Source organism: Bradyrhizobium sp. LjRoot220, from assembly GCF_964252915.1.
Lineage (GTDB): Bacteria > Pseudomonadota > Alphaproteobacteria > Rhizobiales > Xanthobacteraceae > Bradyrhizobium.
In genome coordinates, this window is record NZ_CAXUPS020000013.1 from 1 (window position 1) to 115343 (window position 115343).

The window sequence follows — 115343 nt, forward strand, 5'->3', positions numbered from 1 at the left end:
GACGGGATGGGTGAGGATATAAACTGATTTGCGATTCTGTAAAAGCGAAATATTTTTCATTCTCTATAATTTTTGACTTGACACGGATTCTGTAAATCGGAACTGATTTGCCCGACGGGCTGGATGCGTCACGTCGTACGCCGCTCGTCATCGCCGTGCCGTCGCCCGCATACGATCACCCCTCGTCAAACTTCTTTCTGCTTGCAAAACCAAGTCTATTCAACCAAAATTAGTTTATGGCACGTCCGGCTTTTCGCAACCTGCGCGGGTATAGCCTCGATCCCGGGTTTTCGACCCGGCTCGATACCGCGAGCTTTAACGAAGTCACGTACCGAATACCCTTCGAAGACCTCGAGCCCGGCCCGATCGGCGAATACGTCGAGATTGTCGATTTCGATCCGGCGAGCAAGTGCTGGTACGAGCCGGTCGATCTCAACCGGGTCGAGGTGGCTTCGCAAGCCGGCCTTGCGCCCAGCGAGGGCAACCCGCAGTTTCACCAGCAGTTCGTCTATGCCGTCGCGATGAAGACAATTTGGCACTTCGAACGTGCGCTGGGCCGCAAGATCGTCTGGTATCCCCGCTACGCCAGATCCAGAGCAAAAAATGCTGGCAGCCGGCTCCGGGAGGAATATGTCGGTCGGTTGAGGCTGCATCCGCACGCCCTGCGCGACGCCAACGCCTATTACGATCCGGACAAGAAGGCGGTGCTGTTCGGGTATTTTGCGGCGGCGGATCAGATCGAGGGCGCCAACTATCCCGGCGGGCTGGTGTGCACCTGCCTCAGCCCGGACATTGTCGCGCATGAAATGACCCATGCGATCCTCGATTCCATTCACCATCGATACATGGAAGATACCAATGCCGACGTGGCAGCCTTCCACGAAGGATTTTCCGATATTGTCGCGTTGCTGCAGCGATTCACATTCCTCGAGCTGGTCGAACACCAGCTTTACCTGAGCGGCGGGCGGCTGGATCGCTACACCGTCTTTGGTGAGCTGGCGACGCAGTTCGGACAAGCCCTCAAGGGAAATCGCGGCGCGCTGCGCAGCATGATCGGTGAGTGGGATGCCAAGGGCAAGTGGCACAAGCGGGAGCCCGATCCGGCAGATTATGCCAACAATATCGAGGCCCATGATCGCGGCGCCGTACTGGTCGCAACGGTCTTCGACGCGTTTCAGCGCCTGTACACCCATCGCACCGCCGATCTGTTCCGGATCGCGTCAAACGGGACCGGACAACTGCCCGAGGGCAGCATCAGCCGCGACCTCGTGCATCGGCTGGCGCTGGAAGCGCGCGACATCGCCGGACACCTGCTGCACATCTGCATCCGCGCGCTGGACTATTGCCCGCCCCATGACATTTCATTTGGCGATTACTTGCGCGCCCTCATCACCGCCGACCTCGACATCGCGCCCGAAGACGAAACCGGCTACCGGATCGCACTGATCGAAGCCTTCCGGGCGCGGGGAATCTTTCCCAACCGCGTCAGCACGCTTTCGGTCGAGAGCCTTGCCTGGTCGCCGCCGGATCTTCCCAAGGTGGAGCAGAAGATCATTCATCAGCTGGCCGAGACGATGAAGCCGCTCATTATGAAGCTGATCGAAACCGTCGACCGCAAACAGATCTACGAGCTGTCGCGCGAGGCCCGGCGCCAGATTCACAAATTGTTCAATGCGCAGGCTTTCGCAGGGCCGGAATGGGAGCGGTTTCTCAACAAGCTCGGGCTCACCTCCTTGCCGGTCTCGAAGATGTTCGGCCGGCTCGCCAAGCCGATCGCGTTCTACAAGGACGGCAAGCGAAACAACGATTATGTGCCGAAGGTCGAGGTACACACGGTGCGTGCGGCGCTGCGAAGCGGACGCGAGAACCGGCAGATCGAGCAGGTGCTGGTAACGCTGACGCAAAGCGTGACGGCCGACATCGGCCTGGATGGCGAAACCAGATTGATGACGTTCCGCGGCGGATCGTCGCTGATCTTCAAGCTGGGCGATCTCAATACCATCGATCTGGTGATTCAAAAAAACATACGAAGTCACGCCAGGTTCGAGAGTCAGCGTGATTATCTGCTGGGCGAGAGCGAGGCTGCTCCGGCCTCGATATCGCCATATGTCGACGACGACAGGCCGTGGCATCTGAACTTCAACCTGCTGCATCGGCATTGAGGGCGGCCGCTCATGGGCACACTCACCGCGAATGTAAGGATGTACCGCCTCGATGAACTGGGCGACTGCTTTCTGCTGACATTCACCGACGGAGCCAAGGTCAGCCGCATCCTGATCGACTGCGGATCGTTCAGGAATTCAGCCAAGTCGATTGCGCGCCTGAAGAAAATCACCGCCGACATCAAGCAGGAACTCGGCGGCGCTCCGCTTTCGGTGGTCGTCGGCACGCATCAGCATAACGACCACGTCAGCGGGTTCGTTCACTGCGAAGACATCTTTCGCCAGATCGGGGTTGAGCAGGTCTGGTTGTCCTGGCTGGATGATCCCAACGACAGGAAGGCCCGCAAGATCGGCAACGACTTCAACAACCTTCGAAAGACGCTGTTCAAGGTTCGCAACAAACTTCAGTCGATGACCGGCATGTCTGCCGGCCATCCGAGCCTGTCGGCGCTCAACGACGCGCTCGGCTTTTTTGGATCGAAAGACGCCGCCGAGCCCCCGGAACTTCCTGCCGATGCGGTCAAAATCCTCAAGGATTTGGGCAAAAAGACGCTCTACCTCAATCCCGGACAAGCGCTCGACATGCCCGGTTTAAGTGCCGGCAGCGTGAAGATTCACGTCCTGGGTCCGCCGCGAAACACCGACCTGCTGTACAGAAAGGATCCTCGCAAGGGCGAAAGCTACGATCACGCGCTCGCGTCGGCGCTGCTGGCCGCCTCGAAGTTTTTCGACGCCAGTGAGCATCAATCCCGCGGCACCTCCGCAGAGGAGCGGCAGTATCCGTTCAATCAGGCCTACAAGCGCACCGGCAACGAGCTGAAATCCGACCCCTTGGGCAAGCTGATCGCCGGCTACAACAGCCCCGCCGAAAAATGGCGCAGGATCGACGACGACTGGATGGACCAGGCCGAGACCCTGGCCCTCTTCCTGGACACCTACACAAACAACTCGAGTCTGGCGCTGGCGATCGAGCTGGTCGAAAGCGGCAAGGTGCTGCTGTTTGCCGCCGATGCCCAGACCGGAAACTGGATCAGTTGGGCGGACGTAAAGTGGGACAATACCAGGACCTCCACCGACGACCTGCTGGCGCGGACCGTGCTCTACAAGGTCGGCCATCACGGCAGTCATAACTCCACGCTGGTGGCGGCGTTCGAAAAGATGACTCATCCCGATCTGGCGGCACTGATTCCCGTCCACAAAAAGGACCCCAACATCACCAAGGCCAACGGCTGGAAGATGCCGGCAAAGAAACTGTTCAGGAAATTGCGTGAAAGAACCTCGGGCAGGGTTTTGCAAATGGACGGTATCAATCCGGCAGGCTGCAATCCAGGCAAACAACCTGCGCTCGGTGCCTGGAAGAAAATCCGTATCAAGCCGAAACAGACCGACATGTTCGTCGAGCTTGAGATTCCGGGCTGACTGACGGCGGCAGAGCAAGTCTACCGCGGTTCCTGACATCGATCCGCGCTTTCCCGGCCCGCGCGATCGACCTCGCACCCGAGCGCCTTGGCACCCGAGCGCCTTGGCATCTGTGTGAGCCCAACAACAGCCGACAGCAAACGCTCCATCGGAGGCCAGTCGCGCCAAGCCGCAGTCCTGCTCGCGAAATGAATCTGTGGGATCGATCCTGACAATGATGCCGCGTCATTCACGTCCATCGATGACCTGCAACGGACGTCAACTTGCCCGAAAGGGCAATGCCCCGTCGGTAGATAATTTGATATCGCGAAACCTCTGCGGAGCCGAAGCAATCCAACCCACCCATCGAACTGGAGAATTGTAATGAGCATCACTCGTCGCGACGTAACTCTGGGCGGTCTCAGCCTGCTGGCCGCAACATCCGGCACCACCGTAAGCCGAGCCGAACTCGGCTCTTTTCTTGGGATCGGTGAAGGGCTCGAGGACTTCTGGCTCGCCACCGACGCCTACATTTTCGGCTACCCGCTCGTGACGATGGAGATGACGCGCCGCGTTTTCACCAACGTCGCGAAGCCGGAAGCGACCCGCGGCCCCATGGGCCAGATCGTCAAGGTGAGGTCGTACCCGAACGCTTCGTATCGCGACGTCACCGCACCCAACGCGGACACGCTCTACACCACTGGTTTTTTCGATGTCGGGAAAGAACCGTGGGTGCTGAGCATCCCCGACATGAAGGGCCGCTACGCCCTGCTGCCGATGTTGGACGGCTGGACCACAGTATTCCAGGTACCCGGCAAGCGCACGACTGGCACTGCTGCGCAGACTTATGCGATCACTGGACCCGGGTGGAAGGGCTCCTTGCCCGCCGGCGTCAAGGAATACAAGTCGCCGACCAGCCTCGTCTGGCTGCTCGGCCGCATCTACTGCACTGGTACGCCGGAGGACTACGCCGAAGTTCACAAATTGCAGGACGAGTTCAAGCTCGTCCCGCTGAGTTCCTATGGCAAGCCGTACACTCCGCCCGAACACACGGTCGATCCGTCAATCGATATGAAGACGGCGGTGCGTGAGCAAGTCAACCGGATGGACGCAGTGGCGTATTTTAGGTTGCTCTGCAGGCTGATGGTGGACAATCCACCGGCCACTGCGGATGCGCCGCAGCTCGCCAAATTCGCCAGGATCGGCATCGTCCCGGGCCAGGAGTTCGATGAAAGCAAGCTCAAGGCCGATTTTCTCAAGCGTGTGCCTGAAGCCGCCGTCGACCGGATCATGCTCCAGTTCAAGGTCAACAAGGATATGAAGGACGAGAGCGGTTGGGGTTTTACGACCAAGACCGGCATTTACGGCACGGATTATCTGATGCGGGCGCTTGTCACCGCGATTGGCCTCGGCGCTAACCGGCCCCAGGATGCGGTCTATCCGACCTCTCTGAAGGATGCAGATGGACGGAAATACAATGGCGCGAACAAATACGTAATCCGGTTCGCCAAGGGGGAGTTGCCGCCGGCGCTCGGCTTCTGGTCCCTGACCATGTATGACGCAGACTATTTTTTTGTGAACAATCCGCTCAACCGCTATTCGATCAGCGCGCGGCAAAATCTGAAATCCAATCCGGACGGTTCGACGGATCTCTACATTCAGAAGGACTCACCCGGCAAAGACAGGGAATCCAACTGGCTCCCAGCGCCGGCGGGCGACTTCATTCTGATGATGCGACTGTACTGGCCGAGCGAGAAGAACCCATCGATCATCAATGGGTCCTGGAAGATTCCGCCGGTGAAGAAGGTGTGATTTTCCGAGATTTGCACTGGGTCGGTAGTGCCGACTTGTCGAAGTTTCCGCATGGCGCCCGTAGCGGCCGTTCACGCGAAATCGCTTTTCGATCCCGAAGGCGATGTCGAACCCTTGTTACGCGCTGCGGCGCAACATGCAAAATGAGACTGGCGGTCAAGCAATATGGGAGCGAAGACATCCGCTCTGTGGGCATCATCGGCTAGCTTTCCCGCCACGTCCAAACAGCTCGATCGCACCGATAGCGACCGGGCGCAAAACGAATTTGGCGAAAAGGAGGAGGCAATGTTGAAGGGCAGTTTGGGACTGATTGCGTTGAGCAGCCTGTTGCTTTCGGGGACTGCGATGGCGCAGGAGAAGATCAAGGTTGGTGTCACCGCAACCCTGGAAGGCACCTACACGGTGCTCGGTGAAGACGGCATCCGCGGCCACCAGACCGCGCTCAACATCCTGGGCAAGAAGGTCGGCGACAAGGAACTCGAATTCATCATCGCGTCGACGGACGCGACCCCCGACTCCGCCATACGCGCCGTGCGCAAGCTGATCGAGCAGGACAAGGTGCAGATCCTGCTTTCGCCGCTGTCCGGCGACGAAGGCATCGCGGTCAAGAATTTTGCCAAGACCCGCCCGGAACTCACCTTCATCAACGCCGCTTCCGGCGCTCAGGAAACGACGTATGTCGATCCGGCGCCGAACTTCTTCCGCTACAACATGGACGGCGCGCAATGGCAGGTCGGGCTCGGCAAGTACGCCTATGAAACCAAGGGCTATCGCAAGATCGCGACCGTCGGCGATGATTATTCCTTCATCTACACGCAGGTGTTCGGGCTGGTGCTCGAGTTCTGCGGCGCCGGTGGACAGGTGACGAACCGGCAATGGGTTCCGCTCGGCACCAAGGATTTTGCTTCCGTCATCGCCGCGCTGCCGGACGACGTCGATGCGATCTATCTCGGCCTTGGCGGCGCCGATGCCGTCAATTTCCTGAATCAGTATCAGCAGGCCGGCGGCAAGGCCAAACTGATGGGCGGTTCGATCATGGTCGACCAGACCATCCTGTCGGCCAAAGGCAATGCCAAGAACGCGCTGATCGGCACCATCGCCGCCAGCGGCCAGGCCGATACCTGGGAGGATCCGGGCTGGCAGAAATTCGTCAAGGCCTATCAGGACGCGTTTCCACCCAACAAGCGCTTCCCGAGTCCCTCCCTGCTCGCCACCAATTATTATGACTCAACCATGGCGCTGATCCTGGCGCTGCGTCAGGTCAATGGCGACCTGAGCAACAACCAGGCCAAGTACAGGGAAGCGCTGGCCAAGATCGAGCTCGACGCCCCCAACGGCAAGATCAAGCTCGACTCCAACCGGCAGGCGATCGGAACCAACTTCGTGACCGAGGTCGTGGACGATGGCAAAGGCGCCTTGTTCAGCAAGGTCGTGAAGGTGATTCCAAATGTGAACCAGACGCTCGGCTATAATCCGGCCGTGTTCGCCAAGATCGGGCTGCCAAGCCGAACCGTTCCAGAATGCAAGAAGTATTGACCTATTTTTTGCAGATGCGAGCGCGCCGGCCACTGGCTGGCGCGGTTGCAACAGGAACGCGCCTCACCCTTGCATTCCCTCCTCGGATGTTGAACGCTGATAAAAAAAGCAAGGACACCCTGAAAGCGAAGACACCTTGGGGAGGGAGGACATGAGCAGGGCGCTTGCCGTCTTCCACGGCCAATTCGGTCGCGCGACGGTCTATCAGTTGAACCGTGCCTTCAACGTGCATGCACACCGCGAGGGACACCTGATCTTCCATGTCGGCGGAACGCCGGCGCAGATCGACGTATCCGATCAGCGCTGGCTGCTCACCGCGGACTCCGTCGTCGCAGTCAATCCCTGGGAACCGCACAACTTCCTGCCGATGGACACCGCAAACGGTGCGATCTTCTTCGTGCTTTATGTCAATGCGGAGTGGTTTGCGCCTTCTGCGGCGAACTCGCAAAATCTGCGCTTCGGCCGCACGCATTTCAAGCGCACGGATACGCTCGACAAACAGGTTCACCGCACGGCGGCGCTGGTCTGCGGCGCCCCCTCGCTCAGGACCCTCGATTGCGAACTCAGGCAACTGATCGATATCTGCTACGAGGAAAGCTGGCGGCAGTCGGAGGCGCTGGGAGCGCGCGCCACCGCTGCCATCACGGATTTTCGCGTTCGCAAATCCATCAAGCTGATGTCCGAAAACCCCGGCGCCGAGATCGAACTGGACACGATCGCCCGCGAATCCGGCCTTTCGCGGCCGCATTTCTACCGGCTCTTCCGCACCCAGACCGGCGTCACGCCGCATCTGTACCTGAACACGCTGATGATGGAGCAGGCGCTCGACGCGCTGGTCGCCACCGAGACACCGATCGCCGACATCAGCGTTGATCTCGGCTTTACCTCGCAGAGCGGTTTCACCCGCTTCTTCGCCGCCAATGTCGGGATGGCGCCGACCGATTACCGCCGTGCCGCCAAGGTCCTGCATCCCTGAGCAGGGCGCCGGCGCAGCGATAAAAGATACTCTCGATCAAATCCCTCCCTCCCGCCGCCGTTAGGATGCGGAAACGCGACACCTAAAAGACGGTCGCGACGCGGGAGGATGCACGTCAATGGCAGCGCACGCCGTGGACATGGAGGCATTGGCGGGTGCCCGGCAAAACGCCGCAGCGGCCGGAAAAGCCGCCGCAGCCGGAGAACTTGCGTGAGCAGGTTCATCGAGCGCCATCCGGCATGGGCGTTGATCACGATCCTCGCGGTCGCCGTGCTGTTGTGGCTGATCTTCGCGATCTGGCCGCCGGGTCTCGAGGCGGCGATCGGCCGCAAGCGCGTGTTCCTCAACGCCATCTTCAACGGCATCACGCTCGGTGGACTTTATTTCCTGGTTGCCAGCGGCTTCACCCTGATCTTCGGACTGATGCGCAATGTCAATCTGGCGCACGGCTCGCTGTATTTGTTCGGCGGCTATGTCGGATACGCCATCAGCACCTGGACCGGTTCCTGGGTCCTCAGTTTCGTCGTCGCATTCCTTGCCGTGGCGCTGGTCGGCGTGCTCCTGCAAATCCTGGTGTTCCGCCGCATGGAAGGCCAGGATCTGCGGCAGACCATGGTCACGATCGGGCTCTCGATCGTGTTCGCCGACCTGATGCTGTGGGCATTCGGCGGCGACTTCTACCAGATCCAGACGCCTAACTGGCTGGTCGGGCCAACGCAATTGCCGTTCGTCACCGCAGTGAGGTCCTCCGGCGAGGCGGTCTACCTGCAATATCCGCTGGTGCGGCTGGTGATCTTCGCCGCTTCGGTCGTGATCGGCGTTGCCATGTGGCTCGCGCTCAATCGCACCCGGATCGGGATGATCGTGCGCGCCGGCGTCGATGACCGCGACATCCTGGCTGCCACCGGCGTGCAGATCCAGCTCGTCTTCGTCCTCGTGTTCGCTCTCGGTGCGGGCCTTGCCGGCATCGCTGGCGTTGTCGGCGGCACGTTCCAATCGATTTCGCCGGGCGAGGACACGCGTTTCCTGCTCGCCTCGCTGGTGGTCGTGATCGTCGGGGGCATGGGCTCGATACCGGGTGCGGCGCTGGGCGCCGTCATCATCGGTCTCGCCGAGCAGCTCGGCTCCGTCTACATCCCGACCTACGCGATCGTCGTAACCTTCCTGATCATGGTGCTGGTGCTGGCGCTGCGGCCGCAGGGCCTGTTGGCGAGGCGATGACATGTCGTTGACCCAGGGTGCCGAGCTTCAAGCAGGCCAACCCGCTTCCGCGGTGCGGCGGGCGATCGCCCGCGCCTGGCCGGAACTCAACAACCCCTTCGCCTGGCTGGTCGCGCTGATCCTCGTGATCATGCCGCTGATCGCCAGCGGCTTTTTCCTGATCGAGATTTTCGCCACGACCCTGATCCTCGGCATCGTCGCCCTCAGCCTGATGTTCCTCGCAGGCTATGGCGGCATGGTCAGCCTGATGCAGCTCACCATCGCCGGCTTCGCGGGCTACATGGTCGCGGTCATCGGCGTCAGCGGCAATCCCAACATCAGCATGGGATGGCCGTGGTGGCTTGCGACCCCGATGGCGCTCGCGCTTGCAACCCTGTTCGGCACGCTTGGCGGCACGCTCGCGGTGCGCACCGAGGGCATCTACACCATCATGATCACGCTGGCGATCGGCGCGGCCTTCTATTACTTCACCAACCAGAACTGGCCGATCTTCGGCGGCCATACCGGCATCAACACCGTCGCCACCCCGCATTTCCTGGGCGTCGACTGGCGCTCCGACATTCCGTTTTATTACCTGGCCCTCGGCACAGCCGCGCTGTGCTATTTCGCGGTCCAGTATCTCTCGCGCGCGCCGTTCGGCCTCGCTTTGCAGGGCGTGCGCGACAATCCCCGGCGCATGGCGGCGCTCGGCTTCAATGTCAACGCGCATCGGGTCGCGGCCTACGCGGTCGCGTCGTTCGTCGCGGGACTCGGCGGCGTCCTGCAGGTCTGGAACTACCGGCAGATCTCGCCGGGGTCGGTCAGCGTCGGCGCCTGCATCGACATCCTGATCATCGCCGTGGTCGGCGGCATCACGCGGCCGATCGGCCCGTTCATCGGCGCTTTCATCTTCGTGATGCTGCGCACCTTTGCGCTCGACTTTCTCGTCAAATTCGGGCTCGACGGCAATCGCTTCCGGCTTTTGATCGGCCTTGGCTTCCTCGCCATCGTGTTCTGGTCATCGGACGGCGTGATCGGGCTCTGGGAGCAATGGCGCCGCCGCACCGGCCGCGGCCAGGCCCGCGCGGATGGTCGCGAGGAAAAGCGGCATGGATAGCGTCGCGCAACGCCTGTACACGGTCGGCGCCGGCGCCGCGCTGGAGCTACGCGGCGTGACGCGCATGTTCGGCGCGCTCGCGGCGCTGACCGATGTCACCATCACGGTGCGGCCGGGTGAACGGCGCGCGGTGCTTGGCTCGAACGGCGCCGGCAAGACCACGCTGTTCAACTGCATCACCGGCGACTTTCCACCCTCCTCCGGCACGATCCGCTTCTTCGGCGAAGACATCACCCATTTTCCGCCTTATGAGCGGATTCGCCGCGGTCTGCGCCGGACCTATCAGATCTCCGCGCTGTTTCCCGGCCTCACGGTGCAGGACAATGTCTATCTTGCCTGCTGCGGCGTTTCGCGCGGACGGTTTTCTCCGCTGCGCCCGGGCGCGGACGACGCGCTGATGCACGCCGCCGACGCGCTGGTGCAGGCGGTGCATTTGACCGCCGTCCGGGAACAGCGCGTTTCAGAACTTGCCCACGGCCAGCAGCGCCAGCTCGAGATCGCGCTCGCGCTCGCCGGCGCGCCGCGCTTCGTCCTGTTCGACGAGCCTGCAGCGGGGCTCTCGCCGGCCGAGCGGCTCGAGTTGATCCAGATCCTGACCTCGCTGCCCGCGCATATCGGCTACATCATCATCGAGCACGACATGGACGTGGCGCTGCGGGTGGTCGAGAGCGTGACGATGATGCACAACGGGCGCATCTTCAAGGAAGGTCTGCCCCGCGAGATCGAATCCGATCCCGAGGTGCAGGAGCTTTATCTCGGAGGCGGCCATGAGTGAAGCCCGCCGCGCCGCACCCGCGCTCGAGGTAAAGGGACTCGATGTCTATTACGGGCATTCGCATGCGCTGCAGGGCGTCGACGTCACGCTGCAAAGCGGCGTGTTCTCGGTGGTCGGACGCAACGGCATGGGCAAGACCACGTTGTGCAAGGCCATCATGGGCCTGGTTCGGGCCAGCAGTGGCTCGGTTCGGATCCGCGGCGAGGAAGCCATCGGGCTGAGCCCGGCGCGGATCGCGCGCCTCGGCGTCGGCTATGTGCCACAGGGCCGGCGGCTGTGGCGCTCGCTCAGCGTCAACGAGCATCTCGAACTCGCGGCCGGGATGCGTCGCGGGCCATGGACGATCGAACGCATTTACGAAACATTCCCCCGCCTTGGCGAACGCAAGGACCATGGCGGCAGTCAACTGTCCGGCGGCGAACAGCAGATGCTCGCGATCTCGCGCGCGCTTCTGACCAATCCGCAGCTGCTGATCATGGATGAGCCGACCGAAGGGTTGGCGCCGGTCATCGTCGCCCAGGTCGAGGAGATGCTGGTACGCCTCGGCGAAGACGGCGACATGTCCGTGCTGGTGATCGAGCAGAATATCGGCGTCGCGACGGCGATTTCCCAGAACGTCGCCATCATGGTCAATGGCCGCGTCAACCGTATCATCGACTCGGCGCGGCTAGCCGCCGACCGCGACCTGCAACAGCGCCTGCTTGGCGTCGGTCTGCACGACGACGTTGGTTTCGAGGTCGAAACACGCCCCGCAACGGCCGAAGCAGGCCATGCGCCGCAGCCGGTCCGCAGCAAGGGCCCGGTGCGGATATTCATCTCCAATCCCGCAGCCCCGACGCGATGGTCACAGCCGGTACCGATCGCGCGCATCGAAGCTGCCGCGCGCACCGTCACGACGGGCGTCACGCGGCTTGAGGAGGCCGCCCGGCAAAGGCGCGCGCCGGCCACGACCCAGACCTCCGGACCACCTGTCGTACTGGTGGTCGGCACGCTCGACACCAAGGGCGCCGAGTTGCGCTTCATCCGCGACATCATCGCGAAGAGCGGCCTGCGCACCCGCCTCGTCGACGTCTCCACCAGCGGAAAGGCTTCCACTTGCGACGTCTCCGCGCAGGAGATCGCGCTGAACCATGGCCGCGGCGGCTCGAGCGTTTTCGGTGCCGATCGCGGCGCGTCGGTGACGGCGATGGCGGAGGCCTTTGTCAATTGGTTGCGCGGACAGGGCAATATCGCCGGCATCATCGCCGCCGGCGGCTCGGGCGGCGCTTCGCTGGTTGCGCCGGGCATGCGCGCCCTGCCGATCGGCGTGCCGAAGATCATCATCTCCTCGGTGGCTTCGGGCGATGTCGGCCCCTATGTCGGGCCTGCCGACATCACCATGATGTATTCGGTGACCGACGTGCAGGGTCTCAATTCGATCTCGCGGGCGGTGCTCGCCAACGGCGCCAACGCGCTCGCCGGCATGGTCAAGGCGCGTCTCGACGCGCGTGAATCAGGGCCACGCGAGGCGGGCGTCGGCCTTCCGGCGATCGGCATCACCATGTTCGGGGTGACCACGCCTGCGGTGCAAAAGATCGCCGCCGAACTGAACGATGAGTTCGAATGCGTCGTGTTCCACGCCACCGGCGTCGGCGGCCGCTCGATGGAGAAGCTGGTCGATTCCGCACAGTTGGCTGCCGTCATCGACCTCACCACCACGGAGGTCTGCGACCTTCTGATGGGCGGCGTGTTTCCGGCCGGCGACGACCGCTTTGGCGCCGTCATCCGCAGCCGGGTGCCCTATGTCGGCTCGGTCGGCGCGCTGGACATGGTCAATTTCGGCGCGCCCGACACGATTCCGGAGCGCTACCGGCAGCGCAGGCTCCACGTACACAATCCGCAGGTCACCTTGATGCGGACCACGCCGGACGAGAGCGAGCGGATCGGAAAATGGATCGGCGAACGGCTCAATCAAATGGACGGGCCGGTGCGTTTCTTCCTTCCCGAAGGCGGCGTTTCGGCACTCGACGCGCCGGGCCAGCCGTTCTGGGACGTCGAAGCCGACGCCGCCCTGTTCCGTGCGCTGGAGCACACCGTACGCCAGACCGGCAATCGCCAGCTCATTCGCGTCAAGCAGCATATCAATGATCCTGAGTTCGCCGCCACGATTGTCAGCGCGTTCCGTGCCCTGCTCGGACGCGCCGGCGGGCGGCGAAGAGTGGTGAGGTGACCCATGCCCCGGTTTGAACGTGCGGAACTGTTGAAGAAGTTTCACGAGATGGCGGCCAGGGGCGAACCCATCGTCGGTGGCGGCGCCGGTACCGGGCTGTCCGCCAAATGCGAGGAGGCCGGCGGCGTCGACCTGATCGTGATCTACAATTCCGGCCGCTACCGCATGGCCGGCCGCGGCTCGCTCGCCGGGCTGATGCCCTATGGCGACGCCAACGCCATCGTGCTGGAGATGGCCAGCGAGGTGCTCCCGGTCGTGACCCGGACGCCGGTTCTGGCCGGCGTCAACGGCACCGATCCGTTCCGCAACATGGATCTCTTCCTCAATCAGCTGAAGACGCTGGGCTTCTCCGGCGTGCAGAACTTCCCGACCGTCGGGCTGATCGACGGCACCTTCCGCATCAACCTCGAAGAGACCGGCATGTCCTACGCGATGGAGATCGAAATGATCGCGAAAGCCCGCGAGATGGACCTGTTGACGACGCCTTACGTCTTCAGCGAAGCGGAAGCCGCGGCGATGGCGATCGCCGGCGCCGATATCATCGTCTGCCATCTCGGCCTCACCACCGGCGGTTCGATCGGTGCCCAGACAGCGCTGAAACTGCAAGACTGCCCGGCGCGGATCGGCACCTGGGCCGAGGCGGCGCTGAGCATCAATCCGCAAATTCTCGTGCTCGCGCATGGCGGTCCGATCGCGACCCCCGAAGACGCGGATTTCATTATCAGGAACACCCGCAACTGCCACGGTTTCTACGGCGCCTCCTCGATGGAGCGCCTGCCGGTGGAACTGGCGCTGACGGACCAGGTTCGGAAATTCAAGGCGATCGGCGCGCGCTGAGCGCCGGGACCAAGGGAGGAAAAAGATGTCGGGGAATCTGGTCGGTGAATTGATCCTCTGGCTCATCGTGGCGATCGTCGCGGTCGTCATTGCCGTCTACATCGTGAACTGGCTCTACCATCGCTCATCGAAGGAAACCTCCTTCGTCCGTACCGGCTTTCTCGGCGAGCGCGTCGTGATCAACGGCGGCGCCTTCGTGCTGCCCTTCATTCACGATTTCACGCCGGTCAACATGAACGTGTTGCCGATGGGCGTTGTTCGCGCCCGGCAGGATGCCGTCATCACCCGCGACCGGATGCGTGTCGACATCGAGGCCGACTTCTACGTCCGCGTCCAGGCTACCGCAGAGGCCGTTTCGATCGCCGCGTCAACGCTCGGACGCCGCACCCTGGAGCCCGAGCGGCTCCATGCGCTGCTTTCCGGCAAGTTCGTCTCGGCGATCCGCTCCGTCGCCTCGGAAATGACGATGGAACAGATGCACGAGCAGCGCGGAGAATACGTCGCGCGCGTCAAGGCCGCCGCCGCCGAGGCGCTGGCGCAGAACGGGCTCGAGCTCGAATCCGTCGCCATCACGGACCTCGACCAGACCGACCTCGAACACTTCAATCCCTCGAACCGCTTCGACGCCGAAGGCCTGACCCGCCTGATGGAGGACATCGAGGCCAGGCGCAAGCTGCGCAACGACATCGAGCAGGACTCGATGATCAGGATCCGCACCCGAAACCTCGAAGCCGAACGGCAGGCGCTCGATATCGAACGCGAGAGCGAGACCGCGCGCCTCGAGCAGGAGCGTGACATCGAGATGCGCCGGGCCCTGCAGCGCACCGAAGTGGCGCGCGAGCGCGCCTTGCGCGAGACCGAGGCCGAGCAGGCCCAGATCACCGCGCGCGAGACCATCGAGAAGGCGCGGATTGCCAACGAGCAGTCCATCGCCGAGGCACGCATCTCGTCCGAGCGCGAGACCAGGCACAGAGAGATAGAGCGCACGCGCGCGGTCGAAGAAAAGGAGCTCGAGGCCCGCGAGGAGATCGAAAAGGCGCGGATCGCCAACCAGCGCGCGGTCGATACCGCACGCATCGCATCGGAACGCGAGGTGCGCCAGCACGAGATCGAGCGCATGCGGACGGTGGAGGAAGCCGAGATCGCGGCACGCGAAGCCATCGAGAAAGCGCGCATATTGCAGGACCGCGCCGTGACCGATGCACGCATCGCCAACGAGGAGGATACCCGCCGGCGCGAGATCGAACGCACCCGGGCAATCGATGAAGCCGAGATCGCGGCGCGCGAGGCAACCGAGAAGGCGCGCATCGCGCAAACCATGACCGTCAACGTCGAACGCATCAGCTCCGATGAGCGCACGCGCGCGCTCGAAATCCAGCAGGTGCGCACGATCCAGGAAGCCGAAATCGAGGCGCAGAAGGCGGTCGAGGCCGCGCGGATCGCCCGCGAGCGGATGCTGGCGGCCGAACGCATCGGCGCCGAACACGCCACGCGCAAGCTCGAGATCGAACGCAATCAGGCCGTCGAGATCGCCGGCATCGCCGCGCGCGAGGCCACCGAAGCCTCCCGGATCGCCCAGGAAGAGCGCGTTCGGGCGCTCGAGATCACGCGCAACCAGGTCCTCGAGGAAGCCGACATTGCGGCCCGCGAAGCCATCGAAGCGGCCCGGATTGCGCAGGAGAAGACCGTTGCCGCCCAGCGCATCCGCGCCGAGAAGGAGACCCGCGGGCTGGAGATCGACCGCACCGAGGCGATCGAGGCGGCAGAGTTGAAGCGCCGCGATGCGATCGAGCGACAACGCATCGACGTCGAACTTGCACTCGAGAGCGAGCGCATCGCCTCCTCCAGGACCCGCGAAGTGCTCAGTATCGACCAGAAGAAGGCGATCGAGATCGCCGACGAGGAGCGCGTGATCGCCCTTGCCGCCAAGCGATCGGAGCGGATCGACGCCGACCGGCAGGTCAAGCAGGCCGAGATCGTCGCGCGCAAGGAAGTCGACACCACGGACGTCTCGCGTGAGCAGGCGCTGGAGGCGGCGCGGATCGAGCGCCGTCGCGCGATCGAGCAACTCGAGGTCGCCCGTGTCCAGTCGCTGCAGGAGGCCGAGATCGCCTCGCGCGAAGAAGTGGAGCGTGCCCGTATCGCCTCGGACCGCGGCCTCGATGAGGCCCGGATCGGCCGCGAACGCGAGCTGCGCAAGCTTGAAATCAACCGCGAAAAGGACGTCGAGACGACGCTGATGGAGAAGGCGATCAGCCTTCACCAGAAATCGCTGGAAGAATCGGCGGCCAAGGCGGCGGCAGAAAATGCGCGGGTGCACGCGACCGAAGCTGCCGAGCGCGTCGTGACCGCGCGGGAAAGCGAGGTCGCCAAGCGGCGCAAGACCGTCGAGATATTGCTCGCCGAGAAGAACGCCGAAGAGACTCGGATCGGCGCCGAAGCGGAGCGCGTCCGCGCCGCGGTCGAGGCCGAGGCGCAACGCCTGCTCAACGAGGCGGAGAACGTGCTCACCGACCAGGCGCGCTACTCGCTGTTCCGCCGCAAGCTGCTCGACCGGATCGAGGGCATCGTGCGCGAAAGCGTCAAGCCGATGGAAAAGATCGAGGGCATCCGCATCCTTCAGGTGGATGGCCTCAATGGCGGCGGCAATGGCGGGGGCAGCGGCCGCAGCGCCACCGACGAGGTGATCGATTCGGCGTTGCGCTACCGCGTGCAGGCCCCGCTGATCGACTCGCTCCTCGCCGACATCGGCGTTGAGGGCGGCAGCCTTGCCAGGATGCCCGGCCTGATGCGCGAGGCGCGCGACATGCAAGGCATCCGGGAAGCAACGACGCGGAGCGGCGGGGACGGCAAGCCGGCCACGCCAGCGGCAAGTCCACCGGCCGGTGAGCCGCGGGCCGAGCGCACACCGCGCAAGAAGGAGTGAGCGCGTTCCATGGCAAGGGTTTATATCTCAACCGTCGTCAATGCTCGCAATGACCGTGTCTGGGCGCGCGTGCGCGACTTCAACGGGCTGCCGAACTGGCATCCCGCGATCGCGGAAAGCCGCATCGAGGGCGGCGAGCCCGCCGACAAGATCGGTTGCGTGCGCGACTTTCGCCTGCGCAACGGGGATCGCATCCGCGAAAAGCTGCTGGGATTGTCCGACTACGACATGTTCTGCACCTACTCCATCCTGGAATCGCCGATGGGGGTGGAGAACTACGTTGCCACGCTGCGCCTGACGCCGGTCACCGATGGCGACCAGACCTTCGCCGAATGGACCGCTGAGTTCGACTGCGCACCGGAGCGCGAGACCGAACTCATCAACAATATCGGCGGCGGCGTGTTCCAGGGCGGCTTCGACGCGCTGAAACGCGCTTTTGGAGGCTAGCGTGCCGCATATTGTCAAAAGCACCATCGTCGACGCACCGACCGGCGCGGTGTGGAATGTGCTGCGCGATTTCAACGGGCACGACCGCTGGCATCCGGCGGTTGCGACCAGCGCCATCGAGCGTGCCCAGGCCGCCGACAAGATCGGCTGCGTCCGCCGTTTCAAGCTCAAGGACGGCTCGGAATTGCGCGAGCAGTTGCTGGCGCTGTCGGACCTCGAGCAGACCTTCAGCTATTGCCTGCTCGATACGCCGATCCCGATGTTCAACTACGTGGCGCATGTCCGCCTGCTTCCCGTCACCGACGGCGACCGCACCTTCTGGCAATGGGAATCGCGCTTCACCACGCGGCCCGAAGACCGCGAGGGCATCACGCAAATGGTCGCAGAGCAGATCTACCAGGCGGGATTCGAGGCCGTCCGCCACCACCTGAAGGAGGCCGCATGAGCGCGGAGGAGAACCGATGCCTGTCACGGTAAGGACATTCGCGAATTCCAGCGAGGCGGCGTCGGCATTGTCGGCCGATCGCAGCGCGCGCTACCTTGGCGGCGGCACGCTGGTGATGCGCGCGCTGAACGAGGGTGACATCTCGATCACCACCGTCGTGCGCGCGAACGACCTGGCGCTAACGCGGATCGACGCGGCGGGACCGCGGGTCACGATCGGCGCTGGCATCACCTTTACGCGCATCCTGGCCGAGCGCGATCTTGCCTTCCTGCACGGCGCCGCCCGCTCGATCGGCGGACCGGCGGTGCGCAACATGGGCACCGTGGGCGGCAATTTGTTTGCGCCCAGTCCCTATGGCGACTTCACAGTGGCCCTGCTCGCGCTCGACGCCATGGTTTCCGTGCAAGGCGGCCTCGGCAGCCGCGACCTGCCGATCGAGGAATTCCTGCAGTCACGCGAGCGGCAGGCCGGCGGCCTCGTGCTCGCGATCTCGTGCCAGAAACCCGGCAGCGCCGAGGCGTTCCGCTACCGCAAGATCGCCCGTATCAAGCCGAAAGGCGGCTCGGTGATCACGCTGGCCGCGCACCTGCCTGTCAGCAGCGGCCGCATCGTCGGCGCCCGCATTGCGCTCGGCTCGATGGCGCCGACGCAAATTCGTGCCCGCGCGGCCGAACGCGCGCTGGAAGGACGCGCGCTCGATGCATCAACGATCGACGCCGCGGCGGCGGCGGTCGTCGAAGGCACGTCCCCCGGCGATAACGCGCTCGCCAGCGCCTGGTACCGGCGCGAGATCGTCGGCGTTCACCTGCGACGTTTGTTGTCGGGCAAGGAATAGGCAAGGGAATAGAATCGACATGGCCAAGACCGCCCTGCAATTCCGCCATAACGGCCGCGATGTCGCGATCTTCGTCGACGGCGGCACCAATCTCCTGGTCGCGCTGCGCGAACTGATCGGCGACATGACGCCGAAGTTCGGCTGTGGCCAGGGCGGCTGCGGCGCTTGCAGCGTGCTGATCGACGGCGAACTGCATCTCTCCTGCCTCACGCTGGCCGAGACCGTCGCCGGACACTCGGTCGAAACGCTTGACGGGATCAAGGACGGGCCCAACCTGCATCCGCTGCAGCGCGCCTTTGCCGATAATTTCGCCGCGCAGTGCGGCTATTGCACGCCGGGCATGCTGATGGCGGCCAAGGCATTGCTCGACCGCAACCCCTCGCCGAGCCATGCCGACGTTGTCGAGGCGATCTCCGGGAATATCTGCCGCTGCACCGGCTATGAGCCCATCATCAACGCCGTGCTCGCGGCCGCCTCGGGCGGCCGGGTTCGCGCCTGAAGGATTTTGCCATGCTGGAACTGCGCAAGGACATCTTCGCCGACGAGCGCGACGACAATCTGAAGGAAATCGGCAAGGGAACGCAGCGGCAGGACATGCTCGGGCATGTCACGGGCACCTCGCCCTATTTCGACGACCACAAGCTGCAGGGCATGCTGCACCTGAAGGTGGTCCGCAGCACGCATTCCCACGCGCGCCTGCGTCGCATCGACACGTCAGAGGCGGAACATTCGCCGGGCGTGCGCCGGGTGATCCGCGGCGCCGATGTGCCGCGCAACCTCAATACCCTGCTCAGCCTGATCAATTTCGGCAAGGACGACGAGCCGTCGCTGGCGGTCGACAAGGTGCGCTACAAGGGCGAACCGATCGTCGCAATCGTCGCGGACAGTCCCCGCGAGGCCTATGAGGCGATGGCGAAGGTGCGGATCGACTACGAGGCGCTGCCGGCGGTGTTCGACGTCGAGGACGCGCTGAAACCGAACGCGCCCGTGGTCAACGAAACCTATCCAAAGAACGCGTTCATCTATCACGACGTCTACGATCACCAGAAACTGCGCTTCGGCGACGCCGACCGCGGCCTGGCCGAAGCCGATCATGTGCTGGAGCAGCGCTACCAGATGTCGCCGATCGAGCATGCGCCCACCGAAACCAACGGCTCGATCGCAGCTCCCGACACCAATGGACGCTACATCGTCTATACCTCGACGCAGGCGCTGTTCTTTTCGCTCGACACCTGCGCCAAGATCCTCGATGTGCCATCCAACACCTTCCATTTCATCGGCGGCACGGTCGGCGGCGGCTTCGGCGGCAAGGTGGATACGCTCACCGAGCCGCTGTGCATCCTCGGCGCCATGCTGACCGGACGCCCGGTACGCTATTCGTTCGGGCGCGAGGAGGAGATGCAGTATGGTCCGCCGCGAGGCGCCGAACGCATCTACATCAGGGATGGCGTGATGCGCGACGGACGCATCGTCGCGCGCAAGATCCGCGCCTATTTCGACAGCGGTGCCTATACGAGGCTGTCGAGCTATGCCGCCGTCAAATGCGCGGCGCATCTGCCCGGTCCCTACACGATCCCCAACGTCTACGGCGACGTCTATTGCGTGTTCACCAACCGCACGCCGGCAACCGCCATGCGTGGCTTCGGTGTCACCGCCATGGACTTTGCGATCGAGTGCCAGATGGACAAGCTCGCGCATCTCGTTGGCATGGATCCGATGGAGTTCCGCATCCTCAACGCCTACCGCGACGGCGATATGAAGGCGCACCGGCGCGAGGCCAAGAACACCGCTTTGATCGAATGCGTCCAGGTCGCCGCGGAAAAGGCCAAGTGGCCGATCGGCGAGGAGTTCAAGCGCATGTCATCGCGCAAGGATGGCGGTGGCAGCCGCGCTACGGTTCCGCCGACGCCGCGTGAACCGCACGCAACCCCGGTCGCGGCGTCGCAGCAGCGCACGACATACGATCGCGCGCCGGCCGTCTCTCGTGAGCCGCCGCTCCCAAGTCCGCCGTCAACGCAGCCGCCCTCTCCTCCCCGGCCGCAGGCGCCCTCGCACGGTGCCACCCGCTTCTCTTCCGTCTTCGGCACCAGGAGGCGCTGACCATGACAACGCATCGTGGACGCGGCATCGCGTCGATCAACTACCCCATCGGCATGAATCTCGGCGGCGACCCCAGCCAGGCACTGGTCCATTCCAACCCCAGCGGCAAGTTCACGGTGGCGCTGTCATCGATCGATCTCGGCCAGGGGATGAAATCGGTGACCCGGCAAATCTGCGCGGAGACGCTCGGCGTACCGGTCGAGGACGTCTACGTCGACACCGCCGATTCCGACACCGGGCCGCACTGCATGGGATCGTTTGCCTCGCGCGGCACGCACCGGGTCGGCAACGCCGTCATGGCCGCAGCCAGGGAAGCGCGCGGCGTGATGATGGAGGCGGCCGCGGAGGAACTGGAAGTCAACGCGGCCGATCTCGAAACCGACGGCCGCGGCAATATCCACGTCAAGGGCGCTCCGAACCGCTCGATCTCGACCAAGGACGTCGCGATCGCCGCCCAGTTCAAGCAAGGCAAGACGATCGCCGGACGTGGCATCTTCCTGGTGCCGCTCTCCAATGTCGATCCCGAGACCGGCGAGATGTCGCCGGCGACCTGCTATGCCCATGCCTGCCTGGTGGCCGAGGTCGAAGTCGACGACGAGACCGGCGAGGTCGCCATGGTCCGGATGGACAGCGCCTACGAACTCGGCCGCGCGCTCAATCCACGCTTGGTCGAGCAGCAACTGGTCGGCGGCGCGTGGATGGGGATCAGTCACGCGCTCTATGAAACGCCGGAGCCTTATTATCCGGACCCCAGCCACGGACCGCGCGACTTCGTCGAGTATCTGATGCCGGGCCCCGGCGACATCTGCCCGCACGACATCGCGGTGCTGGAACGGCCAGCCGCCGATGGCCCGTTCGGCGCCAAGGGGCCGGGCGAAATGTGCGCCAACCCGGTGCTGCCGGCGGTGGCGAATGCGATCTTCAACGCCGTCGGCGTGCGGATCGACGAGTTGCCGATCACGCCCGAAAAGGTCCTCCGGGCCATCAAGGCCCAGGGCGGCGCGCGGCCGCAGGCCCGGCGCTGAGGCAGGACGCATGCCGGTTCGCAGCAGCATCGTCGGTATCGACAGCCCGGAGGCGCTCGAGAAAGCGCTGCGGGCGGCCTATTATCTTGCGGACGACGCGATCGCGACCGCGGCCTATCTAGCGCTCGCGCTCGGCAAGCCGCTATTGCTGGAGGGCGCGCCCGGCGTCGGCAAAACCGAAGCCGCCAAGGCGATTGCCGCCGTGCTCGGCCGCAAGCTGATCCGGCTGCAATGCTATGAGGGCATCGACGCGTCAGCCGCGCTCTACGAGTGGAACTATCCGCGCCAGATGCTGGCGATCCGCCAGGCGGGCGAAGAGAGCATCGATATCTACGGCGAGGCCTTCCTGATCGAACGGCCGATGCTCGCGGCGCTGCGCGCACCGGATTCGACGGTGCTGCTGATCGACGAGATCGACCGCGCCGACCAGGAGTTCGAGGCCTTCCTGCTCGAATTCCTCTCCGACTTCCAGATTTCGATTCCCGAGCGCGGCACGCTGCGCGCCACCGAACATCCGGTCGTCGTTCTGACATCGAACCGGACGCGCGACCTGCACGAGGCGCTGCGGCGCCGCTGCGTCTATCACTGGATCGACTATCCGACCGAGGAGCGCGAAGCGCGTATCGTCATGATGCGGGCCTCCAGCGTCGCCGAGTCGACCGCGCGCGCGGTCGTCGCCGCCGTCGGCAAGCTGCGGCGGGAGCCGCTCAGCAAGGCCCCCGGGGTCGCCGAGGCGGTCGACTGGGCGGAAGCGGCGACACTGCTGCACCAGGGCGGCGCGCGCTGGCCGGACGCGTTCAAGCGATCGATTGGCGTCGCCCTCAAGGACGAGGAGGATCTTCACTTCATCGCGCCCCGGTTGGATGCGCTGATTGCGGAGGCGGCGGCGTGAGCGGCGAACTTACCCCTCCCCGCGCCATCCGTGGCTTCATCTCCTTTGTCGCCCTGCTGCGCGCCAATGGATTTGCCGTCGCGCCGGAGCAGACCACGGCCTTCCTGGCCGCCATCGAACTGCTCGGGCCGCGCAGCCTGCAACACATCCGCAAGGCCGGGCTGGCGACGCTTGCGCCTCCTCCGGAGCGGCACGCGACCTATCACCGGCTGTTCGACCTCCACTTCCGCGGCAGCGAAGCGATCGAGCCGGCGGAAGGCGAAGACGAAGAGATCGTCCGCCTGCAGGAGGAAGGACGCGGCGAGGACGAGCCGCCGCTCGCCGAAGAGGCCAACGAATCCGGCCTGGCCGCGGCGCGCGCGGAAGCCCTGGTCGAGCGCCGCTTTGGGCGAGATACGAACATCGACGCGCTGCGCCGGCTGTCGCGCGAGGCGGCGGCGCGCCTGCCGCGGCGGCGCGGTCATCGGCGCCGGCGGGCGCGGCGTGGACCGTTCGCCGATTTGCGCCGCACCCTGCGCGACAGCGTGCGCAATGACGGCGAAGTGCTGCGGCTGGGACGTTTGCGGCGCCGCCCGCGGCCGCGCCGGATCCTGCTGCTGATCGACGTGTCCGGCTCGATGAAGGCGCGCACCGAAGAGAACATGAAGCTCGCCCATGCGCTCTCGCAGGCAGCGCGCAATGTCGAGGTATTTACCTTCGGCACCCGCCTCACGCGCGTAACGCGCTCGCTGCGATTGAAGCGCCGCGAACAGGCGCTGAGCGCGGCCGCCCATCTGGTCAGCGACTGGGATGGCGGCACGCGGATCGGCGACGCGCTGCAGGCATTCCTGGCCGTGCCGCGGTTCGGCAGCTACGCACGCGGCGCCGCGGTCGTGGTCATCTCCGATGGCCTGGAGCGCGGCGATCCCGCCGCCTTGCGCGACGCGGTTGCAAAATTGTCGCGCCGTGCCTGGCGCGTCAGCTGGCTGACGCCGCTGGCAATGGCGGGCGGATTCCAGCCGCAAACCGAGGCGCTGATCGCGATCCGGCGTTTCGTCGACGATCTCGTCGGCGGCGGCTCGAGTGCGGCGGTGGTCTCGCATCTGCTGTCGCTGGGAAGCAGGAGGGCCGCATGATCGGCATTGTCGACGCCCATCATCATATCTGGCGTCAGGCGGATCTGGCCTGGTTATCCGGCCCGATGCAGCCCCGCATCTTCGGCCCGTATGAACCGATCCGCCGCGACTATCCGATTCGCGAATATCTCGACGACCTCGCAGGCACAGGCGTCCTTCGTTCGGTCTACGTGCAGACCAACTGGCCCAATGATCAATTCGAGCGTGAGGCGGCCTGGGTGCAGCAGACGGCAAATGAACACGGCTGGCCGCACGCGTTGGTCGCCTATGCCGATTTCAGCGTGGACGATGTTCGCCCGCAGCTTGACCGCCTTGCGCGCTATCCGCTGGTGCGCGGCGCACGCATGCAGTTGCACTGGCACGAGAACCCGCTCTATCGTTTCGCGGCGCGTCCTGACCTCTGCGCCGACCCCGCGATCCGGCGCAATGTCGGACGGCTTGCCGACTACAACTGGAGTTTTGACCTCCAGGTGTTCGCCCCGCAAATGGCGGAGGCAGCGGCGCTGGCCGAATCCTGCCCCAAGGTGACTTTCGTGCTGCAGCACGCGGGGATGCTGGAAGACCCTTCGCCGGAAGGCCGCGCCGCCTGGCGCGCCGGCATGGCGCGGCTGGCGCGTTGCCCGAACGTGGTCGCCAAGCTTTCCGGGCTGGGCACCTTCATCCACCGCAACGATGCCGCGCACATCGCCGCAGTCCTGGAAGACACGGTCGCGATCTTCGGGGCCGAGCGGTGCCTGTTCGGCTCCAATTTTCCGATCGAAAAGCTCTGGACCAGCTATCGCGACCTCGTCGATGCCTACCGCAGCGCGACGGCGCGTCTTCGCCCCGAACAGCGTGACGCCATTTTCGCAGGCACCGCCAAGCGCGTTTACCGGCTTGGACCGTGAGCAGGACCAGCCGCCGGCGCGATGATCAGAACAGGGATGAACCGGGAATCGGAGGAATAGATGCCGTTGGAAATCAAGATACTCGACTATGGCGATATCGAGCTGGAATCGAGTTTTCTCGTGCTCGGGCGCGACTGCGGCCGCACCCGCCGCGTCCTCACGCTCGGCTTCCTGATTGTCGGCGGCCCCTATCCCGTCGTGGTCGACACCGGCTATCGCTCCAACCAGATCATGGAAACGCTGGGCATGCGTGGCCTGCAATTCCACGAGAACATGATCGAGAACCAGCTGGCGCGGCATGGCGTTCGCATGGGCGACGTGCGCTTTGTCTGCCACACGCACCTTCATATCGACCACGCCGGCAAGGATGACCTATTCCCGATGAATACGACAGTCGTCCTCAACCGTAAGGAGCTGGAGTATTCCGTCTCCGGCTTGATGCATCCGCAGTATCCGGCGCCTGACATCAAGCATCTGATCGACCGCCTGCACACCAAGAGCGCGCTGCGCTTTCTGGATCTCGAACTCACCGGGCCGGTCGAACTGATGCCGGGCGTCTATTGCGATGCCGCCAACGCCCATACCGAAGGCTCGATGAACATCCACGTTCACACCGCTGACGGCATCGCGACGATCTGCGGCGACGTGATCTACGATTTCAACGACCAGATCGTGACGCCGTTCCACGAAATCCAGGACGCCGAGCCGCGCACCACCGGCAACCACGGCACCAGCAAGCGGGCGGAAAAGGCCGCGATCAAGAAGCTCCTGAGCAGCTCACGCTATCTGCTGCCGGTTCACGACAGGCCGGCCAAGATCGAAGGCGGCACCGTGGTCGGGCGGCTGCATGACCAGGTACCCGGCCCGGTCGTGCAAAGCCTGCCGCAGCGCAACTGGTTCCCGGCGTAACCCAAGGACATACAACCGATGACGCATGTCACGTTGCGATCGGAATTCGAGGACCTGATCGATCCCTACGCGCCGGTCGGCCAGACCGGAACCGGCTTCGAATTCACCGAAGGACCGATCTGGCACCCTGTGGATCACTATCTGCTGTTTTCCGACATGCCCGCCGACGTGCGCCGGCGCTGGGATAGCAGGCGCGGCGTAACCGAGGTCAAGCGTCCTTCGAACAAATGCAACGGCATGACCTACGACGCGGAGCTTAACCTGATCGTCTGCGAGCATGCCACGTCCTCGCTCATTCGCGAACGGCCCGACGGTCGCCGCGAGGTGCTCGCCTCTCATTTCGACAACCAGGAGCTCAACAGCCCGAACGACGTCTGCGTCCACTCCAGCGGCGCGATCTACTTCAGCGATCCCTGGTATGGGCGCATGCCGGTGTTCGGCGTCGAGCGTCCGCGCCAGCTCGGCTTCCAGGGCGTCTATCGCGTTCCGCCCGGCGGCGGCGCGGCGAAACTCCTGGTCGATCGTCATCTGTTCGAGCAGCCGAACGGATTGTGCTTTTCCCCGGATGAGCGGGTGTTCTACGTCAACGACACGGTGCAGGCCCTGATCCGCGCCTTCGACGTCGAGGCCGACGGCTCACTTTCCAATCCGCGCACATTTGCCGGCGGGATCCGTTCGGAACTCGAACCCGGATTGCCCGACGGGATGAAATGCGACCAGCGCGGCAACGTCTGGGTGACGGCGCCCGGCGGCGTCTGGGTCTATTCACCGGCCGGCGAACTGCTCGGCAAGGTCCGCCTTCCCGAGCTGGTCGCCAATCTCACCTGGGGCGGCCCCGAGTTCCGGACGCTCTATCTGACGGCGACCCATTCGGTGTATGCGATCCCGACCAAGGTCGGGCCGCGCCACGAACCCTACATGAGCGGCAAGCGCGGCGACGCCGGCAGCACGGCGGCCGCGCCCCATCTGGCTGACGGCGACATGCAGCTTGATCCGCGGCGCTGTGCGATGATCCTTCAGGACCTGCAGAACGACGTCATTATGGACGGCGGCGCGTTCGCGGATTCCGGCGCGCCCGCCCACGCCCGCGAGCAGCGTGTGGTCGACAATGTCCGCCGCCTGGCGGAGATCGCCCGCTCGCGCGGCGTCGTCATCATCCATGTCTGGTTCATCGTTGAAGCAGGCGCGCCCGGCGTCACGCTCAACGCGCCGCTGTTCGAGGGGCTTGTCGACAGCAAGGCCATGGTGCGCGGCAGCTGGGGGGCCGCCCCGGTTTCGGGGCTGGAGCCGCGCGCCGGCGACTTCGTCGTCGAAAAGATGCGCATGAGCGCCTGGGAAGGCACCCGGCTGGAAACCATCCTCAAGGCGACCGGGCGCGACATGATCATCAATGCCGGCGCGTGGACCAACATGTCGATCGAGCACACCGCGCGCACCGGCGCCGACAAGGGTTACTTCATGATCGTGCCGGAGGATTGCTGTTCGACGATGAACGCCGAATGGCACCACGCCTCGGTCAATTTCGCGATGCGGAACGTTGCGGTCGTGACCAACGCCGACGCCGTGATCAAGGCGCTGGGCTGAAAGCAGGACGTTGCCGAAACTGTTTCATCTCTCCTGTTCGCCGCGCGCCGATTCCGAATCGAGTGCCGGCGCGCGTGTCTTTCTTGATCGTTTCCGCCAGGCGCGGCCGGACTGGGACATCGACGTGATGAACCTCTGGAAGGACTATTTGCCTGAATTCGAAGGCTATGTCCTGGAAGCCAAATATGCCCGCCTCGGCGGACGCGCCTTCACCGACTCGCAGCGCGATGCCTTTGCGGTTACCGAACGCATTGCCGTTCGCCTGGCGCTTGCCGATCGCGTGCTGATCTCAACCCCGATGTGGAATTTCGGCGTTCCGTACAAGCTGAAACACTGGATCGACGTGATCACGCAGCCCGGACTGACATTTCGCTTTGATCCGGCGCAAGGCTACCAGCCCCTGCTCAAGGACCGGCCGACCATCGTGATCCTGGCCAGCGGCAGCGACTTCGTGACCGGCATGAACCGCGGGCGCATCGACATGGCGACGCCTTATTTGCGCGAGGCGCTCCGCTTCATCGGTATCAGCAACGTGCGCTTCGTGCCGATCGGCCCCACCGCCGGCCCGGCCGAACCGGCCCGTGCCGCGCAGCAGAATGCACATCGCCGCCTCGCCGAGATTGCGGCGGGTTTCTGACCGTCTCAGGGAACGCCGGCCAACCCGCGTGGCGCCGCGCGCCTGTAGCCATCAAATGGTTCCTATCGCTCCGCGATATGTGATCCGCAAAAGCCGCTGCATGTTGTGCTACAATTCCCTTGGCCAGTCCGTGTTCTTGTCATTGGCCTTGCATTTCCCATTATCTCTCACTCGGAAGGGATCCAGGATTGAGCGTTGCCTTTACCAAGGAAGACAGTGCCGAAACGGCGTCGGAAACTCTGCTGCCCGACCGCCCGATTTCGCCTCATCCGAACCTGGTTACGGAAGCCGGCTTGAAGGCGCTGGAACTTCAGCTCCACCAGGCTCGCGAGGCCTACGAGACGGCGCAGAAGATCGAAGACATCAATGAGCGGCGGCGGCAAGCCGCGACCCCGTTGCGGGATGTGCGCTACTTTGCGGCGAGAGTTCGGACCGCTCAGGTCATCGCCAACCCTGCGTCAACGGACACTGTTGTTTTTGGCAGCACCGTGACCTTCCGGCGCGACGACGGACGCGTGCAGAAATATCAAATCGTGGGAGAGGACGAAGCGGACCCCAAGGCCGGTTCCATTTCCTTCGTGTCCCCGGTGGCAAGGTCGCTGATGGGCAAGGCCGTTGGGGATGTCGTCGGCACAGCCGGGCAAGAGCTTGAGATCATGGCGATCTCATAGAGCCCCCGCGCAAGGCACGGTCGATGTTTGGAATGTCCTGCCTTGCGCCTGCGGCAGTGCCGGGTTCGAAGTTCGCGCCTTGCCTGCGTCGAGCGTTCGCAGCTCGCAAGTCGGCGGAATTCGACGGCTTCACGGCAAGTTGACGGCGCTTCCCGATAAGCGCCGTTTCGCGCGCGTAAGAGCATCACTCGGCTTCAATCTGACGATGGCTCGGTATGGTGACACGTTCTTCGCACTGGTGGCGGCATCGTCGAGCGATCGGCCTGATGATTTTTCCAGCCCTGCTGCTCGCACTGGCGCGCGGGTCGGCTGCGGATATCGGTATGGATGCCAAGGTTCAGCACATCGTAACGGCCGAGCTGGCTCCGGAAACCGTCGGCAAACCGGGCGGTCTCGCTGTGGCGGTCTACGCGGCGGGCCACACCCAATTTTTCAACTACGGCGTCGCCGACGGATCGACAGATCGGCCAATCACGTCAGACACGTTGTTCAACCTGGCGTCGGTGCGAAAACCGTTTGACGCCATCCTGGTCGCGCTGGGTACGCTGCATGGCGAACTGCGTCTGGACGATCCAGTGAGCAATTATCTCCCCGAGTTGCGCGGCGACTACATCAAGCGCGTAACGATCGGTGAACTGGCAACGCACACGTCAGGCCTCCTGCTGCCGACCGACCACCCGCCATGGCCGAACGATTCGTTTACGCGGCAGCAATTCCTGGACATGCTCAACGCATGGACGCCGCGAGCAGGCGAGCAACCGGGCAAGCAGCGCATCTATACACATGCAGGCTATGTGCTGCTGCAACTGGTGCTCGAACGTCGCTACGGTCGGCCGATCGGAGAGCTGATCGAAGCGCGCATCCTGAAGCCGCTCGGCATGAACCAGACATTCCTCCCCGAGCGCGGACCGGACAACCGCGCCATCCTGGCTCCGGAGCTGTTGAAACGTGTCGTGCAGGGTTACTCGGATACGGGCATGGCGATTGGCGCACCGGGAAACCAGCAGAGCTATTTCGATTTCCCCGGCACGGGTCAGATGTTCTCCTCGGCGCGCGATCTCGCCACCTTGCTTGCTGCCTTTATCGATGGCGCAGCGATCGATCCGCAATTGCGACAGGCATTGCAGATGACGCAGCGTGAGGCATTTCGTGTGGACGAAAAGTTCGGCCAGGCGATGTCCTGGGAAACTATTCATTTGAACGACGTGGTCGTTGTCGACAAGCCGGGCGGACTCAACAACACGACAGCCTATGTCGGCCTCGTGCCGGCACGCAAAGCCGGCATTGTTCTGCTCGCCAACCGCGGCGATTTCCCGCATGAGATCGCCCGCTACCGCGTGCTTCCGGAATTGGCGCGAGAACAAGAATAGCCGCAAATGTCGATTGGCGCGGCAGTGAGCCCACCTGGCGGAATCAGCGGTCATCGCGATCAAACCCCCAATCCAGCCAACGTCGGCCGCTGCCCGTCATGACGCCCAGACGTCGGCCAACTTCATTCCAAGCCACTTCGCCAATGCCGCATTCACTGCGACGGGGCATTCCTGCGCCATCCAGTGTCCCGATTGGACCACGACCTCAGTCAGGTCCGCACAGTATTCACGCATCGGCTCGGCGAGGCGGGAGCCCGTCGTGTCGCAGGTCACGTCGTTGGCCGCATGAAGGAAAAGCACGGGCATGTCGAGCCGACCGCCGTTGATCGCCTTTGCCGAGTAAGCAATGTTCCTATCGTGATTCATGTACCAAGAGGCCGGACCGAAGAAACCGTTCCGCTCCAATGCTGCCGTGTATGCGGCAAGGTCCGCTTCAGTTAGCACATCGCAATCGATAGGCACGTCTGGGGCTCTACCCGCGCCACCAAACCACCCACCATGCTTACGTATCAGCGCGGTGCGGGCCGGCTTGCCTCGAGCCGCGGGATCACCCTTGCGGAACAGCGCTTTCACGGTGTCTCGTGGGTTGGCTTCGAGCGCGGCACAGGCTGCCGAGAAGTTCTCTTGATAGAATAGTTTGTATTCCCACTGACCTGCCGGAAACTCGTTCTCCGGATAGAGCGTCCGATCAACAAGCGGAAGCAAGTTTTCCGGCGCGAAGCCCTTGGGCAAATAGGGTACGCATAGGTTGGCAACGCCGTGGCACCGGTCTGGATGGTGACTGGCAATGTCCCAAACCACCGGGCTTCCCCAGTCATGCCCCACCCACACAGCCTTCTCGCGTCCAAGCGAATCCAGGAGTTCGACCATGTCGCGCACACTATTTTCGACCGCGTAATCCGCATGCCGCCGATAGACGCTTGACCTGCCGTATCCACGCATATCTGGCGCCACGCAACGGAACCCCAGCTCGGCGAATATTGGCAACTGGTGACGCCAACTAATCGACAGTTCGGGCCATCCATGCAGGAAATTGATCATCGGCGCGTCGGCAGCGCCGCACGCAAGATAAGCCGTCGTATGACGACTCGTCTTCACGACATGTTCGGTGATCGGAAATGGCATTTGAAGCTCCGTTTGCGGCGACCGCGAAACCCGTGCCAAACCGCGACGAGATGTGTCTCGCCGCTCTTACTTCAATCAGACCGCTTACGCCGCGACGGAAGCGGACTTGCGCCTGTTGTCCAGGCTGAACGCGCCGGCGCCGAACGCGATCACCTGCAGAAGACCTCCGGTGATCGCGAGGTTTTTCATGAAGTGGATCATCTGGTTCTGGTCGGCCATGTTGTTGTGGAACAGCACGGCCGCGGCCAACGTGAAGATTGCCAGGGCTGCAGCGACGAGGCGGGTCTGAAAGCCAACCAGCAGAGCGAGCCCGCCGGTCACCTCGACGATAACCGCGACGGCGAAAGCGGCCGGAGCAAATGGCGCCCCGGCAGATTGGATATAAGCGATCGCGTTGGCGGGAGCAGCGATTTTCGACAGACCCGACAAGACGAAGATGAGCGCGATCAGCAGGCGACCCAGCGCAGGCAGGTAAGCAGGCGTGGACATCGAAGGACTCCTTGTTTGAGTTGGGTGGATTGACGACTTGTTGCGACGGTAAAGATGAGTGCGATGGGGCATGTCAGATTTGTCCCATCCGGCCCGCGTGATAGTCGCGAACCGCGCGTTCGAGTTCGGCAATGGTGTTCATGACGAAGGGGCCGTGACGGACGATGGGCGCATCGAGCGAATCGCCGCCGACCAGCAGCAGCTCACTGTTCTCCCGCACTGCTACTTGCAGCGTGTCCCCGGACGTAAGGCGGGCGAGCTGCCCCGGCTCGACAGTCTCATCGGCAATGGCGATCTTGCCCGTCATGACATAGAGTGCAAGTTCACGAGCACGCGACGCGTCAATGCGCAGGGTGCCGCCGGACATCAGGCTGGCGTGAACCACGAAGGGACTGCCGGAAGTCCAGACGGGGCCGGCGACGTTGCCGACCTGCCCTGCAATGAGGCGCACCGTTCCGTCGTCATGCGGCAACAGCGGAATCTCGTCGGCCTTCACGTGCCGATAGGCGGGATCAGCGTGCTTTCCGCCTTTCGGCATGTTGATCCACAGCTGCACCCCGTGCACGCGGCCGCCCGTGCGCACCAGGATCTCGTCCGGCGATTCATCGTGGATCACACCGCGGCCGGCGCGCATCCATTGCACCTCGCCTGGCCCCATCGCGCTGACATTGCCGAGGCTGTCCTTGTGCACCGACAGCCCTTCGAGGAGCAGGGTCAGGGTCTCGATACCGGCGTGAGGGTGAGCCGAGGCGCCCTTGGCTTCGCCCGGCCGCACCTCGATCGGCCCGAAATGATCAAGGAAGATGAAGGGGCCAATGGCCTCAAAGGCGGACGATGGAATGGCGCGACGAACCTCGAATCCATCTCCTTCAACGGTATGGAAGGCGGCATGGCGCGTCGCGACGTTGCGCTCGCGCGGGAGTGTGAGGGTATTCATGGGCAACCTCGTTTCAACTAAAGCGAGCGATAGCCCCCTTCCACATTTCAGAAAATGCGGATAATCTAGAGAAGACTATTCAGGATTTTAGAAATGAAGGTCGGTATTCCCACAATCGATCAGCTCCAGATTCTCTCCGTAGTCGCGGAGTGCGGCAGCTTCGCCGCGGCCGGGCGGCGCCTGAACCGTGCCACCTCGGCGATCGCCTACGGGATCGACAATCTCGAGGAGCAGCTCGGAATCGCCGTATTCGACCGCGCGGGGACAAAGAAGCCAGAACTCACCGAAGCCGGACGCGCGCTGCTCGCCCACGCACGGTCGGTTCTTCAGGGCGTGGAGAAGATGCGCGCCAAGGCCGCGAGCCTCCGCGAAGGCGAGGAAGCGGAGGTCTCGCTGGTCGCTGACGTGATGCTCCCAACGGCCCGCCTGGTCGACGCTCTGCAAGCCTTCCAAATTGCGTATCCGACAGTTCAATTGCGGGTGCATGCGGAAGCGCTTGGTGCGGTGACCCAGCTCCTGGCAGACGGCACCGCACGGCTTGGAATCAACTGCGCCATGCATCCGCTTCCCGATGACATGGACAGACAGCAGATCGGAAACGTCAGGCTAATCCCGGTCGCATCGCCGTCTCATCCGCTGGCGCGCTCGCGACGACATTCGCCTGGTGAGTTGCGCGAGCACATCCAGCTTGTTCTGACCGACCGTTCGCCACTGACACAAGGCCAGGATTTCGGTGTCGTCAGTAGCAAGACATGGCGGCTGGCAGATCTCGGCGTGAAGCATGCCTTGCTATTGGCCGCGATCGGTTGGGGCTTGATGCCGGAATTCATGGTCCGCGGCGACCTGGAGGCAGGACGACTCATCGAGCTGGATATCCAGGGCGTGAAGGATGCGCTGTATCCGCTGCAGGCGATTTGGCGAATCCAAACGCCGCCAGGTCCTGCAACGCAATGGCTGATCGACCGATTTGCCGCGCAGGTGTGAGTTACGATGACTGCGCTTTGAACGCCCGTCACATGCGCGGCGCAGGCATTGAACGAAGCGGAATGTCAGCCATCACTTTACCACCGTCAAATCAACGCATTCGACCGCAGGCGCTATGTTCGAGGAACTGTCGTTGGATCCCTCGGCGGCACCCCGCGTAACGCGTCTCGCATCGGCATGCCATGCTGCGCGCCGGCCTTCAGGCAACTCAAGGCCGCGGCCTCGCATCCCACTTCCAACGCCTTCTTTAGCGACGATTTTTCGCCAATCATGGAAGCAAAGGCACCGACAAACGTATCGCCGGCGCCTGTCGTGTCGACCGGTCTGATGCTCGGGGACGGCGTGCGGAACCGCGTATCGTCGGCAGTCACGGCCAGAGCTCCCTGTGCTCCGGCCGTCACCACGCAAGTCAACCCGCCCGATCTGGCCAGCCAGTTGCAGGCGGCCTCGAAATCCGTCACGCCTGCGTCGAGCGCGGCGGCAACGTCGAGCGCCTCGTGCTCGTTTACGATGAGATAGTCTGTCGCTTCGAGCAGATCGCGGATCATCGTGCCTGTCATCTGATCCGGGACCGGAGCCAGATTCCAGACAACTTTGCCATGGGCAGATTTGGCCTTGCGCGCAACGCGAAGCGACCCGGAGTACGGCACCTCCATCTGCAGCACCAGAACGGTGTCGGCGTTAAAGAGTGCGTCCGAGATATCTGCGGCGCAGGCCGTATTGTTGGCGCCACTCGCTACCGTGATCGCGTTTTCTCCGCTCGCATCGACGGCGATGAACGCGCAGCCCGTCGGCTCATCGACCCTGGCGATCTGGCTGGTGTCGATGCCGTTGCTGGAGAGGTTCTTGAGCGCCTCCTCGCCAAATACGTCCTGTCCCAGTCGGCCCGCCATGCGGACCTGTCCAGCGCCGGCGATCCGTGCGGCGGCGACCGCCTGGTTGGCTCCCTTTCCGCCGAAGTGGATTTGATAGGATGGGGCCAGCACGGTCCGGCCGGGACCGGGAATGACCGGCACCCTGGCGACCAGGTCGACATTGAGTGAACCGAACACAAGGATCATTGCCCACTCCAAGGCAAAGCCTCAGCCTTCCGCATCCATTTCGTGAAGCTTCTGGACGCGTCGCCGGAACTCTTCGTCCGTCGAAAACTCTGCGGCAAGAAACGAGGAGATCAGATCGATGGCGAGCCACGGTCCGACGATCTGCGCACCAATGCACATGACATTCACATCATCATGCTCGACGCTCTGATGGGCCGAATGGACGTCGTGACAGACCGCGGCGCGGATGCCCTTCATTTTGTTGGCCGCAATCGAGGCGCCAACACCGGTACCGCACACCATGATGCCGCGCGCGACTTCACCCGACGTCACCTTCTGTGCCACCGCCCGTGCGATATCCGGAAAATCCACCGGATTTTCGTCGTAGGATCCGACGTCGACGACCTCGTGTCCGAGGCTGCGGACGTGATCGATGACCGCCTTCTTGAGTGACCAGCCGGCGTGGTCGGATCCTATGACGAGACGCATATCATTTTCCTTATGTTGACTGGTGGCGGCTGCCACGGGTTTGTGGTTTTTAGCCGCGCATCTCGGGTGGCAGTTCGACACCATGGAATTTCCTGTAGATGGCGTTGAGCTTGCCGTTTTTGACGTTTTCGGTGATCCATGCGTTGAGCTTCTCCAGCAGGCGCGGCTCGCCCTTCTTCAGCCCGATGGCGAGCTCGAAGCTGGCGAGCGGGATCTTGGACTCGAAGACGCGCGCCGGATTCTTGACGCCGATCTGGTTGATGATCGTGGCCGACGAGCCCATGCAATCGACCTGCCCGGAGACGGCTGCCGTCACGCCGGTGGCATCGTCGTCATAACGCGCGATCTTCAGTTCCTTGTCCTTCATGTTCGACAGCATGGTATCCTGCGTGGTGCCGCGCGAGACGCCCACGGTCTTGTCCTTCAGGTCCGGCCAGTCCTTTACGTTCAGTGATTTCAGGCAGCCGATATCCGATTGCAGCGTCGCGTATTTCTTCGAGAAATCGATCACCTTGGCCCGCTCGGGCGTGACCGACAGGGTCGAAATGATGATATCCGCCTTGCCGGTCTGCACATTGGGGATCCGCGTCGCGCCGGTGGTCTGGATGAATTCCAGCTCAACGCCCCAATCCTTGGCCAGCAACTGGGCCACCTCGACATCGGAGCCGGTCGGCTTCATGGTGCCGTCCATCATGCCGGACGGGGGAATGGCAAGGTCCGTCGAGATACGGATCTTCCTGGCCTTCGTGATGTCATCGAGCAGGTCGGCGTGCGCCGGCCGGCCCTGCAGCACAACGAGACAGCATGCAGCGACGGCGCAGCCCAGAATTTTCCGGTTTCCGATCATTTGGTTTTCCTCTCCTGTTATGATTTTAGATTGCCCGTCCCCACGAACTGGACGAGTTCCGGCGTCGTCGGTGCCGTCAGGATCGAGGCAGGCCCGGTTTCGTGAACCTTGCCGCGATGCATGAAGACGATCCGATCGGCGATGCTCCTTGCAAATCCCATTTCATGGGTGACCATCACCATGGTCATGCCATCGGCTGCGAGCTGTTCGATCACCTTCAGCACTTCGCCTGTCAGTTCGGGATCGAGCGCCGAGGTTACCTCGTCGAACAGCATGACCTTGGGCTGCATGGCGAGCGAACGCGCGATGGCGGCGCGTTGCTGCTGGCCACCGGATAGCTGCTCGGGATAGGCGTGAACCTTCTCTTCGAGACCGACCTGCGCAAGCACCTTGTGCGCCAGCGCTTTCGCCTCGGACAGGCCCATTCGCTTCACCGAGCACGGCGCCAGCGTGATGTTCTGCTCGATCGTGAGATGGGGAAACAGGTTGTAGCTCTGGAATACGATACCGACATCCTGTCGCAGCGCCCGTAGATCGACCTCGGGAAGATCAACCCTGCGTCCGCAGACGGTGATCTCGCCCCCGTCGACCTTCTCGAAACGGTCGATGCAGCGTAGCGCGGTGCTCTTGCCGGAACCCGACCTGCCAATGATGGCAAGGACCTCGCCGCGCTCGACGGCAAAGCTCACGCCATCGAGCACCTTCAGCGAACCGAAGCTCTTCTGCACGTTGCGGAGCGACACGATAGGAGTGGAAGATGCGGATTGCTGCATTGTCAGGCCAGGCTGAAGTTGGCACTGCCACGCCCCATCCGCCGCTCCAGCTTCTGGCTGAACAGGGACAAGGGGTAGCACATGGCGAAATAAACGGCGGCGATGATGGCGTAGACGATGAATGGCTCGAACAGCGAGTTGTTGACGATCTGTCCCGAGCGCATCAGTTCGACGAAACCGACCACCGAGGCGAGCGAGGTGTTCTTGATGATCTGCACCATGAAGCCGACGGTGGGCGGCGTCGCAATGCGGATCGCCTGCGGCAGGATCACCTTCATCATGCGCTGGGTGCGGTTCAGCGCCAGGCCTTCCGCCGCTTCCCATTGCGGCTTTGGCACCGACTGGATCGAGCCGCGCCAGATCTCGCCGAGATAGGCCGCGACATAGAGGGTGAGCGAAGCGCTGGCGGCGGCAAGCGGCGACATCTTGAGGCCGATTGCTGCCAGTCCAAAATAACCGAGGAACAGGATGACGAGCAGCGGCGTGCCCTGAACCAGTTGCACATAGGCGGCGCTGAGCAGCCGCACGGACCTGAGGGGAGAAATCCGCGCGAGCGCGATCACGAAGCCGACGATACCGCCACCGATCAGCGCGATCAGGGAAAGCCCGATCGTCCATAGCGCGCCGTGGCCGAGGAACAGCAGGTGGTTGGCGTTGAGATGTCCGCCCATGCGCTACCTCACAACGTCGTGCCTAGCCGTCGCCGGCGCGGAAACAGGACGAGCCCGAGGCCCCAGAATCCCGCGCGCATGACCAGCGACAGCAGAATGTAGAGCACGGCGACGATGATGTAGGTCTCGAACGCCCGGTAGGTGTCCGACTGGATGTAGTTGGCCACCGCCGTCAATTCCTCGGCGGAGATCTGCGAGCAGACCGACGAGGCGAGCATCAGCAGGACGAACTGGCTGGTGAGCGCCGGATAGACCCGCTCGACGGCGGGCAGCAGGATGATGTGCCAATAGATCTGGAAGCGCGTGAGCGCGAGCCCTTCGGCCGCCTCGATCTGCCCGCGCGGGATCGCTTCGAAACCCGCGCGCATGATCTCGGCGGTGTAGGCCCCGACATTGATCGTCAGCGCGACCACCGCAACGGTGAAGGCCGACAGTTTCAGTCCGACGCTGGCAAGTCCGAAATAGACCAGGAATATCTGGACCAGCAGCGGCGTATTGCGGATGGCTTCCACATAGACTTTGCAGATGCGGGCAATCAGCCGGCTATGGGTGCCGCGGCCGACGGCCGCGAGTGTGCCAAGAACGGCGCCGGAAACCGTTGCGAGGAACGCAAGTTCGAGCGTCAGAATGGCGCCTTCGAGGAATTTCGGCCACCGTTCCAGCACTGCGGGAAAGTCGAGTTCGATGTTCATTGCGATGGGATCATCCAGCGCTTTGATTGGTCATGCGGTCGTAGACGCGGAACAGGGCCTGATTGCCGTTGGCGCCTTCGCCGTGCGCCCGCGCGTCGACATACTGGCTGGTGACGAGTGCGGTTCCGGGCAGCGGCACGCTCAGCGCCTGTGCATGCTCCTGCACCAGCCTGAGATCCTTGAGCATCAAGTCGATCCGAAAGCCGGCGCCGACGTCGCCTGCGATCATCGCCGGACCGAGCTTGTCGAGCATCCAGGATGCGGCCGAGCCGCCCAGCAGGACGCGACGAAGCAAGTCGAGATCGACGCCGGAGGCGCGGCCCAAGGCGAGCGCCTCGCAGATCGCCTGGATGTTGATACCGCAAATCAGCTGATTGCAGAGTTTGACGGTTTGTCCGGCGCCGGAGGCGCCGACATGGGTGATGGTGGTGCCCATGGCCCTGAAGAACGGTTCGGCCTTGCCGAAAGCTTCCGCGTCGCCGCCGGCCATGATCGAGAGCGCGGCGTTCTTCGCGCCGAGCGGGCCGCCGGAGACGGGCGCGTCGATGAAACTGACGCCGGCGCGTTGCAGATCCGCATGGATGCGGCGGACCGCGACCGGCGAGATCGTGCTCATGTCGACGATCAGCCTGCCCGCAGGCGGCGATTTCAAAAGTCCGTCCTCGCCGTAGATCACCGCTTCGACATACGGCGTGTCGGGCAGCATGGTGACAACGATCTCGCAACCACGGGCCGCGTCCGCAGGATTCGTGGCGCCTGTGGCTCCCGCCGAAACCACGTCGGCAATCGCGGCCTCGACAACGTCGAAAGCCCTGACGACATGCCCTGCCTTGAGCAGGTTGCGGACCATTTCCCGCCCCATCGTGCCAATGCCGATGAAGCCAACGCTTCCCTTGTCGTCCCGTCCCATCGCTTCTCTCGTCGTGTCGTTGTTTCCGCGTCGCTCGCAATCAGCCGGATATCTGCCGGCTATCTTCCTGACCGACGACGGCGCGCCGCCGGTATTCATCGCCGATCGCAAAATGTCGGCGCAGCGTCGTATCCGCCCGCTCGGGATCGCGGGCGAGGATCGCATCGAAGATGCGCTTGTGATCGTCGATCAGGTAGGTCTTCATCGACGGGAAGGCCTGCACCAGTTCGCGGCGGCTGCGGTGCGAATGCGTGAGCAGGCCGGCCATCGCATTGTGCAGGACGGCGAGCGTCTCCGAATGGGACGCCAGCACGATCGACTGGTGAAACTCGAAGTCGGCCATGCCGCCCGCATCGGCCTCGTCGATCGTTTCCGAAATTTTCGCCAGCGTACGCTGCAGTCGTTCGAAATCGGCGATGCTGGCGCGCTCGCAGGCCAGCCGCACGGCCTGACATTCGATGGCGATGCGCGCCTGCATCACGTCGTCGACCATGTCGGCCTGCTGGGCCAGCGCGAAGGTGAAGAAGTCGTTGAGCACGGAGATGTCCGGACGCGTCACCACGGTGCCGATGCGATCGCGAATTTCGACGATGCCAAGCATGGTCAGGGCGCGCAGGGCTTCCCGCACCAGCGGCCGGCCCACGCCGAGCTGTATCGCCAGCTCGCGTTCGGAGACCAGCCGGTCGCCCGGCTTGAGCGAACCGGCGATCAGCCGGTCGCGCAGGAAGGCGAAGACCTTCTGAAAGCCCTTTTCACCCTCGGCCGCTCGCTTGAGTTCCATTCCCGTCGGTCTTTTTTGATATATTGCCTTGGTAAGACCAGTAGGATGACCAGGATGCGGGCGTCAAGCCCCTTTGGATGTCGCGCCGGCCTGCACGGCGTGCCTGCTCGTTGCAGGACAGGTTCGGACAACTTGAATGAGTGAGGGCGGCCGGAAGTGGGCAAGCCGATCAACGTGAGGCGCTTGATGATGGGAGGGTCGACAAGGCCTTCCGGTGCGCTGTGCATGATGGCTATCCAGATGACGCCATGCTGGCTCCGCTCTTGCCGATGAGCCGACCGCCACAACTGGAGTGGGAAGAGATTGGGTTGGGCCGCGGCCACAGACCATTTTCTTAGCCTGGCCCCGGACGCAACAGCACGCTGCGAGGCGCATTCTACTTTGCATGGGGTTGTTTTCGCGATTTTGCGTCCGGCCCAGCGGTGCACCGTTGAACGGGCGCTGCGCTGCTGTGTCCGAGACGCGAGATCGATGGTTAGGGCTTCGCGCTGACGGCGAAGCAATTCAATTCCAACCCATCATGCTCGAGCGGCACGCGGATCTGAAATCAATGCATGAAAGACCGTCGCACAAGACGACGTCGGGCGCCCGCGACCGCGATGACGGCGTGCTTGCAGAATGGACTACTTTTGAAGGATACATGCTTCGACACTTGCACACTCTTGCAGGCCGGAAGCGTTGTCTTGCGAGGTTTTCGCGGTGTCCGAAAAGTGTCGGATGGTCAAATAAAACTGGCGGAGAGGGAGGGATTCGAACCCCCGATAGGCTTGCACCTATGCCGCATTTCGAGTGCGGTGCATTCGACCACTCTGCCACCTCTCCAGGCGCCAATTTGGGGTGATTCCTCAGGCCCGCGGTCGGGGCGAGTTCTAGGCGAGGATGGCGGGCCAGACAAGGCGCGGGGGCAAGATTTCCGCCGGGACCCAAGCGGACCCGGGAAAGCAAAAAGGAGCCGAAAATGCAGCATTTGACGGTTCGGGCCAATGGCGCGGCGTTCCATGTCGCCCGCGCCGGCAAAGGGCAGCCGCTATTATTGCTGCATGGCTGGCCCGAATTCTGGCTGACCTGGGAGCCTGTGATGGCACGGCTTGCCGATCGCTTCACGCTCTATGCGCCCGACCTGCGCGGTTTCGGCGACAGCGACAAACCCAACGGGCCGCACGGTCCCGATCAGCACGCCGCGGACATGCTGGCGCTGCTGGACGCGCTCGGTCTTGAGCAGGCCGGCGTCGTCGGCCACGATGTCGGCGGCGGGCTGATGCAACCGCTGGCGCGCACAGCACCGGAACGCATCGCGGGACTGTTCTTCTTCGACTTCGTCCATCCCGGCATCGGGCCGCGGATGGCGGAGCCGGACCGGCTGAACAATATCTGGTACCAGTCGTTCAACCAGCTGGAGATCGCACCATCGCTGATCGGCGCCAGCCGCGAAAGCTGTCTCGCCTATATCGGCTATTTCCTGAGACACTGGAGCCACCGCAAGCACGCCTTCGACAATGTGCTCGAAGCCTTCATCGACAATTTCCTGAAAGACGGAAACCTCGCCGGCGGCTTTGCCTATTATCGCGGCGCCCATGCCGGGCGCATCCGGATGCTGCAGGGCGAGGCGCCGCAGTTGGCGCCGATCGACACGCCGACCTGCGTTCGCTGGGCCGAACACGACCCGCTGTTTCCCTATGCCTGGACCGACCGGCTCGGCGAGACTTTTTCAAATCTCGATCTGGCAATGTTTGAAGGCGTCGGTCACTTCGCGCATCGCGAGGATCCCGATCGCGCGGCATCCGAGATCGCTGCGTTCTTTCAGCGCATCGGCTGGGTGTGACGAGGTTTGTTTGAATCGGTGCGGCGGCAGACTCGCTGCACCTCTCCCGCTTGCGGGGTCGAGACGAGCGAAGCTCGCTCTTACGTCGGATCACATCGCAGATGTGATCCGGGTGGGGGCTCTCTCCACAATACGACTCGCAGTGAGACCCCACCCCAACCCTCCCCCGCAAGCGGGAGAGGGAGCGCAGTCTTTTTTGCGGATGCGATCCAACTCAAGAGAAAGGTGAAAAAAGGTGGGGCCGCCAGACGCGACAAAACACTGGCGGCCCCGTGCCGCTGCTTTGAAATTCTGGCCGGGAAGTGCGGCTTCGCCGGCCAGGCGGAGCGACGATTTGACGGTAGCGGCGCGCGCGGAAAGGGCAACGCGATCCCGGTTTTAACCTAACCAGTCAACCTTACCGCGCGCGAGGGAACCCCGAACGCGCGCACCGTAAAAATCCGGAGCAAAGCACTCCGACCCCTTGTTTTGCAGCGTTTTCTCGACATCACCCGTTTTTCCGCCGCAAGCGAACGCGATCGTTAATCTTTACCCTTCTTCGTTTTCTTGTCGTCCTTGTCGCCGTTGTCCTTGTCTTTGGCCTTTTCGCCCTTGCCGTTTTCCTTCCTGCGATTGGTGAAGCGCGCATTGCCAAGACCAGTACCGATGGTCAGCACGCCCCATCGCTCGACATCCTGCATGTAAGGGACCTCGCAAAGCCCCTGTACGACGCCGTCATTATGCATCAACACCGCGGTGTCGTGATCGCCGATCATCGGAATCGCTTCCATGAGACTCGCCGGGAGGTTGAACCTGCTGCTCTCCCAATTGCCCGGCAGGTTTTGCGCGCCCTTCTCGATCGATCCGTCCTCGTTAATCACGCCGGGACAGGCGATGCCGATGAAAGGCGCCAGCTTGTGGCTTTCGGCTTCGGCGTCGGCGATCAGATCCTTCAGCATCTTGACCAGCCGTTTCACCGCGCCTTCGCGCGTCGGCTCATCGTCGGCATGCCGCCACAACTCAGACTTCCACACCGCGGCCTTGGAAAGGTCGGGCGATTTTTTCCAGCGCGTCTCGACCACGCCGCAACGGATGTTGGTGCCGCCGATATCGACGGCGAGAATGCTGTCATGGGCCTCGAAGATCCATGACGGCGCCAGATGCAGCGTACCGATCAGACCGGCTTCATCCGGGTGAAAGCGGATCGGCACCAGATCCACATCATACTCCTCGGCCTTGAGCAGGATGTCGGTGCGGGCGATGGCGAGTTCGCCGACCCGGCTTTGCCGGAAGCCGCCGCCGACGACGATGCGCTCGGTATCGGCCCAGGCCTTGGTCTTGAGAAAGCGCCTCGTCACATAGGCCAGTTCCTGCGCGAATTCCTCGATCGCGCCGTGCACCAGCGCCGCGGCCGCAACGTCGTCGCCCACCAGCACCTCGTCGAGCTCGCTCTTGGCAATCTCGCCGGCGGGCTTTTTGCCAAGGGGATCGTCGCCGTTTTTCTTCAGCGGCTTGCGCAGCCCCTCCAGAATCTCGCGAAACGCGCCCTTGCTGGCGCGGTCGCCGAGAAACCCGTCATCGTCCTTCAGCTCGATGTTGAAACTATCGACCTCCACGGACGGCAAACGCGTAGCGCCGTGCCGCGCGATACCCGTCGTCGTGACGTCTTCTGCCATTTTTGCCCTTGCCCAGCCGGATTTCATTGACACAACGGGCGGGGAACCCATTGGTTTCACGGCAGGAGCGCTCCAGCGCCACGGCACGCGGCGAGGCCCGGCCGAAAATGCGCCAAATCCCTCATTTCGGGCCGGTTTTCGGGCTTCTTTGCCTTGACTCGGGGCTGCCAGCGGCTATAAGTCCCCGCATCCGGCGCGGGATTTCTCGCGCCGCTTGTTTTTGCGTGAATTTGAGGGCATACGCCCCAACCGCGCGAAAATCGTACCCATAACGACTGACCAAAAAGCCGACCCGGACATGACCCAATTGGGCCTTAAGTCCGAGGCCGGGATCGAACACGAAGGAATAAAACGATGTTCGCAGTCATCAAAACCGGCGGCCGGCAATACCGCGTCGTTCCGAATGATGTACTCGAGATAGGCAAGATCGCCGGCGAAGTCGGCACGATCGTGCAACTTGGCGAAGTTCTGGTGCTCGGCGGTGACACGCCGGTGCTGGGTCTGCCCACCGTTGCGGGCGCTTCGGTTGCGGCAGAAGTGCTGGACCACAAGCGCGGCCCCAAGGTGATCGCGTTCAAGAAGCGCCGCCGCAAGAATTCGCGCCGCAAGCGTGGCTATCGCGACGAGCTCACGGTGCTTCGCATCACCGAGATCCTGGCCGATAACGCCAAGCCTTCGATCGGCCCGCGGCCGAAGCGGGAAAAGGCCGCTGCCGCGCCCGCCGCGGCCGAATAGGCGGCGACGGCGGTCAAAAGTGCAAAAGTGATCGGCCGCGCATCAAAATTTGATGCGTGACTAAAAGTGAAATGATTCCGTCAAGGAATTGATATAGAGATTACGGCGAAGTTGGAGACGGGCTATGGCTCACAAAAAAGCAGGCGGTTCTTCCCGGAACGGACGCGACTCGGCAGGCAAGCGCCTTGGCATCAAGGCATTTGGCGGCGAGCGTGTGATTCCCGGCAACATTATCGCGCGTCAGCGCGGCACCACCTGGCATCCCGGCCTTAATGTCGGCATGGGCACCGACCATACTCTGTTCGCCAAGATCGAAGGTCACGTCGAGTTCCGCGCAAAAGCCAATGGCCGCACTTTCGTATCGGTTGTCCCGATGGCGGAGGCTGCCGAATAGACGGTGGACAACATGAGTCCGCCGGGTCCTGTTGAACCGGCGAGCTCGAGAAGGCTCCAAGGGGAGGCGGGAAACCGGCCTCCTCTTTTGTTTGCGTATGTTTCGCATATCTGGAGCCCGACATGTTGCAGGACATCCCGACCCCGATCCCGACGTTGCGTGATGCGAGTAGCTGCGTCCTCGAGACCGAACGGCTGACCTTGCGGCGGCCGACGCTCGCGGACGTAAATGCGATTGCGCGTCTCGCCAATGACCGCCGGATTGCGGAAAACACCCGCCGCCTGCCGCATCCCTATCTGCAGGATCACGCTGTTGAATTCGTGCGCGCGCTCGCCGGCGCCGGCCGCGCGACCGTGTTCCTGATCGAGAACAATTATTCGCCGGTCGGCATGGTCGGCATCGACTGGCGCGAGCAGGAATCGCCGGAACTCGGCTATTGGCTTGGCGTCGAGCATTGGGGCCAGGGCTTTGGCACCGAAGCCGCGCGCGCGGTGATCGATTTCCACTTCGAGGAATTCGATGCCGAGCACCTGATCTCAGGCGCACGCGTCGCCAATCCGTCGTCACGCAACATCCTGGAGAAATGCGGCTTCCAGTGGAGCGGCGTCGAACTGCATCGCTTCGAGGCGCTGGGGTCGTCGACCCCGGTCGATTGTTTTCGGCTTTCTCGCAGTGTGTGGTCGTCGCTGAAGAACTGGGGCAGTTCGACGCGGCGGGAGCGGTAACGCTCTCTGCCGTCGTCCCTGCGAACGCAGGGACCCATAACCACCGATGTCTGTTGTTACACCAGATGTCGCTTCAGCTTTTCAAACAACAAGCGCTGGTGGTTATGGGTCCCCCGATGCGCAATTGCGCCATCTGAGCTCAAGGCCGGGACGACAGAAAGGCTACGCCGGCGGATTAACCACCGCTTCCTCGCGGCCGAGCTTCTGCTCGCGCAGAAAGATGTAAAGTCCGGCGCCGATGATGATCGCGGCACCGACGATGGTCGCCGGCGACGGCACATCGCCCCATACGACGAAGCCGAAGATCACCGCCCACACGATCATCGAATATTGATAAGGCACCACGACGCTGGCTGGCGCCAGTTTCAGCGAACGGTTGATGCACAGCAGTGCGACGACCGAAATCACTCCCGCGGCGGCGAACATCCCCAGACTACCGAATGTCGGCGTTACCCAGCCAACCGGCGACATCGCCGCGCCGAGCAGGAACGTGCCGCCGAACTGCGTGGTCGTCAGCACGATATCCGGCGTCGCCCGCAGCGAGCGCGTGATCAGCATCAGGAATGCAAACGACAGGCTGCCGCCGAGCGCGATCATCGCGGGCCAGCTCACGGTCTGCGCCGACGGCCGCAGCGCGATCAATACGCCGACGAAGCCGATCAGGATGGCGGTCCAGCGCCGCCAGCCGACGCGCTCGCCCAGCACCAGCCCCGACAGCGCCGTGACGAAAATCGGCGCCGCCAGATAATAGGTGATGACGTCGGCAAGCGGCAGATAGACGGTGGCGATAAAGAAGGCGGCGACTTCCAGCGTGGACAGCGTCACCCGCAGCAGTTGCAGCCAGGGCCGCTCCAGGCGCGTGAATTCGGCGCGCTGCTTCCAGATGATCGGCGCCAACACCAGCAGCGCCGCGCAGGCGCGCAGCCACAGCAATTGTCCGACCGAATAGGTCGCGACCATGAACTTGCCGAGCGCGTCGCCGAACGAGAACATGAAGATCGACAGCAGCATCAATCCGATGCCGGCCAGCCGGGCGGAACGCTCGTCATAGGTGGAAGGTTTTGCGAAGAGGCTCATTGATGATTTCGGCGCTTCCCCGTCATGGCCGGACTTGCTCCGGCCATCCACGTCTTTTTGTTGCTGCGATGTTTTAAGGACGTGGATGCCCGGGACAAGCCCGGGCATGACGATTTGAGCGGATTGTCGCAGCATGGCTGCTGCGCTACCGATACGCCATCTCGCAAAGCACCGCAGGAACCAGCCATGACCGATTTCGACCCCGCGCAGCATCGCATGGTGTCTGAACAGCGCTGGTTCGAAGATTTCGTGCTCGGCGAGCGTTTCGTGATCCCGAGCCGGACCCAGACCTCGGCGGTGTTCGCCGCGTTCCAGACCGCGAGCGGCGATACCCATCCGATCCACTACGATGTCGAATATTGCCACGCCCGTGGCATGCCGGACCTGCTCGCGCATGGATTCCAGACCCTGGTCCATACCGCGCCGGGCGCCGGGCTGTTCCCGTACATCGTCGAGGAATCGCTGGTCGGATTCCTCGAACAGTCGAGCCGGTTCTTAAAGCCGGTCTATGCCGGCGACACCCTCTATCCCGCGCTTGAAGTGACCGAACTCGTCCCCGGCCGCACCACCGGCGTGGTGACGCTACGCTCCACCGTGTTCAACCAGCGCAAGGAGCTGGTGCTGGAGGGCATGCAGAAGTTCTTGATCCGGAAGCGAGCAAGCTGATCGCGCCGTCGCATTCGATCACCCAGGCCCCGAAGTGAGCTGGCTGGTGCGATATCACGCCTGAGAGGCCGGAACATCGCCCAAAGCCGCAAAAACGCCCGAAAATTAAGGCTTTTCGCCAATGTTTGACGGCTTTAGGGTTGCCGCGGCGGCTCCCCTGCCTTACCTAGAGCCTATTCTGCACGGATTGATCGGAACGGGGCTCCAGCGCCCGTTTGACGCGTTTACCGCAGACAAGCCTACGCAATTTGCGCAAACTTGACTGCACCGCGAACCGCTGCCCCATTCGCTCGAAAACGCCATAGAAGCCATCATGAAATTTCTTGACGAAGCAAAGGTCTATATCCGCTCCGGCGACGGCGGCAACGGCTGCGTGGCGTTCCGCCGCGAGAAGTTCATCGAGTTCGGTGGCCCCTCCGGCGGCAATGGCGGCCGTGGCGGCGACGTCATCATCGAAGTGGTCGACGGCCTCAACACGCTGATCGACTATCGCTACCAGCAGCATTTCAAGGCGCAGAAGGGCACCAATGGCATGGGCAAGGACCGCCATGGCGCCAACGGCAAGGCGATCGTGCTCAAGGTGCCGGTCGGCACGCAGATCTTCGACGAGGATCGCGAAACGCTGGTCCACGACTTCACCACGCTCGGTGAAAAATTCGTGCTGGCCGAAGGCGGCAATGGCGGCTTCGGCAACGCGCACTTCAAATCCTCCACCAACCGCGCGCCGCGGAACGCCAATCCCGGCCAGGAAGGCGAGGAACGCTGGATCTGGCTGCGGCTGAAACTGATCGCGGATGCCGGCCTCGTCGGCCTGCCCAATGCCGGCAAGTCGACCTTCCTCTCGGTCGTCAGCGCCGCCAAGCCGAAGATCGCGGACTATCCCTTCACCACGCTGCACCCGCAGCTCGGCGTCGTGAACGCGCAGGGCCGCGAATTCGTGCTGGCGGATATTCCGGGCCTGATCGAGGGCGCGCATGAAGGCGCCGGCCTCGGCGACAGATTCCTGGGCCATGTCGAGCGCTGCCGCGTGCTGCTGCACCTGATCGACGCGACCTGCGAACATGCCGGCAAGGCCTACAAGACGGTCCGCACCGAGCTCGATGCCTATGAAGGGCAGCTCGCCGAGAAGATCGAGATCGTGGCGCTCAACAAGATCGACGCCGTGACGCCGGACGAATTGAAGAAGCAACGCGACCGGCTGAAGCGCGCCGCAAAGAAAACGCCGCTGCTGATATCGGCCGTGACCGGCGAGGGCATGCCGGAAGCGCTGAAGGCGCTGGTCGAGGTGATCGGCGAAGCCCCGGTCTCATTGAAGGCCAGGGGCGGCGCGGCACAGGCCGAGCCCTGGACCCCGGCGACGCAGGGCTGATTTTCGCACTACAGGCCCGTTTGCAATCGGCCGTTTGGTATTGCAGCATCGGACGATTGAAATTGCCCGATGTGTGAAACATGCCGAAGCCGAAGAACGTTCTCTGGATCATGTGCGATCAGCTGCGCCATGATTATCTTGGCTGTACCGGCCACCCGACGCTGACGACCCCGAACATCGACGCGATGGCCAGGCGCGGCGTGCGCTTCTCCAAGGCCTATGTGCAGTCGCCGATCTGCGGCCCGTCGCGGATGTCGTTCTATACCGGCCGCTACATGCGCTCACACGGCTCGCACTGGAACGGCTGGCCGCTGCGGGTCGGCGAACCCACGCTTGGCGATCACCTGAATAAGATCGGCGTCCGCAACGTGCTGGTCGGCAAGACCCACATGGCGCCTGACATCGAAGGCCTGAAGGCGCTGGGAATCGCGCCGGATTCCATCATCGGCGTGCACGTGTCGGAATGCGGTTTTGAGCCTTATGAACGCGACGACGGCCTGCATCCCGATAACCGGCCCCGCCCGCGCTATGACGACTATCTGCGTGAACAGGGCTATCAGGCCACCAACCCCTGGGAGCACTGGGCCAATTCCGGCGCGGATGACGACGGCGCGCTGCAAAACGGCTGGCTGCTGGTGCATGCCGACAAGGCCGCGCGCGTTCCCGAAGAGCATTCCGAGACGCCCTATATGACCCGCCGCGCGATGGACTTTATTGCCGAGGCGGAAACAGACGGACGTCCCTGGTGCTTGCATCTATCCTACATCAAGCCTCACTGGCCCTATATCGCGCCCGAACCCTACGCCAGCATGTACAGCGCGGCCGACATTCTTCCTGCCGTGCGTTCGGAGAAGGAACGCCAGGAAGCCCACCCGGTGTTCGCCGCCTATATGGACATGCGCTACTCGCGCAACATGGCGCGCGACGAGGCGCGGGAGAAAGTCATCCCGACCTATATGGGCCTGATCAAGCAGATCGACGACCAGATGGGCGTGCTGATGCAGTTCCTGGAAGCGCGCGGCCTGCTCGACAGCACGATGATCGTGTTCACGTCCGATCACGGCGACTATCTCGGCGACCACTGGATGGGCGAGAAGGATCTGTTCCACGATCAATCCGCAAAAATCCCGCTGATCGTGATCGACCCGTCGCGCGAGGCCGACGCGACCCGCGGCACCGTCTGCGACGAACTGGTCGAGGCAATCGATCTGGCGCCGACTTTCATCGAGTATTTCGGCGGCAAGGCGCCGGATCATATCCTCGAAGGCCGCTCGCTGATGCCGCTGCTGCGCGGCGCAGTGCCGACGGATTGGCGCAAGGTAGTGTTCTCAGAATACGACTACTGCATGCAGGACGTTCGACTGAAGCTGAACCAGCCGATCGAACAATGCCGCCTGTTCATGGCGTTCGACGGCCGCTGGAAATATGTCCAGGCGTCAGGCTTCCGCCCGATGCTCTACGACCTCGAAAGCGATCCCTTGGAATTTTCCGATCGCGGCGAAGACCCGTCCTGCGCTGACGTGATCGCGCGGCTGCGGGCGGCGCTGTTCGACTGGGCCCTGCATCCCAAGATGCACATCACCACGCCAAACGCGAAGATCGCCGCCTATGCGGAGAACCAGCTCCAGGTCAAGAACGGCGTGCTGATCGGCATCTGGGACGAGGCGGAATTAGCCGCGATCAGGCACAAGATCGAGCAGCGCGCGAAGCCTTGAGATTTCCCGCCCCTCATGGTGAGGAGCGCGGCTTCGCGCGTCTCGAACCACGCTTTGCCCTTCGGGCTACGCGTGGCGCAGCCACTCACCAAAAAGACAAAGCGTGCCCGGCGAAGCCCAACGGGCGAAGACGGGCTCCTCCAGCAACAACGGCGAAGCCGTTGCGCGGGGATGAGGTCCGGACTCGTCAATTCGTAATCTTGTAACCCGTCGCCCTTACGATCGGCTGCCAGAACGCCGTGTCGGCGGCGAGCGCCTTGGTCAGATCGTCCGGGGTCGAGCCAACCGGAATGAGCGTGACCGCATTCAGCTTTTCCTTGACATCAGGCCTTGCCAGCACTTCGGCCGCAGCGGCGCTCAGCTTCTTCGCAAAGTCCGGCGAACTGCCCGCCGGCAACCACATGCCGTACCAGCCGTCCGCCACCAGATCGACGCCAGCCTCCTTCAGGTTCGGCACGTCGGGCAGGAAGGGCGAGCGCGCAGGGCCGCTCACCGCCACGATGCGGATGCCGCCGGCGCGGTGTTGCGTGATGGTGTCCGAAAGCGTCGTGACGGCGAAGGGAATGTGCCCGCCGACGAGATCGGTGATGATCGGCGCCGAGCCGCGATACGACACGCGCGTCATGGAAAGGCCGAGCGCCTTTTCGAGCTGCCATCCGGTGAAATGCGGAATGGTGCCGCTGCTCGGCACGCCATAACTGGCTTTCGAGGGATTGGCCTTGATCCAGGCCACCAGTTGCTTGAAGTCCGTCACGCCGATCGACGGGCTCACCACGACAACGAATTCGAAGCGGGCAATTTGTGAGACCGGGATGAAATCCTTCGCCGAATCGTAGCTCGGCTGGTTCTCCACCATCGGCAGCAGGTACATGGTCGGACCCGTCGTCACCAGGACGGTGGTGGTGTCGGGGGCGGCGCCCTTCACCGCCCGGATGCCGATCAACCCGTCGCCGCCGGTACGGTTCTCGACGATGACGCTGCGATCAAGCAGCGGGGGAAGATGTTGCGCCAGCTGGCGGCACAGCATGTCACCGCTGCCGCCGGCCGCGAACGGGAAGATGATCCTCGTCAACGGGCCGGACTGGCCAAGCACCTCGCCCGTGTGCACGGCCAACGACAGTCCAGCACATCCCGCCAAAAACGCCCGGCGATCCATTCGGCTTCCTCCCCGCAAGATTTGGCCCATTACACCAGACTGCGGCCACTATTGAAACATAGGTCATACGATGCTGGGTCGCTTGCACCGGTCCCCGTCCTGCTGCAAAACACCTCCCTTCCAGCGCATTTCGAAGACCTGATCCATGGCCCGTCCCGCCCTCAAGAATTTTCGCCGCATCGTCGTCAAGGTCGGCTCGTCGCTGCTGATCGATTCAGACGCCGGCGAGGTGCGTTCGTCATGGCTGTCAGCGCTGGCCGCCGATATCGCCAAGCTGCATGGCGAGGGCCGCGACGTGCTGGTGGTCTCGTCGGGCTCGATTGCGCTCGGTCGCAGCCGCCTGAAGCTGCCGCGCGGGCCATTGAAACTCGAGGAAAGCCAGGGTGCGGCGGCGGTCGGACAGATCGCATTGGCGCGGATCTGGTCGGAAGTGCTGGGTAACCACGGCATCGGCGCCGGACAGATTCTGGTGACGCTGCAGGATACCGAGGAGCGGCGACGTTACCTCAACGCCCGCTCCACCATCGCCAAATTGCTGGAATGGCGCGCGGTGCCCGTCATCAACGAGAACGACACGGTCGCCACCAACGAAATCCGCTACGGCGATAATGACCGCCTCGCCGCGCGGGTCGCCACCATGACGAGCGCCGATTTGCTGATCCTGCTGTCCGACATCGACGGCCTCTACGACGCGCCGCCCGGTGCCAATCCCAATGCGAAGCTGGTTCCGGTCGTCGAATCCGTCACCTCGGCAATCGAGGCGATGGCGGGGGCAGCCGAATCCGAGCTGTCGCGCGGCGGCATGTATACGAAGATCGAGGCCGCGAAGATCGCAACCACGTCAGGCACGCATATGCTGATCGCCTCGGGCAAGATCGAGCATCCGCTCAAGGCCATCGCCGACGGCGGGCGCTGCACCTGGTTCCTGACCCCGGCCAATCCCGTCACCGCGCGAAAGCGCTGGATTGCCGGCTCGCTGGAGCCCAAGGGCACACTGACCATCGATGCCGGCGCAGTCACGGCGCTGCGCGCCGGAAAAAGCCTGCTGCCGGCCGGTGTGATCCGGATCGACGGCCAATTCGCCCGCGGCGACGCCGTGGTGGTGCGCGGCCCCGACACCCATGAGATCGGCCGCGGCCTCGTCGCCTATGACGCCGAGGACGCCGACAAGATCAAAGGCCGCTCGTCGCCTGATGTGATGGCCATTCTCGGCATCAGCGGCCGGGCTGAGATGATCCACCGCGACGATCTGGTCGTCGGGCCAGCCGGGACCATTCCGGCCAAATAGGTCATTGGCCGACCTGCCTGCCGCCCTCCGGCCACCTGCCATGCCGGTTCCGCACCTCGCAAGAGCGGGATTTCCGTGCTAGGACATGGCCTTAACCTGATACCTGCCTGATACTTGGGACCGCCATGACTGCGCCGCTGAAAGCCATCGACGGCAACGCCGATTTGCCCGCTCTGATGACCGAACTCGCTGCCCGCGCGCGCGCCGCTGCGCGGGTGCTGGCGCTTGCCTCGCCGGATCAGAAGAATCTGGCGCTCGACGCCATCGCGGCTGCGATCCGCTCCAGTGCGCCGGCGATCCTCGCCGCCAATGCCGAGGATGTCGCCGACGTGCGCGCGGGCGGCGCGACCGCGGCTTTCATCGATCGCCTGACGCTGACGCCGGCCCGCATCGAGGCGATGGCCGACGGCGTCGCCACCGTGCGCGGCATTGCCGATCCGATCGGCGCGGTCACCGAACGCTGGCAGCGCCCCAACGGCATGACCATCGAGCGCGTGCGCGTGCCGCTCGGCGTCATTGCCGTGATCTTCGAAAGCCGCCCCAACGTCGCCGCTGACGCCGGCGTGCTGTGCCTGAAGTCCGGCAACGCCGTGATCCTGCGCGGCGGCTCCGACAGTTTCCGCTCCTGCCGCGCCATCCACGAATGCCTGGTGCAGGGTCTTCGCGAAGCCGGCCTGCCCGAGGCCGCGATCACGCTGGTGCCGACCCGCGATCGTGCCGCGGTGGGCCTGCTGCTGACCGGCCTGAACGGCGGCGTCGACGTGATCGTGCCGCGCGGCGGCAAAAGCCTGGTCGCGCGCGTCGAAGCCGAAGCGCGCGTGCCGGTGTTCGCGCATCTCGAAGGCGTCAACCACGTCTATGTCGATCACACCGCCAAGCTCGAGATGGCCAAATCGATCGTGCTCAATGCCAAGATGCGCCGCCCCGGCGTCTGCGGTGCCGCCGAGACCTTGCTGATCGACCGTGCGGGTGCGCCGGTCAGCCTGAAGCCGCTGATCGAAATGCTGCTCGAGGCCGGCTGCGAAGTGCGCGGCGACGCCGCCGTGCAGCGCGTCGATGGCAGGGTGAAACCCGCGTCCGACGAGGACTGGGACACCGAATATGAGGACGCGATCATCGCGGCGAAAGTCGTCGATGGGCTCGATGACGCGATCGCGCATATTCAGCATCACGGCTCGCATCACACCGATGCGATCGTGACGGAGGACGCAAAAGCTGCGGAGAAATTCCTCAACGAGGTCGACTCGGCAATCGTGCTGCACAACGCGTCGACGCAGTTCGCCGATGGCGGCGAGTTCGGCTTCGGTGCCGAGATCGGCATCGCCACCGGCAGATTCCACGCCCGCGGACCTGTCGGCGCCGAGCAACTGACCAGTTTCAAATACCGCGTCCACGGCACCGGGCAGACCCGGCCGTGAACATCGCAGCGTTTTCGCGCGGAGCGCCACACGCGCCATGGCGCCGTTGATGTCACAGCCATCCACTGCGCAAGCGATTCCGTTCCATACCAACGGCATGCGCGTCGGCCTGCTCGGCGGCTCGTTCAATCCGCCGCATGCGGCGCATCGCGCCATCAGCCTGTTTGCGCTCAAGCGCCTCAAGCTCGATCGCATCTGGTGGCTGCTGACGCCGGGCAACCCGCTGAAGGATAATGGCGGGCTGCATGACCTTGGCGAACGCGCCGAGGCCGCGCGGAAAATCGCCGACGATCCGCGCATCGACATCAGCTGTCTCGAAGCTGTCATTGGCGTGCGCTACACTGTCGACACGATCATCCATCTGCGGCGCCGCGTCTCCGGCGTGCATTTTGTCTGGATCATGGGCGCTGACAATCTTGCGCAGTTCCATCGCTGGAAGGACTGGCGGCGCATCGCCTCCGAGGTGCCGATCGCTGTGATCGACCGCCCCCCGCAGAGCTTCCGGGCGCTTGCCGCCCCCGCCGCGCAGGCGCTGGCGCGCTATCGTCTGCCCGAGAATCAGGCCGCCCGGCTCGCGGATCAGCATACCCCCGCCTGGGTCTTCCTCACCGGCATGAAACTGAACCTGTCTTCGACCGGCCTGCGGAACTCGGACGGCAGCTGGAGGACCAAGTGAGCCACGAAGTGGGCCTTGAAGTGCCCGTTGGGGCTCACTGGAATATTGAAACCGTTAACCCCACATGCCTAATATAGCCCGTGGGCGCCAAGGATTCGGCGTTCGCGATACAGTGAAAGGAATGGTCCCTGGCCACATCTGTATTGTCCAAGTCTGTTTTGCCCAAGGTTTCCAAGACTCTTGCAGAGAAGACCCCTGCAAAGGCTGCCTCTAAAAAGCCAGCTGCAAAAACCGGGCGTAAAACATCGACCGAAGCTGCGGCCTTGAAGGCGCAACCCGACGCCGACAAGACGCTGAATATCATCCTCTCCCGCCTCGACGATATGAAGGCGGAAGAAACGGTCACCATCGACCTTCGCGGCAAATCCGCCTTTTCCGACTACATGATCGTCACCACCGGCCGGGCCAACCGGCACGTCGGCGCGATCGCGGAAAACGTCACCAAGGCCCTGAAGGAAACCGGCATCAAAGGCATTCACGTCGAGGGCTTGCCCAATTGCGACTGGGTGCTGATCGATTCCGGCGATGTGGTCGTGCACGTATTCAGACCCGAGGTGCGCGAATTCTACAATCTGGAAAGGTTGTGGACGCAAAACCCGGTGGCGGCGGAGGCGATCTAACTTCCGGCCGGTGCGAATCGGCTTGCAGCGCCTGTAGCGTGCATGCGCGCAGGTGCGCGCGGCTGGTCGATTCGACGCATCTTCTGCGGCAAACCGGCTTCCACTTTGCCGGAAGGTTTCACTTTGCCGGAAAATGCTTCGGATGAAGATCGTCGGATGAAGATCGTCGTCGTTTCAATCGGCCGGCTGAAACAGGGCCCGGAGCGGGAACTGGCCGAACGCTATCGCGAGCGCTTCGAGGACATCGGCCGCAAGCTCGGCTTTCGCGGCCTCGAGATTCATGAAATTCCGGAAAGCCGCGCACGCGACGCCGCGACCCGGATCGCCGAAGAGGCCGCGGCGATTTCGGCGCTGATCCCGGAGAAACACCTGCTGGTGGCGCTCGACGAACATGGCAAGAGCATCGACAGCGCAAGCTTCGCCCAGCAGCTCGGCCGCTGGCGCGACGAAGCGGTCGCCAACACAATTTTTACAATCGGCGGCGCCGACGGACTTTCGCCCGATTTGCAGCGCAAGGCTAAACTACGCATTGCGTTCGGCTCGGCGACCTGGCCGCATCAAATGGTCCGCGTCATGCTTCTGGAACAGATTTATCGGGCCGCGACGATTCTGGCGGGCCATCCGTATCACCGCGCTTAGGCACGGTGGCGGGAATACGAATAACGTGAATACGAATACCATGGATACGAATACAGAGAGCGCTGAATAACTGGATGCAGGCAACACGGCACATTCAATTGCAGGCTGACACCATCCGCCGTGATGGGCCGTTGGCGTACCGTGTTCCGCTTTGCGCCGCGCTGTTGTCCGCAAGCCTGCTGGGCCCAGCGCTTTCGCCCGCGGTCGCGCAGCTGGCGACGCCCGCACCGCCGGCAACGGCCGAGCAGTCGCCCACACAACAGTCGCCCGCACAACAGGCCGCCGCGCCTTCGCCCGAAGCCATCAAACAGCGCGAGCAGGAACTGGAAGCCGCACGCGAGCAGCAGAAGAAAGCCGCCGAGCTGCAGCAGAAGCTGAAGGCCGATATCGCTGTGATCGGACAGGACCGCAGCAAACTCAACGCGCAGCTGATCGATAGCGCCGCCCAGGTGCGCGGCGTTGAAACCCGCATCGGCGACGCCGAAGCGCATTTGCGCCGGCTCGACGGCCGCGAGCAGCAGATTCGCGGCTCCCTCGAGTCGCGCCGTGCCGAGATCATCGAAGTGCTGGCGGCGCTGCAGCGTGCCGGACGGCGCACGCCGCCGGCGCTGCTGGTCCGCCCGGAAGACGCGCTGCAATCGCTGCGCACCGCCATGCTGCTTGGATCTGTCGTGCCCGAACTGCGCGGCCGCGCGGAAAGCCTGGCCGCCGATCTCGGCGAACTGGTCGCGCTTCGCAAGACCATCGCCACCGAGCGCGACGCGCTGGCGCTCGACCGCGACAAACTGAAGGACGATCAGGTCCGGCTCGCGGCGCTGGTCGAGGAGCGGCAGCGCAAGCAGAGCGCGATCGAAAAGGACATGGAAGCGGAAGGCACGCGGGCCATCACCCTGTCCAAACAGGTCGACAGTTTGCAGGGCCTGATCGCCAAACTGGAGCAGGACCTGAAAAGCGCCGCCAAGGCCGCCGCCACCGCCAGCCTGAAGGGTGCCCCGGTGACCCCCGGCGGCAAGCCCAATCTGGGGGCGCTGAAGGACCCGGCCCGACTCAGCCCGGCGATCGCGTTTGCCTCCGCCAAGGGATTATTCGCTCTGCCGGTTAATGGCGGCAAGATTCGCGATTTTGGCGGTTCCGACGGCGCCGGTGGCGTGGAAAAGGGCATTTCTTTGGCAACCCGGGCCGGTGCCCAGGTCACAACCCCGTGTGACGGCTGGGTAGTTTACGCCGGGCCATTCCGCAGCTACGGACAACTCTTGATCCTTAATGCCGGTGGCGGGTATCATGTCTTGATCGCCGGGATGGAGCGCATTTCGGTTAACATCGGCCAGTTTGTACTTACGGGGGAGCCGGTCGCGACCATGGGGTCGACATCCCAGGTTGCCTCCATTCTCGCCGCCACCGCGAGCCAGCCCGTGCTCTATGTTGAGTTCCGTAAGGACGGCACTCCAATCGATCCAGGCCCATGGTGGGCCGCAAATGAAGGCGAAAAGGTTCGCGGATGATGCGCAAGACCTCAGTAATTCTCCTCAGCGCCGCCTGCGGCGCAGCATTGACGCTCTTCGTGACGCAGCCCCGTTCCGTGCTGATGGGATCGAGCGCGCGTGCCGCGACGTCGGACACCTATCGCCAGCTCAATCTGTTCGGCGACGTGTTCGAGCGCGTGCGCAGCGACTATGTCGAGAAGCCCGACGATTCCAAGTTGGTCGAGTCCGCGATCTCGGGCATGCTGACCGGTCTCGATCCGCATTCCAGCTACATGGACGCCAAGAGCTTCCGCGACATGCAGGTGCAGACCCGCGGCGAGTTCGGCGGGCTTGGCATCGAAGTCACGATGGAGGACGGTCTGATCAAGGTCGTCTCCCCGATCGACGACACGCCGGCGTCGAAGGCCGGCATCATGGCCAACGACATCATCACCACTCTCGACGACGAAGCCGTGCAGGGTCTCACCCTCAACCAGGCCGTCGAGAAGATGCGCGGGCCGGTCAACACCAAGATCCGGCTCAAGATCGTCCGCAAGGGCCAGGACAATCCGATCGAGGTCACGCTGGTGCGCGACAATATCCGCGTCCGCTCGGTGCGCGCCCGCGTTGAGAGCGAAGACATCGGCTATATCCGCATCACGACCTTCAACGAGCAGACCACCGAAGGCCTCAAGCGCGAGATCGGCAACCTGACGACCCAGATCGGCGCCGACAAGCTGAAGGGGTTCATCATCGACATGCGCAACAATCCCGGCGGCTTGCTCGAAGAAGCGGTGACGGTGTCCGACGCTTTCCTCGAGCGCGGTGAGATCGTCTCGACCCGCGGGCGCAATGCCGAAGAAACCCAGCGTCGCGCCGCGCATGTCGGCGACCTGACCAAGGGCAAGCCGGTGATGGTGCTGATCAACGGCGGCTCCGCCTCCGCTTCCGAAATCGTGGCGGGCGCGCTGCAGGACCACAAGCGCGCGACGCTGATCGGTACCCGCTCGTTCGGCAAGGGCTCGGTGCAGACCATCATCCCGCTCGGCAGCGGCAACGGCGCGCTGCGTCTGACCACCGCGCGCTATTACACGCCGTCGGGCAAATCGATCCAGGCCAAGGGCATCGTTCCCGATATCGAAGTGCTGCAGGACGTCCCGGACGAGCTGAAGGCGCGCACCGATACCAAGGGCGAAGCCTCGCTGCGCGGCCATCTGAAGAACGACGGCGACGAGAAGACCGGCTCGCAATCCTATGTGCCGCCGGACGCCAAGGACGATAAGGCGCTGAAGATCGCGGCCGACCTGCTGCACGGCATCAAGTCCACCGCCACCACGGTGCCTGCGACCGGCGACAAGGCGGCGATCGACAAGCCCGCCACCAAGGCCGCGAACTGATCTAGCCAGCTCAATTCCCGCGGAAACGGGCGGCCTTCGGGCCGCCCTTTTTTGTTGCCGGTTCCAACCACCCCCGCGACATCCCGGATGGACGGCGTTTGAGCGCGTCTCGAGCGCTCGATTCCGGTCCATCGTGGTATCTTGGCCGCGGGTTTGATTCGGGGGGTCGGGGAGGTTCATGACGGAAACGGCCGACGAGCTGAGCGCGCCGCTCGGACAGGAAACCAAGCGCAAGAAGCGCCGGTTTCGGCTGCCGTTCACCGTGATGCAGGCGCTGGCCGTGCTGCTCGGCCTGTTCCTGGTCGGCTTTGCCAGCATCGCCCTGTTCACGGACAACCCGTTTGGCGGCGAGCCGGTCGCGCACATTGCCTTGCGCAAGACGCAAGCGGCGGACGAGAAGGCTGCCGCGCCGGCTTCCGGCCACCAGGCCGAACAGGTGACGAAATCCGCGCCCAGGCAGCCTGCCGGTGAAAGCAAGACCGTCACCATCATCGACGGCTCCAGCGGCAAACGACAGGACGTCGTGATCGGCAGCGACGCCGGCGACAGGACCGATACCGAATCGGCGCCCGCCACCGCGATGGCCGGAATCGATCAGCGCCTGCTGGAGAAATCGCGCTACGGCATGATCCCGGTGGTCACCGACGGCCTCAAGCCGTTTACGGTCTATGCCGCCGATGCCGACCGCGCCAAGGCAGCCAAAATGCCTGTTGTCGCCATCGTGGTCGGAGGGCTCGGTGTCGGCGCGGCCAAGACCGTCGATGCCATCATGAAGTTGCCGCCCGCGGTGACACTGGCGTTTACGCCTTACGGGGCAGACCCGACCAAACTCGCCGAGCGGGCACGGGCGCAGCGCCACGAGATCCTGCTGCAGGTTCCGATGGAGCCGTTCGATTATCCCGATAATGATCCGGGCCCGCAGACCCTGCTCACGACGCTGGCGCCTGAGCAGAATATCGACCGCCTGTATTGGCATATGAGCCGGATTCAGGGCTATGCGGGGATCGCCAATTTCATGGGCGCGCGCTTCGTGGCGACGGATGCCGTGATGCAGCCGGTCATCCGCGAGGCCGCCAAGCGCGGCCTCGGCTATCTCGATGACGGTTCCACCCCGCGCAGCGCCGCTCCCGCATTGGCGGCGGGTCAGGCGATGCCGTTCGCCCGGGCCGATTTCACCATCGACGCGGTGCCGACCTCGGCCGAGATCGACCGGACGCTGGTCAAGCTCGAAACGCTGGCCAAGGAGCGCGGGCTGGCCGTTGGCGTCGCCTCGGCCCTGCCGATTTCGATCGAGCGGATCGCCGCCTGGATCAAGACACTTGAGAACCGCGGCATCCTGCTTGTGCCATTGACAACGGCGATGCTGAAATCAAAATCAGGCTAGGGTGCCGGTCCGGGATCCCTGGATTTCGCCCGCCTGACCGCTCGAACTGTGTGTAGGAAACCTGCAAGGAAAATCGACGGAATGGCGCGCTACGAGGACCTGCCTTACCGGACATGCGTCGGCATGATGCTGATCAACGCAGCGGGGCTGGTCTTCATCGGTCGCCGCGCCGGCGGCATCGAACATGTCGATGAAACCCACGTCTGGCAGATGCCGCAAGGCGGTGTCGATCCCGGTGAGGATACCTGGGAGGCGGCAAAGCGCGAGCTCTATGAGGAAACCAGCGTTCGATCGGTGGAGAAACTCGGCGAAGTCCCCGACTGGCTGATTTACGACATTCCGCGCACCGTGGCCGGCCGTACCTGGAAGGGCCGCTACCGCGGGCAGCGCCAGAAATGGTTCGCGGTCCGCTTTACCGGCAAGGATAGCGAGATCAACGTCGCGAGCCCCGGCGGTGGCCACAAGGCCGAATTCGTCAGCTGGCGCTGGGAGCCGATGAAGAATCTCCCGAACCTGATCGTGCCGTTCAAGCGGCCGGTTTATGAACGCGTGGTGAAGGAATTTTCCAGCCTCGCGGGCCAATAGTATTGTGTCTTCGGAGTCCACTTACAGTAGCGACGTCATTCCGGGGCATGCGAAGCATGAACTACGATGTGCAATTGCACATCGTAGTTCGCGCGGACGCGCGCCCCGGAATGACAGCTAAACCTTCATGACAGATACAAAACCCTACCGCCCCAATGTCGGGATCGCCTTGTTCAACGCCGCCGGCCAGGTGCTGATCGGCCGGCGCTTCCGTGACGATGGACCGGAAATCATCCTCCCGGGACTTGAATGGCAGATGCCGCAGGGCGGTATCGATGCCGGCGAGGAGCCGCGCGATGCCGTGATGCGCGAACTCTGGGAGGAGACCGGCGCGGTCAGCGCCGCGCATCTCGGCGAGACCGACTGGATGACTTACGAATTTCCACCCTATGACGGTCCGCCCTCGCATCGCCTGGCCAAATTCCGCGGCCAGCGGCAGAAATGGTTCGCGCTGCGGTACACCGGGGCCGACGACGAGATCGACCCGCTGACCCCGCGCAACGGGCAGCCGGCCGAGTTCGATGCCTGGCGCTGGGAACGGCTCGACCGCGTCGCCGACCTCGTGGTGCCGTTCCGGCGCGAGGTGTACGTGGCGGTCGTCAGGGCGTTCGCACGATTTGCAACCACGCCGGGCTGAGAGAGTGTCGATGCAGATCCGCGCGATTTTCTTCGACGTTGGCGAAACGCTGATCGACGAAACGCGCCTGCTGCACGGCTGGGCCGACACCCTGGGCGTCGACAGGACCGAGTTTCTGGCCGAGCTCGACGCCATCATCGCCAAAGGCGAAAACTACCGGCTGATCTTCGAGCGGCTGCGGCCGGGCTTTGACGTCCGGGCCGCCGTCGCCGCGCGCAAGCGAAGCGGAACTGAATTCAGGATTGAAGCGCGCGATCTCTATGCCGACGCCAGGCCGTGCCTGGCCGAACTGACGCAGGACGGCTGGTTTGTCGGTGTCGCCGGCAATCAGCCGCCTACGGCCAAGGCGGCGCTCGAATCGTTCGGCCTCGCGGCCAGATGGATCACGACCTCGGCGGAGCTCGGCGTCGACAAGCCCTCGCTCGATTTCTTTCGGAAGACCCTCGCCAAGACCCGCGCCATGTCTGACTTCGATCCAGCCGAGGTGCTCTATGTCGGGGATCGTCTCGACAACGACGTCATTCCGGCAAGGCGTTTCGGCATGAAGACCGCCTTGCTTGAACGCGGCCCCTGGGGTCGCAACCACGTTCGCTGGCCCGATGCCGCGCTCGCCGATTTCATCCTGAAAGATCTCGCCGGATTGCCGGCCTTGCTGCGCGAGATGAAGCGCCGGAGCTGAGATCCGCTGAAAGCTTGAAAGTGGGCGCCGGATTTTCCTCGGGACGAGCGGGAGAGGTGCAACTATGCTTCAGCGCCCACCACGGTATGGCGAGCGCTGAACCTGTCTGATTTTCGAGGGTTGGCGCGCAGCCGAGGCTTAATGCATCGCCGTGGCGCTGAGCACATGCTGGATGCTCTTGAAGTGGTCGAGCCGCTCGATGGCGTGGTCGAGTTCGGTGCCTTCCTTCTCGGCGAGCTTGGCTTCCATTTCCGCAATCGTCTCGGCGAACTGTGTCCTGTCGAGTTCCTGCGTCGAGATGGCGACATCGGCGAGCACGGTGAGGCCCTTGTCGGACATTTCGGCGAGGCCGCCGAGCACGATCATCTTCTGGTGGGTGCCGCCGGAGCTGATGGTCAGGATGCCCGGACGGATCGCAGCGACAATCGGCGCATGTCCGGCCAGCACGCCGAAATCGCCTTCGACGCCGGGAACGTCAACCTGATCGACTTCGCCGGAGAAGGCGAGTTTTTCGGGGGATACAAGGTCGAAGTGGAAGGTGGCCATCAGAGAATCCGTTTTCCGCTAGCAACAGAGGCAGTCGTCATCCTGAGGTGGCCGTTCTTGCGACCCTCGAAGGATGGCAGAAGTCGCCCTTCGAGGCTCGCTGCGCTCGCACCTCAGGGTGACGGCGCAGCCTGCTTACGCGTTACGCCGCTTCCGCCGCCAGCTTCTTGCCCTTCTCGACGGCTTCTTCGATGTTGCCGACCATGTAGAACGCCGCTTCCGGCAGATGATCGTATTTGCCTTCGCAGATGGCGCGGAAACCCTTGATGGTGTCGGCGAGGTCGACGAACTTGCCCGGCGATCCCGTGAAGACTTCGGCGACGAAGAACGGCTGCGACAGGAAGCGTTCGATCTTGCGGGCCCGGGCCACCGCGATCTTGTCCTCTTCGGACAGTTCGTCCATGCCGAGAATGGCGATGATGTCCTGCAGCGATTTGTAGCGCTGCAGCACCTGCTGAACCATACGCGCGGTGTCGTAGTGCTCCTGACCGACGACCAGCGGGGAAAGCATGCGCGAGGTCGAGTCGAGCGGATCGACCGCCGGATAGATGCCCTTTTCCGAAATCGCGCGGTTGAGCACCGTGGTCGCGTCCAAATGGGCGAACGAGGTCGCGGGCGCCGGGTCGGTCAAGTCGTCGGCCGGCACGTAAATCGCCTGCACCGAGGTGATCGATCCCTTGTGCGTGGTGGTGATGCGCTCCTGCAGCGCGCCCATGTCGGTGGCGAGCGTCGGCTGATAACCCACCGCCGAAGGAATACGACCGAGCAGCGCCGACACTTCGGAGCCTGCCTGGGTGAAGCGGAAGATGTTGTCGACGAAGAACAGCACGTCCTGGCCCTGGTCGCGGAAGTGCTCCGCGACGGTGAGACCAGTAAGGCCTACGCGGGCGCGGGCGCCGGGCGGTTCGTTCATCTGGCCGAACACCAGCGCGCATTTCGACTTCACGTTCGGATCGGGATTGTGCGGGTCGGCGTTGACCTTGGACTCGATGAACTCGTGATAGAGGTCGTTGCCTTCGCGGGTCCGCTCGCCGACGCCGGCGAACACCGAATAGCCGCCGTGCGCCTTCGCGACGTTGTTGATCAATTCCTGAATCAGCACGGTCTTGCCGACGCCGGCGCCGCCGAACAGCCCGATCTTGCCGCCCTTGGCGTAGGGCGCCAGGAGGTCGACGACCTTGATGCCGGTGACGAGAATTTCAGCTTCGGTGGACTGGTCGGTATAGCTCGGCGCTTCCGCGTGGATCGGGCGCAGGCCTTCGGATACCATCGGACCGGCTTCATCGATCGGCTCGCCGATCACGTTCATGATGCGGCCGAGCGTGCCGGCGCCGACGGGAATGCGGATCGGCGCGCCGGTGTCAGTGACTTCCTGGCCGCGGACCAGACCTTCGGTGGTGTCCATCGCGATGGTGCGCACCGTCGATTCACCGAGATGCTGCGCCACTTCGAGCACCAGACGGTTGCCGCCGTTCTTGGTTTCGATCGCGTTCAAAATGGCGGGCAGGTGCCCTTCGAACTGCACGTCGACGACGGCGCCGATGACCTGGGTGATGTGTCCGGTCTGGTTTGCTGGTGCTGCGGCCATAAAACTCTCTCCTTCGAATTCTGTGCGTGAAGTCCGTCAGTCTGCTCGCGCGAACGGCTAGAGTGCCTCGGCGCCGGAGATGATTTCGATCAGCTCCTTGGTGATCTGGGCCTGACGGGTGCGGTTGTAGATAAGGGTCTGCTTGCGGATCATGTCGCCGGCGTTGCGGGTGGCGTTGTCCATCGCGCTCATCTGCGCGCCGTAGAACGAAGCGTTGTTTTCCAGCAGCGCGCGGAAGATCTGCACCGCGAGATTGCGCGGCAAGAGGCGCGTCAGGATCTCGTCTTCTTCCGGCTCATATTCGTAGGACGTCGACGGGCCGGCATTCGCGGCCGGCGCTTCCACCACCAGCGGGATGATCTGCTGCGCGGTCGGGATCTGGGCGATGACGGATTTGAAGCGCGAGTAGAACAGCGTGCAGACGTCGAACTCACCGGCGTCGAAGCGCGCGAGGACCTTCTTGGCGATGTCCTCGGCGTTGATGAAGCCGAGCTGGCGCACCGATTTCAAGTCGAGATGTTCGACGATCTGCTTCTCGAAGGTACGGCGGAGCTGCTCATAGCCCTTGCGGCCGACGCAGAAGAACTTGACCTCTTTACCCTGGGCGATCAGCGACAGCGCGCGGTCGCGGGCCAGCCGCACGATCGAGGAGTTGAAGGCGCCCGACAGGCCGCGCTCGCCGGTGCAAACCAGCAGCAGGTGCACCTGATCGTTGCCGGTACCGGCCAGCAGCGGCGGCGCGCCGGGCGAACCCGCGGCAGAGGTCGCGATGTTGGAAATCACCGCGTCCATCTTTTCCGCGTAGGGCCGCGCCGCTTCGGCGGCGGTCTGCGCGCGGCGCAGCTTGGAGGCCGCGACCATCTGCATGGCCTTGGTGATCTTCTGCGTCGCCTTGGTGGAGGCGATGCGGACCCGCATGTCTTTCAGTGAAGCCATTCTTAGTTCACCCCGGCGACCTGCTTTTCAACTCGGCCGCGAACCCCTCGTTGGTCATGCCCGGCCTTGTGCCGGGCATCCACGTCTTGTCTTTTCACCACGCCAAAAGACCTGGATGGCCCGGCCATGACGGACTTAAGCAAGCGTCTTGGTGAAACCTTCGACAACCGCCTTCAGCTTGCCCGCGGTGTCGTCGCTGAGATCGCGGCTTTCGCGGATGCTGTTGAGTATCTCGACGTTCTTGCCGCGCAGCAGCGACAGCAGGCCGTCTTCGAACGGGCGCACCTTGTTGAGCGGGAGCGCATCGAGATAGCCGTTGGTGCCGGCCCAGATCACGCAGACCTGCTCTTCCATCTTCAGCGGCGAGAACTGCGGCTGCTTCAGGAGTTCGGTCAGGCGCGAACCGCGGTTCAAGAGGCGCTGGGTCGAGGCGTCGAGGTCGGAGCCGAACTGCGCGAACGCCGCCATTTCGCGGTACTGCGCCAGCTCGCCCTTGATCTTGCCGGCGACCTTTTTCATCGCCTTGGTCTGCGCCGACGATCCGACGCGGGACACCGACAGGCCGACGTTCACCGCCGGGCGGATGCCCTGGAAGAACAGGTCGGTTTCCAGGAAGATCTGGCCGTCGGTAATCGAAATCACGTTGGTCGGAATGTAGGCCGACACGTCGTTGGCCTGGGTTTCAATGACCGGCAGCGCGGTCAGCGAACCCGAACCCTGGTCCTTGTTGAGCTTGGCGGCGCGCTCGAGCAGGCGGGAATGCAGGTAGAACACGTCGCCGGGATAGGCTTCGCGGCCCGGCGGGCGGCGCAGCAGCAACGACATCTGGCGGTAGGCGACGGCCTGCTTGGACAAATCGTCATAGATGATGACGGCGTGCATGCCGTTGTCGCGGAAATATTCACCCATCGTGCAGCCGGTGAACGGCGCGATGTACTGCATCGGCGCCGGATCGGACGCGGTGGCGGCGACAACGATGGAATATTCCAGCGCGCCCTGCTCTTCGAGCACCTTCACGAACTGGGCAACGGTGGAGCGCTTCTGGCCGATCGCGACATAGACGCAATACAGCTTGATGTTCTCGTCCGGCTGCGCGTTGAGCGGCTTCTGGTTCAAAATGGTGTCGAGCGCGATCGCGGTCTTGCCGGTCTGACGGTCGCCGATGATCAGCTCGCGCTGGCCACGGCCAACCGGGATCAGCGCATCGATCGCCTTGAGGCCGGTCGCCATCGGCTCGCTGACCGACTTGCGCGGAATGATGCCGGGCGCCTTGACGTCGACGCGCTTGCGTTCGGTGGACTGGATCGGACCCTTGCCGTCGATCGGATTGCCGAGCGCATCGACGACGCGGCCGAGCAGGCCCTTGCCGACGGGCGTATCGACGATGGCGCGGGTGCGCTTGACGGTCTGGCCTTCCTTGATCTCGCGGTCGGCGCCGAAGATCACGATACCGACGTTGTCGGTTTCGAGGTTCAGCGCCATGCCGCGGGTACCGTTCTCGAACTCGACCATCTCGCCGGCCTGGACGTTGTCGAGGCCGTAGACGCGGGCAATGCCGTCGCCGACGGACAACACCTGTCCGACTTCGGTAACTTCAGCCTCCTGGCCGAAATTCTTGATCTGGTCCTTGAGGATCGCGGAAATTTCCGCGGCGCGGATGTCCATCAGCCTGCCTCTTTCATCGCGTGCTTGATCGAATTGAGTTTGGTGCGAAGCGAACTATCCACCATGCGGCTGCCGAGCTTGACCACCAGGCCGCCGATAATGGAGGGATCGACTTTCACGTTGAGCGCGACGTCCTTGCCCGTCACTGACTTCAGCGCGGTTTTGAGAGCGTCGAGATTCTTGTCGTTGAGTTTTTCGGCGACGGTGACGTCTGCCGTAGCTTCACCCTTGAACTTCGCCACCAGCGCGCGGAAGCCGCGGATCACATCGGCGACGGCGAACAGGCGGCGATTGGCGGTCAGGACCTTGAGGAACTTGGCGGAGGTGCCTGCAATTTCGGCCTTGTCGAGCACCGCGCCCAGCGCCTTTGCCTGCTCGCCTGCCGAGAATACCGGACTGCGGACCAGGCGTTTCAAATCAGCGCTGTCGGCCAGCATGGCCTCGAATCTATCGAGATCAGCTTTTACTGCGTCGATCGATTTCTCGTCGCGCGCCAACTCGAACAAGGCCGTTGCATAACGGCCTGACACTCCCGAAACGGACGGATCTTCAGCAGCCACAGAGACGCTCTTTTTTTGCTGTCAAACTCGCAAGGGAAAAACCGTCGCCACGGGAAGCGGCGCCTAGCGATCCAAGCCCTTGGAATTCAAGCGGGACTTCGATTTTCGACCGGCACGAGAGGTGCCGGGACCGTTAAAATCGCGGCTTTGCTAACATAGCAAGCGCGCAGGTGCAACATGACGGCGCGCGCGGATGATGCCTTGTCGCGCGTCTCTTTCCGTCACTCTTCAAGGCAAATTTCCAGGGCAAATTTCAAGGGCCAAATTTCAAGGCCAGATTTCAAGGCAACTTCAAACGCCAATCCGCAGCAATTCGGCCGTCACGATTTTGCCGTACGGAGCCGCGCGCCGGAAGCTCGCGTCAGCTGCAAACCCGCTAGTTCCTTCCGTATTTGCATGGGCGCCATGAGCCTCCCAGGCGGGCCGAATCCGGTTCCCCGCCGTTTACTTCATAGCGACTTCGTGAACACTAACGAACACTTAATTCATCAGTAATACCAAGTATTGAAATGGTTAAAAATTCGTTAAAGCAACGTATTTAGAACTGCGATTTGTTTAGTTGATCAAAGTAACAAGATATGTCAGCCGGCAACAAACAGGGATTACTGCCCAATTCACGCCTCATTGCCTAATCAAACGGCGACTTCGCAAAGGGAACGGGGGTTCCACTTGTCACACATGTGGCAATACTGTCTGAGGGACTATTTTAATGTTGAATACCAAGAACCTGCTTCCGGGATCCATCACCCGGTCGCGTACAGCGTTCGCTTTGATCGCCGCAACTCTCCTGGTCGGCACCAGCGTTACCGAGGCTTCGGCCAAATCCAGGCATCACCGTCATCACCACCACCACGCCCAGAAGGCCAAGAGCAGCTGGCAGGACGCCAACGCCTCGATCGGCTCGAGTTCCGGTCGCAGCTTCTCGGGCATGGCTTCCTTTTACGGCAATGAATCCGGCAGCAAGACCGCTTCCGGTCAGCGCTTCAATCAGAGCGCCATGACCGCAGCCCATCGCACGCTGCCGTTCGGCACCAAGCTTCGGGTGACCCATGGCGGCCGCAGCGTCGTCGTCACCATCAACGACCGCGGCCCGTTCATTAAGGGGCGCGTGCTCGACCTTTCGACCGGCGCTGCCAGCGCCGTCGGACTGACCCGCGCCAAGGGCGTCGGCCGCGTCACCGCCGAGGTCATCTAAGGCGCTGATCACGCGCCGTTTCCGGTTCGAACAGTTCTGGTAAGCGTAGCGTAACGGTCGTGAATTCGTTCACGCACCGATAAGGGCCTGCCGTCGTAAATGACGGCAGGCCTTTTATTGAGTCCAACTGCCCCCTCCACCGTCATTGCTCCTCGCAATGACGGAGAGGAGAAGCGGCCACGGCTACAGAAAGCTCTGCGGATCGATGTCGACCTCGAGCTTGAGATTGCCTTTTGTCTTCGGGCCCGCGGCGAGCCATTCGCGCAAGTACTCCGACAGGTCGACATTGCGCAGCGACTTCACCAACAGCCGGAAACGATAGCGGCCCTTGATCACCGCCAGCGGCGCTTCGGCGGGACCGAGCACCTGGATGCGCTCGTCGATCGGCGCGATGGCAGCCAGCTTGCGCGCAAAGCCTTCGGCGGTCGGCCGGTCGCCGGCGGAAATGATCAGGCTGGCGAGCCGGCCGAACGGCGGATAGCCGGAGCGCTCGCGCGCATCGATTTCGCTGGCATAGAACGCCTCGCGATCGCTGGCGACCAGCGCCTTCATCACGGGATGCTCGGGCTGATGAGTCTGCAGATAGCCGATGCCGCGGCCCTGGTCGCGCCCGGCGCGGCCGATCACCTGATTAAGCAGTTGAAACGTCCGCTCGGCGGCGCGCGGATCGCCGTTGCTCAAACCCAGATCCGCATCGACGACGCCGACCAGGTTGAGCCGCGGGAAATTATGTCCCTTCGCCACCAGTTGGGTACCGATGATGATATCGACGCGGCCTTCGGCGATTTCGTTCAGTTCGCTGCGCATGGTTTCGATCGAGGTGATCAGGTCGCTCGACAGCACCATGGTGCGCGCGTTCGGAAACAATTGCGCCGCCTCCTCCTGCAGCCGTTCGACGCCGGGCCCGATCGCGGCCAGCGATTCCTCGGCCGCGCAATGCGGGCAGATGTTCGGGCGCGGTATCGAGAAGCCGCAATGGTGACAGACCAGCCGCTGGCGAAAGCGATGATCGACCAGCCAGGCATCGCAGATCGTGCAGGCGAAACGATGCCCGCAGGCGCGGCACAGTGTCAGCGGCGCGTAGCCGCGGCGGTTGAGGAACAACAGCGCCTGCTCGCGCTTCTCGATCGCCTGCCCGATATAGTCGGCGAGCCGCGGCGAGACGAAGCGGCCGCGCGGCGGCGGCTCGCGGCGCAGATCGATCGCCTCGATATGCGGCATGTGCTGGCCGCCGAACCGCGACGGCAGCGCGACGCGCTGGTAGCGGCCCTTGCGCGCATTCACTTCAGTCTCGATCGATGGCGTCGCGGACGCCAGGATGATCGGGATTTTGGCGATATGCGCGCGCACCACCGCCATGTCGCGGGCGTGGTAATGCGCCCCGTCATCCTGCTTGTAGGCCTGATCGTGTTCCTCATCGACGATGATCAGGCCCAACTCGGCATAGGGCAGGAACAACGCCGAGCGCGCGCCGACCACCACCGGCGCTTCGCCCGCCGCAATCGCCGCCCAGTTGCGCGCGCGGGTGCGCGGCGTCAGTTCGGAATGCCATTCCAGCGGACGCACGCCGAAACGCAGCGCGAAGCGATCGAGGAACTGTCCGGTCAGCGCGATCTCCGGCATCAGGATCAGCGTCTGCTTGCCGCGGCGGATGATTTCGGCGATCGCCTCGAAATAGACCTCGGTCTTGCCAGAGCCGGTGACGCCATCGAGCAGTGCGACGTGAAAGCTGCCGTTGGCCGCCAGTGCCCGCATCGCGTCGACCGCGGTGCGCTGCTGGCGCGAGAATTCAGGCTGCGAATACGACGGATCGGGTGCCGGCGGCGCGGGCGGCGGCGGCATCGCCTCGGTCTGCAGCGTGCCCTCATCGACCAGCCCGTCGATCACGCCCGAACTGACGCCGGCCTCCCGCGCGGCATCGGACTTGCCGTGCAGCAGTCCGTCCGACAGCACGTCGATCACCCGCCGCCGCGCCGGTGTCATGCGCCGCGGCGGCTCGCCGACCAGCCGCACGCCAAGGCGCATCCGCTCGGGCCCGAGATTGTCGCCCATCCGCAAGCTCATGCGCAGCACCATGCCCCGCGCCGAGAGCGTGTAATTGGCGACCCAGTCGACCAGCGAACGCAGTTCCTCCTTGAGCGGCGGCACGTCGAGCTTCTCGCCGACATCTTTTAGGCGGTTATGCAGGCGCGGATCGGGACTGGCGTTTTCCGCCCACACCACCGCCACCACCTCGCGCGGCCCCAGCGGCACGCAGACGACATCGCCCGGCTTCAGCTCCATGCCGCGCGGCACGCGATACGAATAGGCCTGATTGAGCGCAACCGGCACCAGCACATCGACGACGCGCGTCGATGAGGCGGAGGAAGTGCTGCTGCGCGTCGAGTGGTCCATCGGGATCAGGTTTAGGGGATGCAAGCGCTGAAGTTAAGGGCGCCCCGTCGCAGGACCAGTGGCACCCGGCCGCGCGGGGCGCAAGTTAGCGAACGGTAAACGAAAGGGGTGCGATATAATCAGGAGAATCAAGGCGACCATAGTCCATGACCAAGCCTGTTCCGTCACTTCAACCGATCGAGCTGGATTGCGCCGACGCGACGCTGGCGCTGGAGATGACGCGCTGGCTGTCGCATCTGCGCGCCGAACGGCGGCTGTCGCCGAAGACGCTGGAGGCCTACGCCCGCGACGTCAGGCAATGCCTGATTTTCCTCGCCGAGCACTGGGGTCGAAAAGTTACGCTGAAGGGATTTGCAGCGCTGGAAGCCAGCGACATCAGGGCCTTCATGGCGATGCGCCGCGCCGACGACATCGGCGGCCGCTCACTGATGCGGGCGCTGGCCGGCTTGCGTTCGTTCGGCCGTTTTCTGGAACGCGAAGGCAAGGGCAAGGTCGGCGCGCTCTCGGCGATCCGGGCGCCGAAAATCGGCAAGAGCCTGCCGAAGCCGATCCAGATGGCGGCTGCCAAACGTCTTGCCGATGCCGACGAGCGCGCCGGCGAGGACCGCGAAACCTGGATCTGGGCGCGCGACGCCGCCGTGATGGCGCTGCTGTACGGTTCGGGCCTGCGCATCTCCGAGGCGCTGGGATTAAAGAAGCGCGACGTACCGCTGCCCGGCGAGGGCGACGTCATCATCGTGACCGGCAAGGGCAACAAGACCCGCATGGTGCCGGTGCTGCAGAACGTGCTGGCGCTGATCGCCGACTACACCGCGGTCTGTCCGCATCCGCTGCCGCCAACAGGGCCGATCTTCGTCGGCGCCCGCGGCGGGCCGCTCAGCCCGCGAATTATCCAGCTCACCATGGAGCGGCTGCGCGGTGCGCTTGGGCTGCCCGACAGCGCGACGCCGCATGCGTTGCGGCATTCCTTTGCCACCCATCTGCTGTCGCGCGGCGGCGATCTCCGTGCGATCCAGGAATTGCTCGGCCACGCCTCGCTCTCGACCACGCAGATCTACACCGGCATCGACAGCGAGCGGCTGCTGGAAGTGTACAAGACGACGCATCCCCGCGCCTGATCGTTTCAATCCCCTGACACGTTTCCGTCACATCCGCCTGCCCCCTTGCGCCAGCGGCGTTGTTCGGTCAATCGTTGATCCCGTCACGCCAGTTCATCGGGGAGGGAATCATGGGCGCACATGAAAGCATGGAGCATGCCGAGCACGCCGAGCACGCTTCCAGCTCCAACAAGCGGATCGCATTGCTGATCGCCGTCATTGCGCTGTTTCTTGCGCTGTCGGAGACCCTGGGCAAGGGCGCCCAGACCGAATCGATCAGCAAGAATGTCGAGGCCTCGAACCTCTGGGCGTTCTTCCAGGCCAAGAGCATCCGCCGCACCGTGGTTCAGGCGACATCGGACCAGGCCAAATTGAGCCTTGGCGTGATGGGCGACGATGCCGCCAAGGCGGCGCTGAAAAAGCAGATCGAGGATTGGGGCAAGACCGCCGCGCGTTACCGCTCGGAGCCGGAGACCGGCGAGGGCTCGGAGGAGCTCGCGAAACGCGCAAAGCATGCCGAACATTTACGCGACGAGGCGATGGCCAAGTACCATCACTATGAAGTCGCCTCGGCCGCGTTCCAGATCGGCATCGTGCTGGCATCGGCGACCATCATCACCGGCATGATCGTGCTGGCCTGGGGTTCCGCCCTGCTCGCCGTGATCGGAGTTGGCTTCACGTTGATCGGCCTGTTCGCGCCGCATGCCGTGCATTTGATGTAGCTTGCTTCAGCTCTCAAGGCTTGGTGAGTTTAGGTCTGATTGCGAGCCGCGAAGCAGGTGCGCTCCCTCTCCCGCTTGCGGGGGAGGCGTAGGCGGCCTACGGCCGCCGTCCTTTGGTTTAAGAACGCCGATGCAAAGCATCGGCTATGGGTGGGGGTGTCTCCGCAATTGACACTCCCGACGTGGAGAGAGCCCCCACCCGGCGCTTCGCGCCGACCTAAGAGCGAGCTTCGCTCGTCTCGACCCCGCAAGCGGGAGAGGTGCAGCGAGTCTGCGGCCCCACCGATTCAACTTAAATTCATCCCGCGCTACCGCGCTTCGTGCACGCGTTTACGATAGCGCTGGATCAGTCGCAGCATCCGGCTTGATCCGCCCTCACTGTCGCCGCGCAGCATCTCGGCGATGCGGCGCTTGACCGGCGCGACCAATGCAGCCGCTCTGGCGCGCAACGCCATGATGAACTCATAAATCGTCTTGAACCACGGCATCTGCAGCAGCTTCGGCCGCGTCACGTCGAAGATGAAGGCGGTGACGCCGACGCCGACGAGTTTTCCAAGCACGATGACGGTGATCGCGCTGACCCAATACTGATTGGCGAGCAGCCAGAGCCCGGCCAGTTTGAGCGGAAACAGCGGAATCACCGGCACCGCGAACACGATCAATGTCATTGCCGGCGACAGCGTATCGACACGTGCGGACAGCCATTGCTTGAACGCGCGGAACGGAATCCACGCAACGAGGCGCTCGACGATCGGCTCGAGATGATCCCACAGCCATGCTTCGATCAAAAAGATGATCGCAAGCAGGACCCATAACGGCTTGAGCAGGCGGCGCATCATCTTGTCATCTCGACCCGGCGTGTGCCGGGCATCGGTCACATATGGATCGCCCGTTTGCCGACCGCAAGCGCGGCTTCCTTGATGGCCTCCGAGCGGGTCGGATGCGCGTGGCAGGTTCGTGCCAGGTCCTCGGCGGAACCGCCAAACTCCATCAGAACCGCCGCTTCATGGATCATTTCGCCGGCTTCGCGGCCGACGATGTGCACGCCGAGCACGCGATCGGTCTTCGCGTCTGCGAGGATTTTCACGAAGCCGTCGGTGGTCTGGTTGACCTTGGAGCGGCCGTTGGCGGTGAAGGGGAATTTGCCCGACGTATACGCCACGCCCGCCTGCTTCAGCTCTTCCTCGGTCTTGCCGACGGCCGATACTTCCGGCGTGGTATACACAACGCCCGGGATGACGTCGTAATTCACATGCCCGGCCTTGCCCGCCATGATCTCGGCACACGCGACGCCTTCGTCTTCGGCCTTGTGCGCGAGCATCGGACCCGCCACCACGTCGCCGATCGCATAGACGCCCTTCACGCTGGTGGAGAAATGCGCGTCGATCTGGACACAGCCGCGATTGTCGAGCGCAATGCCCGCTTCTTTCAGACCGAGTCCCTCGGTGTAGGGCACGCGGCCGATACTGACCAGCACCACATCGGCTTCGATGGTTTCGGCCGCACCGCCGGCGGCCGGCTCGACCTTGGCCGACAGCCTGTTGCCCGAAGTGTCGACGCCGGTGACCTTGGCACCGAGCTTGAACGCAAAGCCCTGCTTTTCGAGCATGCGCTGGAATTGTTTTGCCACTTCACCGTCCATGCCCGGCAGGATGCGGTCGAGAAACTCAACCACGGTGACTTTCGCACCTAACCGGTGCCACACCGAACCGAGTTCGAGCCCGATCACACCGGCACCGACGATCAGGAGGCTCGACGGCACCGCGTCGAGCGACAGCGCCCCGGTTGACGACACGATCCGCTTCTCGTCGATCTCGATGCCCTTCAGGCGCGCGATATCGGAGCCGGTGGCGATCACGATATTTTTGGTCTCGACCGTCTGCGCCTTGCCGTCGCTGCCTGATACCTCGACCTTGCCGGTGCCGAGGATCTTGCCGGTGCCGCTGATGACGTCGATCTTGTTCTTCTTCATCAGGAACTCGACGCCCTTGACGTTGCCGTCGATGCCCTGCTGCTTGAAATTCATCATCGCCGGCAAATCGAGCTTCGGTGTGGAAACGCTGACGCCCATCTTCGCAAACGAGTGTCCGGCCTCCTCGAACATCTCGGACGCATGCAGCAGCGCCTTCGACGGCATGCAGCCGACATTGAGGCAGGTGCCGCCCAGCGTCGCGTTCTTCTCGACCACGGCAACCTTCATGCCGAGTTGCGCGGCGCGCACCGCGCAGACATATCCGCCCGGACCGGTGCCGATGACGACGAGATCGTAAGTGGCCATGATTGAAGTCCTGTAACTGAATTCTATGACAGGTATTACCGACCACCCGAGACATCGAGGATGGCGCTGGTAACGTACGAAGCGTCGTCCGACATCAGCCAGACGATGGCATTGGCGATTTCTTCCGCGGTGCCGACGCGCTGCATCGGGACCATATGCGCCAGCCGGTGCGCGCGGTCGGGTTCGCCGCCGCTCGCGTGAATTTCGGTATCGATCAGTCCGGGCCGGATCGCGGCGACGCGAATGCCTTCGCCGGCGACTTCATGGCCAAGACCGATCGTGAAGGAGTCGACCGCGCCCTTCGACGCCGCGTAATCGACATAGGTATTGGGCGCGCCGAGTTTGGCGGCGACTGAGGACAGATTGACGATGACGCCGCCGGCGCCGCCGTTGCGGGTCGACATCCGCTTCACCGCTTCGCGCGCGCAAAGAATGCTGCCGGTGACATTGACCGCCATCATGCGCTGGATGCGCTCGGCCGACATGTCCTCGACCCGCGCCGAGGGTCCGACGATGCCGGCGTTGTTGACCAGCGCGCCCAGCGTTCCGAAATCATCCGATGCCTTGAACAGCGCCAGGATGTCCGTCTCGCTGCCGACATCGCATTTCACCGCGACAGCCTTGCCGTTCTTGCGCTCGATTTCGGTGACGACTTGCTTCGCCGCCGCCTCGTTACTGGCGTAACCGACGACGACCCGAAAGCCGCGCGCGGCGGCGGCAATCGCGGTGGCGCGGCCGATGCCGCGGCTACCGCCGGTAATGATTACAACCTTGTCCGTCAAATCCGCCCCCATCCGTCCACGCGCTCAATACCCCACGCCAAATGCCCGCCGAGGAGCGGGCATCCGAACGCGGTCTACTTCAGAGATCCAGCACCAGCCGCGCCGGATCTTCCAGGCTCTCCTTGACGCGGACCAGGAAGGTCACCGCTTCCTTGCCGTCGATCACGCGGTGATCGTAGGACAGCGCCAGATACATCATCGGGCGGATTTCGATTTTGCCGCCGATCGCCATCGGGCGCTCCTGGATCTTGTGCATGCCGAGAATGGCGGACTGCGGCGCGTTCAGGATCGGCGTCGACATCAGCGAACCGTAGATGCCGCCATTGGTGATGGTGAAGGTGCCGCCCTGCATCTCGTCGATCTTGAGCTGGCCGTCGCGGGCGCGGCGGCCGAAATCGGCGATGCTCTTTTCGATGTCGGAGATCGACTTGTGGTCGCAGTCGCGCACCACGGGCACGACCAGGCCCTTGTCGGTGCCGACCGCGACGCCGACGTGGTAGTAGTTCTTGTAGATCAGATCCGTGCCGTCGATCTCGGCGTTGACGGCCGGGATGTCCTTCAGCGCCTGCACGCAGGCCTTGGTGAAGAAGCCCATGAAGCCGAGTTTGGTGCCGTGCTTCTTCTCGAACACATCCTTGTACTGCGTTCGCATCGCCATGATGTGGCTCATATCGACCTCGTTGAAGGTCGTGAGCATCGCCGCGGTGTTCTGCACGTCCTTTAGCCGGCGCGCGATGGTCTGGCGCAGCCGCGTCATCTTCACGCGCTCTTCGCGCGCGGCATCGTCGGCGGGCGAAGGTGCTCGCACCTGCACGGCGGCGGCGGGCTGATTGACCGGGGTCGGCGCCGAAGCGGCCTTCTCGATCGCAGCCAGCATGTCGCCCTTGGTAACGCGGCCATCCTTGCCGGAGCCGGGCACGGTGGCGGCATTGATGCCGCTCTCGGCGGAGAGTTTGCGCACCGACGGCGCCAGCGGCGCGTCCGAAGGCGCAGCCTTCGGAGCCGCCGCGGGTGCGGCGGCAGCAGCGGGCGGCGGTGCGGCCGGAGCCGCCGCCTTGGGCGGTGCGGCCGCCGGCCTGGCGCCCGCCGCGCCGTCATTGATCTGGCCGAGCAGCGCGCCGACGGCGACGGTTTCGCCATCCTTGGCGGCGATCTCGCCCAGCACGCCCGCGGAGGGCGCCGGGACTTCGATGGTGACCTTGTCGGTCTCGAGCTCCACCAAAGGCTCGTCCACCGCCACGGCGTCGCCGGCCTTCTTGAACCAGCGGCCGATGGTGGCCTCCGTCACGGACTCGCCGAGCGTCGGAACGCGAATGTCAGTCATGGTGTGTTTTTCCTCAATAACCAAACGGTCATAAAAGTTCTGGCTGTCATCGTCCGCCTTGTGCGCAATTGCGCACTGGGGCGGACGATCCAGTACTCCGTGACAGGCGTGCTCACGAGATGGCGCGGAGTACTGGATGCCCCGCCTTCGCGGGGCATGACGGGTGAAGGATGGTCTAGTTCAGCGCGTCATCCAGCAGCGCCTTGAGCTGCGCCAGATGTTTCGACATCAAACCGGTGGCCGTCGCCGCCGCCGCCGCGCGGCCGGCGTAACGCGGACGCTTGTTCGGCGCGTGGATCTGGTTCAGCACCCATTCGAGATAGGGCTCGATGAAGTGCCAGGCACCCATGTTGCGCGGCTCTTCCTGGCACCAGACGACTTCCGCATTCTTGAAGCGGACGAGCTCGTGCACCAGCGCCTTCAGCGGCACCGGATAGAGCTGCTCGACTCGCATCAGATAGATGTCGTCAATGCCGCGCTTCTCGCGCTCCTCGTAGAGGTCGTAATAGACCTTGCCCGAGCACAGCACGATGCGGCGGATCTTGTCGTCGCCCACCAGCTTGATCTTCTCGTCCGGCAGCATCTGCGCGTCATCGTAGAGGATGCGGTGGAACGTGGCGTCCTTGCCGAGTTCGTCGAGCCGCGACACCGCCCGCTTGTGGCGCAGCAGCGATTTCGGCGTCATCAGGATCAGGGGTTTACGGATCTCGCGATGCAGCTGGCGCCGCAGCACGTGGAAGTAATTCGCCGGCGTGGTCGGGTAGACCACCTGCATGTTGTCCTCGGCGCACATCTGCAGAAAGCGTTCGAGACGCGCCGAAGAGTGTTCCGGGCCCTGCCCTTCGTAACCATGCGGCAGCAGGCAGACCAGACCGGACATGCGCAGCCATTTGCGCTCGCCCGAGGAGATGAACTGGTCGAACAGCACCTGCGCGCCGTTGGCGAAGTCGCCGAACTGGGCTTCCCACATCGCCAGCGCATTCGGCTCGGCCAGCGAATAGCCGTACTCGAAGCCGAGCACCGCCTCTTCCGACAGCAGCGAGTTGATCACCTCGTAATGGCCCTGATCGGGACCAAGGTGATTGAACGGCGTGTAGCGGCTCTCGTCCTCCTGGTCGATCAGCACCGAATGGCGCTGCGAGAAGGTGCCGCGCTCGCTGTCCTGCCCCGACAGGCGGACGTGCCGGCCTTCCTGCATCAGCGTGCAGAACGCCAGCGCCTCGCCGGTCGCCCAGTCGATGCCGACGCCGTTGTCGATCGCCTTCGCCCGATTTTCCAGGAAGCGCTGGATGGTGCGGTGAACGCGGAAGCCATCCGGCACCTTGGTGATCTTGCGGCCGATATCCTTGAGGATCGCGGTATCGACGCCGGTGATGCCGCGGCGGGCGTCTTCTTCCTGGTCAGCGGACTTGAAGCCGGCCCATTTGCCGTCGAGCCAGTCGGCCTTGTTGGGCTTGTAGCCCGAACCGGCTTCGAGCTCGGCATCGAGGCGGGCGCGCCAGTCGGCCTTGGCCTTTTCGACCTCGCCCTCGGTCAAGACGCCGTCGGCAATCAGCCGCTTGGAATAAAGCTCGACCGTGCCGGGATGCGTCGCGATCTTCTTGTACATCACCGGCTGGGTGAACATCGGCTCGTCGCCTTCGTTATGGCCATGCCTGCGGTAGCAGAACATGTCGATCACGACGGGCTTGTGGAACTTCTGCCGGAACTCGATCGCGACCTTGGCCGCGAACACCACGGCTTCCGGATCGTCGCCGTTCACATGGAAGATCGGCGCGTCGATCATCTTCGCCACATCGGACGGATAGGGCGAGGACCGCGAGTAGCGCGGATAGGTGGTGAAGCCGATCTGGTTGTTGACGATGAAGTGCAGCGAACCGCCGGTGCGGTAGCCCTTCAGGTCGGACAGGCCGAAGCATTCGGCCACCACGCCCTGGCCGGCGAAGGCGGCGTCGCCATGCATCAGCACCGGCAGCACCGAAATGCGCATGTCCGGCGGATCGCCATGCTGGTCCTGCTTGGCGCGCACCTTGCCGAGCACGACCGGATCGACGATTTCCAGATGCGACGGGTTGGCGGTGAGCGACAGATGGATCCTGTTGTTGTCGAATTCGCGGTCCGACGAGGCGCCGAGATGATATTTGACGTCGCCGGAGCCCTCGACCGCGTCGGGATTGGCGGAGCCGCCCTTGAATTCATGGAACAGCGCACGGTGCGGCTTGCCCATCACCTGGGTCAGCACGTTGAGGCGGCCGCGATGCGGCATGCCGAGCACGATTTCCTTTACGCCAAGATTGCCGCCGCGCTTGATGATCTGCTCCAGCGCCGGAATCAGCGATTCAGCGCCGTCGAGGCCGAAGCGCTTGGTGCCGGTGAATTTGATGTCGCAGAATTTCTCAAAGCCTTCGGCTTCGATCAGCTTGTTGAGGATCGCGCGCCGGCCTTCGGGGGTGAAGCTGATTTCCTTGTCCGGGCCTTCGATGCGCTCCTGGATCCAGGCCTTCTGCGCCGCGTTGGTGATGTGCATGAACTCGACACCGACCGTCTGGCAGTAGGTGCGCTCGCAGATCGCGACGATTTCGCGAAGCGTGCCGTATTCGAGGCTGAGCACGTGATCGAGGAAGATCCTGCGGTCGAAATCGGCCTCGGCAAACCCGTAGCTGCGCGGATCGAGTTCTTCGCGGTCGCGCTGGGCCTCGATGCCGAGCGGATCGAGCTTGGCGTGGAAGTGGCCGCGCATGCGGTAGGCCCGGATCAGCATCAGGGCGCGAACCGAATCGCGTGTCGCCTGGTTGACGTCGGCCGGCGACGCTTCGGCGCCCTTGGCAAAGGCTTTGGACTCGGCCTTGGCGGCCAGCTTGGCGCCCACGGCCTTCTCGACCTGCGCCCAGTTGCCATCCAGCGCCGAGGTCAGGTCGTCGCGTGGCGTCACCGGCCAGTTGTCGCGACCCCAGGAGGGGCCGTCGGCGTTCTTCCGGACGTCGCCCGGGGTGTCTTTCAGGCTTTTGAAGAATTCCTGCCAGTCGGGATCGACCGAAGCCGAGTCCTGCTCGTAGCGGGCATAGAGATCGTCGATGTAGGTGGCGTTGGTGCCCTGCAAAAAAGAGGAGAGAGCAAATGCGGCATTCGCGTCCTGGCGAGACATGATGGCGTCCTGGTAATTTTGGCTTCGCGCGTGGAAAACGGCGCTTTGGCCGGTCCGGAGGCCGGACCAGCGAGGTAAAGCACCCTTACCCTATTTAGCGCGAGATTTCCTGCCCAAAAGGACCAAGAACTGAATTAGGACTTCAATTTTTCGGCAAGGGTGTGTCCGAGCCGCGCCGGCGACGGAGAGACCGTGATTCCGGCCGATTCCATCGCGGCGGTCTTGGAACCGGCGTCGCCTTTGCCGCCGGAGATGATGGCGCCGGCATGGCCCATGCGGCGGCCGGGAGGGGCGGTGACGCCGGCGATGAAGCCAACCATCGGCTTCTTGCGGCCGCGCTTGGCCTCGTCCTTGATGAACTGGGCGGCGTCTTCCTCGGCGGAACCGCCGATTTCGCCAATCATGATGATCGACGTAGTCTTCTCGTCGGCCAGGAACATTTCAAGTACGTCGATGAATTCGGTGCCCTTGACCGGGTCGCCGCCGATGCCCACGGCCGTGGTCTGGCCGAGGCCCTCCTGGGTGGTCTGGAACACGGCTTCATAGGTCAGCGTGCCCGAGCGCGACACGATGCCGACATTGCCGGGCTTGAAGATGTTGGCCGGCATGATGCCGATTTTGCATTCACCCGCGGTCATGACGCCGGGGCAATTGGGTCCGATCAGGCGCGACTTCGACCCCGACAGCGAGCGCTTGACGCGGACCATGTCGAGCACCGGAATGCCTTCGGTGATGCAGACGATCAGCGGGATCTCCGCAGCGATCGCTTCGCAGATCGCGTCCGCCGCCCCCGGCGGCGGCACGTAGATGACGCTCGCGTCCGCTCCGGTCTTCTCACGTGCTTCGCCAACAGTGTCGAACACCGGCAGACCGAGATGCGTCGCACCGCCTTTGCCCGGCGAGGTGCCGCCGACCATCTTGGTGCCATACGCGATCGCGGCTTCGGAATGGAACGTGCCGTTCTTGCCGGTAAAACCCTGGCAGATGACTTTGGTGTTTTTATCGATCAGAACGGACATGGTGGATGTTACTTCCCTGGGTGATCGGAAACGGGATCAGTGGATTCGCCGATACGTGCCGGTGAGCACGTCGGCCCATCCTTCGGCATCGGGCGAGAACTGGATTTTCATGGTGTAGTTGTTGTCGTCGACGACTTCATAGACGTGGCGCGCGTTGCCGCGGAGCGAGCCGCGCACCAGGATCAGCGTCTTGCCGGTCCAGCCGCCGGAGGCCGGCGCCGGCGAGTAGTAGCCAAGCGAATCGTGCCAGAACAATTTGTAGTGCCGGTCCTCGCGGTCGTAGGTGAACACGCCGTGGGTGGCGAAGGTCTGCGCGCCGTTGCGCATCTGCACCGCGTCCTGGATCAGATAGAAACCGTTGAGATCCATGCGGGCCTTGACGTGCGCGGTGGCCGGCCCGCCCGCGTTCCAGCGCGAGGGATAGACCATCTCTTCGCCGCTCCACTCGCCGGCAAACACGGCGAGCTTGCGGTGTTCCTCCAGTGCGGTCGGTGCGGTGAGACGGTCAGCCATCGCTAGCCTCCCTTGACGGCATTCACGATTTTCTGCGCGGCGTCGTCGAGATTATCGGCGGGCAGCACGTTGAGGCCGGATTCGCGGATGATCTTCTTGCCGGCGTCGACATTGGTGCCTTCGAGGCGAACCACCAGCGGCACTTTCAGGCCGACTTCCTTGACGGCGGCGACCACGCCCTCGGCGATGATGTCGCATTTCATGATGCCGCCGAAGATGTTGACCAGGATGCCCTTCACGTTCGGATCGGCGGTGATGATCTTGAAGGCGGCCGCAACCTTTTCCTTGCTGGCGCCGCCGCCGACGTCGAGGAAGTTGGCGGGCTCCATGCCGTAGAGCTTGATGATGTCCATCGTCGCCATGGCGAGACCGGCGCCATTGACCATGCAGCCGATGGTGCCGTCGAGCGTGACGTAATTGAGATCGTGTTTCGACGCCTCGATTTCCTTGGCGTCCTCCTCGGTCTCGTCGCGCAGGGCGGCGACTTCGGGGTGGCGGTACATCGCGTTGTCGTCGAACGCCACCTTGGCGTCGAGCACGCGCAGATCGCCCTGCCTGGTGACGACCAGCGGATTGATCTCCAGCATCGCCATGTCCTTGGCGATGAAGGCGGTGTAGAGTTGCGCGACCAGCTTCTCGGCCTGCTTGGCCAGATCGCCGGTCAGCTTCAGCGCCTTCGCCACCGTGCGGCCGTGATGGCCCATGATGCCGGTGGCCGGATCGACCGAAAACGTGATGATCTTCTCGGGCGTGTTGTGCGCGACGTCCTCGATGTTGACGCCGCCTTCGGTCGACACCACGAACGAGACTTCGCTAGTCTCGCGATCGACCAGGATCGAGAGATAGAACTCCTTGTCGATGTCGGAGCCTTCCTCGATGTAGAGGCGGTTGACCTGCTTGCCGTGCGCCCCGGTCTGGATCGTGACCAGGGTGGCGCCCAGCATCTGCCTGGCGAACTCGTTGACCTCGGCGACCGACTTGGCGATGCGCACGCCGCCCTTGTCGCCGGCGGAAGCTTCCTTGAACTTGCCCTTGCCGCGGCCGCCGGCGTGGATCTGGCTTTTCACCACCCAGATCGGCCCGGGGAGCGCCGTGGCCGCCGCTTCCGAATCCGAGGCCTTCAAGACAGGCACGCCGCGTGAAATCGGCACTCCGAATTCATGCAGCAACGCCTTGGCCTGGTATTCATGGATATTCATCTGGACGCTCCCCAAAGCCTGGTGCGGTGGGTTCGAAACTCACCGCGATTTCCTGGCGATCTCTTGCCGAATTTTTTATTGGTATACCATATACCAACAAAACTGCAAATCTGACGCGAATCCGGCGAATAGCCGAAATCGATCAATGTCCTAGCAGATCCGGCGCGATTTTCTTGCAGGCGTCGACCAGGCCCTGCACGGCGCCGACCGACTTGTCGAAGGCTTCGCGGTCCTTGCCGGCCAGTTCGATCTCGACGATGCGCTCGACGCCCTTGGAACCGATCACGACGGGCACGCCGACATACATGTCCTTCACGCCATATTCGCCGTTGAGATAGGCGGCGCAGGGCAGCACGCGCTTCTTGTCCTTCAGATAGCTCTCGGCCATCGCGATGGCGGAAGCCGCCGGGGCGTAGAAGGCAGAGCCGGTCTTCAGCAGGTTGACGATCTCGGCGCCGCCATTGCGGGTGCGATCGACGATCTCGTCGATCCGCGCCTGCGAGGTCCAGCCCATCTTGACGAGATCGGGCAGCGGAATGCCTGCCACGGTGGAGTAACGCGTCAGCGGCACCATGGTGTCGCCGTGGCCGCCAAGCACGAAGGCGGTGACGTCTTCGATCGAAACGTTGAATTCATCGGCGAGGAAATAGCGGAAGCGCGAGGAGTCCAGCACGCCGGCCATGCCGACGACCTTCTTGTGCGGCATGCCGGAGGCCTTCTGCAGCGCCCATACCATCGCATCCAGCGGATTGGTGATGCAGATGACGAAGGCGTCGGGGGCATACTTCTTGATGCCGGCGCCGACCTGCTCCATGACCTTGAGATTGATGCTCAGGAGATCGTCGCGACTCATGCCGGGCTTGCGCGGCACGCCGGCGGTGACGATGCAGACCTTGGCATTGTCGAGCGCCTCATAGGAGTTGGCGCCGGTGAAATGCGCGTCGAAACCGTCGACCGGCGACGACTGCGCAATGTCGAGCGCCTTGCCCTGCGGAACGCCCTCGGCGATGTCGAACATGACGACGTCGCCGAGCTCCTTCAGGCCAATGAGGTGAGCCAGCGTTCCGCCGATCTGACCGGAGCCAATCAAAGCAATCTTGTCGCGCGCCATGGGAAATTTGTCCTTCTGAGACGTAGAGGAGGGTGGAAAGTGAACTGGGAGGCTGGTTATCCCTTTCGAATGATAGGTTCAAGTCGCGGCGTGCCCAATTGTAGGCCTCGCCCCGGACCTGCCTTGATTTCGATCAGGGAGGTATCCAATGCCGTCATTCCGGGGCGTCCGTAGCGCGAGCCCGGAATCCATACTCCCGATCGTGGCTATGGATTCCGGGCCTGCGCCAAGTGGCGCATCCCGGAATGACGATCTACGTCTCCACCAACCCGGTACTGGAGCCGCTGGCCGCCGAATCCTTGCGCCCGTGCGGGAGCGCCAGATAGGATTCCGAGCTCATTTCGATCAGCCGCGATGAAGTCCGCTTGAATTCGTTGGCCTCAACGCCATCGGTTGCCAGGTACAGCGACACCGGATCAGCGTCCGCCGACGCCATCAGCTTCACGGCATTGTCATAGAGCGTATCGATCAGCGAGATGAAGCGCTTGGCGGCATTACGCTCGGCATAGTCCATCACGGGAATGCGGTCGACGAGGATGGTGTGATAGTCGTGCGCCAGCCGCAGGTAATCGGATGCGGCCAGCGGCTGCTCGCAGAGTTCGGCGAACGAAAAGCGGGCGACGCCATGCGACGAACAGGGCACGCGCAGGATACGGCCCTTGATTGCGATATCGCGCGCCTTGCAGGGCGCATTGCCGGTCATCTTGCGCCAGGCCTTGTCGAGCGCGTCGCCGGCGGCATCATCCGCCGGCACCAGCCACATCTTCACGCCGGCGAGTTTTTCCAGCCGGAAATCCGTGCGGGCGTCGAGCCGCAACACGTCCATGTGATCGGCGATCTGCGCGATGAAAGGCAAAAACAGCGCGCGGTTCAGGCCGCCTTTGTAGAGGTCGTTGGGCGCCACGTTGGAGGTCGCCACCACCACGGTGCCGAGTTCGAACAGTTTTGTGAACAGTCGGCCCAGGATCATGGCATCGGCAATATCGGTGACGTGGAATTCGTCGAAGCACAATAGCCAGGCCTGATCGAAGATCGCATGCGCGGTCAGCGCGATCACATCGCCATCGGCAATCTCGCCGCGCGCGATGTCCTGCCGGTGGCCATAGATCCGTTCATGCACCTCGGCCATGAATTCATGGAAATGCGCGCGGCGCTTGTGCTCGATGGCGCTCTGCTGGAAAAAAAGATCCATCAGCATGGTCTTGCCGCGGCCGACTTCGCCGTGAACGTAGAGCCCGCGCGGCGGCGGCTCGTCCTTGTCGGCGAACAGCCGCCCGAGCAGGCTTTGCTTGCGCAGCGGCTTGTAGCTCGAGAGCCGGTCTTCCAGCGCCGAAAACGCGTCGGCGGCAAGCGCCTGCGCGGGATCGGCCTCGATCGCGCCGGAGGCGACCAGGGACTGATAATGGGCGCGGAACGAAGTGGGTGGTGTGGTCGACAGCATGGCCCACCTTACGGCCCCAGGCGTGCGAAAATTGCAAGCCGCGAATTGGTGGTGGGGGTATGCGCTGCCGGTGCTTCTATGCACTCAGCGCGTAGGAATCCTCGACCACATAGGGGCCGCCGCCCGTCGAGGCGCGCGACGAGAACAGCACGAAGCGCGACGCCATGAAGGTGCGGCTCGGGAAATAGCCGCGCACCGACAGATAGTCGGCGACATCCTGGCTTGAAGCGTCGTGCAGCCGGGCCAATGTCACATGGGGGGTGAATTTGCGTCCCTCGGGATCGAGCCCCATGCGCTGCATCATGCGCTCGAGTTCGGCCTGCAATTCGATCAACGGCCGGCTCGGCTCGACAGCGGCCACCACCGCCCGCGGCTTGCGCCCGCCGAAACTTTGCAGGCCCTGCACCTTGACCTCGAACGGCTTGCGGTTGACCCGAAACAACATCGACGCGATTTCATTCGCCGACATGCCGTCGATGTCGCCGATGAAACGCAAGGTGACGTGATAATTTTCGGGATCGATCCAGCGTGCGCCCGGAAGGCCGCCACGCAAATGGGAAAGGGTCTGGCCAATCTCGGCCGGAATTTCCAGTCCAGCAAACAAACGCGGCATCGCGCGGACTCCCGATGCTGAAACCCGATGACGAATCACCGATTACCAATTCCTACCTGAGTTATATGACTCTGCGAAGCAGCCGGCGCCAGAAGACCGGAAAGCTACGGGGAAAATTATCCGGCAGGGTTATTCACTGCTCTATTTTCAGCTGCGTTGCGCAGATAATGCGCCGAGAAATGCCTCCACACTGGGCAGAACATTCTTCACGATGATGTCGATCCCCTCGGCGGTCGGGTGCAAGCCATCCGGCTGGTTGAGCTTGGCCTCCGCCGCGACGCCATCGAGGAAAAAAGGATAGAGCGGCACGCCGAAAGATTTCGAAAGCTCGGGATAGATCGCGTTGAAGCGGGCGGCGTACTCGCTGCCGTAATTCGGCGGCGCCAGCATTCCGCACAGCAGAACGGCGATCTTGCGGGCTTTCAGCCGGGTCAGGATATCGGCGAGCGCGGCGCGGGTGACATCGGGACTGGTGCCGCGCAGGGCATCATTGGCGCCGAGTTCGAGGATCACGGCCTCGGTTCCCTCCGGCACCGACCAGTCGAGCCGGTCGCGGCCGCCCGAAGCGGTGTCGCCGGATACCCCGGCATTGATCATATCGACCTTTATGCCCTTGGCTTCCAACGCCTTTTGCAGGCGGACGGGGAACGCCCCGGTGGCCGCCAGGCCATAGCCGGCGCTCAGGGAATCGCCGAGCACGACCATCTTGACCGGCTTTACCGGGGTAGTGGCCGGCGTTTGCGCAAAAACCGTCTGTGTCGTCATCAAGGCCATAATCAACACGAGTATGTGCACGAACATAGCGATCCAGCCCTCGACCCCGGCGGCGGAAGTGCCATATGACCGATCCATGGACAGTCTCATCGAACCCTCTTCACTGACCGGCCTCGAGCCGGACACCATTTCCATTTCCAACGTCAACCTCTCGCTCGGCACGGGCGCGGCACGCGTTCATATCCTGAAAGATATCAGCCTTCGTGTGGCACCGGGCGAAGCGATCGGCCTGATCGGACCGTCAGGTTCGGGGAAATCCACCTTGCTGATGGTGATGGCGGGGCTGGAGCGTCCCGACAGCGGAGAGGTGGTGGTGTCAGGCACGCCATTCAATGCCCTCGACGAGGACGCGCTTGCCCGCTTCCGCGGCCGCCAGGTCGGCATCGTGTTCCAGTCGTTCCATCTGATCCCGACCATGACGGCGCTGGAAAACGTCGCAGTGCCGCTGGAGCTTGCCGGCAATCCCGATGCGGCCAAACGCGCCGCGCAGGAATTGACGTCCGTCGGTCTCGGCGATCGCCTGCATCACTATCCAACGCAACTCTCCGGCGGCGAACAGCAGCGCGTCGCACTGGCGCGGGCGCTGGCGCCGGATCCCGCCATCCTGGTGGCGGACGAGCCGACCGGCAATCTCGATGAGGTGACCGGCAAGCAGATCGTCGACCTGCTCTTCACCAAGCATTCCGAGCGCGGCATGACCTTGGTGCTGGTGACGCACGACACATCGCTGGCGCAACGCTGCGACCGCGTGGTGCGGCTGCGCTCAGGCCGAATTGACGGACATACCGCTTCATGACCATGGCGACTGAAGCCGCTGGCGGCAGCCGCGCGTCATCATTGGCGCTGCGTTACGCGCTGCGCGAGATGCGCGGCGGCCTGCGCGGCTTTTACGTGTTCATCGCCTGCATCGCACTCGGCGTGATGGCGATCGCCGGCGTCGGCTCGGTCGCGGCCAGCCTCAGCGACGGCCTGAGCCGGGAGGGCCGCACCTTGTTGGGCGGTGACGTCGCGTTCTCGCTGATCCAGCGCGAAGCCACGCCCGAAGAAATCGCTTTCCTGCGCGCCCGCGGCGAAGTTTCGGTCGCCGCCGCCTTGCGGGTCATGGCCCGCAGCGGCGACGGCAAACTGGCGCTCGTCGAACTCAAGGCGGTGGATGGCAAATACCCGATGCTCGGGGAGTTGACGCTTGATCCCAAAATGCCGGTTGCGGACTTGTTGGCCGAGCGCGACGGCGTATTCGGCGCGGCGGTGGATTCCGTGCTGCTGGCGCGGCTCGACCTCAAGATTGGCGACCGCATCAGCATCGGCAACGCCAACTACCAGATCCGCAGCGTGGTCGGCGCCGAACCGGACAAGCTCGCCGGCAATGTCGGACTCGGCCCACGCGTTCTGGTCAGCGAGACCAGTCTGCGCGCGACCGGATTGTTGCAGCCCGGCAGCCTGGTGCGCTGGATCTACCGGTTAAAATTGCCTGATAATGCGGCCGACGAGCGCGCGGCAACCCAACTGATCGACAGCGTGCGAAGCGCGTTGCCGGAAGCCGGCTGGTGGATCCGCAGCCGCGGCAATGCCTCGCCGCAGCTCGAGCGCACCATCAGCCGTTTCACCCAGTTCCTGACCCTTGTCGGCCTTGCCGCCCTTCTGGTCGGCGGTGTCGGCGTCGCCAACGCCGTCAAAAGCCATATCGACCGCCGCCGCGACGTCATCGCCTCGTTCAAGGCGCTGGGCGCCACCGGCCGTGACGTCTTCACGATCTATCTGACCCAGGTGGTCGTGCTGGCCGGGATCGGCTCCATCATCGGGCTCGCCGCCGGCGCCGCGCTGCCGTTCGTCATCGTCGGTCTGTTCGGCAAGCTGCTGCCGCTCCCGGTGATCCCGGCGCTGCATCTCGATGAACTCGCATTGTCCTTTATCTACGGCCTGCTGACCGCGCTCGCCTTCGGGCTGTGGCCGCTCGGACGGGTGCACGACGTGCCGGTCGCGGCCCTGTTCCGCGAGGAAGTCGCCCGCGAATGGCATCGTCCGCGCTGGCGATACCTCGCCTTGATGGCGATCGTGATTGCGCTGCTGATCGCGGTCGCGATCGGCCTTGCCTACGACAAGCGGATCGCGGCGGTGTTCGTCGCCTCGTCGGTCGGGGTGTTCGTGCTGCTGCGCGGCGTCGCCGCCGGCCTGATGGCGCTGGCGCGCCGGCTGCCGCGATCGAACATAACCATGCTGCGGCTGGCGGTTGCCAACATCTACCGGCCCGGAGCGCTGACGCCCTCGGTGGTGATGTCGCTTGGCCTCGGTCTCGCCGTCCTCGTCACCATTACCCAGATCGACGGCAATTTGCGCCGGCAGTTCCTCGCGGCGCTGCCGGACCGCGCGCCCTCGTTCTATTTCATCGACATCCCGACAGCGGAGGCCGACCGCTTCGGCGCCTTCCTCAAGCAAACCGCGCCGCAGTCGACCGTAGAGGATGTGCCGATGCTGCGCGGGCGCATCGTCGCGGCCCGCGGCGTCAAGGCCGACGAACTCAAGCCGTCGCAGGATACCGAATGGGTGCTGCAGAGCGACCGCGGCCTGACCTATACCGCCGACGTCCCCCGGGGCTCGAAACTCGTCGAGGGCGATTGGTGGAGCGCGGACTATCGCGGGCCGCCGCTGGTCTCGATCGAGAAGAAGATCGCCGACGGACTGAAGCTCAAGATCGGCGACGAGATCGTCGTCAACGTGCTCGGCCGCGACATCCCGGCGAAGATCGCCAATCTGCGCAACGTCGACTGGCAGGGCCTCGGCATCAATTTCGTGCTGGTGTTCTCGCCAAACGCCTTCAAGGGCGCGCCGCACACCCATGTCGCGACCCTGTCCGAGGCACATCCGGATCCGGCCGGCGACGCCCGGATCATCAAGCAGGTCGCCGACGCGTTCCCGATGGTGACCAGCGTACGGGTCCGCGAGGCGCTGGACACGATCGGCACCGTCATTACCAATCTGACGCTCGCGATTCGCGGCGCCAGCGCCGTGACGCTGATCTCGGCCATCCTGGTGCTGGGCGGCGCGCTCGCCGCCGGCCATCGCCACCGGGTTTACGACGCGGTGATCCTGAAGACTCTGGGCGCAACCCGCGTCCGCCTGCTCGGCGCTTACGCGCTGGAATATCTGATGATCGGCCTGGCCACCGCGGTGTTCGGCGTCATCGCAGGCTCGGTCGCGGCTTGGCTGATCGTGACCCGGCTGATGACGCTCAGCTTCATCTGGCAGGCCGGCAGCGCCGCCGGCGTCGTCGCCGCGGCCCTGATCGTGACGGTCGGCCTCGGACTCGCCGGCACGTTGCTGGCCCTGAACCAGAAGCCGGCCAGCGTGCTGCGAAATTTGTGACAATTTGTAGCGGGCGGCAAGGCGGCGTTAACGCTGCTTTTGCTGGGAAATAGCTGACGAGAGCGACATTCAGCCGCGCGTGGAAGCTTGCAGCGAGTGTGCTAGTTTCCCACATACCAGCCTGGGACGGAGGCCGGTTTGATGACGCCATATTAATGTCAGCAAATTGTGCTTCTGGGCTAGATAACTAACCGGCGTCGTAAACCCCTTGCGCATCGCCGGGCAACCAACGGGAATTCGACCATGTCGGACCTAGACCGTAACTATGCTTCACCTTTCGGCCGGGCCGCCGGGCGCGTTGACGCCGCGACCGTCGATGCCGGTCTGCGCGCCTACATGCTGCGCATCTACAACTACATGTCGATCGGCCTGGCCATCACCGGCCTCGCGGCGCTCGGTGTCTATATGGCGGCGGTGACCCCTGATCAGTCGGCTGGCGTCGCCAAGATCGGCACCCAGTTCCTGACGCCGTTCGGCTACGCGATGTATGTCAGCCCGCTGAAATGGCTGTTTATCCTCGCACCGCTGGTCATGGTGTTCGCGATCTCGTTTGGCATCAACCGGCTGAGGCCGGCGACGGCGCAATTGCTGTTCTGGGCGTTCGCGGCGCTGATGGGCGTCTCGCTGTCGTCGATCTTCCTGATCTACACGCACACCTCGATCGTGCGGGTGTTCTTCATCACGGCGGCGACCTTCGGCGCGCTCAGCCTCTACGGCTACACCACCAAACGTGACATGAGCGGCATGGCGTCGTTCCTGTTCATGGGCCTGATCGGCATCATCATCGCGAGCTTGGTCAACCTCTTCCTCGCAAGCTCGATGCTGCAGTTCATCATCTCGGTGGTGGGCGTGCTGGTGTTCGCGGGCCTCACCGCCTATGACACCCAGCGGCTGAAGAACGACTACATGTACGGCTATGCCTCGCAGGGCGGTGACATTGCGGAAAAGGCGGCGATTACCGGCGCACTTTCGCTCTATTTGAACTTCATCAACCTGTTCACGCTGCTGCTGCAGCTGCTCGGCCAGCGCGACTAGCGCTTTCAGCCTGCCCAAGAATTGAAGCCCCGGCCTCGCGGCCGGGGCTTTTCTTTTGCGCCCGGCAAAAATAATCTGCCCTCATGTCAGCACCCGATATCAGGCCCGCCACCGAGGCCGACCTCCCCTTTGTCACCGAGATCTACGAGCACGCGGTGCGCTATGGCACCGCGACATTCGAGCTGATCCCGCCCGATCTCACCGAGATGACCCGCCGGTTCCGCGCGCTGATGGACGGCGGTTTCCCTTATTTCGTCGCCGCGGTTGAAGGCCGGGTGATCGGATATGCCTATGCAGGCCCGTACCGGCCGCGGCCGGCCTATCGCTTCACGGTGGAGAACTCGGTTTATCTGCAGCCGGCGATCCACCGCCGCGGCATCGGCCTGCTGCTGCTGCAGCGGCTGATCGGCGAATGCGAGGCGCGCGGCTACCGGCAGATGATCGCCGTCATAGGCGACTCCGCCAATGCCGGCTCGATCGGCGTCCACACCAAGACCGGCTTCCAGATGATCGGAACCCACCCCAGTGTCGGGCTCAAATTCGGGCGCTGGCTCGACACGGTGATGATGCAGCGGGCACTTGGCGAAGGCGCGACGACGGTGCCGGCTCCGTAGCCCGGACGCAAAATCGCGAAAACAACCCCATGCAAAGATAGGATCGGCCCGGCCAGCCGCGCTAAACCACCGCCAGTTTGCGATCGATCACCAGCAGCACGCGCTCCAGTTCGTGGCCGCGGCGCAGAATCAGCCCGGTCGCCGAGATCACGCTGTACATGCCCTGCTTGCGCGCCAGCCGCGGATCCTTCTCGATGCGATAGATCGGGACTTCAGAGGCGCGGCGGAACACCGAGAACACCGCACGGTCCTTCAGGAAGTCGATCGCATAATCCCGCCACTCGCCGTCGGCGACCATGCGGCCGTACAGGTTGAGGATGCGATTGAGCTCCAGCCGATTAAACGTGACGCTGTTCGGCAGCGGGCTTGCGGTAGCGCTGCGCGCCGCTGCGCGATTCGCACTTGGATCAGTGTCCTCCGACATCGAGCTCATCGAGCGCCTCCTGTCATCGCGGGCATGATCTTTTTTCGATAACCGGTCCCACTTTTCGGGATCATGCCTCCGCAACATGATCGCGCTAACCGCCGGACATCGCAAGGGGACCTTTGAAATTACAACGGAAAACCGCCACGGGCTGTTCAATATCGCGGGAAATACCGAGTCACGGGAACGTTAGCGGAATCATATTACCGCCCCACTTCCGCCCATCGCCCGCCCCGCTGGCTTGCGACAAGGAAATCCTGCGTTGACCCGGTCCTTTCGGTTCCGGATTCCTCAGCCCCCAGCCCCCCGGGGCCGTCGGGATCGGGTCTGTTCGCAGGGGAGCTTTCTCCCGACACTGGGCCAACGAAAGTTGGTCCTTTTTCTTTTTGAGGGCCGCGTTCGTCATTCCGGAGCGTGCCACCGGATCCGCACAAGGCGCGCCACAAATTTCGCTGTCGTCCTCCGCGAAAGCGGGGGACCAGTACGCCGCGGCGGCGAGATATATCGGCGGCGTACCGGATCGCCCGATCCCGGCTACGCCAAGGCTTCCCTCGTTGGCTCGCCGGAGCTTTAGCGAAGGCGGCAAGTCGGGCGACGACAGCTCGGGTGGCGCGCGAAAAATCCGAGTTCAGTGCAGCGGCGCGTAGGCCGCGCCCAGCATGGGCCCGGGCTTCTCGCGGTTGCCGTCCTGGACATAAACGACGGCGGCATCGACACCATCGCGGGAAATGCTTTCCAAGGGAACGGTCCAGCTGCCGGAATTGCCGTTCCAGTCCCCGACCTTCAGGATGTTGCGCACCACATTGTAGTAGGTGACCTGGCGGCCGCGGTTTTCGCCGCGCCCGATCGAGATCGGCACCGCCTTCGAGACAGAGCAAATCCAGATTTCGCCCTGCGATGAAGTCGGCGCTTCGCTCGCCGCCACCGACACGTTGATGTGCTTGCCCGACATCGTCATCGTCACCGGCACCGACATCACACCGGGGGCCTTCTGCGTGTTGTTGATTGCGCTGTCGATCCCGGCACGATCGCTCCCGATCACCTTCGCCGAACCGTTGACGATCACCTGCGGCGTGTAGACGTCGCGATCGCCGCGCATTTGCGAATAGGCTTTCTGGCGCGCGCTGAAGCGCGTGTCCGCCAGCGTATCCTTCCAGCCTAGGTAATCCCAATATTCGATCGGCATGCTGAGCGCGATCACGTTGGGATCCTTGGCAAGCTCGCCAATGATCTCGTCGGCCGGCGGGCACGACGAACAGCCTTGCGAGGTGAACAGCTCGACGACCGCGCGCGGATCGGCATGAGCGGGACGTATAATCGCGACGATGGCACATACGCCAAGCGCACCCGACCATCGCGAAATCGAACTATGGGCCATCATCGCTGTCATACTGCGAATCGGTCCCGGCGGATTTCCATCCGTATTTGTACGGAGCATGATTCTATCCCTAAGAGCGCACCCCAGACGCAAGAAAGCGGGCCTTTTCATAGGCCGCCTTCTTCCCGGTCGCTACTCACTTCGCAGTGAGCCGCCGATCACGAATCCGCGTTTCATGGCGTTTCAAGCGAAGTGGGCTCCGGGGCGTGCAACGGAAAACGCGTCAAACAAAGGGCTGGAGCCCGGTTCTGATTACATCAGAACCGGAAAAGCTCTAGGCCGCGAGTTTGCGCAGCACATAGTGCAGAATGCCGCCGTTTCGGTAGTAGTCGAGCTCGTCGAGCGTATCGATGCGGCAGAGCAGCGAAACGCGCTGCAGCGAGCCGTCGCCGGACACGATTTCCGCGGTCAGCTTCTGGCGCGGCTTCAGATCGCCCTGCAGGCCGCGGATCGTCACCTTCTCGTCGCCCTTCAGGCCGATCGACGTCCAGGACTGGTCGTCCTCGAAGGTGAGCGGCAGCACGCCCATGCCGACCAGGTTGGAGCGATGGATGCGCTCGAAGCTCTGGCAGATCACGGCGCGGACGCCGAGCAGCCTGGTGCCCTTTGCCGCCCAGTCGCGCGACGAGCCGTTGCCGTATTCGGCGCCGGCGAACACCACCAACGGCACCTGCTCCGCCTGGTACTTCATCGCCGCGTCGTAAATCGACATCTGCTCGCCGTCGGGCCAATGCTTGGTGAGGCCGCCTTCCGGGATATTTCCATCAGCGCCCTTCAGCATGAAGTTCTTGATGCGGATGTTGGCGAAGGTGCCGCGCATCATGATCTCGTGGTTGCCGCGCCGCGTGCCGTACTGGTTGAAGTCGGCCGGACGCACCTGATGCTCGCTGAGGAATTTTCCAGCCGGCGAGGTCAGCTTGATCGCGCCCGCGGGGGAAATGTGGTCGGTGGTGATCTTGTCGCCGAACATCGCCAGAATCCGCGCATCGACCACGTCGACGATCGGTTCCGGCTCTTTCTTCATGCCTTCGAAATAGGGCGGATTCTGCACATAGGTCGAGCTCATGTTCCAGCGATAGGTCTCGCTCTCGACCGTCTTGATCTTGCGCCAGTTGGTGTCGCCCTTGAACACGTCGGCATAACGCTTCTTGAAGATCGTCGCGGTGACGAACTTCTTCATATACGCGTTGATTTCCTTGGTCGTTGGCCAGATGTCCTTCAGGTACACCGGCTTGCCGTCCTTGCCTTCGCCGATCGGCTCGACCGAAAGGTCCTTGGTCACGGTGCCCGCCAGCGCATAGGCAACGACCAGCGGCGGCGAAGCGAGATAATTCGCCTGCACGTCCGGCGAGACGCGGCCCTCGAAGTTGCGGTTACCCGACAGCACGGCAGCGCCGATGATGCCATTGTCGTTGATCGATTTCGAAATCTCTTCCGGCAGCGGGCCGGAATTGCCGATGCAGGTGGTGCAGCCGAAGCCGACCAGGTTGAAGCCAACCTTGTCGAGATCTTTCTGGAGACCGGAATTGGAAAGATACTCCGCGACCACCTGGCTGCCCGGCGCCAGCGAGGTCTTGACCCATGGCTTGGCCTTCAGGCCCTTGGCGGCGGCGTTACGGGCCAGCAAACCTGCGCCGATCAGCACGCTCGGGTTAGACGTGTTGGTGCAGGAGGTGATCGCCGCGATCACGACATCGCCATGGCCGAGATCGAAATTGCGGTTCTCGACGGCGTAGCGATGCGAGGCATCCGCCGCCTTCTTGTATTCGCTGGTCATCGCCGCGGAGAAGCCCGAGGCAACCGCCGGCAGTGCGACGCGGCCTTCGGGGCGCTTCGGCCCGGCCATCGAGGGCACGACGTCGGCAAGATCGAGCGTCAGCGTTGCCGTGAATACCGGATCGGCCGATTTGGCCGTACGGAACAGGCCCTGCGCCTTGGCGTAGGCCGCGACCAGTTTCACACGGTCCGCCTTGCGGCCCGAGGTTTTCAGATAATCGATGGTTGCGGCATCGACCGGGAAGAAGCCGCAGGTCGCGCCATATTCCGGCGCCATGTTGCCGATCGTCGCCTTGTCGGCGACCGACAGATAGTCGAGGCCGGGGCCGTAGAATTCGACGAACTTTCCGACCACGCCCTGCTTGCGCAGCATCTGCGTCACGGTCAGCACCAGGTCGGTGGCGGTGACGCCTTCCTTCATTTGACCCTTGAGCTTGAAGCCGATCACTTCAGGCAGCAGCATCGACTGCGGCTGACCGAGCATCGCAGCTTCCGCCTCGATGCCGCCGACGCCCCAGCCAAGCACCGCGAGGCCGTTGACCATCGTGGTGTGCGAGTCGGTGCCGACCAGCGTGTCAGGATAGGCGACTTCGAAAGTGCCGGTCTTCCTGCCGACCGTCATCTTCTCCTTGCGGGTCCACACCGTCTGGGCGAGGTATTCGAGATTGACCTGGTGACAGATGCCGGTGCCGGGCGGCACCACCGAGAAATTGGTGAATGCCTTCTGGCCCCACTTCAGGAACTCGTAGCGCTCCTGGTTCTGCTTGTATTCCTCGACCACGTTCTTGCCGAACGCCTTGTTGTCGCCGAAGAAGTTCACGATCACGCTGTGGTCGATGACGAGATCGACGGGTACCAGCGGATTGATCTTTTCGGCGTCGCCGCCGAGCGCCTGCATCGCATTGCGCATCGCGGCGAGATCGACCACTGCCGGCACGCCGGTGAAATCCTGCATCAGCACGCGTGCCGGGCGAAACGAGATTTCATGCTCGAGCTTGCGCGTCTTCAGCCATTTCGACACCGCGATGATGTCGGCCTTCTTGACCGTGCGATCGTCTTCGAAGCGCAGCAGGTTTTCGAGCAGCACCTTCATCGAATAGGGAAGCTTGGAAATTCCCTTCAGACCGTTCTTCTCGGCGGCGGGCAGGCTGTAATACACGTAGGTCTTGCCACCGACCTTGAGGGTCTTGCGGCATTTGAAGCTGTCGAGCGAGGTCATGTGCGGAAATCCCAATTCTCAGTTATACCCGGCAAAGGGTATCTAAACACCGTAAGCGGGGTTGGCTTACCGGCTTGCGGCCGCCGGTTGTGTGCTGCATCAAGTTCCGGGCTTATAGAATCTTTCTAGAAGCGCCGCCACAACCACGAGCGTGCTGCAGCATTGCACGACCCAAAAATTCTGATGCGGTACCCCAAGCTTTTCAGAGGGCCGTAACGAGGCAAGATGCGGCTTTCAGGACATCAGATCGATTGTGTGCGGGGCGGTCGCGCGGTGTTTTCCGGGCTCGATTTCGAAGCCGCCTCGGGCCACGCGCTGGCCGTCACCGGTCCCAACGGCTCCGGCAAGACGTCGCTGCTGCGGCTGATCGCGGGCTTGCTGGCGCCGGCTGGCGGATCGGTCGCGCTGGAAGGCGGCGCGGACGAACTGACGCTACCCGAACAGGCGCACTATCTCGGCCATCGCGACGCCCTGAAGCCCGCGCTCAGCGTGCTGGAAAACCTGTCGTTCTGGCGCGATTTTCTCGGCGGCGACGCCAGCGATCTCGACAAAAGCCTCGCCAGAGTGGGGCTCGCGCACGCTACGCATTTGCCGGCGGCGTATCTGTCGGCCGGCCAACGGCGGCGGCTGTCGATCGGCCGGCTGCTCGCGGTGCGGCGGCCGGTCTGGCTGCTCGACGAGCCGACCTCGGCGCTCGATGCCGCGGGACAGGATTTGTTCGCCGGCCTGATGCGGGATCATCTGGCGAGCGGCGGCATCATCGTCGCCGCCACCCATGCGCCGCTCGGGATCGAGGCGGGCGAAGTGCGGATGGGAGGGCCGGTATGACCGCCCTTGCCGCATTGATCCAACGCGACATCCGGATTGCGCTGCGCGTCGGCGGCGGGGCCCTGATCGGAGTGCTGTTCTTTCTTACGGTGACGGTGCTGATGCCGTTCGCGCTCGGGCCTGACCTCGCGCTGCTAACGCGGCTCGGGTCCTCGATTCTCTGGCTCGGGGCGCTATTGGCCAGTTTGCTCACGCTCGACCGGCTGTTCACAGCAGATCATGAGGACGGCTCGCTCGACCTGATCGTGATGGGCCGGACGCCGCTGGAACTGGCCTGTGCCGCGAAGGCGCTGGCGCACTGGCTCGCCGCCGGACTGCCGCTGATCCTCGCGACCCCCGTGCTGGGGCTGATGCTCAATCTCGACGCCACCGCGACCTCCGCCGTGGCGCTGACGCTGCTGGTGGGAACGCCGGCGCTGACGTTTATCGGCATGATCGGCGCCGCGCTGGCGGTGACGCTGCACCGCGGCGGGTTGCTGCTCGCGGTGCTGGTGCTGCCGCTGTCGATCCCGGTGCTGATTTTTGGCGTCGCAGCGTCGCAGGCCGCCATCTCAGGACCGCTGCCGTTTGGAACACCGTTCTCGATCCTGTGCGCAATCTCGCTGGTCAGCTTCGTGATCGGACCGTTTGCCGCAGCCGCCAGCCTGCGCCACGGGCTGGACTAGATTCTTGTTTTGACGCGTTTTCTTGACGCGAACCGGTATCCACTTCGCTCGAAAACGCTCTGGTTGATGCCAATCAACTCTCGCGGAGGCGAAATGAAACAGACCAAGCCGCATTGCCTGCCCCGCCGCTGACGACTATCAGGATGCCCATGACGCTGATCGACCTCGCCAACCCCACCAAATTCCTGTCGCTGACGGCGCGCCTGTTGCCGTGGCTGGCGGGCGCGACCGCGATCCTGCTGCTGATCGGCTTCTATCAGGCGGCGATGGCGCCGGACGATTACCAGCAAGGCGCCACCGTCAAGATCATGTTCATCCACGTGCCCAACGCCTGGCTGTCGATGTTCGTGTGGGGCGTCATGAGCCTTGCGGCGCTGGGCACGCTGGTGTGGCGGCATCCGCTCGCCGATGTCGCCGCGAAGGCCGCCGCGCCGATCGGCGCCGCCTTCACGTTTCTCGCGCTGGTCACGGGCTCGCTGTGGGGCCGGCCGATGTGGGGCACCTATTGGCAATGGGACGCGCGACTCACCTCGGTGCTGATCTTGTTCCTGATGTATCTCGGCCTGATCGCGCTGTGGCGCGCGGTGGACGACCCCTCGCGCGCGGCACGGGCGGCGGCGATCCTCACCCTGGTCGGCGCGCTCAATCTGCCGATCATCAAATTCTCGGTCGACTGGTGGAACACGCTGCATCAGCCGGCCTCGGTGCTGCGGATGGGAGGCTCCACGCTTGACCGCGCCTTCCTGATTCCGCTGCTGGTGATGGCGGTTGGATTTTCGCTGCTGTTCATCACGCTGCATCTGGCGGCGATGCGCAACGAGATCCTGCGCCGCCGCGTGCGCAGCTTGCAGATCATGCAAGCCAGCCAGCAGGCGGCGTGACGCGATGGCGCTCGGTCCCCACGCCACCTTTATCGTGACCTCCTACGCGCTGGTGGCAGCCGTGGTCGCGATCCTGATTGCCTGGATCGCAATCGATTTTCGCCGCCAGAAGGCGCGCCTGCGCGAGCTCGAGGCCAGCGGCATCGTCAGGCGTTCCGGCCGCAGCGCGGCGGATATCCGATGAGCGGGCCGGCGGCATCTGGCGCACCGCGGCACAACCGGCGCTGGCTGGTGACGCTGCCGCTGATCGGGTTCATGGCGGTGGCCTCGCTGTTCCTGCTGCGGCTGCACGGCGGCGACCCTTCCAAAATACCTTCCGCGCTGATCGGCCGCCCCGCGCCGCAAACCGCGCTGCCGGCGCTGGCAGGCCTGGTCAACGATGGGGTTGCGATCCCAGGACTCGACCCCGCCGCCTTCAAGGGCAAGGTCAGCGTCGTCAATGTCTGGGCGTCCTGGTGCGTGCCCTGCCATGACGAGATGCCGCTGCTGACCGCTTTGGCCAAGGACAAGCGGCTGCAGATTGTCGGCATCAACTACAAGGATGCGCCCGACAATGCCCGCCGCTTCCTCGGCCGCTACGGCAACCCGTTCAGCATGGTCGGCGTCGACAGCAACGGCCGCGGCTCGATCGAATGGGGCGTCTATGGCGTGCCCGAGACCTTCGTGGTCGGCCGCGAAGGCACCATTGTCTACAAGTTGGTCGGGCCGGTGACCGCGGCCAATATCGATACCGTGCTGAAGGTGGAAATCGAGAAGGCGTTGCGGGCGGGGAGCTAGTCCGGACCTCATCCCCGGATGAGCGCTTCGCGCTCACCGAGGGAGCGGCGTCTTCGCCGCGTCTCGAAGGATGGGCTGCGGGCTCTCAAGGTTCGAGACGGCGCTGAAGAAGCGCCTCCTCACCATGAGGGTCAAACGACTTCAAATAATTTTCAGCTTTTATCTAGCGTTCATTTGGCGGCCATGGCGCCGCCACGAATTCGAAGCTAGCTTGATGCGTTACTTAAACCGCCCTGGGAGGGACACTTCTATGCGTCATTTCACGCTCGCTTCTCTTCTCGCAACTGCGCTCACGGTTGGCCTGATGACGGCAACCCCGTCGATGGCCCAGACCGCGCAGCCCGCCGCCAAATCCGACAGCAAGATGGCTCCCGCGCCGAAGGCCCCGGAGTCGAAGATGGCGCCGGCCCCGAAGGCCGAACTGCTCGACATCAATTCGGCGACCGCCGAGCAGCTCGAGGCGCTGGCAGGGATCGGCAAGGCCTACTCCGCCAAGATCATCGCGGGCCGTCCCTACAAGGGCAAGGACGATCTGGTGCACAAGAACATCGTCCCGCAGGCGACCTACGACAAGATCAAGGATCATGTGATCGCCAAGCAGAAGAGCTGATTTGATCTCGTGCCCCGGACGCGGCGCAGCGCTGTTGCGGTGCGCTGCTGAGCCGGGGCCCACTCTGACGGAAAGATGGGCTCTAGCGGATAGATGGGTCCCGGTTCTGCGGTGCATCGTGAAGAACGCTGCACCGCATCCGGGACACCAACTTCACCGCTTCCTGACGTCGCCCGCGTCGGCTTCGCTCGCCTCCAGGGAAGCCGGCTCCAGATGATAGCGCTTGATCAGCGGCATCTGGGTGATGGCGAACAGCATCGTCAGCGGCACCATGCCGAACACCTTGAAGCCGACCCAAAAGTCGGTGCTTTGCGTGCGCCAGATGATCTCGTTCAGCACCGCCATGGCAAAAAACCACAACGCCCACCGCATCGTCAGGGTGCGCCAGCCCTGCGCGGTGAGATTGAACATCTGGTCGAACATGATGGCGATGAAGGAGCGACCGAACAACAGGCCGCCGGCGAGAATGGCGGCGAACAGCATGTAGACGATGGTCGGCTTCATCTTGATGAAGGTCTCATCATGCAGGATCAGCGTCAGCGTGCCGAACACGACGACGACCACCGCCGTGACAATCGCCATCATCGGCACATGCCGCGTCACCACGTAGGACGCGATCATCGCGGCCACCACCGCCACCATGAATACGCCGGTGGCGACGAACAGGTTGGACTTGGCGTTGGCGACGAAGAAGATGAGAAGCGGACCAAGCTCGGTCGCAAGCTTGAACAGCGGGTGCGGTACTTTCTTGTCCATTAGTTCACGCTCTTGGTTTGAGGCATGACCTTATCCGAAAACCGGTTCCCACTTTTCGGGGTCATGCCTCTATTCCTGCAATCGCCTGCGCGAAATCCCGCGCGGTGAACGGCGCCAGATCGTCGACGCCTTCGCCGACGCCGATGAAGTGCACCGGCAGTTTGAATTTCTCTGACAGCGCCACCAGGATGCCGCCCCGCGCGGTGCCGTCGAGCTTGGTCATCACAAGGCCGGTGACCCCTGCGGTACGATGAAAAGCCTCGACCTGCGACAGCGCATTTTGTCCCACCGTGGCGTCGAGCACCAGCAGCACCGCATGCGGGGCCGAAGCATCGACCTTCTTGATGACGCGAACGACTTTTTCGAGCTCTTTCATCAGCTCGGCCTTGTTCTGCAATCGCCCGGCGGTATCCACCAGCAGTACGTCGATGTTCTGCTCTTTCGCCGCCGTCAGCGCATTGAAGGCAAGGCTCGCCGAATCCGAACCCTGGGCGCCCGCGATAACCGGCGATTTGGTTCGCTCGCCCCACACCTTCAATTGCTCGATCGCGGCGGCACGGAAGGTGTCGCCGGCTGCCAGCATCACCTTGCGGCCTTCGGCGCTGAGTTTCGCCGCCAGCTTGCCGATGGTGGTGGTCTTGCCGGAACCGTTGACGCCGACGACCAGAATAACGAACGGCTTTTGCTCGGCGTCGATCACCAGCGGCTTGGCCACTGGCGCCAGCACCTTTTCGACCTCGGTCGCGACTACGCTCTTCACTTCATCCGCCGAAATCGCCTTGTCGTAACGGCCGGCGCCGACGGCGTCGGCGATGCGCACCGCGACTTCAGTGCCGAGATCGGCGCGCAGCAGCACATCCTCGATATCATCGAGCATGGCGCGGTCGAGCTTGCGCTTGGTGACGAGGTCGGCAACGGCTGACCCGATCGAACTCGAGGTTCGCTTCAGGCCGCTCGAAAGCCGCCGCCACCAGCTCAGTTTGGGGGTTCCGGGAGTGGTATCGCTCATGTCGGACGTGTGTTAGCGGTTTCGCGCCATGAACGAAAGCCACAACAAACCCGTTGATATTCCCCGGACATCCCTCGATGTTCCCGGGACTTCCCTTGATGTTCCCCGGGCATCGCTTGATGTTCCCGCGGCATCGCTTGGTGTCCGCGAATTGACCGCGGAAGAAATCCAGGCCCGCGTGCTCCACCGCGACGGGCTGATGCTGGTCATCGACAAGCCCTGCGGCCTGCCGGTGCATCGGGGGCCCAAGGGCGGCGCCAACCTGGAAACTTCGTTCGATGGCTTGCGATTCGGCCTGCCGCGGCCGCCGGTGCTGGCCCACCGGCTCGACAAGGATACATCAGGCTGTCTCGTGCTGGGACGCCATCGCAAGGCCACCGCCTCGCTCGGCCTGCTGTTCAAGCACGGCAAGATCGGAAAGACCTATTGGGCCGTGGTCGAGGGCGGACCTGCCGAAGATGAAGGCACCATCGACATGCCGCTCGGCCGGCTCAACGTCGAACGCGGCTGGTGGCAGAAGCCGGACCCGGATGGTCAAACAGCCGTCACAAACTGGAAAGTGCGCGGCCGCGGCAACGGCCTCGCCTGGCTAGAGCTGGAACCGGTCACCGGCCGCACCCATCAACTGCGCGTGCACACCTCGGCGACGGGCTGGCCGATCGTCGGCGACAACATCTACGGCAACGGCCCCCGCTTCGGCGAACCGCGCCTGCATCTGCACTCCCGCGAGATCGTGATTCCGATTTCACGGAACAAGGACCCGGTCCGCGTGGTCGCGCCGGCGCCGGAGCATATGCGGGAGCGGCTCAGTGCGTGCGGGTGGAACGGGGAGTAAGTAGACACACTCGCGAGCCTCACCCACGGCTGTCGTCACCCGCGAAGGCGGGTGATCCAGTATTCCAGAGACGTCAGAGATTCACAACGAAGGCCACGGCGTACTGGGTCGCCCGGTCAAGCCGGGCGATGACAGTCGGGGATTAATCGCGCGCCGTCATGTCCGGTCATCGTCAGCGCCCGCACCGCGCCCGGCGTCTCACCCGCAATCGCGACCGGCAGGAAATGCTCCGTCCGCCCCTGCCTGGCACTCTCGATCAGAACCTGACGCGTTGCGCCAATCTCCGACGCGAGGCGTTTTCGCAGCGCCGCCTCACCCGTCGCGCGCAAGCGCTTCGCGCGTTCCTTGATCGCCTCGCCCGCGACCTGCGGCATTCGCGCCGCCGGCGTGCCCGGGCGCTTGGAATAGGGGAACACATGCAGGAAAGTGAGACCGCATTCCTCGACCAGATCCTGCGAGCGCGCGAACATCTCGTCGGTCTCGGTCGGGAAGCCCGTGATGATGTCGGCGCCGAGCGCGATGTCCGGACGTAGCCGTCGCACCTGCGCGCAGAACTCGATGGCCTGGCTGCGTGAATGCCGCCGTTTCATCCGCTTCAAAATCAGATCGTCGCCGGACTGCAGCGACAGATGCAGATGCGGCATCAGGCGCTCGTCACCGCCGATGGCGTCGAGCAGGTCGCGGTCGGCCTCGATCGAATCGATCGATGAGATCCGCAACCGCTTCAGATCCGGCACGTGCCGCAAAATCTGCTTTGTCAGCTGGCCGAGCTTTGGTGTGCCCGGCAAATCGGCGCCGTAGCTGGTGAGATCGACGCCGGTCAGCACGATCTCGGCATGGCCGCGTTCCACCAGCGCGCGGACCTGATCGACCACCGCGCCCATCGGCACCGAGCGCGAATTGCCGCGGCCGTAGGGGATGATGCAGAAGGTGCAGCGGTGGTCGCAGCCGTTTTGGATCTGCACGAACACCCGCGGCAGGCCGCTCTGAAAGCCTTCCAGCAGATGCGGCGCCATCTCGGTGACCGCCATGATGTCGGCGACCGCGATCTTCTCGCTGGCCGCGATTCCGAAGGGGGAATCGAACGCCGCGCGCGCGCCGCGCCAGGCCTCGCGGCGCATCTTCTCGTCATTGCCAACGACGCGATCGACTTCAATCATGCCGGCGAACATTTCCGGCTGGGTCTGCGCCGCGCAGCCGGTGACGACGATGCGGGCGTCGGGCCGCTCGCGCTTCAATCGGCGGATCGATTGCCGCGCCTGCGCCACGGCCTCGTTGGTGACCGCGCAGCTGTTGATGACGATGGTATCGGAAAGGCCCGCGCTCTCGGCCTCGTGCCGGATCACTTCGGATTCGGACGAGTTGAGGCGGCAGCCAAAGGTGAGGACGTCGACGCTCATCGTGTTATCTTTTTTGAGCATGATCTCCGAGCAAACGCTTCGCGTTTGTCGAGGGAAAACCGATTCACACTTTTCCGGATCATGCTCTACGCGACGCTAGCGAACAATGCCGGATCGAAGCGGCCTTCATATTCGAAATCGGCCGTGCCGGTCATCAGCACATGATCGTCGCGCTCGCGCCATTCGATCGAGAGCTTGCCGCCGGGCAAAGACATGTTGACGATGCGATTGGTGCGCTTCAGCCGCGCCGCGGCCACCGCGGTGGCGCAGGCGGCCGAGCCGCACGCCCTGGTCAGCCCGGCGCCGCGCTCCCAGGTCCGCATTGTGATATGATCGCGATCGACGATATGGGCGAGCGTGATGTTGGCGCGATCGGGGAAGATCGGGTGATTTTCCAACAGCGGCCCGAAGCGCTCGAGGTCGAAGGCGTCGATGTCGTCGACCCAGAAGATCGCGTGCGGATTGCCCATGCTGACGACCGAGGGCGAATGCAGCAGCGGCGCGTCGATCGGCCCGACCTGCAACTCGATGTAGCGCGTGTCACGAAACTCTTCCGCCAGCGGGATATCCTGCCAGCCGAATTTCGGCGCGCCCATGTCGACCGTGTAAAGATCGGGCTGCGGCCCCTGCCAGCAATTCAAGAGGCCCGAGCGGGTCTCGAACGTCACCGCGGTCTGGCCGGTCTTCTCAAACAGCCGCCGTACCACGCACCGCATGCCGTTGCCGCACGCACCGGCCTCCGAGCCGTCATTGTTGTAGATGCGGATGAAGGCCTCGGTGCCCTCCAGCCGCGGCGGCTGCAATACCATCAGCTGGTCATAAGGCACGCCGGCGGGCGAGGCGACGGCGCGCGCGTCCTCCGCCGTCACCTTGGCCGGCTTGTCGCGCAAATCCACCACCACGATCTCGTTGCCGATACCGTTCATCTTGGCGAAGGCGTGATTGGCGAGCGCGCTCATGGAATTTCCCAAATTCTGCCTGCCTTATATGGCGAATGGTGGCCGATTGCCTAGAGCAGGGGCCCATGACGCATCTGTCATGGGACGAAAGCGGACCTTGCGTGTTAGGGATGGCGGCGTTTTGCGGGCGTGGGCCGGGACATATCGCGACCGCTTGGGATGGATGGAGAATACCTAAAATGAGCCGTATCAGCCCTTTTCGCGCGACCATGGTCGCGCTGGTCCCGATGGTAGCAATAGCGTTGGGCGGCGCCGCGCTGGCGCAATCGCCGGCGCCATCAGCCGCTCCGTCCGCCAGCCCCTCCGCGGCACCGGCGCCCGCCGCTTCTGCTTCCCCTGCCCCGACGGAGACGCCCGCACCCGCGGCTTCCGCGACCCCGGCACCGGGAACCACCCCCGCACCGCCACCCGCGGCGGCCCAGACGCCGGCCTCACCCCCCGCGGCAACCGTTCAGGCCGCCGATCCGTTCGGCGAGCAGTTCACGCTGGAGCCGAAAAAAGTGCTGGTCATGAAGGGCACCGCGACCTGGGACGCGGCGTTCGACACCCTGATCGATTCATTCAAGGCGCTGACCGCGGTGCTCGACAAGCAGGGCATCAAATCGACCGGCAATGCCATGATCGTCTACACGTCCACCGACGATTCCGGCTTCACCTTCCTGGCCGAAATTCCGGTCGATCAGGAGCCGAAGAGCCTGACCAAGGACATGAGCATCGGCAAGTCGCCCGAGGGCAAGGCCCTGAAGTTCGTCCATCGCGGCTCCTACGACAACATGGACAACACCTATGAGGCGATCACCAATCACCTTGACGACAAGAAGCTCGAAGCCAAGGACACCTTCGTCGAGGAATACATCACCGATCCCTTGAAGACGGCGGAGGACAAACTGGTGATCAACGTCTACGTGCCGCTGAAGTGAGCGACATGAAACATCCGCTCGCGCTCGTCATCGCCGCCGCGCTGCTGGCCACGCCCGCGCTGGCGCAGACGGTGCCGCCGCCGGCCATCGCCGTGACCGGCGAAGCCACGGTGTCGGTGCCGCCGGATCAGGCGCAGATCAATGGTGGCGTGACCACCGAAGCCAAGACCGCGCGCGAGGCGTCCGAAGCGAATAACGCCGCGATGGGCAAGGTGCTGCTGGCGCTGAAAGGCGCCGGGATCGAGGAGAAGGACTACCAGACCTCGCGGCTGTCGCTGCAACCGCAATATCCGCCCAACCCGAACCGGACCGGGCCGGCGGCGATTTCCGGCTATCGCGCCAGTAACCGCGTGACCATCAAACTGCGCGACGTCACCAAGGTCGCCAATATCGTCGACGTATTGGTCGGTGCCGGCGCCAACGACATCGGAGGCATCAATTTCGTGGTCACGCAGGCCTCGAAGCTGCTCGACGATGCCCGCGAGCAGGCGATCGCCGACGCGCGCCGCAAGGCGCAAATCTACGCCAAAGCCGCCGGCGTCACGCTCGGCGAACCGATCAGCATTTCCGAGGAAGGCGCGCCCACCCCGATGTTCCGCAGCAAAGTCGCCGGCGGCATGGCCGCATCCGCACCGGTGGCGCAAGGCGAAGAGACGCTGTCGGTTGCGGTGAACGTGTCCTGGGCGATCAAGTCCAAGGAATAGTCAAAGGAAATAGTCCAGGCGCCCTATCGCTCGTGCAGGACCTCCTGCTGATAGCGCAGCAGCGGTGAGAGCAGATAGCTCAAAATCGTACGCGACCCCGTCTTGACCTCCACGGTCACCGCCATGCCGGGCGACAGGTCGACCATCCGGTTCTCAACCTGCATTCGGGTGGCGCCCAGAGAAATGCGCGCGCTGTAATTCAACTCCTGGCCCTTCGGCTCGCTGGTGTCGTTCTGTGCCCCGAGCCGCCGATCGCCGGAACGGTCTTGCGGCTGGTTACGGATGATGGCGTCCGGCGAGACGCTGAGCACCTTGCCCTGCAACAGGCCGTAACGGGTGAAGTTGAAGGTATCGACCTTGATCTCGGCATCCTGCCCAACGTGGACGAAACCGATGTCGCGATTTGAAACCATGGCTTCGATTTCGAGGCGGCTGTCGCTGGGGACGAGCACCAGCAGGGCCTGCGCGGGCGTGACCACGCCGCCGACCGTATGGATGGCGAGTTGCTGCACCACGCCGTCGACGGGGGCGGTCAAGCGCTGCAAGGTGGTCTTGCGCTCGGCCTTGATCAGGTCCTGCATCAGCCCGCTCGCCTTTTGCTCGGACTTGGCGAGTTCGTCCGACAGGCTTCGCCGGTATTCAGCCATGGCCTGGCCGCGGGTCTCGCGGATGGCGGCGACGCCCGACTCCGCTTCGCGCTGGCGGCTCTTCTGAACCGTGAGCTCCTCCTGCTGTTCGACCAGCAACTGCAGGATCTCGTAATAGCTGATCTTCGAACTCAGCTCCCGCTCCATCAGCGTCTTGCGGATATCGACACGCTGCTGGACGACGGGAATCATCGCCTCCAACTTGTGAATGGTGGCGCCAGTGGTGGCGTGCTCGGCTTCCTTCTGTGCCTGCTGGCGCGAAAGCGCGGCGATCTTGGCACGGTGCTCGGTGACCTGGTTCTGCAGGAGCTGGCGCTGGGTGCTGACCAGGATGGGATCGGCGCCCGCGGGCGGGGTGAAATCAGCCGTATGGTCATCGCTGGCCGCAAGCGCGGCGCGAAGCCGCGCGGCATTGAGTTGCTCGGCGAGGACGTCGCTCTGCAGACGGTCGCGTTCCGCGGCGTTCACGGTCGGATCAAGCTCGATCAACAGGTCGCCGGCCCTGACGGCCTGCCCGTCCTGCACCCTGATGGCCCGCACCACGCCGGTTTCGAATGGTTGGATGACCTTGGTGCGGCCGCTCGGCACGATTTTGCCGGTGGCGGACGCCACGATGTCGATGGTGCCCCACCAGGCCCAGATCAGCGCTGCGCAGAACAGCACGATAATCGTCGCCACCATGGTGCGCCCGATCGGCGAGGGCGGCGTCTCCACGATCTCGAGCGCCGCCGGCAGGAAGGCGAGCTCTTCGCTTCTCGCATGGAGCGGCCGGAAAGGGACGACGGTTTCTGTCCGCTTGACCGGAAGCGCTGCGCTAGACGACTTCATAGATACCTCCCTGTAACCGGTGCAAGGCCGCGTAGCGCCCGCCGGTCTTGATGAGTGCGTCGTGGGTGCCGTCCTCGACCAGGCGGCCTTGATCCAGGGTGACGATCCGGTCCGCCCCGCGCACGGTCGAAAGCCGGTGCGCGATGACCAGAACGGTGCGGCCCTTGGCGATCTCTTTCATGTTCTGCTGGATGATGCGTTCGCTCTCGTAATCGAGGGCGCTGGTGGCCTCGTCGAAAATCAGAATGCGGGGATCCGAAATCAGGGCGCGGGCAATCGCGATGCGCTGACGCTGGCCGCCCGAAAGCGTCGAGCCCCGCTCGCCGACGATCGTGTCGTAACCCTCTTCCAGCTCGAGGATGAAATCGTGCGCGCCCGCAAGCTTCGCCGCCTCGATCACCCGCTCCATCGACATCGCCGGATCGGCCAGCGCGATATTCTCGCGCACCGAGCAATTGAACAGCACGTTTTCCTGCAGCACGACACCGATCTGACGGCGCAACCAGGCCGGGTCGGCCATCGCGAGGTCCATGCCGTCGATCAGCACGCGCCCGCTTTCCGGCGTATAAAGCCGCTGGATCAGCTTGGCGAAGGTGCTCTTGCCGGAACCGGAAGGTCCGACAATGCCCACCATCTGCCCGGCCGGCACATCGAAGCTGATGTCGTGCAGCACTTCCCGTCCGTTGAGCCGATAGCGGAACGTGACGTGGTCGAAGCTGATATTGCCGCGGATCGCAGCAAGCCGTGCCCGCGCCGGCGCGTAGGTCGGCTCCGCAGTGGCGTTGAGGATGTCGCCCAGCCGCTGCACCGACAGGCGGGCCTGGTGGAAGTCTTGCCAGATCTGCGCCAGCCGCAGCACCGGAGCGCTGACCCGGCCGGCCAGGATGTTGAAGGCGATGAGTTCGCCGACCGTGAGCGCGCCGTCGATCACCTGCCGCGCGCCGAAATAGAGGATCGCCGCGGTGACGACCTTGCTGATGAACTGCACGATCTGGCTCGCCGTGTTGCCGAGGCTCAGGACCTTGAAGCTGGCGCCGACATAGCCGGCGAGCTGCTCCTCCCAGCGGCGCTGCATTTGCGGCTCGACCGCCATCGCCTTGAGGGTCTCGATCCCGGTCACGCTCTCGACCAGGAAGGCCTGGTTCTCGGCGCCGCGCCGGAATTTCTCGTCGAGCCGTCGCCGGAACAGCGGCGTGATGCCCGCCGAGATCGCGATGTAGAACGGGAGCGAGCCGAGCACGATCCAGGTCAATAGCGGCGAATAGGCAAACATCACCGCCAGGAAGACGGACGTGAACAGCAGGTCGATGACGAGCGTCAGCGCCGAACTGGTGAGGAAGTTGCGGATGTTCTCCAGCTCACGCACCCTCGCCACCGAATCGCCGACCCGCCGTGCCTGGAAATAGGCCATCGGCAGTGCCAGCAAATGCTTGAACAGCCGCGCCCCGAGTTCGACGTCGATGCGGTTGGTGGTGTGCGAGAACAGATAGGTGCGCAGGATACCCAGAACAGTCTCGAACAGCGAGATTGCGACCAGGCCGACGGCCAGCACGTCGAGCGTGCTGAGCGAGCGATGCACCAGCACCTTGTCGATGACGACCTGAAAAAACAGCGGCGAGACCAACGCGAACGTCTGCAGGAAGAATGACGCCAGCAACACCTCGCCGAGCAAATTCCGGTATTTCTGGATCGCGCCCAAAAACCAGCTGATGTCGAAGCGGCGGCCGAGATCCGACAATCCGGCCCGGCGCGTCATCAGGATCAGCCCGCCGTCCCAGATCGCGAGCAGTTCGGCACGCGTCATCAGCGAAGGTCGAGAGGTATCGGGCGACTGCACCAGGACTTCGTCCTCACCGGCCTTGGCCACCACCATGAACCGGCCGTCCCGCAGGCTCGCGATTGCCGGCAGCGGCGTTTTCGCGAGCCGCGACCATTTGGTGCTGCAGGCCCGGGCCTTTAATCCGAAATCCCTGGCGCACCGGAGAATCTCCGATGCGCCAAGCTTGTTTGTTCCGAGCCGGTGACGGATCTGCTCGCGATCCGCCGCGACGCCCTGGAAATCCAACAACGTTACGAGGGCTTCGAGGCCTGAGTCCGTTCCGTTGCTTTCAGTTACCGTGCTCATCTGCATTCTCCAGGGATCGGCTGCGTTCAGGCGTGCTGCGGCATCGCCAGCATGGGCGGCTGGCCCGCCAGTGGATCAGCCATCGGCATCGCGCCGTGACATCCGCCATCAGAGACGAAGCACGTCGCCATGGCCTGCCCGAGCAGAGCGGCGCACGCGCCCGGCGATGTTGATGGCAGCATGCTGCCGATCGCCGGAGGCGAAGCGACGGGGGCCGGCGTGGTAACCGGCGCCGAGCCAGCACCCTGGATGACGACGTTGTCGCCAGTGCCGCCGTCGAGCACATCCATGCCGGGCCCACCGAGCAGGACGTCGTCGCCGGCACCGCCAAGCAGGACGTCGTTGCCGGCACCGCCGAGCAGGATGTCATCGCCGTCGCCGCCATTGGCAGTGAGCAGCAGGCCGGCCGGGAGTCCCGACGCGTCGATGACGTCGTCGCCGCCGAGGCCATTGATCACCAGGCGGTCGCTCGCATCGAAGTTCTTGATCGTCACGGTTTCACTCAGACCCGTTATCGTGACGACGCCATTGACTTTGGTGACGCTAATCACGTCGTCGCCATTGGTCGCGTTGATGACGACAGTGTCTGCCGCAGAGTCATTGCCGCCCAGATCGACATTGACCTGACTGATGTCGGTTCCACTCAGATCGTTGACCGTGATGGTATCGACACCACCCAAGGTCTTGAGCTCAATGGTCTCCACATCGTTGGTGTCCATGGTAATGTTGGCGATGTTGCGGGTCATCCGCACGCGGCCGCCATTGGCCGAGATGTCGAAAATCTCGCCGGCGTTCGATCCGTTGAACAGCAGCGTGTCGGTCCCGTCCTGACCCTCGACGGTGTCGTTGGCATCGCCCGGATTCCAGACGAAGCTGTCATTGCCGGCGCCGAGGAACGCCACGTCGCTGCCGCGGCCGCCGGTGATGACGTCGTTGCCCTCGCCGCCGAGCAATAGATCGTCGCCGTCGCCGCTGGTGATGGTGTCGTTACCCGCGCCACCGTCGACCGTGAGCTTGATGAGGGTGGCGAGGCCGTTGCTTGCGATGATGACGTCGTCGCCGCCATTGGCATTGATTACGAGATTCTCGGTGGTTCCGATATCGAGGGCGAAGGGCGCCGGCGTGACGCGATCGAGACGCACGCGGGTGCCGTTAGGAGTGATCGTGAAAGTTTCGGCACCGTTTCCGCCATTGACTTCGGCGGTGTCGTTGCCAGCGCCGCCTTCGAACAGGTCGGTGTCGTCGCCGGGATTCCAGATCATGCGATCGTCGCCGCCCTGGCCGAACACCTGGTCGTCCCCGTCGCCGCCCGTGAGCGTATCGTTGCCCGCGCCGCCAAACATCAGGTCGCTGCCGCCCTTGCCCAGCAGCGTGTCGTTGCCCGCGCCGCCGAACAGCTGATCGTTGCCCGAGCCGGCGGCGATGACGTCGTTGCCGGCGCCCCCGAACAGATTCGCCGCGGGCAACGCGCCGTTGACCTCGCTGAGGCTGATCGTGTCGTTACCGCCGGTGCCGAACACCTGCATCAAGGTGGTGTTAGCGACGGTCGGGGTACCTCCGGTGACGGCGACCGCGCCGCCATTGACTAGAATGTTACCGGCCGCGTTGCGGCTCAGGGTGATGGTGTTGTCGAGAGTGTCGTCGATTATCGTGAGAAACCCGCTGGGTGAAAAACTCGCCTTGATAGCCATGCTCTGAAATCCTTCTGTCGTTAAAATCCCCACCGCCGTGTTTAGGGGGAGCCCGCTTGACAGACTTGAACCCGAGCTTCAGACGATCTTGAAAACTTCTCCTGATTCCCTGATTGTTTCCCCGAATGTGAGATATGGTTCACATTTCCTGCGCCATCGCAGGCCGAGGCACACCGTGCGCTTGCTTTTTTCGGATTACGTTCTCGATACTGCCCGCCGCGAGTTGCGCTGCGGAGCTCAAGCGATTGAGGTCGAGCCGCAGGTGCTCGACCTTCTGGTCTACCTGATCCAGAACAGGGATCGCGTCGTCACCAAGGACGACCTGATCGATTCGGTCTGGGGCGGACGCATCGTGTCGGACACCACCTTGACCAGCCGCATCTACGCGGCCCGAAGGGCGGTCGGCGACAGCGGCCGAAATCAGCAGCTGATCCGCACCATCGCGCGCAAGGGCCTCCGCTTCATCGGAGACGTGCGCATGCAATCCGATGACGATGCGGCGCAGGCAATCGATCCGCAAGCGAATGAAGCACCGGCGCTCGCGCAACCGGCACCGGCGCTGCCCGACCGTCCGGCCATTGCCGTGCTTCCTTTCAGCAATATGAGCGACGATCCGGAGCAGGAATACTTCTCGGACGGCATCAGTGAGGACATCATCACCGCGCTGTCCAAGCTGCGCTGGTTTTTCGTGATCGCGCGCAACTCTTCCTTCATGTACAAGGGCAAGGCCGTTCATGTGAAGCAGATCGGCGAGGACCTCGGCGTCGGCTATGTGCTTGAGGGCAGTGTGCGAAAGCACGGCGGACGCCTGCGCATCACCGCGCAGCTCAACGACGTCGCCAATGGCAGCCAGGTTTGGGCGGAGCGTTACGACCGAGACGTCGCCGATGTCTTCGTCGTGCAGGACGAAATCACCGAAGCCATCGTCGGGGCAATCGAGCCGCAGCTCTATGCGGCGGAAAATATCCGTATCCGGCGCAAGCCGCCATCCAATATGGACGCCTGGGACCTGGTGATGCGGGGGCTGTCGTATTACTGGCGCGTGACGCGGCAGGACCACGCGATCGCGCAAGATCTGCTGGAGCAGGCTATCGCCATTGAGCCGCACTATGGTCAGGCGCTCGGCATGCTTAGCGCAAGCTATACATTTGGCGCCCACATGGCTTGGCTGGAACTGGACACCATCGCGCCGGTGGCCGAACGCACGGCATTGGCCGCGGTCCGCGCTGACAGCGAGGATGCCTGGGCGCATTATGCACTTGGCGGCGTATATCTCATCACGCGGCGCTTCGACGACTCGATCGCCGAATTCGAACTGGCGCTGCGCCTCAATCCGAATTTCTCGCAGGCCCAGAACTATTATGCCGCAGCACTGGGCTTTTGCGGCCGCTGGCAGGAAGCCATCGGGGCGGCCAGCCGTGCAATCCGGCTGAGCCCGCGTGATCCGTTCCTGGCGCTCTGTTATGGCTCGACCTGCCTGGCCCAGTTCATGGGACGCAATTACCAGGAAGCCATGCAAGATGCCCGCACGGCAATTCGCTTAAGGAGCGATTATGCCGGCGCGCACCGGGTGTTGACCGCCGCCGCGGGCATGTCCGGGGATCCCGAGGCTGCGGCCGCCGCACTCGGAGAGCTTCGCCGCGCCCAGCCCGATATTTCGCTGGCCTGGATCGCCGATCACGTACCGATCAAGCACGATTCGGATCGGGTGCATTATCTCGAAGGCTTTCGTCGCGCCGGTCTGGATTAGATCTCCACGACTTGCCCCGGCTTCAGCGCCGCAAATCGCTCGCGCAAAATCTTCGCCTCATCCAGCGCTTCGCCAAGCGCAATCACCGGCGCGTCGATCGCCTCGTCGGTGAGCTGGAACGTGCCATGATGATGCGCCAGCGCTGTCTGCGCACCGCAATCGGCCAGCGCCTTCACCGCATCCGACGGGTTCATGTGCTGGTCGCGCATGAACCAGCGCGGCTCATAGGCCCCGATGGGCAGGATCGCCAGCCGCAGCGGGCCGTGCGCTTCGGCGACTTTTCGAAAATGGCTGCCGTCGCCGTAGCCGGAATCGCAGACGATGTAGAGTTTGCCTGCAGAGGTCTCCAGCACGAAACTCGCCCACAGCGCCTTGTTGCGGTCGAACAGCCCGCGCGCCGACCAATGCCGCGTCGGCACGAGCGTTGCCGCGACGCCGTTGCCAAGCTCGACCCGGTCCTTCCAGTCGAACGCCTCGACTTTGATCGCTGGATCCGCATCGCGCATCGTGATGTCGTTGCCAAGCGGCGTGATCACGCGCGGCGAAAACTTTTCCGAAAGTTTCGACAGCGTCGCCAGATCGAGATGGTCGTAATGACCGTGCGACACCAGCACGATATCGATCTTGGGCAACGCATCGAAGGCGATGCCGGGATCGTTGTACCGCTTCGGCCCGGCCCAGCTGAACGGCGACGCCCGCATCGACCACACCGGATCGATGAGGATGTTGAGGCCGGCGGTCTGGATCAGCCAGCTTGCGTGGCCCACGAACGACAGCCGCACCTTGTTGCCGTCGACGCGCGGCGGCGGCGTATCGGCATGCGGGCTCGGCATCCAATCCGGCCAGGTAGCGCGCTGCCGGCCGCCGCCGAACTGCCAGCGCAGCACCTCGGCCAGTGATTTCGGCGGCGATCCGTCAGGATCGAAGAAGGTCAGGCCGTCGAAATGATCGGAGACGGGGCCGTCATAGGTTTTCATGCGGGACATCCAGACAGACGGCGCGCCGACGGCCAGACCGAGACCGGCGAGCACTCCAAAAACGCGGCGGCGGGTGATGGGCACGGCGGGGTCACGAGGCAATGAGCGCGAGAGGCATGGGGCGTTATATGGCGTGCGCTGGCCAGGTTGGAACTGCGGCAAAATATGACATCCGCGCGAGCTGTCCAGAATTTTCCAACTGAACTAAATTTACGTAATTTCAACTGCTTAGTCGGACAGAGACGGATTTGGGCCGCCCGTCTTTCCTTGACTTTCCGCCCGCACAGGGGTTTAACCCCGGCACTTCTCGGAAAGACGTTCTTTTCGACCCGCCGCCCGGCCCTTGAGACCGGAGGCCAACGCCCGACAGCGCGATGCGCCCTCGGGCGTAAAGGTGTTTGGACTATCGTTTTGGCATTCCGCGCCGAGACATATTAGGTCGTCATCACCCGCGAAAGCGGGTGATCCAGTATCCCAGAGCAGCTCGGATTGAACCGAGGAGCTGCGGCGTACTGGATACCCCGCCTTCGCGGGGTATGACGGCGGTGAATGACGCAACCCCCTGCG

At 63.6% G+C, this 115343-nt stretch carries 104 protein-coding genes and 1 tRNA gene; 61 read left to right on the forward strand and 44 right to left on the reverse strand.

The window, feature by feature from the left end:
* The first annotated feature begins 236 nt into the window (after positions 1-236).
* The 25 genes from ACSQ84_RS33025 (at position 237) to ACSQ84_RS33145 (ending at position 29865) form a co-directional block, all read left to right on the forward strand.
* Positions 237-2162 (forward strand): hypothetical protein, encoded by a 1926-nt coding sequence (locus tag ACSQ84_RS33025; protein ID WP_436215928.1) that lies wholly within the window; start codon positions 237-239, stop codon positions 2160-2162.
* A gap of 12 nt (positions 2163-2174) precedes the next feature.
* Positions 2175-3581 (forward strand): hypothetical protein, encoded by a 1407-nt coding sequence (locus ACSQ84_RS33030; protein ID WP_436215929.1) that lies wholly within the window; start codon positions 2175-2177, stop codon positions 3579-3581.
* Between the two features lie 363 nt (positions 3582-3944).
* Positions 3945-5372 carry a DUF1254 domain-containing protein gene (locus tag ACSQ84_RS33035; RefSeq protein WP_436215930.1) on the forward strand — a complete coding sequence of 476 codons (1428 nt, stop codon included), beginning with the start codon at positions 3945-3947 and terminating at the stop codon, positions 5370-5372.
* Between the two features lie 285 nt (positions 5373-5657).
* The gene (locus ACSQ84_RS33040) at positions 5658-6908 is read left to right on the forward strand and encodes an ABC transporter substrate-binding protein (protein WP_436215931.1); all 1251 of its coding nucleotides are present in this window, start codon (positions 5658-5660) and stop codon (positions 6906-6908) included.
* 151 nt (positions 6909-7059) lie between these two features.
* Positions 7060-7884, forward strand: coding sequence for an AraC family transcriptional regulator (locus ACSQ84_RS33045; protein WP_436215932.1), 825 nt, complete (start codon positions 7060-7062; stop codon positions 7882-7884).
* A gap of 210 nt (positions 7885-8094) precedes the next feature.
* Complete coding sequence (locus ACSQ84_RS33050) at positions 8095-9105, forward strand: branched-chain amino acid ABC transporter permease (RefSeq protein ID WP_436215933.1); 1011 nt, start codon at positions 8095-8097, stop codon at positions 9103-9105.
* Position 9106: 1 nt separating this feature from the next.
* A complete protein-coding gene (locus tag ACSQ84_RS33055) occupies positions 9107-10201 on the forward strand; it encodes a branched-chain amino acid ABC transporter permease (protein WP_436215934.1) in 1095 nt (364 codons plus the stop codon).
* Positions 10194-10976, forward strand: a complete 783-nt coding sequence (locus tag ACSQ84_RS33060) for an ABC transporter ATP-binding protein (RefSeq protein ID WP_436215935.1) — start codon at positions 10194-10196, stop codon at positions 10974-10976. The genes ACSQ84_RS33055 and ACSQ84_RS33060 overlap by 8 nt, the downstream gene beginning before the upstream one ends.
* Positions 10969-13185, forward strand: coding sequence for an ABC transporter permease (locus ACSQ84_RS33065; RefSeq protein WP_436215936.1), 2217 nt, complete (start codon positions 10969-10971; stop codon positions 13183-13185). Before ACSQ84_RS33060 ends, ACSQ84_RS33065 begins: the two co-directional genes overlap by 8 nt.
* A gap of 3 nt (positions 13186-13188) precedes the next feature.
* Positions 13189-14022: a phosphoenolpyruvate hydrolase family protein gene (locus ACSQ84_RS33070; protein WP_436215937.1), complete on the forward strand. Its 834-nt coding sequence runs from the start codon at positions 13189-13191 to the stop codon at positions 14020-14022.
* A gap of 25 nt (positions 14023-14047) precedes the next feature.
* Entirely contained in the window at positions 14048-16948 is a 2901-nt protein-coding gene (locus ACSQ84_RS33075) for a flotillin domain-containing protein (protein ID WP_436215938.1), read from the forward strand.
* 9 nt (positions 16949-16957) lie between these two features.
* Entirely contained in the window at positions 16958-17395 is a 438-nt protein-coding gene (locus ACSQ84_RS33080; RefSeq protein ID WP_436215939.1) for an SRPBCC family protein, read from the forward strand.
* 1 nt (position 17396) lies between these two features.
* A complete protein-coding gene (locus tag ACSQ84_RS33085; protein ID WP_436215940.1) occupies positions 17397-17840 on the forward strand; it encodes an SRPBCC family protein in 444 nt (147 codons plus the stop codon).
* Between the two features lie 16 nt (positions 17841-17856).
* Complete coding sequence (locus ACSQ84_RS33090; RefSeq protein WP_436215941.1) at positions 17857-18675, forward strand: FAD binding domain-containing protein; 819 nt, start codon at positions 17857-17859, stop codon at positions 18673-18675.
* A gap of 19 nt (positions 18676-18694) precedes the next feature.
* The gene (locus ACSQ84_RS33095) at positions 18695-19174 is read left to right on the forward strand and encodes a (2Fe-2S)-binding protein (protein WP_436215942.1); all 480 of its coding nucleotides are present in this window, start codon (positions 18695-18697) and stop codon (positions 19172-19174) included.
* 11 nt (positions 19175-19185) lie between these two features.
* Positions 19186-20775: a xanthine dehydrogenase family protein molybdopterin-binding subunit gene (locus ACSQ84_RS33100; protein ID WP_436215943.1), complete on the forward strand. Its 1590-nt coding sequence runs from the start codon at positions 19186-19188 to the stop codon at positions 20773-20775.
* Between the two features lie 2 nt (positions 20776-20777).
* Entirely contained in the window at positions 20778-21800 is a 1023-nt protein-coding gene (locus ACSQ84_RS33105) for a xanthine dehydrogenase family protein molybdopterin-binding subunit (protein ID WP_436215944.1), read from the forward strand.
* A 10-nt stretch (positions 21801-21810) separates the two neighbouring features.
* Positions 21811-22692: an AAA family ATPase gene (locus tag ACSQ84_RS33110; protein WP_436215945.1), complete on the forward strand. Its 882-nt coding sequence runs from the start codon at positions 21811-21813 to the stop codon at positions 22690-22692.
* The gene (locus tag ACSQ84_RS33115) at positions 22689-23807 is read left to right on the forward strand and encodes a VWA domain-containing protein (RefSeq protein ID WP_436215946.1); all 1119 of its coding nucleotides are present in this window, start codon (positions 22689-22691) and stop codon (positions 23805-23807) included. The genes ACSQ84_RS33110 and ACSQ84_RS33115 overlap by 4 nt, the downstream gene beginning before the upstream one ends.
* On the forward strand, positions 23804-24694 hold the full coding sequence (locus ACSQ84_RS33120) for an amidohydrolase family protein (RefSeq protein WP_436215947.1): 891 nt from the start codon (positions 23804-23806) through the stop codon (positions 24692-24694). The genes ACSQ84_RS33115 and ACSQ84_RS33120 overlap by 4 nt, the downstream gene beginning before the upstream one ends.
* Before the next feature lie 60 nt (positions 24695-24754).
* Positions 24755-25603 carry an MBL fold metallo-hydrolase gene (locus tag ACSQ84_RS33125; protein WP_436215948.1) on the forward strand — a complete coding sequence of 283 codons (849 nt, stop codon included), beginning with the start codon at positions 24755-24757 and terminating at the stop codon, positions 25601-25603.
* Between the two features lie 18 nt (positions 25604-25621).
* Complete coding sequence (locus ACSQ84_RS33130) at positions 25622-27187, forward strand: isochorismatase family protein (protein ID WP_436215949.1); 1566 nt, start codon at positions 25622-25624, stop codon at positions 27185-27187.
* Between the two features lie 10 nt (positions 27188-27197).
* Positions 27198-27824, forward strand: coding sequence for an FMN-dependent NADH-azoreductase (locus ACSQ84_RS33135; RefSeq protein WP_436215950.1), 627 nt, complete (start codon positions 27198-27200; stop codon positions 27822-27824).
* Between the two features lie 188 nt (positions 27825-28012).
* Positions 28013-28495: a transcription elongation factor GreA gene (gene greA, locus ACSQ84_RS33140; protein WP_436215951.1), complete on the forward strand. Its 483-nt coding sequence runs from the start codon at positions 28013-28015 to the stop codon at positions 28493-28495.
* A gap of 266 nt (positions 28496-28761) precedes the next feature.
* Positions 28762-29865 carry a serine hydrolase gene (locus tag ACSQ84_RS33145; protein ID WP_436215952.1) on the forward strand — a complete coding sequence of 368 codons (1104 nt, stop codon included), beginning with the start codon at positions 28762-28764 and terminating at the stop codon, positions 29863-29865.
* A gap of 96 nt (positions 29866-29961) precedes the next feature.
* On the opposite strand, the gene ACSQ84_RS33150 is transcribed toward ACSQ84_RS33145, so the two are convergent.
* The 3 genes from ACSQ84_RS33150 to ACSQ84_RS33160 form a co-directional block, all read right to left on the reverse strand.
* A complete protein-coding gene (locus ACSQ84_RS33150; protein WP_436215953.1) occupies positions 29962-30990 on the reverse strand; it encodes an alpha/beta fold hydrolase in 1029 nt (342 codons plus the stop codon).
* A gap of 84 nt (positions 30991-31074) precedes the next feature.
* Positions 31075-31479, reverse strand: a complete 405-nt coding sequence (locus ACSQ84_RS33155; RefSeq protein ID WP_436215954.1) for a DoxX family protein — start codon at positions 31477-31479, stop codon at positions 31075-31077.
* A 73-nt stretch (positions 31480-31552) separates the two neighbouring features.
* Positions 31553-32416: a pirin family protein gene (locus ACSQ84_RS33160; RefSeq protein ID WP_436215955.1), complete on the reverse strand. Its 864-nt coding sequence runs from the start codon at positions 32414-32416 to the stop codon at positions 31553-31555.
* A 93-nt stretch (positions 32417-32509) separates the two neighbouring features.
* Between ACSQ84_RS33160 and ACSQ84_RS33165 the strand changes: the two genes are divergently transcribed.
* Positions 32510-33400 carry a LysR family transcriptional regulator gene (locus tag ACSQ84_RS33165; RefSeq protein ID WP_436215956.1) on the forward strand — a complete coding sequence of 297 codons (891 nt, stop codon included), beginning with the start codon at positions 32510-32512 and terminating at the stop codon, positions 33398-33400.
* Positions 33401-33513: 113 nt separating this feature from the next.
* Here the strand turns inward: ACSQ84_RS33165 and ACSQ84_RS33170 are convergent, their stop codons facing one another.
* The 9 genes from ACSQ84_RS33170 to ACSQ84_RS33210 all read right to left on the reverse strand — a co-directional run bounded on the left by ACSQ84_RS33170 (position 33514) and on the right by ACSQ84_RS33210 (position 40425).
* Positions 33514-34461, reverse strand: coding sequence for a ribokinase (locus tag ACSQ84_RS33170; RefSeq protein ID WP_436215957.1), 948 nt, complete (start codon positions 34459-34461; stop codon positions 33514-33516).
* A 21-nt stretch (positions 34462-34482) separates the two neighbouring features.
* Entirely contained in the window at positions 34483-34929 is a 447-nt protein-coding gene (gene rpiB / locus ACSQ84_RS33175; protein WP_436215958.1) for a ribose 5-phosphate isomerase B, read from the reverse strand.
* Between the two features lie 49 nt (positions 34930-34978).
* Positions 34979-35776: a transporter substrate-binding domain-containing protein gene (locus ACSQ84_RS33180; protein ID WP_436215959.1), complete on the reverse strand. Its 798-nt coding sequence runs from the start codon at positions 35774-35776 to the stop codon at positions 34979-34981.
* A gap of 17 nt (positions 35777-35793) precedes the next feature.
* Positions 35794-36549: an amino acid ABC transporter ATP-binding protein gene (locus tag ACSQ84_RS33185; RefSeq protein ID WP_436215960.1), complete on the reverse strand. Its 756-nt coding sequence runs from the start codon at positions 36547-36549 to the stop codon at positions 35794-35796.
* A 2-nt stretch (positions 36550-36551) separates the two neighbouring features.
* Entirely contained in the window at positions 36552-37220 is a 669-nt protein-coding gene (locus ACSQ84_RS33190; protein WP_436215961.1) for an amino acid ABC transporter permease, read from the reverse strand.
* A gap of 8 nt (positions 37221-37228) precedes the next feature.
* A complete protein-coding gene (locus ACSQ84_RS33195) occupies positions 37229-37912 on the reverse strand; it encodes an amino acid ABC transporter permease (RefSeq protein WP_436215962.1) in 684 nt (227 codons plus the stop codon).
* Positions 37913-37922: 10 nt separating this feature from the next.
* The gene (locus tag ACSQ84_RS33200) at positions 37923-38822 is read right to left on the reverse strand and encodes an NAD(P)-dependent oxidoreductase (protein WP_436215963.1); all 900 of its coding nucleotides are present in this window, start codon (positions 38820-38822) and stop codon (positions 37923-37925) included.
* 40 nt (positions 38823-38862) lie between these two features.
* Positions 38863-39603 (reverse strand): FadR/GntR family transcriptional regulator, encoded by a 741-nt coding sequence (locus ACSQ84_RS33205; protein WP_436215964.1) that lies wholly within the window; start codon positions 39601-39603, stop codon positions 38863-38865.
* Positions 39604-40335: 732 nt separating this feature from the next.
* A tRNA-Ser gene (locus ACSQ84_RS33210) sits at positions 40336-40425 on the reverse strand.
* Between the two features lie 136 nt (positions 40426-40561).
* Between ACSQ84_RS33210 and ACSQ84_RS33215 the strand changes: the two genes are divergently transcribed.
* Positions 40562-41425, forward strand: a complete 864-nt coding sequence (locus ACSQ84_RS33215) for an alpha/beta fold hydrolase (RefSeq protein WP_436215965.1) — start codon at positions 40562-40564, stop codon at positions 41423-41425.
* Positions 41426-41946: 521 nt separating this feature from the next.
* On the opposite strand, the gene ACSQ84_RS33220 is transcribed toward ACSQ84_RS33215, so the two are convergent.
* Positions 41947-43080 (reverse strand): ROK family protein, encoded by a 1134-nt coding sequence (locus ACSQ84_RS33220; RefSeq protein WP_436215966.1) that lies wholly within the window; start codon positions 43078-43080, stop codon positions 41947-41949.
* 354 nt (positions 43081-43434) lie between these two features.
* On the opposite strand from ACSQ84_RS33220, the gene rplU reads away from it, so the two are divergent.
* The 3 genes from rplU (at position 43435) to ACSQ84_RS33235 (ending at position 44934) form a co-directional block, all read left to right on the forward strand.
* Positions 43435-43815 (forward strand): 50S ribosomal protein L21, encoded by a 381-nt coding sequence (rplU, locus tag ACSQ84_RS33225; protein ID WP_436215967.1) that lies wholly within the window; start codon positions 43435-43437, stop codon positions 43813-43815.
* Positions 43816-43939: 124 nt separating this feature from the next.
* Positions 43940-44209: a 50S ribosomal protein L27 gene (gene rpmA, locus ACSQ84_RS33230; protein ID WP_436215968.1), complete on the forward strand. Its 270-nt coding sequence runs from the start codon at positions 43940-43942 to the stop codon at positions 44207-44209.
* Positions 44210-44331: 122 nt separating this feature from the next.
* Positions 44332-44934: a GNAT family N-acetyltransferase gene (locus ACSQ84_RS33235; RefSeq protein WP_436215969.1), complete on the forward strand. Its 603-nt coding sequence runs from the start codon at positions 44332-44334 to the stop codon at positions 44932-44934.
* 162 nt (positions 44935-45096) lie between these two features.
* Here ACSQ84_RS33235 and ACSQ84_RS33240 read toward each other — a convergent pair whose 3' ends face one another.
* On the reverse strand, positions 45097-46011 hold the full coding sequence (locus ACSQ84_RS33240) for a DMT family transporter (RefSeq protein WP_436215970.1): 915 nt from the start codon (positions 46009-46011) through the stop codon (positions 45097-45099).
* A 186-nt stretch (positions 46012-46197) separates the two neighbouring features.
* Between ACSQ84_RS33240 and ACSQ84_RS33245 the strand changes: the two genes are divergently transcribed.
* From ACSQ84_RS33245 to ACSQ84_RS33255, 3 genes are all read left to right on the forward strand, one after another.
* A complete protein-coding gene (locus ACSQ84_RS33245; RefSeq protein ID WP_436215971.1) occupies positions 46198-46677 on the forward strand; it encodes a MaoC family dehydratase in 480 nt (159 codons plus the stop codon).
* Between the two features lie 313 nt (positions 46678-46990).
* Entirely contained in the window at positions 46991-48046 is a 1056-nt protein-coding gene (gene obgE / locus ACSQ84_RS33250) for a GTPase ObgE (RefSeq protein ID WP_436215972.1), read from the forward strand.
* Between the two features lie 80 nt (positions 48047-48126).
* A complete protein-coding gene (locus ACSQ84_RS33255) occupies positions 48127-49761 on the forward strand; it encodes an alkaline phosphatase family protein (RefSeq protein ID WP_436215973.1) in 1635 nt (544 codons plus the stop codon).
* Positions 49762-49948: 187 nt separating this feature from the next.
* Here the strand turns inward: ACSQ84_RS33255 and ACSQ84_RS33260 are convergent, their stop codons facing one another.
* Positions 49949-50869, reverse strand: coding sequence for a Bug family tripartite tricarboxylate transporter substrate binding protein (locus ACSQ84_RS33260; protein WP_436216045.1), 921 nt, complete (start codon positions 50867-50869; stop codon positions 49949-49951).
* A gap of 193 nt (positions 50870-51062) precedes the next feature.
* Here ACSQ84_RS33260 and proB point away from each other — a divergent pair, with 193 nt between their 5' ends.
* From proB to ACSQ84_RS33315, 11 genes are all read left to right on the forward strand, one after another.
* Complete coding sequence (proB, locus tag ACSQ84_RS33265; protein ID WP_436215974.1) at positions 51063-52205, forward strand: glutamate 5-kinase; 1143 nt, start codon at positions 51063-51065, stop codon at positions 52203-52205.
* A 125-nt stretch (positions 52206-52330) separates the two neighbouring features.
* Positions 52331-53623 carry a glutamate-5-semialdehyde dehydrogenase gene (locus tag ACSQ84_RS33270; protein ID WP_436215975.1) on the forward strand — a complete coding sequence of 431 codons (1293 nt, stop codon included), beginning with the start codon at positions 52331-52333 and terminating at the stop codon, positions 53621-53623.
* Between the two features lie 49 nt (positions 53624-53672).
* Positions 53673-54299 carry a nicotinate-nucleotide adenylyltransferase gene (locus ACSQ84_RS33275; RefSeq protein ID WP_436215976.1) on the forward strand — a complete coding sequence of 209 codons (627 nt, stop codon included), beginning with the start codon at positions 53673-53675 and terminating at the stop codon, positions 54297-54299.
* Positions 54300-54562: 263 nt separating this feature from the next.
* Entirely contained in the window at positions 54563-54919 is a 357-nt protein-coding gene (gene rsfS, locus ACSQ84_RS33280; protein WP_436215977.1) for a ribosome silencing factor, read from the forward strand.
* 156 nt (positions 54920-55075) lie between these two features.
* Positions 55076-55558 (forward strand): 23S rRNA (pseudouridine(1915)-N(3))-methyltransferase RlmH, encoded by a 483-nt coding sequence (gene rlmH, locus ACSQ84_RS33285; RefSeq protein WP_436215978.1) that lies wholly within the window; start codon positions 55076-55078, stop codon positions 55556-55558.
* A gap of 131 nt (positions 55559-55689) precedes the next feature.
* Positions 55690-57060 (forward strand): murein hydrolase activator EnvC family protein, encoded by a 1371-nt coding sequence (locus tag ACSQ84_RS33290; RefSeq protein ID WP_436215979.1) that lies wholly within the window; start codon positions 55690-55692, stop codon positions 57058-57060.
* Positions 57057-58418: a S41 family peptidase gene (locus tag ACSQ84_RS33295; RefSeq protein ID WP_436215980.1), complete on the forward strand. Its 1362-nt coding sequence runs from the start codon at positions 57057-57059 to the stop codon at positions 58416-58418. Before ACSQ84_RS33290 ends, ACSQ84_RS33295 begins: the two co-directional genes overlap by 4 nt.
* A 178-nt stretch (positions 58419-58596) precedes the next feature.
* Positions 58597-59802, forward strand: a complete 1206-nt coding sequence (locus tag ACSQ84_RS33300) for a divergent polysaccharide deacetylase family protein (RefSeq protein WP_436215981.1) — start codon at positions 58597-58599, stop codon at positions 59800-59802.
* Between the two features lie 81 nt (positions 59803-59883).
* On the forward strand, positions 59884-60387 hold the full coding sequence (locus ACSQ84_RS33305) for an RNA pyrophosphohydrolase (protein ID WP_436215982.1): 504 nt from the start codon (positions 59884-59886) through the stop codon (positions 60385-60387).
* 127 nt (positions 60388-60514) lie between these two features.
* Entirely contained in the window at positions 60515-61024 is a 510-nt protein-coding gene (locus ACSQ84_RS33310) for an RNA pyrophosphohydrolase (protein ID WP_436215983.1), read from the forward strand.
* Positions 61025-61034: 10 nt separating this feature from the next.
* The gene (locus ACSQ84_RS33315) at positions 61035-61703 is read left to right on the forward strand and encodes an HAD family hydrolase (RefSeq protein ID WP_436215984.1); all 669 of its coding nucleotides are present in this window, start codon (positions 61035-61037) and stop codon (positions 61701-61703) included.
* A gap of 138 nt (positions 61704-61841) precedes the next feature.
* On the opposite strand, the gene ACSQ84_RS33320 is transcribed toward ACSQ84_RS33315, so the two are convergent.
* The 5 genes from ACSQ84_RS33320 to ACSQ84_RS33340 form a co-directional block, all read right to left on the reverse strand.
* Positions 61842-62249: a F0F1 ATP synthase subunit epsilon gene (locus ACSQ84_RS33320; protein WP_436215985.1), complete on the reverse strand. Its 408-nt coding sequence runs from the start codon at positions 62247-62249 to the stop codon at positions 61842-61844.
* Between the two features lie 142 nt (positions 62250-62391).
* Entirely contained in the window at positions 62392-63837 is a 1446-nt protein-coding gene (gene atpD / locus ACSQ84_RS33325) for a F0F1 ATP synthase subunit beta (RefSeq protein ID WP_436215986.1), read from the reverse strand.
* A gap of 57 nt (positions 63838-63894) precedes the next feature.
* Positions 63895-64773 carry a F0F1 ATP synthase subunit gamma gene (locus ACSQ84_RS33330; RefSeq protein ID WP_436215987.1) on the reverse strand — a complete coding sequence of 293 codons (879 nt, stop codon included), beginning with the start codon at positions 64771-64773 and terminating at the stop codon, positions 63895-63897.
* A 135-nt stretch (positions 64774-64908) separates the two neighbouring features.
* A complete protein-coding gene (gene atpA, locus ACSQ84_RS33335; RefSeq protein ID WP_436215988.1) occupies positions 64909-66438 on the reverse strand; it encodes a F0F1 ATP synthase subunit alpha in 1530 nt (509 codons plus the stop codon).
* Positions 66438-66998 (reverse strand): F0F1 ATP synthase subunit delta, encoded by a 561-nt coding sequence (locus tag ACSQ84_RS33340; RefSeq protein WP_436215989.1) that lies wholly within the window; start codon positions 66996-66998, stop codon positions 66438-66440. Before ACSQ84_RS33340 ends, atpA begins: the two co-directional genes overlap by 1 nt.
* Positions 66999-67707: 709 nt before the next feature.
* Here ACSQ84_RS33340 and ACSQ84_RS33345 point away from each other — a divergent pair.
* Entirely contained in the window at positions 67708-68193 is a 486-nt protein-coding gene (locus tag ACSQ84_RS33345) for a septal ring lytic transglycosylase RlpA family protein (protein ID WP_436215990.1), read from the forward strand.
* 183 nt (positions 68194-68376) lie between these two features.
* Here ACSQ84_RS33345 and ACSQ84_RS33350 read toward each other — a convergent pair whose 3' ends face one another.
* Positions 68377-70587, reverse strand: coding sequence for a primosomal protein N' (locus ACSQ84_RS33350; RefSeq protein WP_436215991.1), 2211 nt, complete (start codon positions 70585-70587; stop codon positions 68377-68379).
* Between the two features lie 146 nt (positions 70588-70733).
* On the opposite strand from ACSQ84_RS33350, the gene ACSQ84_RS33355 reads away from it, so the two are divergent.
* Together ACSQ84_RS33355 and ACSQ84_RS33360 are read left to right on the forward strand one after the other, a co-directional pair.
* Positions 70734-71705, forward strand: coding sequence for a tyrosine recombinase XerC (locus ACSQ84_RS33355; RefSeq protein WP_436215992.1), 972 nt, complete (start codon positions 70734-70736; stop codon positions 71703-71705).
* 110 nt (positions 71706-71815) lie between these two features.
* Entirely contained in the window at positions 71816-72406 is a 591-nt protein-coding gene (locus ACSQ84_RS33360) for a DUF4337 domain-containing protein (RefSeq protein WP_436215993.1), read from the forward strand.
* Positions 72407-72714: 308 nt separating this feature from the next.
* Here ACSQ84_RS33360 and ACSQ84_RS33365 read toward each other — a convergent pair whose 3' ends face one another.
* From ACSQ84_RS33365 to ACSQ84_RS33420, 12 genes are all read right to left on the reverse strand, one after another.
* On the reverse strand, positions 72715-73245 hold the full coding sequence (locus ACSQ84_RS33365; RefSeq protein WP_436215994.1) for a hypothetical protein: 531 nt from the start codon (positions 73243-73245) through the stop codon (positions 72715-72717).
* 35 nt (positions 73246-73280) lie between these two features.
* Positions 73281-74684: a dihydrolipoyl dehydrogenase gene (gene lpdA, locus ACSQ84_RS33370; RefSeq protein WP_436215995.1), complete on the reverse strand. Its 1404-nt coding sequence runs from the start codon at positions 74682-74684 to the stop codon at positions 73281-73283.
* Positions 74685-74719: 35 nt separating this feature from the next.
* A complete protein-coding gene (locus ACSQ84_RS33375) occupies positions 74720-75466 on the reverse strand; it encodes an SDR family oxidoreductase (RefSeq protein ID WP_436215996.1) in 747 nt (248 codons plus the stop codon).
* A 79-nt stretch (positions 75467-75545) separates the two neighbouring features.
* Positions 75546-76790 (reverse strand): 2-oxoglutarate dehydrogenase complex dihydrolipoyllysine-residue succinyltransferase, encoded by a 1245-nt coding sequence (gene odhB, locus ACSQ84_RS33380; protein WP_436215997.1) that lies wholly within the window; start codon positions 76788-76790, stop codon positions 75546-75548.
* A gap of 175 nt (positions 76791-76965) precedes the next feature.
* Positions 76966-79935 (reverse strand): 2-oxoglutarate dehydrogenase E1 component, encoded by a 2970-nt coding sequence (locus ACSQ84_RS33385; RefSeq protein ID WP_436215998.1) that lies wholly within the window; start codon positions 79933-79935, stop codon positions 76966-76968.
* A 134-nt stretch (positions 79936-80069) separates the two neighbouring features.
* Complete coding sequence (gene sucD, locus ACSQ84_RS33390; protein ID WP_436215999.1) at positions 80070-80954, reverse strand: succinate--CoA ligase subunit alpha; 885 nt, start codon at positions 80952-80954, stop codon at positions 80070-80072.
* A 36-nt stretch (positions 80955-80990) separates the two neighbouring features.
* Positions 80991-81467, reverse strand: coding sequence for a DUF1579 family protein (locus ACSQ84_RS33395; protein WP_436216000.1), 477 nt, complete (start codon positions 81465-81467; stop codon positions 80991-80993).
* 2 nt (positions 81468-81469) lie between these two features.
* The gene (gene sucC, locus ACSQ84_RS33400) at positions 81470-82666 is read right to left on the reverse strand and encodes an ADP-forming succinate--CoA ligase subunit beta (RefSeq protein ID WP_436216001.1); all 1197 of its coding nucleotides are present in this window, start codon (positions 82664-82666) and stop codon (positions 81470-81472) included.
* A gap of 142 nt (positions 82667-82808) precedes the next feature.
* Positions 82809-83777, reverse strand: coding sequence for a malate dehydrogenase (gene mdh, locus ACSQ84_RS33405; protein WP_436216002.1), 969 nt, complete (start codon positions 83775-83777; stop codon positions 82809-82811).
* Between the two features lie 253 nt (positions 83778-84030).
* Positions 84031-85218: a cell division protein ZapE gene (gene zapE / locus ACSQ84_RS33410; protein ID WP_436216003.1), complete on the reverse strand. Its 1188-nt coding sequence runs from the start codon at positions 85216-85218 to the stop codon at positions 84031-84033.
* A gap of 76 nt (positions 85219-85294) precedes the next feature.
* Complete coding sequence (gene thpR, locus ACSQ84_RS33415) at positions 85295-85831, reverse strand: RNA 2',3'-cyclic phosphodiesterase (protein ID WP_436216004.1); 537 nt, start codon at positions 85829-85831, stop codon at positions 85295-85297.
* Between the two features lie 147 nt (positions 85832-85978).
* Positions 85979-86626 (reverse strand): arylesterase, encoded by a 648-nt coding sequence (locus tag ACSQ84_RS33420; RefSeq protein WP_436216046.1) that lies wholly within the window; start codon positions 86624-86626, stop codon positions 85979-85981.
* Between the two features lie 55 nt (positions 86627-86681).
* On the opposite strand from ACSQ84_RS33420, the gene ACSQ84_RS33425 reads away from it, so the two are divergent.
* The 4 genes from ACSQ84_RS33425 (at position 86682) to ACSQ84_RS33440 (ending at position 91617) form a co-directional block, all read left to right on the forward strand.
* Positions 86682-87401 (forward strand): ABC transporter ATP-binding protein, encoded by a 720-nt coding sequence (locus ACSQ84_RS33425; RefSeq protein WP_436216005.1) that lies wholly within the window; start codon positions 86682-86684, stop codon positions 87399-87401.
* Positions 87398-89968: an ABC transporter permease gene (locus ACSQ84_RS33430; RefSeq protein ID WP_436216006.1), complete on the forward strand. Its 2571-nt coding sequence runs from the start codon at positions 87398-87400 to the stop codon at positions 89966-89968. The genes ACSQ84_RS33425 and ACSQ84_RS33430 overlap by 4 nt, the downstream gene beginning before the upstream one ends.
* A gap of 243 nt (positions 89969-90211) precedes the next feature.
* A complete protein-coding gene (locus ACSQ84_RS33435) occupies positions 90212-91003 on the forward strand; it encodes a Bax inhibitor-1/YccA family protein (RefSeq protein WP_436216007.1) in 792 nt (263 codons plus the stop codon).
* 83 nt (positions 91004-91086) lie between these two features.
* Positions 91087-91617: an N-acetyltransferase family protein gene (locus tag ACSQ84_RS33440; RefSeq protein WP_436216008.1), complete on the forward strand. Its 531-nt coding sequence runs from the start codon at positions 91087-91089 to the stop codon at positions 91615-91617.
* Positions 91618-91678: 61 nt separating this feature from the next.
* Here ACSQ84_RS33440 and ACSQ84_RS33445 read toward each other — a convergent pair whose 3' ends face one another.
* From ACSQ84_RS33445 to acnA, 3 genes are all read right to left on the reverse strand, one after another.
* Positions 91679-92050: a DUF2794 domain-containing protein gene (locus ACSQ84_RS33445; protein WP_436216009.1), complete on the reverse strand. Its 372-nt coding sequence runs from the start codon at positions 92048-92050 to the stop codon at positions 91679-91681.
* Positions 92051-92669: 619 nt separating this feature from the next.
* A complete protein-coding gene (locus tag ACSQ84_RS33450) occupies positions 92670-93431 on the reverse strand; it encodes a DUF1223 domain-containing protein (RefSeq protein ID WP_436216010.1) in 762 nt (253 codons plus the stop codon).
* 262 nt (positions 93432-93693) lie between these two features.
* Positions 93694-96414, reverse strand: coding sequence for an aconitate hydratase AcnA (gene acnA / locus ACSQ84_RS33455; protein ID WP_436216011.1), 2721 nt, complete (start codon positions 96412-96414; stop codon positions 93694-93696).
* Positions 96415-96639: 225 nt separating this feature from the next.
* Here acnA and ccmA point away from each other — a divergent pair, with 225 nt between their 5' ends.
* The 6 genes from ccmA to ACSQ84_RS33485 all read left to right on the forward strand — a co-directional run bounded on the left by ccmA (position 96640) and on the right by ACSQ84_RS33485 (position 100175).
* The gene (gene ccmA / locus ACSQ84_RS33460) at positions 96640-97242 is read left to right on the forward strand and encodes a heme ABC exporter ATP-binding protein CcmA (RefSeq protein ID WP_436216012.1); all 603 of its coding nucleotides are present in this window, start codon (positions 96640-96642) and stop codon (positions 97240-97242) included.
* Entirely contained in the window at positions 97239-97907 is a 669-nt protein-coding gene (gene ccmB / locus ACSQ84_RS33465) for a heme exporter protein CcmB (protein WP_436216013.1), read from the forward strand. Before ccmA ends, ccmB begins: the two co-directional genes overlap by 4 nt.
* Positions 97908-98056: 149 nt before the next feature.
* Positions 98057-98788 carry a heme ABC transporter permease gene (locus ACSQ84_RS33470; protein WP_436216014.1) on the forward strand — a complete coding sequence of 244 codons (732 nt, stop codon included), beginning with the start codon at positions 98057-98059 and terminating at the stop codon, positions 98786-98788.
* Between the two features lie 4 nt (positions 98789-98792).
* On the forward strand, positions 98793-98972 hold the full coding sequence (gene ccmD / locus ACSQ84_RS33475) for a heme exporter protein CcmD (RefSeq protein WP_436216015.1): 180 nt from the start codon (positions 98793-98795) through the stop codon (positions 98970-98972).
* A complete protein-coding gene (locus ACSQ84_RS33480; protein WP_436216016.1) occupies positions 98969-99565 on the forward strand; it encodes a DsbE family thiol:disulfide interchange protein in 597 nt (198 codons plus the stop codon). The genes ccmD and ACSQ84_RS33480 overlap by 4 nt, the downstream gene beginning before the upstream one ends.
* 250 nt (positions 99566-99815) lie before the next feature.
* Positions 99816-100175 carry a ComEA family DNA-binding protein gene (locus tag ACSQ84_RS33485; protein WP_436216017.1) on the forward strand — a complete coding sequence of 120 codons (360 nt, stop codon included), beginning with the start codon at positions 99816-99818 and terminating at the stop codon, positions 100173-100175.
* Between the two features lie 153 nt (positions 100176-100328).
* Here the strand turns inward: ACSQ84_RS33485 and ACSQ84_RS33490 are convergent, their stop codons facing one another.
* Positions 100329-100931, reverse strand: a complete 603-nt coding sequence (locus tag ACSQ84_RS33490) for a septation protein A (protein WP_436216018.1) — start codon at positions 100929-100931, stop codon at positions 100329-100331.
* A 61-nt stretch (positions 100932-100992) separates the two neighbouring features.
* Positions 100993-101940 (reverse strand): signal recognition particle-docking protein FtsY, encoded by a 948-nt coding sequence (gene ftsY / locus ACSQ84_RS33495; protein ID WP_436216019.1) that lies wholly within the window; start codon positions 101938-101940, stop codon positions 100993-100995.
* Between the two features lie 151 nt (positions 101941-102091).
* Here ftsY and ACSQ84_RS33500 point away from each other — a divergent pair, with 151 nt between their 5' ends.
* Complete coding sequence (locus tag ACSQ84_RS33500) at positions 102092-102775, forward strand: RluA family pseudouridine synthase (protein ID WP_436216020.1); 684 nt, start codon at positions 102092-102094, stop codon at positions 102773-102775.
* Positions 102776-102891: 116 nt separating this feature from the next.
* Here the strand turns inward: ACSQ84_RS33500 and mtaB are convergent, their stop codons facing one another.
* Both mtaB and dapF read right to left on the reverse strand, forming a co-directional pair.
* Positions 102892-104175, reverse strand: coding sequence for a tRNA (N(6)-L-threonylcarbamoyladenosine(37)-C(2))-methylthiotransferase MtaB (gene mtaB / locus ACSQ84_RS33505; RefSeq protein WP_436216021.1), 1284 nt, complete (start codon positions 104173-104175; stop codon positions 102892-102894).
* Positions 104176-104261: 86 nt separating this feature from the next.
* Complete coding sequence (gene dapF / locus ACSQ84_RS33510; protein ID WP_436216022.1) at positions 104262-105134, reverse strand: diaminopimelate epimerase; 873 nt, start codon at positions 105132-105134, stop codon at positions 104262-104264.
* A 179-nt stretch (positions 105135-105313) separates the two neighbouring features.
* Here dapF and ACSQ84_RS33515 point away from each other — a divergent pair, with 179 nt between their 5' ends.
* Complete coding sequence (locus ACSQ84_RS33515) at positions 105314-106054, forward strand: GyrI-like domain-containing protein (RefSeq protein WP_436216023.1); 741 nt, start codon at positions 105314-105316, stop codon at positions 106052-106054.
* A 5-nt stretch (positions 106055-106059) separates the two neighbouring features.
* Complete coding sequence (locus ACSQ84_RS33520) at positions 106060-106758, forward strand: SIMPL domain-containing protein (RefSeq protein ID WP_436216024.1); 699 nt, start codon at positions 106060-106062, stop codon at positions 106756-106758.
* Between the two features lie 23 nt (positions 106759-106781).
* Here the strand turns inward: ACSQ84_RS33520 and ACSQ84_RS33525 are convergent, their stop codons facing one another.
* Genes ACSQ84_RS33525 through ACSQ84_RS33535 form a run of 3 tightly spaced genes read right to left on the reverse strand, consistent with a single transcriptional unit; the run spans position 106782 to position 112049 of the window.
* Positions 106782-108233 (reverse strand): HlyD family type I secretion periplasmic adaptor subunit, encoded by a 1452-nt coding sequence (locus tag ACSQ84_RS33525; RefSeq protein ID WP_436216025.1) that lies wholly within the window; start codon positions 108231-108233, stop codon positions 106782-106784.
* Positions 108220-110358, reverse strand: a complete 2139-nt coding sequence (locus ACSQ84_RS33530) for a type I secretion system permease/ATPase (RefSeq protein WP_436216026.1) — start codon at positions 110356-110358, stop codon at positions 108220-108222. The genes ACSQ84_RS33525 and ACSQ84_RS33530 overlap by 14 nt, the downstream gene beginning before the upstream one ends.
* A 26-nt stretch (positions 110359-110384) precedes the next feature.
* Positions 110385-112049, reverse strand: coding sequence for a calcium-binding protein (locus ACSQ84_RS33535; RefSeq protein WP_436216027.1), 1665 nt, complete (start codon positions 112047-112049; stop codon positions 110385-110387).
* 175 nt (positions 112050-112224) lie between these two features.
* On the opposite strand from ACSQ84_RS33535, the gene ACSQ84_RS33540 reads away from it, so the two are divergent.
* Complete coding sequence (locus ACSQ84_RS33540; RefSeq protein WP_436216028.1) at positions 112225-113799, forward strand: winged helix-turn-helix domain-containing tetratricopeptide repeat protein; 1575 nt, start codon at positions 112225-112227, stop codon at positions 113797-113799.
* On the opposite strand, the gene ACSQ84_RS33545 is transcribed toward ACSQ84_RS33540, so the two are convergent.
* Positions 113796-114860, reverse strand: coding sequence for an MBL fold metallo-hydrolase (locus ACSQ84_RS33545; protein ID WP_436216029.1), 1065 nt, complete (start codon positions 114858-114860; stop codon positions 113796-113798). The genes ACSQ84_RS33540 and ACSQ84_RS33545 overlap by 4 nt on opposite strands.
* Between the last annotated feature and the right edge of the window lie 483 nt (positions 114861-115343).

What these genes read in the sequence shown, in the direction of transcription:
- ACSQ84_RS33025 (WP_436215928.1), top strand. Translation starts at nt 237, where the DNA reads ATGGCACGTCCGGCTTTTCGCAACCTGCGCGGGTATAGCCTCGATCCC.
- ACSQ84_RS33030 (WP_436215929.1), top strand. Translation starts at nt 2,175, where the DNA reads ATGGGCACACTCACCGCGAATGTAAGGATGTACCGCCTCGATGAACTG.
- ACSQ84_RS33035 (WP_436215930.1), top strand. Translation starts at nt 3,945, where the DNA reads ATGAGCATCACTCGTCGCGACGTAACTCTGGGCGGTCTCAGCCTGCTG.
- ACSQ84_RS33040 (WP_436215931.1), top strand. Translation starts at nt 5,658, where the DNA reads ATGTTGAAGGGCAGTTTGGGACTGATTGCGTTGAGCAGCCTGTTGCTT.
- ACSQ84_RS33045 (WP_436215932.1), top strand. Translation starts at nt 7,060, where the DNA reads ATGAGCAGGGCGCTTGCCGTCTTCCACGGCCAATTCGGTCGCGCGACG.
- ACSQ84_RS33055 (WP_436215934.1), top strand. Translation starts at nt 9,107, where the DNA reads ATGTCGTTGACCCAGGGTGCCGAGCTTCAAGCAGGCCAACCCGCTTCC.
- ACSQ84_RS33060 (WP_436215935.1), top strand. Translation starts at nt 10,194, where the DNA reads ATGGATAGCGTCGCGCAACGCCTGTACACGGTCGGCGCCGGCGCCGCG.
- ACSQ84_RS33065 (WP_436215936.1), top strand. Translation starts at nt 10,969, where the DNA reads ATGAGTGAAGCCCGCCGCGCCGCACCCGCGCTCGAGGTAAAGGGACTC.
- ACSQ84_RS33070 (WP_436215937.1), top strand. Translation starts at nt 13,189, where the DNA reads ATGCCCCGGTTTGAACGTGCGGAACTGTTGAAGAAGTTTCACGAGATG.
- ACSQ84_RS33075 (WP_436215938.1), top strand. Translation starts at nt 14,048, where the DNA reads ATGTCGGGGAATCTGGTCGGTGAATTGATCCTCTGGCTCATCGTGGCG.
- ACSQ84_RS33080 (WP_436215939.1), top strand. Translation starts at nt 16,958, where the DNA reads ATGGCAAGGGTTTATATCTCAACCGTCGTCAATGCTCGCAATGACCGT.
- ACSQ84_RS33090 (WP_436215941.1), top strand. Translation starts at nt 17,857, where the DNA reads ATGCCTGTCACGGTAAGGACATTCGCGAATTCCAGCGAGGCGGCGTCG.
- ACSQ84_RS33095 (WP_436215942.1), top strand. Translation starts at nt 18,695, where the DNA reads ATGGCCAAGACCGCCCTGCAATTCCGCCATAACGGCCGCGATGTCGCG.
- ACSQ84_RS33100 (WP_436215943.1), top strand. Translation starts at nt 19,186, where the DNA reads ATGCTGGAACTGCGCAAGGACATCTTCGCCGACGAGCGCGACGACAAT.
- ACSQ84_RS33105 (WP_436215944.1), top strand. Translation starts at nt 20,778, where the DNA reads ATGACAACGCATCGTGGACGCGGCATCGCGTCGATCAACTACCCCATC.
- ACSQ84_RS33110 (WP_436215945.1), top strand. Translation starts at nt 21,811, where the DNA reads ATGCCGGTTCGCAGCAGCATCGTCGGTATCGACAGCCCGGAGGCGCTC.
- ACSQ84_RS33120 (WP_436215947.1), top strand. Translation starts at nt 23,804, where the DNA reads ATGATCGGCATTGTCGACGCCCATCATCATATCTGGCGTCAGGCGGAT.
- ACSQ84_RS33125 (WP_436215948.1), top strand. Translation starts at nt 24,755, where the DNA reads ATGCCGTTGGAAATCAAGATACTCGACTATGGCGATATCGAGCTGGAA.
- ACSQ84_RS33130 (WP_436215949.1), top strand. Translation starts at nt 25,622, where the DNA reads ATGACGCATGTCACGTTGCGATCGGAATTCGAGGACCTGATCGATCCC.
- ACSQ84_RS33145 (WP_436215952.1), top strand. Translation starts at nt 28,762, where the DNA reads ATGATTTTTCCAGCCCTGCTGCTCGCACTGGCGCGCGGGTCGGCTGCG.
- ACSQ84_RS33150 (WP_436215953.1), bottom strand. Translation starts at nt 30,990, where the DNA reads ATGCCATTTCCGATCACCGAACATGTCGTGAAGACGAGTCGTCATACG.
- ACSQ84_RS33155 (WP_436215954.1), bottom strand. Translation starts at nt 31,479, where the DNA reads ATGTCCACGCCTGCTTACCTGCCTGCGCTGGGTCGCCTGCTGATCGCG.
- ACSQ84_RS33160 (WP_436215955.1), bottom strand. Translation starts at nt 32,416, where the DNA reads ATGAATACCCTCACACTCCCGCGCGAGCGCAACGTCGCGACGCGCCAT.
- ACSQ84_RS33165 (WP_436215956.1), top strand. Translation starts at nt 32,510, where the DNA reads ATGAAGGTCGGTATTCCCACAATCGATCAGCTCCAGATTCTCTCCGTA.
- ACSQ84_RS33170 (WP_436215957.1), bottom strand. Translation starts at nt 34,461, where the DNA reads ATGATCCTTGTGTTCGGTTCACTCAATGTCGACCTGGTCGCCAGGGTG.
- rpiB (WP_436215958.1), bottom strand. Translation starts at nt 34,929, where the DNA reads ATGCGTCTCGTCATAGGATCCGACCACGCCGGCTGGTCACTCAAGAAG.
- ACSQ84_RS33180 (WP_436215959.1), bottom strand. Translation starts at nt 35,776, where the DNA reads ATGATCGGAAACCGGAAAATTCTGGGCTGCGCCGTCGCTGCATGCTGT.
- ACSQ84_RS33185 (WP_436215960.1), bottom strand. Translation starts at nt 36,549, where the DNA reads ATGCAGCAATCCGCATCTTCCACTCCTATCGTGTCGCTCCGCAACGTG.
- ACSQ84_RS33190 (WP_436215961.1), bottom strand. Translation starts at nt 37,220, where the DNA reads ATGGGCGGACATCTCAACGCCAACCACCTGCTGTTCCTCGGCCACGGC.
- ACSQ84_RS33195 (WP_436215962.1), bottom strand. Translation starts at nt 37,912, where the DNA reads ATGAACATCGAACTCGACTTTCCCGCAGTGCTGGAACGGTGGCCGAAA.
- ACSQ84_RS33200 (WP_436215963.1), bottom strand. Translation starts at nt 38,822, where the DNA reads ATGGGACGGGACGACAAGGGAAGCGTTGGCTTCATCGGCATTGGCACG.
- ACSQ84_RS33205 (WP_436215964.1), bottom strand. Translation starts at nt 39,603, where the DNA reads ATGGAACTCAAGCGAGCGGCCGAGGGTGAAAAGGGCTTTCAGAAGGTC.
- ACSQ84_RS33215 (WP_436215965.1), top strand. Translation starts at nt 40,562, where the DNA reads ATGCAGCATTTGACGGTTCGGGCCAATGGCGCGGCGTTCCATGTCGCC.
- ACSQ84_RS33220 (WP_436215966.1), bottom strand. Translation starts at nt 43,080, where the DNA reads ATGGCAGAAGACGTCACGACGACGGGTATCGCGCGGCACGGCGCTACG.
- rplU (WP_436215967.1), top strand. Translation starts at nt 43,435, where the DNA reads ATGTTCGCAGTCATCAAAACCGGCGGCCGGCAATACCGCGTCGTTCCG.
- rpmA (WP_436215968.1), top strand. Translation starts at nt 43,940, where the DNA reads ATGGCTCACAAAAAAGCAGGCGGTTCTTCCCGGAACGGACGCGACTCG.
- ACSQ84_RS33235 (WP_436215969.1), top strand. Translation starts at nt 44,332, where the DNA reads ATGTTGCAGGACATCCCGACCCCGATCCCGACGTTGCGTGATGCGAGT.
- ACSQ84_RS33240 (WP_436215970.1), bottom strand. Translation starts at nt 46,011, where the DNA reads ATGAGCCTCTTCGCAAAACCTTCCACCTATGACGAGCGTTCCGCCCGG.
- ACSQ84_RS33245 (WP_436215971.1), top strand. Translation starts at nt 46,198, where the DNA reads ATGACCGATTTCGACCCCGCGCAGCATCGCATGGTGTCTGAACAGCGC.
- obgE (WP_436215972.1), top strand. Translation starts at nt 46,991, where the DNA reads ATGAAATTTCTTGACGAAGCAAAGGTCTATATCCGCTCCGGCGACGGC.
- ACSQ84_RS33255 (WP_436215973.1), top strand. Translation starts at nt 48,127, where the DNA reads ATGCCGAAGCCGAAGAACGTTCTCTGGATCATGTGCGATCAGCTGCGC.
- proB (WP_436215974.1), top strand. Translation starts at nt 51,063, where the DNA reads ATGGCCCGTCCCGCCCTCAAGAATTTTCGCCGCATCGTCGTCAAGGTC.
- ACSQ84_RS33270 (WP_436215975.1), top strand. Translation starts at nt 52,331, where the DNA reads ATGACTGCGCCGCTGAAAGCCATCGACGGCAACGCCGATTTGCCCGCT.
- ACSQ84_RS33275 (WP_436215976.1), top strand. Translation starts at nt 53,673, where the DNA reads ATGTCACAGCCATCCACTGCGCAAGCGATTCCGTTCCATACCAACGGC.
- rlmH (WP_436215978.1), top strand. Translation starts at nt 55,076, where the DNA reads ATGAAGATCGTCGTCGTTTCAATCGGCCGGCTGAAACAGGGCCCGGAG.
- ACSQ84_RS33295 (WP_436215980.1), top strand. Translation starts at nt 57,057, where the DNA reads ATGATGCGCAAGACCTCAGTAATTCTCCTCAGCGCCGCCTGCGGCGCA.
- ACSQ84_RS33300 (WP_436215981.1), top strand. Translation starts at nt 58,597, where the DNA reads ATGACGGAAACGGCCGACGAGCTGAGCGCGCCGCTCGGACAGGAAACC.
- ACSQ84_RS33305 (WP_436215982.1), top strand. Translation starts at nt 59,884, where the DNA reads ATGGCGCGCTACGAGGACCTGCCTTACCGGACATGCGTCGGCATGATG.
- ACSQ84_RS33310 (WP_436215983.1), top strand. Translation starts at nt 60,515, where the DNA reads ATGACAGATACAAAACCCTACCGCCCCAATGTCGGGATCGCCTTGTTC.
- ACSQ84_RS33315 (WP_436215984.1), top strand. Translation starts at nt 61,035, where the DNA reads ATGCAGATCCGCGCGATTTTCTTCGACGTTGGCGAAACGCTGATCGAC.
- ACSQ84_RS33320 (WP_436215985.1), bottom strand. Translation starts at nt 62,249, where the DNA reads ATGGCCACCTTCCACTTCGACCTTGTATCCCCCGAAAAACTCGCCTTC.
- atpD (WP_436215986.1), bottom strand. Translation starts at nt 63,837, where the DNA reads ATGGCCGCAGCACCAGCAAACCAGACCGGACACATCACCCAGGTCATC.
- ACSQ84_RS33330 (WP_436215987.1), bottom strand. Translation starts at nt 64,773, where the DNA reads ATGGCTTCACTGAAAGACATGCGGGTCCGCATCGCCTCCACCAAGGCG.
- atpA (WP_436215988.1), bottom strand. Translation starts at nt 66,438, where the DNA reads ATGGACATCCGCGCCGCGGAAATTTCCGCGATCCTCAAGGACCAGATC.
- ACSQ84_RS33345 (WP_436215990.1), top strand. Translation starts at nt 67,708, where the DNA reads ATGTTGAATACCAAGAACCTGCTTCCGGGATCCATCACCCGGTCGCGT.
- ACSQ84_RS33350 (WP_436215991.1), bottom strand. Translation starts at nt 70,587, where the DNA reads ATGGACCACTCGACGCGCAGCAGCACTTCCTCCGCCTCATCGACGCGC.
- ACSQ84_RS33355 (WP_436215992.1), top strand. Translation starts at nt 70,734, where the DNA reads ATGACCAAGCCTGTTCCGTCACTTCAACCGATCGAGCTGGATTGCGCC.
- ACSQ84_RS33360 (WP_436215993.1), top strand. Translation starts at nt 71,816, where the DNA reads ATGGGCGCACATGAAAGCATGGAGCATGCCGAGCACGCCGAGCACGCT.
- ACSQ84_RS33365 (WP_436215994.1), bottom strand. Translation starts at nt 73,245, where the DNA reads ATGATGCGCCGCCTGCTCAAGCCGTTATGGGTCCTGCTTGCGATCATC.
- lpdA (WP_436215995.1), bottom strand. Translation starts at nt 74,684, where the DNA reads ATGGCCACTTACGATCTCGTCGTCATCGGCACCGGTCCGGGCGGATAT.
- odhB (WP_436215997.1), bottom strand. Translation starts at nt 76,790, where the DNA reads ATGACTGACATTCGCGTTCCGACGCTCGGCGAGTCCGTGACGGAGGCC.
- ACSQ84_RS33385 (WP_436215998.1), bottom strand. Translation starts at nt 79,935, where the DNA reads ATGTCTCGCCAGGACGCGAATGCCGCATTTGCTCTCTCCTCTTTTTTG.
- sucD (WP_436215999.1), bottom strand. Translation starts at nt 80,954, where the DNA reads ATGTCCGTTCTGATCGATAAAAACACCAAAGTCATCTGCCAGGGTTTT.
- ACSQ84_RS33395 (WP_436216000.1), bottom strand. Translation starts at nt 81,467, where the DNA reads ATGGCTGACCGTCTCACCGCACCGACCGCACTGGAGGAACACCGCAAG.
- sucC (WP_436216001.1), bottom strand. Translation starts at nt 82,666, where the DNA reads ATGAATATCCATGAATACCAGGCCAAGGCGTTGCTGCATGAATTCGGA.
- mdh (WP_436216002.1), bottom strand. Translation starts at nt 83,777, where the DNA reads ATGGCGCGCGACAAGATTGCTTTGATTGGCTCCGGTCAGATCGGCGGA.
- zapE (WP_436216003.1), bottom strand. Translation starts at nt 85,218, where the DNA reads ATGCTGTCGACCACACCACCCACTTCGTTCCGCGCCCATTATCAGTCC.
- thpR (WP_436216004.1), bottom strand. Translation starts at nt 85,831, where the DNA reads ATGCCGCGTTTGTTTGCTGGACTGGAAATTCCGGCCGAGATTGGCCAG.
- ACSQ84_RS33425 (WP_436216005.1), top strand. Translation starts at nt 86,682, where the DNA reads ATGGACAGTCTCATCGAACCCTCTTCACTGACCGGCCTCGAGCCGGAC.
- ACSQ84_RS33430 (WP_436216006.1), top strand. Translation starts at nt 87,398, where the DNA reads ATGACCATGGCGACTGAAGCCGCTGGCGGCAGCCGCGCGTCATCATTG.
- ACSQ84_RS33435 (WP_436216007.1), top strand. Translation starts at nt 90,212, where the DNA reads ATGTCGGACCTAGACCGTAACTATGCTTCACCTTTCGGCCGGGCCGCC.
- ACSQ84_RS33440 (WP_436216008.1), top strand. Translation starts at nt 91,087, where the DNA reads ATGTCAGCACCCGATATCAGGCCCGCCACCGAGGCCGACCTCCCCTTT.
- ACSQ84_RS33445 (WP_436216009.1), bottom strand. Translation starts at nt 92,050, where the DNA reads ATGAGCTCGATGTCGGAGGACACTGATCCAAGTGCGAATCGCGCAGCG.
- ACSQ84_RS33450 (WP_436216010.1), bottom strand. Translation starts at nt 93,431, where the DNA reads ATGACAGCGATGATGGCCCATAGTTCGATTTCGCGATGGTCGGGTGCG.
- acnA (WP_436216011.1), bottom strand. Translation starts at nt 96,414, where the DNA reads ATGACCTCGCTCGACAGCTTCAAATGCCGCAAGACCCTCAAGGTCGGT.
- ccmA (WP_436216012.1), top strand. Translation starts at nt 96,640, where the DNA reads ATGCGGCTTTCAGGACATCAGATCGATTGTGTGCGGGGCGGTCGCGCG.
- ccmB (WP_436216013.1), top strand. Translation starts at nt 97,239, where the DNA reads ATGACCGCCCTTGCCGCATTGATCCAACGCGACATCCGGATTGCGCTG.
- ACSQ84_RS33470 (WP_436216014.1), top strand. Translation starts at nt 98,057, where the DNA reads ATGACGCTGATCGACCTCGCCAACCCCACCAAATTCCTGTCGCTGACG.
- ccmD (WP_436216015.1), top strand. Translation starts at nt 98,793, where the DNA reads ATGGCGCTCGGTCCCCACGCCACCTTTATCGTGACCTCCTACGCGCTG.
- ACSQ84_RS33480 (WP_436216016.1), top strand. Translation starts at nt 98,969, where the DNA reads ATGAGCGGGCCGGCGGCATCTGGCGCACCGCGGCACAACCGGCGCTGG.
- ACSQ84_RS33485 (WP_436216017.1), top strand. Translation starts at nt 99,816, where the DNA reads ATGCGTCATTTCACGCTCGCTTCTCTTCTCGCAACTGCGCTCACGGTT.
- ACSQ84_RS33490 (WP_436216018.1), bottom strand. Translation starts at nt 100,931, where the DNA reads ATGGACAAGAAAGTACCGCACCCGCTGTTCAAGCTTGCGACCGAGCTT.
- ftsY (WP_436216019.1), bottom strand. Translation starts at nt 101,940, where the DNA reads ATGAGCGATACCACTCCCGGAACCCCCAAACTGAGCTGGTGGCGGCGG.
- mtaB (WP_436216021.1), bottom strand. Translation starts at nt 104,175, where the DNA reads ATGAGCGTCGACGTCCTCACCTTTGGCTGCCGCCTCAACTCGTCCGAA.
- dapF (WP_436216022.1), bottom strand. Translation starts at nt 105,134, where the DNA reads ATGAGCGCGCTCGCCAATCACGCCTTCGCCAAGATGAACGGTATCGGC.
- ACSQ84_RS33515 (WP_436216023.1), top strand. Translation starts at nt 105,314, where the DNA reads ATGAGCCGTATCAGCCCTTTTCGCGCGACCATGGTCGCGCTGGTCCCG.
- ACSQ84_RS33520 (WP_436216024.1), top strand. Translation starts at nt 106,060, where the DNA reads ATGAAACATCCGCTCGCGCTCGTCATCGCCGCCGCGCTGCTGGCCACG.
- ACSQ84_RS33525 (WP_436216025.1), bottom strand. Translation starts at nt 108,233, where the DNA reads ATGAAGTCGTCTAGCGCAGCGCTTCCGGTCAAGCGGACAGAAACCGTC.
- ACSQ84_RS33530 (WP_436216026.1), bottom strand. Translation starts at nt 110,358, where the DNA reads ATGAGCACGGTAACTGAAAGCAACGGAACGGACTCAGGCCTCGAAGCC.
- ACSQ84_RS33535 (WP_436216027.1), bottom strand. Translation starts at nt 112,049, where the DNA reads ATGGCTATCAAGGCGAGTTTTTCACCCAGCGGGTTTCTCACGATAATC.